The organism is Sphingobacterium sp. BIGb0116 (assembly GCF_024808035.1).
Taxonomy (GTDB): Bacteria; Bacteroidota; Bacteroidia; order Sphingobacteriales; family Sphingobacteriaceae; genus Sphingobacterium; species Sphingobacterium paramultivorum.
In genome coordinates, this window is sequence record NZ_JANUDT010000003.1 from 403,700 (window position 1) to 498,448 (window position 94,749).

At 38.0% G+C, this 94,749-nt stretch carries 84 protein-coding genes and 1 tRNA gene; 49 read left to right on the forward strand and 36 right to left on the reverse strand.

Going from position 1 to position 94,749, the window contains the following annotated elements; all coding sequences use genetic code 11:
* Positions 1-5 precede the first annotated feature (5 nt).
* The 3 genes from bshB1 to M2419_RS10655 form a co-directional block, all read right to left on the reverse strand.
* Positions 6-737, reverse strand: a complete 732-nt coding sequence (bshB1, locus tag M2419_RS10645) for a bacillithiol biosynthesis deacetylase BshB1 (protein ID WP_153848814.1) — start codon at positions 735-737, stop codon at positions 6-8.
* Between the two features lie 173 nt (positions 738-910).
* On the reverse strand, positions 911-1,402 hold the full coding sequence (locus M2419_RS10650; protein WP_153848813.1) for a glutathione peroxidase: 492 nt from the start codon (positions 1,400-1,402) through the stop codon (positions 911-913).
* 19 nt (positions 1,403-1,421) lie between these two features.
* Positions 1,422-2,054 (reverse strand): DUF4294 domain-containing protein, encoded by a 633-nt coding sequence (locus tag M2419_RS10655; RefSeq protein WP_153848812.1) that lies wholly within the window; start codon positions 2,052-2,054, stop codon positions 1,422-1,424.
* Between the two features lie 151 nt (positions 2,055-2,205).
* On the opposite strand from M2419_RS10655, the gene M2419_RS10660 reads away from it, so the two are divergent.
* The 6 genes from M2419_RS10660 (at position 2,206) to M2419_RS10685 (ending at position 9,253) form a co-directional block, all read left to right on the forward strand.
* Positions 2,206-4,425, forward strand: coding sequence for a bifunctional (p)ppGpp synthetase/guanosine-3',5'-bis(diphosphate) 3'-pyrophosphohydrolase (locus tag M2419_RS10660; protein ID WP_070564136.1), 2,220 nt, complete (start codon positions 2,206-2,208; stop codon positions 4,423-4,425).
* A gap of 110 nt (positions 4,426-4,535) precedes the next feature.
* Positions 4,536-5,027, forward strand: a complete 492-nt coding sequence (locus M2419_RS10665; protein WP_046673375.1) for a Fur family transcriptional regulator — start codon at positions 4,536-4,538, stop codon at positions 5,025-5,027.
* 128 nt (positions 5,028-5,155) lie between these two features.
* Entirely contained in the window at positions 5,156-6,433 is a 1,278-nt protein-coding gene (locus M2419_RS10670) for an adenylosuccinate synthase (RefSeq protein WP_070564133.1), read from the forward strand.
* Positions 6,434-6,436: 3 nt separating this feature from the next.
* Positions 6,437-7,723 (forward strand): anthranilate synthase component I family protein, encoded by a 1,287-nt coding sequence (locus M2419_RS10675; protein WP_153848830.1) that lies wholly within the window; start codon positions 6,437-6,439, stop codon positions 7,721-7,723.
* A 61-nt stretch (positions 7,724-7,784) separates the two neighbouring features.
* Entirely contained in the window at positions 7,785-8,450 is a 666-nt protein-coding gene (locus tag M2419_RS10680) for a TatD family hydrolase (RefSeq protein WP_159726718.1), read from the forward strand.
* 77 nt (positions 8,451-8,527) lie between these two features.
* Positions 8,528-9,253, forward strand: a complete 726-nt coding sequence (locus tag M2419_RS10685; RefSeq protein ID WP_153848832.1) for a ThiF family adenylyltransferase — start codon at positions 8,528-8,530, stop codon at positions 9,251-9,253.
* 74 nt (positions 9,254-9,327) lie between these two features.
* On the opposite strand, the gene M2419_RS10690 is transcribed toward M2419_RS10685, so the two are convergent.
* Entirely contained in the window at positions 9,328-9,879 is a 552-nt protein-coding gene (locus M2419_RS10690; protein WP_159726716.1) for a BON domain-containing protein, read from the reverse strand.
* A gap of 35 nt (positions 9,880-9,914) precedes the next feature.
* Positions 9,915-10,385: a GreA/GreB family elongation factor gene (locus M2419_RS10695; protein ID WP_153848834.1), complete on the reverse strand. Its 471-nt coding sequence runs from the start codon at positions 10,383-10,385 to the stop codon at positions 9,915-9,917.
* Between the two features lie 144 nt (positions 10,386-10,529).
* On the opposite strand from M2419_RS10695, the gene M2419_RS10700 reads away from it, so the two are divergent.
* A tRNA-Ser gene (locus M2419_RS10700) sits at positions 10,530-10,620 on the forward strand.
* A gap of 404 nt (positions 10,621-11,024) precedes the next feature.
* Complete coding sequence (locus tag M2419_RS10705) at positions 11,025-12,236, forward strand: site-specific integrase (protein WP_259254952.1); 1,212 nt, start codon at positions 11,025-11,027, stop codon at positions 12,234-12,236.
* Between the two features lie 198 nt (positions 12,237-12,434).
* Here the strand turns inward: M2419_RS10705 and M2419_RS10710 are convergent, their stop codons facing one another.
* From M2419_RS10710 to M2419_RS10735, 6 genes are all read right to left on the reverse strand, one after another.
* Entirely contained in the window at positions 12,435-13,298 is an 864-nt protein-coding gene (locus tag M2419_RS10710) for an SIR2 family protein (RefSeq protein ID WP_259254953.1), read from the reverse strand.
* On the reverse strand, positions 13,295-14,305 hold the full coding sequence (locus M2419_RS10715; RefSeq protein WP_259254954.1) for a ParA family protein: 1,011 nt from the start codon (positions 14,303-14,305) through the stop codon (positions 13,295-13,297). The genes M2419_RS10710 and M2419_RS10715 overlap by 4 nt, the downstream gene beginning before the upstream one ends.
* 167 nt (positions 14,306-14,472) lie before the next feature.
* Positions 14,473-16,416 carry a conjugal transfer protein MobC gene (gene mobC / locus M2419_RS10720; RefSeq protein ID WP_259254955.1) on the reverse strand — a complete coding sequence of 648 codons (1,944 nt, stop codon included), beginning with the start codon at positions 16,414-16,416 and terminating at the stop codon, positions 14,473-14,475.
* Between the two features lie 21 nt (positions 16,417-16,437).
* Complete coding sequence (locus M2419_RS10725) at positions 16,438-17,694, reverse strand: relaxase/mobilization nuclease domain-containing protein (RefSeq protein WP_259254956.1); 1,257 nt, start codon at positions 17,692-17,694, stop codon at positions 16,438-16,440.
* Positions 17,679-18,071 carry a plasmid mobilization protein gene (locus M2419_RS10730; RefSeq protein ID WP_259254958.1) on the reverse strand — a complete coding sequence of 131 codons (393 nt, stop codon included), beginning with the start codon at positions 18,069-18,071 and terminating at the stop codon, positions 17,679-17,681. Before M2419_RS10730 ends, M2419_RS10725 begins: the two co-directional genes overlap by 16 nt.
* Positions 18,072-18,231: 160 nt before the next feature.
* The gene (locus M2419_RS10735; protein WP_259254959.1) at positions 18,232-19,119 is read right to left on the reverse strand and encodes a toprim domain-containing protein; all 888 of its coding nucleotides are present in this window, start codon (positions 19,117-19,119) and stop codon (positions 18,232-18,234) included.
* A gap of 139 nt (positions 19,120-19,258) precedes the next feature.
* Here M2419_RS10735 and M2419_RS10740 point away from each other — a divergent pair, with 139 nt between their 5' ends.
* Complete coding sequence (locus tag M2419_RS10740; protein WP_259254960.1) at positions 19,259-19,525, forward strand: hypothetical protein; 267 nt, start codon at positions 19,259-19,261, stop codon at positions 19,523-19,525.
* Between the two features lie 37 nt (positions 19,526-19,562).
* Here the strand turns inward: M2419_RS10740 and M2419_RS10745 are convergent, their stop codons facing one another.
* The 8 genes from M2419_RS10745 to M2419_RS10780 all read right to left on the reverse strand — a co-directional run bounded on the left by M2419_RS10745 (position 19,563) and on the right by M2419_RS10780 (position 25,163).
* The gene (locus M2419_RS10745) at positions 19,563-20,366 is read right to left on the reverse strand and encodes a PRTRC system ThiF family protein (protein WP_259254962.1); all 804 of its coding nucleotides are present in this window, start codon (positions 20,364-20,366) and stop codon (positions 19,563-19,565) included.
* A 2-nt stretch (positions 20,367-20,368) separates the two neighbouring features.
* Positions 20,369-21,091 (reverse strand): PRTRC system protein B, encoded by a 723-nt coding sequence (locus M2419_RS10750; protein ID WP_259254963.1) that lies wholly within the window; start codon positions 21,089-21,091, stop codon positions 20,369-20,371.
* 12 nt (positions 21,092-21,103) lie between these two features.
* The gene (locus M2419_RS10755) at positions 21,104-22,264 is read right to left on the reverse strand and encodes a hypothetical protein (RefSeq protein WP_259254964.1); all 1,161 of its coding nucleotides are present in this window, start codon (positions 22,262-22,264) and stop codon (positions 21,104-21,106) included.
* 12 nt (positions 22,265-22,276) lie between these two features.
* Entirely contained in the window at positions 22,277-22,495 is a 219-nt protein-coding gene (locus M2419_RS10760; protein ID WP_259254965.1) for a PRTRC system protein C, read from the reverse strand.
* Between the two features lie 18 nt (positions 22,496-22,513).
* On the reverse strand, positions 22,514-23,161 hold the full coding sequence (locus tag M2419_RS10765; RefSeq protein ID WP_259254966.1) for a prtrc system protein e: 648 nt from the start codon (positions 23,159-23,161) through the stop codon (positions 22,514-22,516).
* A gap of 556 nt (positions 23,162-23,717) precedes the next feature.
* Positions 23,718-24,188 carry a hypothetical protein gene (locus M2419_RS10770; protein ID WP_259254967.1) on the reverse strand — a complete coding sequence of 157 codons (471 nt, stop codon included), beginning with the start codon at positions 24,186-24,188 and terminating at the stop codon, positions 23,718-23,720.
* A 27-nt stretch (positions 24,189-24,215) separates the two neighbouring features.
* Positions 24,216-24,587 carry a hypothetical protein gene (locus M2419_RS10775; RefSeq protein WP_259254969.1) on the reverse strand — a complete coding sequence of 124 codons (372 nt, stop codon included), beginning with the start codon at positions 24,585-24,587 and terminating at the stop codon, positions 24,216-24,218.
* A 27-nt stretch (positions 24,588-24,614) separates the two neighbouring features.
* Complete coding sequence (locus tag M2419_RS10780) at positions 24,615-25,163, reverse strand: antirestriction protein ArdA (protein WP_259254970.1); 549 nt, start codon at positions 25,161-25,163, stop codon at positions 24,615-24,617.
* Positions 25,164-25,551: 388 nt separating this feature from the next.
* Between M2419_RS10780 and M2419_RS10785 the strand changes: the two genes are divergently transcribed.
* The 3 genes from M2419_RS10785 (at position 25,552) to M2419_RS10795 (ending at position 26,964) form a co-directional block, all read left to right on the forward strand.
* Positions 25,552-25,794 carry a hypothetical protein gene (locus tag M2419_RS10785; RefSeq protein ID WP_259254971.1) on the forward strand — a complete coding sequence of 81 codons (243 nt, stop codon included), beginning with the start codon at positions 25,552-25,554 and terminating at the stop codon, positions 25,792-25,794.
* A gap of 96 nt (positions 25,795-25,890) precedes the next feature.
* The gene (locus tag M2419_RS10790; RefSeq protein WP_259254972.1) at positions 25,891-26,133 is read left to right on the forward strand and encodes a hypothetical protein; all 243 of its coding nucleotides are present in this window, start codon (positions 25,891-25,893) and stop codon (positions 26,131-26,133) included.
* 3 nt (positions 26,134-26,136) lie between these two features.
* Positions 26,137-26,964 carry an SOS response-associated peptidase gene (locus M2419_RS10795; protein ID WP_259254973.1) on the forward strand — a complete coding sequence of 276 codons (828 nt, stop codon included), beginning with the start codon at positions 26,137-26,139 and terminating at the stop codon, positions 26,962-26,964.
* 15 nt (positions 26,965-26,979) lie between these two features.
* Here M2419_RS10795 and M2419_RS10800 read toward each other — a convergent pair whose 3' ends face one another.
* From M2419_RS10800 to dinB, 4 genes are all read right to left on the reverse strand, one after another.
* Complete coding sequence (locus tag M2419_RS10800) at positions 26,980-30,861, reverse strand: hypothetical protein (protein ID WP_259254974.1); 3,882 nt, start codon at positions 30,859-30,861, stop codon at positions 26,980-26,982.
* Positions 30,862-30,866: 5 nt separating this feature from the next.
* Positions 30,867-31,925 (reverse strand): PIN domain-containing protein, encoded by a 1,059-nt coding sequence (locus tag M2419_RS10805; RefSeq protein ID WP_259254975.1) that lies wholly within the window; start codon positions 31,923-31,925, stop codon positions 30,867-30,869.
* 70 nt (positions 31,926-31,995) lie between these two features.
* Complete coding sequence (gene dnaE, locus M2419_RS10810; RefSeq protein WP_259254976.1) at positions 31,996-34,935, reverse strand: DNA polymerase III subunit alpha; 2,940 nt, start codon at positions 34,933-34,935, stop codon at positions 31,996-31,998.
* Positions 34,913-36,091, reverse strand: a complete 1,179-nt coding sequence (gene dinB / locus M2419_RS10815) for a DNA polymerase IV (protein ID WP_259254977.1) — start codon at positions 36,089-36,091, stop codon at positions 34,913-34,915. The genes dnaE and dinB overlap by 23 nt, the downstream gene beginning before the upstream one ends.
* A gap of 75 nt (positions 36,092-36,166) precedes the next feature.
* Between dinB and M2419_RS10820 the strand changes: the two genes are divergently transcribed.
* From M2419_RS10820 to M2419_RS10830, 3 genes are all read left to right on the forward strand, one after another.
* Positions 36,167-36,973 (forward strand): helix-turn-helix transcriptional regulator, encoded by an 807-nt coding sequence (locus M2419_RS10820; protein ID WP_259254978.1) that lies wholly within the window; start codon positions 36,167-36,169, stop codon positions 36,971-36,973.
* 505 nt (positions 36,974-37,478) lie between these two features.
* Positions 37,479-38,672, forward strand: coding sequence for an FAD-dependent monooxygenase (locus tag M2419_RS10825; protein ID WP_259254979.1), 1,194 nt, complete (start codon positions 37,479-37,481; stop codon positions 38,670-38,672).
* Between the two features lie 401 nt (positions 38,673-39,073).
* Entirely contained in the window at positions 39,074-39,283 is a 210-nt protein-coding gene (locus M2419_RS10830; RefSeq protein ID WP_259254980.1) for a DUF6965 family protein, read from the forward strand.
* On the opposite strand, the gene M2419_RS10835 is transcribed toward M2419_RS10830, so the two are convergent.
* A complete protein-coding gene (locus M2419_RS10835) occupies positions 39,284-40,129 on the reverse strand; it encodes a LytTR family DNA-binding domain-containing protein (protein WP_259254981.1) in 846 nt (281 codons plus the stop codon).
* Positions 40,130-40,201: 72 nt separating this feature from the next.
* On the opposite strand from M2419_RS10835, the gene M2419_RS10840 reads away from it, so the two are divergent.
* Positions 40,202-40,579 carry a hypothetical protein gene (locus tag M2419_RS10840; RefSeq protein WP_259254982.1) on the forward strand — a complete coding sequence of 126 codons (378 nt, stop codon included), beginning with the start codon at positions 40,202-40,204 and terminating at the stop codon, positions 40,577-40,579.
* A gap of 120 nt (positions 40,580-40,699) precedes the next feature.
* Here M2419_RS10840 and M2419_RS10845 read toward each other — a convergent pair whose 3' ends face one another.
* Positions 40,700-41,116: a hypothetical protein gene (locus M2419_RS10845; protein WP_259254983.1), complete on the reverse strand. Its 417-nt coding sequence runs from the start codon at positions 41,114-41,116 to the stop codon at positions 40,700-40,702.
* Positions 41,117-41,465: 349 nt separating this feature from the next.
* Between M2419_RS10845 and M2419_RS10850 the strand changes: the two genes are divergently transcribed.
* From M2419_RS10850 to M2419_RS10870, 5 genes are all read left to right on the forward strand, one after another.
* Positions 41,466-42,041, forward strand: coding sequence for an RNA polymerase sigma factor (locus tag M2419_RS10850; RefSeq protein ID WP_259254984.1), 576 nt, complete (start codon positions 41,466-41,468; stop codon positions 42,039-42,041).
* A 100-nt stretch (positions 42,042-42,141) separates the two neighbouring features.
* Entirely contained in the window at positions 42,142-43,299 is a 1,158-nt protein-coding gene (locus tag M2419_RS10855) for a FecR family protein (protein WP_259254985.1), read from the forward strand.
* Between the two features lie 180 nt (positions 43,300-43,479).
* Entirely contained in the window at positions 43,480-47,031 is a 3,552-nt protein-coding gene (locus M2419_RS10860) for a SusC/RagA family TonB-linked outer membrane protein (RefSeq protein WP_259254986.1), read from the forward strand.
* A 4-nt stretch (positions 47,032-47,035) separates the two neighbouring features.
* Positions 47,036-48,421, forward strand: coding sequence for a RagB/SusD family nutrient uptake outer membrane protein (locus M2419_RS10865; protein ID WP_259254987.1), 1,386 nt, complete (start codon positions 47,036-47,038; stop codon positions 48,419-48,421).
* 1 nt (position 48,422) lies between these two features.
* Entirely contained in the window at positions 48,423-49,880 is a 1,458-nt protein-coding gene (locus M2419_RS10870) for a thioredoxin-like domain-containing protein (protein ID WP_259254988.1), read from the forward strand.
* Between the two features lie 42 nt (positions 49,881-49,922).
* On the opposite strand, the gene M2419_RS10875 is transcribed toward M2419_RS10870, so the two are convergent.
* Both M2419_RS10875 and M2419_RS10880 read right to left on the reverse strand, forming a co-directional pair.
* Entirely contained in the window at positions 49,923-50,234 is a 312-nt protein-coding gene (locus tag M2419_RS10875) for a DUF6520 family protein (RefSeq protein WP_259254989.1), read from the reverse strand.
* A 736-nt stretch (positions 50,235-50,970) separates the two neighbouring features.
* The gene (locus M2419_RS10880; protein WP_259254990.1) at positions 50,971-51,126 is read right to left on the reverse strand and encodes a hypothetical protein; all 156 of its coding nucleotides are present in this window, start codon (positions 51,124-51,126) and stop codon (positions 50,971-50,973) included.
* Between the two features lie 108 nt (positions 51,127-51,234).
* Here M2419_RS10880 and M2419_RS10885 point away from each other — a divergent pair, with 108 nt between their 5' ends.
* Both M2419_RS10885 and M2419_RS10890 read left to right on the forward strand, forming a co-directional pair.
* Entirely contained in the window at positions 51,235-52,275 is a 1,041-nt protein-coding gene (locus M2419_RS10885; protein WP_259254992.1) for a sensor histidine kinase, read from the forward strand.
* Positions 52,269-52,994 (forward strand): LytTR family DNA-binding domain-containing protein, encoded by a 726-nt coding sequence (locus M2419_RS10890; protein WP_259254993.1) that lies wholly within the window; start codon positions 52,269-52,271, stop codon positions 52,992-52,994. The genes M2419_RS10885 and M2419_RS10890 overlap by 7 nt, the downstream gene beginning before the upstream one ends.
* On the opposite strand, the gene M2419_RS10895 is transcribed toward M2419_RS10890, so the two are convergent.
* From M2419_RS10895 to M2419_RS10920, 6 genes are all read right to left on the reverse strand, one after another.
* Positions 52,957-55,725, reverse strand: coding sequence for a lantibiotic dehydratase (locus tag M2419_RS10895; RefSeq protein ID WP_259254995.1), 2,769 nt, complete (start codon positions 55,723-55,725; stop codon positions 52,957-52,959). The two genes, M2419_RS10890 and M2419_RS10895, sit on opposite strands and share 38 nt — an antisense overlap.
* Before the next feature lie 188 nt (positions 55,726-55,913).
* A complete protein-coding gene (locus M2419_RS10900; protein WP_259254996.1) occupies positions 55,914-56,456 on the reverse strand; it encodes a hypothetical protein in 543 nt (180 codons plus the stop codon).
* A gap of 48 nt (positions 56,457-56,504) precedes the next feature.
* Positions 56,505-57,113 (reverse strand): SMI1/KNR4 family protein, encoded by a 609-nt coding sequence (locus tag M2419_RS10905; protein WP_259254997.1) that lies wholly within the window; start codon positions 57,111-57,113, stop codon positions 56,505-56,507.
* 12 nt (positions 57,114-57,125) lie between these two features.
* A complete protein-coding gene (locus M2419_RS10910; protein ID WP_259254998.1) occupies positions 57,126-61,604 on the reverse strand; it encodes an RHS repeat-associated core domain-containing protein in 4,479 nt (1,492 codons plus the stop codon).
* A 34-nt stretch (positions 61,605-61,638) separates the two neighbouring features.
* Positions 61,639-65,067 carry a hypothetical protein gene (locus tag M2419_RS10915; protein ID WP_259254999.1) on the reverse strand — a complete coding sequence of 1,143 codons (3,429 nt, stop codon included), beginning with the start codon at positions 65,065-65,067 and terminating at the stop codon, positions 61,639-61,641.
* A gap of 38 nt (positions 65,068-65,105) precedes the next feature.
* Positions 65,106-66,620 (reverse strand): hypothetical protein, encoded by a 1,515-nt coding sequence (locus M2419_RS10920; protein WP_259255000.1) that lies wholly within the window; start codon positions 66,618-66,620, stop codon positions 65,106-65,108.
* Positions 66,621-67,207: 587 nt separating this feature from the next.
* On the opposite strand from M2419_RS10920, the gene M2419_RS10925 reads away from it, so the two are divergent.
* Entirely contained in the window at positions 67,208-67,561 is a 354-nt protein-coding gene (locus M2419_RS10925) for a helix-turn-helix transcriptional regulator (RefSeq protein ID WP_259255001.1), read from the forward strand.
* Between the two features lie 30 nt (positions 67,562-67,591).
* Here the strand turns inward: M2419_RS10925 and M2419_RS10930 are convergent, their stop codons facing one another.
* A complete protein-coding gene (locus M2419_RS10930; RefSeq protein ID WP_259255002.1) occupies positions 67,592-68,398 on the reverse strand; it encodes a hypothetical protein in 807 nt (268 codons plus the stop codon).
* Positions 68,399-68,588: 190 nt separating this feature from the next.
* Here M2419_RS10930 and M2419_RS10935 point away from each other — a divergent pair, with 190 nt between their 5' ends.
* From M2419_RS10935 to M2419_RS11040, 22 genes are all read left to right on the forward strand, one after another.
* Positions 68,589-71,501, forward strand: coding sequence for a hypothetical protein (locus tag M2419_RS10935; protein WP_259255004.1), 2,913 nt, complete (start codon positions 68,589-68,591; stop codon positions 71,499-71,501).
* A gap of 165 nt (positions 71,502-71,666) precedes the next feature.
* Positions 71,667-72,509 (forward strand): RteC domain-containing protein, encoded by an 843-nt coding sequence (locus tag M2419_RS10940; RefSeq protein ID WP_259255005.1) that lies wholly within the window; start codon positions 71,667-71,669, stop codon positions 72,507-72,509.
* A gap of 313 nt (positions 72,510-72,822) precedes the next feature.
* A complete protein-coding gene (locus tag M2419_RS10945; protein ID WP_259255007.1) occupies positions 72,823-73,266 on the forward strand; it encodes a hypothetical protein in 444 nt (147 codons plus the stop codon).
* A 17-nt stretch (positions 73,267-73,283) separates the two neighbouring features.
* A complete protein-coding gene (locus tag M2419_RS10950) occupies positions 73,284-74,348 on the forward strand; it encodes a hypothetical protein (RefSeq protein WP_259255009.1) in 1,065 nt (354 codons plus the stop codon).
* A 281-nt stretch (positions 74,349-74,629) separates the two neighbouring features.
* Complete coding sequence (locus M2419_RS10955; protein ID WP_259255011.1) at positions 74,630-74,926, forward strand: DUF4134 domain-containing protein; 297 nt, start codon at positions 74,630-74,632, stop codon at positions 74,924-74,926.
* Positions 74,927-74,946: 20 nt separating this feature from the next.
* Positions 74,947-75,393, forward strand: a complete 447-nt coding sequence (locus M2419_RS10960) for a DUF1896 domain-containing protein (protein WP_259255012.1) — start codon at positions 74,947-74,949, stop codon at positions 75,391-75,393.
* A gap of 9 nt (positions 75,394-75,402) precedes the next feature.
* Positions 75,403-75,783, forward strand: coding sequence for a DUF4133 domain-containing protein (locus M2419_RS10965; RefSeq protein WP_259255013.1), 381 nt, complete (start codon positions 75,403-75,405; stop codon positions 75,781-75,783).
* Positions 75,731-76,546: a hypothetical protein gene (locus tag M2419_RS10970; protein ID WP_259255015.1), complete on the forward strand. Its 816-nt coding sequence runs from the start codon at positions 75,731-75,733 to the stop codon at positions 76,544-76,546. Before M2419_RS10965 ends, M2419_RS10970 begins: the two co-directional genes overlap by 53 nt.
* Positions 76,547-76,568: 22 nt before the next feature.
* Positions 76,569-79,037 carry a TraG family conjugative transposon ATPase gene (locus M2419_RS10975; protein ID WP_259255016.1) on the forward strand — a complete coding sequence of 823 codons (2,469 nt, stop codon included), beginning with the start codon at positions 76,569-76,571 and terminating at the stop codon, positions 79,035-79,037.
* Between the two features lie 8 nt (positions 79,038-79,045).
* The gene (locus tag M2419_RS10980; protein ID WP_259255017.1) at positions 79,046-79,732 is read left to right on the forward strand and encodes a conjugal transfer protein TraI; all 687 of its coding nucleotides are present in this window, start codon (positions 79,046-79,048) and stop codon (positions 79,730-79,732) included.
* 11 nt (positions 79,733-79,743) lie between these two features.
* A complete protein-coding gene (locus M2419_RS10985) occupies positions 79,744-80,394 on the forward strand; it encodes a hypothetical protein (RefSeq protein WP_259255018.1) in 651 nt (216 codons plus the stop codon).
* A 2-nt stretch (positions 80,395-80,396) separates the two neighbouring features.
* On the forward strand, positions 80,397-81,035 hold the full coding sequence (locus M2419_RS10990) for a TerB family tellurite resistance protein (protein ID WP_259255019.1): 639 nt from the start codon (positions 80,397-80,399) through the stop codon (positions 81,033-81,035).
* 10 nt (positions 81,036-81,045) lie between these two features.
* The gene (gene traJ, locus M2419_RS10995; protein ID WP_259255020.1) at positions 81,046-82,248 is read left to right on the forward strand and encodes a conjugative transposon protein TraJ; all 1,203 of its coding nucleotides are present in this window, start codon (positions 81,046-81,048) and stop codon (positions 82,246-82,248) included.
* Positions 82,249-82,259: 11 nt separating this feature from the next.
* Positions 82,260-82,880, forward strand: coding sequence for a conjugative transposon protein TraK (gene traK, locus M2419_RS11000; protein ID WP_259255021.1), 621 nt, complete (start codon positions 82,260-82,262; stop codon positions 82,878-82,880).
* A 1-nt stretch (position 82,881) separates the two neighbouring features.
* Positions 82,882-83,133, forward strand: a complete 252-nt coding sequence (locus M2419_RS11005; RefSeq protein WP_259255022.1) for a hypothetical protein — start codon at positions 82,882-82,884, stop codon at positions 83,131-83,133.
* Positions 83,134-83,144: 11 nt separating this feature from the next.
* A complete protein-coding gene (gene traM / locus M2419_RS11010; RefSeq protein WP_259255023.1) occupies positions 83,145-84,440 on the forward strand; it encodes a conjugative transposon protein TraM in 1,296 nt (431 codons plus the stop codon).
* Between the two features lie 33 nt (positions 84,441-84,473).
* The gene (traN, locus tag M2419_RS11015) at positions 84,474-85,319 is read left to right on the forward strand and encodes a conjugative transposon protein TraN (RefSeq protein WP_259255024.1); all 846 of its coding nucleotides are present in this window, start codon (positions 84,474-84,476) and stop codon (positions 85,317-85,319) included.
* 47 nt (positions 85,320-85,366) lie between these two features.
* On the forward strand, positions 85,367-86,257 hold the full coding sequence (locus M2419_RS11020; RefSeq protein ID WP_259255025.1) for a hypothetical protein: 891 nt from the start codon (positions 85,367-85,369) through the stop codon (positions 86,255-86,257).
* A gap of 44 nt (positions 86,258-86,301) precedes the next feature.
* On the forward strand, positions 86,302-87,279 hold the full coding sequence (locus M2419_RS11025; protein ID WP_259255027.1) for a hypothetical protein: 978 nt from the start codon (positions 86,302-86,304) through the stop codon (positions 87,277-87,279).
* Position 87,280: 1 nt separating this feature from the next.
* A complete protein-coding gene (locus M2419_RS11030; protein WP_259255028.1) occupies positions 87,281-87,565 on the forward strand; it encodes a hypothetical protein in 285 nt (94 codons plus the stop codon).
* 50 nt (positions 87,566-87,615) lie between these two features.
* Positions 87,616-87,876, forward strand: coding sequence for a helix-turn-helix domain-containing protein (locus M2419_RS11035; protein ID WP_259255029.1), 261 nt, complete (start codon positions 87,616-87,618; stop codon positions 87,874-87,876).
* Between the two features lie 14 nt (positions 87,877-87,890).
* Positions 87,891-88,169: a hypothetical protein gene (locus M2419_RS11040; RefSeq protein WP_259255030.1), complete on the forward strand. Its 279-nt coding sequence runs from the start codon at positions 87,891-87,893 to the stop codon at positions 88,167-88,169.
* Positions 88,170-88,207: 38 nt separating this feature from the next.
* Here the strand turns inward: M2419_RS11040 and M2419_RS11045 are convergent, their stop codons facing one another.
* Positions 88,208-88,744 carry a hypothetical protein gene (locus M2419_RS11045; protein ID WP_259255032.1) on the reverse strand — a complete coding sequence of 179 codons (537 nt, stop codon included), beginning with the start codon at positions 88,742-88,744 and terminating at the stop codon, positions 88,208-88,210.
* A 65-nt stretch (positions 88,745-88,809) separates the two neighbouring features.
* Here M2419_RS11045 and M2419_RS11050 point away from each other — a divergent pair, with 65 nt between their 5' ends.
* Positions 88,810-90,705, forward strand: coding sequence for a DUF4365 domain-containing protein (locus M2419_RS11050; protein ID WP_259255033.1), 1,896 nt, complete (start codon positions 88,810-88,812; stop codon positions 90,703-90,705).
* A 48-nt stretch (positions 90,706-90,753) separates the two neighbouring features.
* On the opposite strand, the gene M2419_RS11055 is transcribed toward M2419_RS11050, so the two are convergent.
* Entirely contained in the window at positions 90,754-91,947 is a 1,194-nt protein-coding gene (locus M2419_RS11055; protein ID WP_259255034.1) for a restriction endonuclease, read from the reverse strand.
* A gap of 225 nt (positions 91,948-92,172) precedes the next feature.
* On the opposite strand from M2419_RS11055, the gene M2419_RS11060 reads away from it, so the two are divergent.
* Positions 92,173-93,855: an AAA family ATPase gene (locus tag M2419_RS11060; RefSeq protein WP_259255036.1), complete on the forward strand. Its 1,683-nt coding sequence runs from the start codon at positions 92,173-92,175 to the stop codon at positions 93,853-93,855.
* Between the two features lie 11 nt (positions 93,856-93,866).
* On the forward strand, positions 93,867-94,749 hold an 883-nt coding region (locus tag M2419_RS11065; RefSeq protein ID WP_409049506.1), incomplete at its 3' end, for an HNH endonuclease.

A 94,749-nucleotide genomic window follows, 5' to 3' on the forward strand; every position in this document is an offset into this window, starting at 1 on the left:
ACTTCCTACTTCAGATGAAATAAATCATCAACGCCAAGTATCTTCTTGGAAGTAAATCCTTCGGCATATTTCGCTTGAATGTACCGTCCAAATTCTCGCGCTCTAGCAGCAGTCGATTCCATGAAATCCGGATTAGAAATATACGTCTGTGGTTCATCCGGATTTACATTTTCTCCGGTATAGAATTGAGTTTTGTAAGCTAGTACAGATTTTTCTTTAATGTGATAATAATCTGTTATATCAATGACAACATCAGGTTTGATATAATAGTCTTGTACAAATTGCAGTACCAATCGAGGGCGGTAGGCCTCCTGAGGAATATTGTCCTGATCAAAAGTTTCCACTTTTCTCAAGCCAGCAAGAAAGCAGGCTTCGTTGACCATCTGTCCCGCTCTTCCATGGTCTGGGTGGCGATCAGTAATGGCATTTGTAATGATAATATCCGGTTGGTATTTGCGGACGGCCCTTATTACAGCCATTTTTTCTTTTTCAGCATTTTCAAAGAAACCATCTCTTAGGCCAAGATTTTCTCTAACGGCCAGCCCTAATATTTCGGCAGCATCTTTTGCTTCTTGTGCTCTAGTCTCCGCTGTGCCACGCGTGCCGAGCTCACCTTGGGTTAAATCAACAATTCCTACCTTTTTTCCTTCTGCAACATATTTTGCCATCACACCTCCTGCGCCTAGCTCAGCGTCATCTGGATGTACAGCAATGATAAGTAGATCTAATTTTAACATATAATATTTCTCTCTTTTAATTGGCTTCCCTTTTTATGACAAATCATTCCAATTGACCGATGGATAGTTTTGGCGAAAAACCTTTACTAATCCTGTGTGGTTATTGATCCCAAGTCCATATACGACTCGGCCTGTGCTGTGGGGAACTGCGGCAAATGTAAGCAGTTTATGGGTTACTCTTGTAAAAGACGCTCAATATTGCGACAAATTTTACTTGATAATGGCGAAGTAGTCGGATAATAGAAATCAATGACCTCTCCTTTTTTGTTTACCAGATATTTGTGGAAATTCCAGGAAGGTTTACTGTTAATATGTCCATTTTGATCTTTGCTCGAAAGAAAACTGTATAAAGGTGTTGTGTATTCGCCGATAACATGGCTACGCTTAAAAATAGGAAAACTCACCTGTTGATTGATCCGGCAGAATGTCTCTAGCGTACTACCGGTTAACGGTTCCTGGTTACGAAAATTATTTGCTGGAAATGCCAGAATTTCGAAACCTTGGTCTTTATATTTTTGGTAAAGTTTTTCGAGCGATTTAAATTGTCTGGTAAAGAGACATTGGCTGGCAGTATTGACAATGAGTAAAACTTTACCTTCAAAATCAGCGAGGGATTTTTTTTTACCGTTAAACTGAAGTGCGTCAAAGTCGTATACTGTTTTCATCTGGTTTTGGTTTGATTGGTCACATAACAGGTTGAGGTCTCGACTTCTCGAATTCCCTAATGATATTTTCAATGGCAAAGTCTTCTTTTGGGTCATAAGTTGACTTTAGGTTGTGACCGAATATTTTCGCGACTCCCTGATAGAAAAAAGCGGAAATCCCACCCTTCATTTCCTTTACCATTTCATAACCGGTATGTCCCGTATAACGATCGATCAATTTAATGAGTATTTTGCCTTGTGAAATAGTCATATTTTTGATTTCTCGGTCAAACATCTGTTTTACGTCACTTTCACATTTTTCAACCAATGCTTTATGTTCCTTTTTGTCCGAAGTTAGCGCGAGATCTCTGTCTAGCTGATCATATCTTTTTTGCGCATATATAGCATAAGGAAGAACCTTTAGGACATTTCTTCTAAAGCGGAGATATTCTCTTCGTGCTTCTTCACTTGACCAGGTTCTTTTGGCTACAACAGTGACCTCTGGAATCGGAAACCAAGGTAGCACCTCTCCGCTTGTCAAGGTTGTTGTCATATAGCTGTTTACGATCTCCTGCGCCCCCTCTCCATACAAAGGAAGAGTGAGTGATTGAGACTGTGCCCATACGGACAAAGTCCTTGTGAGGAAAAGCAAACAAAATAATATTGTCTTCATTTGGGCAATTATATAACGCTTTTTAATTTGTCAATGCTATAATATTTTGGTAGATTTATTACAAAATAAGTTAGCTTGAAAATAGTATTCAAGAATACATTAACTAAATTACACAAATTTACTCAAAAAACATCATTTACCTGCAACGTTTATGAAAGATTATGTGATTGATATTGAAGCAGAAAACAAAGAGATAAGGAAACGTTACCGTGCATTGTTGCGCGCTTGTAAGCCAACTTTACAGCGTGGAGACAAGCAGGAGATCCGAAAGGCATTTGATTTAGCATTGGATAGTCATAAAGAGATGCGACGCAAATCAGGAGAGCCTTATATTTATCACCCAATAGCTGTTGCCCAGATTGCTGCTGAAGAGATTGGCTTAGGAACAACATCTATAGTATGCGCCTTGCTCCATGATGTAGTTGAAGATACCAATGTTACATTGGATGAAATTGAAGAAATGTTTGGTAAGAAAGTTCGCCGAATTATCGATGGGCTTACCAAAATTTCAGGGATTTTTGATCCAAACAGTTCCATGCAAGCGGAGAATTTCAGAAAAATGTTGCTCACACTGGCTGACGATGTTCGTGTAATTCTCATTAAATTGGCAGATAGGCTGCACAATATGCGTACTATGGAATTTATGGCCAGGGATAAGCAGCTGAAGATTGCTTCGGAGACAAGTTACCTTTATGCACCATTAGCACATCGTCTTGGGCTGTATGCGATAAAATCCGAATTGGAAGATCTCTCGATGAAATTTACCGATCCGGACACCTATAAATTTATAGCTCGAAAACTGAATGAGAAGAAAGCCGAGCGCGAAAAATTTATAGGCGATTTTATTGGTCCCATCAAAGAGATATTGGAGGAACAGGGTATTAAGGCGTCCGTATTTGGGCGACCTAAATCAATCCATTCTATTTGGAATAAGATGCGAAAAAAATCGATTCCTTTTGAGGAGGTTTATGATTTGTTTGCCATACGTATTGTAATAGATGCTGTGGATGAAAAAGAAAAAACCGAATGTTGGAAAGTCTATTCTATTGTCACAGATTTGTATCGCCCTAACCCCGACCGTCTTCGGGATTGGATTTCCTCTCCGAAAGGAAATGGTTATGAGTCTTTACATACTACGGTAATGGGACCTAAAGGGCAGTGGGTAGAAGTTCAGATTCGAACCAAACGGATGAATGAAATTGCCGAAAAAGGGTTTGCAGCGCATTGGAAGTATAAAGAATCAAATTCAGATTCTGGCTTGGATCAATGGATCAAAAAGGTACGCGATGTCTTAAGTAGTCCGGATCAAAATGCGATGGATTTTGTGGATGATTTTAAGATGAATCTTTTCTCCGATGAGATTTTTATATTCACCCCCAAAGGAACACTGATTCAACTACCCAACAATGCCACTGCTTTAGATTTTGCCTTTGAGATCCACTCTGATATTGGGGCAAGTTGTATTGGCGCCAAAGTAAATCACAAACTTGTTCCTTTGAGTCATATTTTGCAAAATGGGGATCAGGTAGAGATTATTACATCGAGCAAGCAGTCGCCTAAGGAGGATTGGTTGAATTTTGTTGTGACTGCAAAAGCCAAATCCAAAATCAGATCTTCTTTAAAAGAGGAAAAGAGAAGAGTTGCGGAGGATGGGAAAGAGATTTTGGAACGTAAGTTGAAATCGCTAAAAGTTACCTATAATACGGATAATATTAATAAAATTGCCAACTTTTTAAAATATCCTAGTTCGCAGGATCTTTTCTACAATGTTGCTAAGGGCATTGTTGATATTCGGCAACTGAGAGAATATGTTGCGCATGAAAAAGCAGTTGAAATTAATGTAAGTTCTTCATCAGGAAATCAATTTAATACCCATATAGGTGGACTAGTTGAAAAGATAAATAAGAAGGAATTCGACACGATCTTAATTGGTGACGACATGCAGAAAGTCGATTACACGTTAGCACCCTGTTGTAACCCTATCCCTGGTGACGATGTCTTTGGCTTTTTGACAGTTAATGATGGTATAAAAATTCACCGTACGAGCTGTCCAAATGCCTCCAAGCTGATGGCAAATTATGGCTATAGAATTTTAAAAGCACGCTGGGCTTCTACAAAAGATTCTGCATTTTTGACAGGTTTACATATAGTTGGCATAGATGATGTTGGATTAGTAAATAAGCTTACAACTGTTATTTCGCAAGAATTTGCTGTTAATATTCGGTCCTTGTCAATTTCAAGTAACGAAGGTATTTTTGATGGTAATATTATGGTCTATGTGAATGATACTGCTCAGCTTGAAAGTTTGATGAGAAATTTAAAGCAAGTCAGAGGGATAACAGGTGTCAATCGATATGAATCGGAAAATTAATAGCCAAGAGTTGGATTGAAAATTACGCTAAGGCGACTACTATTAAGCACTATTTTTAATAGAGGAAATATCAATCTTAATTGGTAAATTTGTACAAGAATATTTTTACTATGAATCAAGCTGAAAATTTTGCAACTGTAAAAAAAATCTTTGAAGCCTACTTAGAAAATAAAAATCTAAGAAAAACACCAGAGCGCTATGCGATTTTGGAAGAGATTTATTCACGTACTGATCACTTTGATGTAGAGTCTTTGTATATCCATATGAAGAACAAGAAATATCGTGTCAGTCGTGCTACAGTTTATAATACCCTAGAACTTTTGGTCTCTTGTGACTTGGTTACAAAACACCAGTTTGGAAGGAACATGGCGCAATTTGAGAAGTCTTATGGGTTCAAACAACACGATCACGTGATCTGTATTGAATGTAATAAGGTCGTTGAATTCTGTGATCCACGTATCAATCAAATTCAGAGTCTCATGGGGGATCTTTTAAAATTTGACATTAAGCACCACTCTCTCAATTTGTATGGTGTATGTCAAGACTGTCAACTTAAGAACAAAAAAGAAGAGACCGTCGCTCACGAAGCTATTTCAAATTAATCTTATATTTTCTTAAATATAATAGTACATTTGTTCAGGAATGTTCAGGGGGAAAATTCCTGAACATTTTATTTTTGAATAGAGTCTATTTTTATTAATAACATTTTAATTACTATACTTTAAAAGCTATGCAAGTTGATGTGCTTTTGGGCTTACAATGGGGTGACGAGGGTAAAGGTAAAATCGTAGACGTATTTTGTCCAAAATACGATTTAATCGCTCGTTTCCAAGGCGGCCCTAACGCCGGACACACGTTGGAATTCGATAACAAGAAATTCGTACTCAACACAATTCCATCTGGTATCTTCAATGAAGGTACACTAAATCTTATTGGTAATGGCGTCGTTATCGATCCGATTATCTTAAAAAGAGAGTTAGACAACCTGAAGACAGCTGGTTTTGATCCGGTGGGTAAAGGCAATTTGGTTTTAGCGCGTAAAGCACACCTTATTCTGCCGACGCACCAATTATTGGATGCTGCCTCAGAATCAAAAATGGGTGCAGGAAAAATCGGATCCACGCTGAAAGGTATCGGTCCAACTTACATGGATAAAACCGGTAGAAATGGTTTACGTGTCGGTGATACAACACTTCCAGATTTTCAAGAGCGTTACCAAAAGTTGAAAGAAAAACACCTAAGTATTCTTTCGCATTACGGTGAAATACCTGATTTCAGTGAAAAAGAGAAAGCATTTTTAGATGCAATCGAATTCATTAAATCTATCCCACATGTGGATTCAGAGCATTTGGTGAATCAATATCTGAAAGAAGGCAAACGTGTGTTAGCTGAGGGTGCTCAAGGTACGCTTTTGGATGTTGATTTTGGTTCTTATCCATTTGTTACTTCATCTAATACCACAACGGCCGGAGCTTGTACAGGCTTAGGTATCGCACCAAATAAAATCGGCAAGGTATATGGTATCTTTAAAGCATATGCGACTCGCGTAGGTGGCGGTCCCTTCCCTACTGAACTTCACGATGAAACTGGCGAAAAATTACGTCAATTAGGTCATGAATTTGGAGCGACTACAGGCCGTGCTCGTCGTACGGGATGGATCGATATTCCAGCTTTGAAATATGCCATTATGTTGAATGGCGTGACAGACTTGATTATGATGAAGGCTGACGTTTTGGATACCTTCGACAAAATCTACGCATGTACACATTATAAGTATAATGGTGAAGTGATTGATTATATGCCTTATGAAATCATCACGCATCAAGCAGAACCTATCTTAGAAGAAATTGATGGGTGGAAACAAGATTTGACCGGTATAACGTCTGAACAAGAAATACCTGAAGCATTAAAAAATTATATTTCTTATTTAGAGAAAGCTCTTGAAGTACCTATCACGATCCTATCGGTAGGTCCTGATCGTAAACAAACATTAGCTTTATCAAAATAAACTATGCGGATCGAAAGTTTTGATCTTCTCGATTCTAAAGATAAATTTCATCAAAAAGCCCTGCACTGGTCGGGGCAATTTGATGAAATTTCTTTCTTTAATAGTAATGGGATGTCCGATCAATGGGGCAAATTTGAACAGATCTTGGCTGTCAAGGCATTATTCTCTTTCCGTGCAAATGAAAATGTATTTGACCAGCTCGACGCTTTTTTGAGATTACATCAATCTCAGTTTATCCCCGGATTTCTATCCTACGACCTTAAGAATGAGATAGAAGAATTACAGACAACAGGAAAGGATCAGCTCGAATTTCCAGAAGCTTATTTCTTTGTGCCGGCAATTACACTTCGATGGATGGCGGGTCAAGTGCATATAGAAGCCGAGGATCCTGTTAAAATCTATCAGGCTATTTCCGATACTCAGATTCCTGCGATAACCCCAATTTCTGTGCAGGTGCAGTCGCGTTGGACAAAGGGTGAATATGTCAAAGCTTTTGAAAATGTACAGGCACATATTCAGCGTGGAGACATCTATGAAGTGAACCTTTGCCAGGAATTTTTTGCTGATGATGCTGATATCTCTCCTATGGAAGTTTATCATCGGTTGAATACCATATCACCTACGCCCTTTAGTTCATTTTTCAAGGTAGGTTATCATTTTATCATGAGTGCTTCTCCGGAGCGATTTTTAGCGAAAAGACAAGGAAAGTTGATTTCTCAGCCGATTAAAGGAACGGCCAAAAGGGGGGCAAATCCAACAGAGGACCAACAGATTATAGCTGATATGTTGAGGTCAAAAAAAGAGATCGCCGAAAATGTGATGATCGTTGATTTGGTTCGTAATGATTTGACACGAAGTGCTCTTCCCGGAACGGTTGAGGCCACCCGCCTTTTTGAGATTCAATCCTTCGAACAAGTGCATCAAATGATTTCGACTATTACCTGCATGCAAGATCCAGAAGTCGCCAATGTGGATGTATTTAGAAATACCTTTCCGGCAGGTTCGATGACAGGTGCTCCCAAAATTGCAGCTATGCAAATTTGCGATCAGCTTGAAGCTCGAAAGCGAGGTATCTATGCTGGATCTATCGGTTACTTTGACACTGTGCATGATGAATTTGATTTTAACGTCGTTATCCGTTCATTGCTTTACAATAAACAAAAAAGGTACCTTTCCTTTCATACTGGTGGAGCAGTTACCAATCAGGCAGCTGCCGATCAGGAGTATCAAGAATGTCTTTTGAAGGCTTCTGGTATTCTTGAAGCTTTAGATGCTAGCTTGGGAGAATAAAACTATACTAATTTTGTAGAGAATATTTTTTGCTTCAAGTATTTTTTCGACCTTTGTCTCGTTGGCTACACAGATTCCCTATATCGATCTACATACGCATCGGAATTATCCGGTCAAAGAACGTGTTACTCTTTCTATTAAGAATATCACGTTGAACCATTCGGAGACAATTTCTGAAGCGGATTGTTCAGTAGGTTTACACCCATGGTATATCAATGAGAATACTGAACACGATTTGGAACTCCTGGTAGACGCATTAGCTCGGAGTCAAGTTTTAGCCATAGGTGAATGTGGTATAGACAAAAATATCGCCACTTCCCTCTCCGACCAACAGCCTGTGTTTGATCAACAGGTTCGCTTGGCTAAAACGTATAGGAAGCCCTTGATAATTCATTGTGTTCGAGCTTTTCAGGAGATTGTTGATTGTCTAAAAAAAGTGAATTTTAACGAAGCTGTTGTTTTTCATGGATATCGTAAGAACTGGACCTTGGCTCAACAGTTAATCGATCAAGGGTATTATCTTTCCATAGGAAAACATTGTTTAAACGGAAGTCAAGACGAACTTTTACAAAATATTTCACTCTGCCATTTGTTTTTAGAAACAGATACAGATACGACTGTAGAAATTGCTACACTTTATCGCTACGTAGCTCGGCTCAGATCGATCGAACTGGAAGAGTTAAAACGGGCTTTATTCCAAAATTATAAGAAAGTATTTAATAAATGAACCCATCATAATTTGATTATTCACGTTGAATGATAGATTTTGGGAATTCATCATAATATAAAAACAAATTTAAATAGATGAAAGATTTAAGCTGGCTGTCACGTACCGAAGCATTGATCGGTAGAACGGCGGTTGAAAAATTAGCTAATTCGCATGTGATGGTTTTGGGATTAGGTGGTGTTGGTTCATTTGCTGCAGAATTTATATGCCGGGCAGGTGTTGGGAAAATGACCATTATCGATGGAGACACAGTGGACCCGTCCAACCGTAATAGACAATTGCCTGCCTTGGCAACCAATCATGGTGAAGCAAAAGCTGAAATTATGCGGGAAAGATTGTTAGCTATTAATCCTGAGTTGGATTTAACCGTAATACAAGACTTTATCATTCCAGAAAAAATACCAGCTTTATTAGATTTAGCTCCGGATTATTGTGTTGAAGCCATTGATAGTATTACACCGAAACTATTTTTCATTCGGAGGGCATTGGAAGCCAATATACCATTTGTGAGTTCAATGGGTGCTGGTGGGAAAGTGGACCCCACGAAAATAAAAATTGACGATATCGGTAAATCTTATAATTGTAAATTAGCGCATCATATCCGTAAAAAATTGCGCAAACATGGTATTCGAGATGGGGTAAAAGTGGCATTTTCAACTGAACTTCCAAACAAGGATTCATTATTATATACTGATGGGAGTAACTTTAAAAAGTCTGCCTACGGTACCATGTCATATCTACCAGCAGCCTTTGGTGGGGCAATAGCTTCTGTTGCTATACGAGATTTAATAGAAAATGCTTAACTTAGGCATTAAATAAACATATGAACAAATGAAAGAAGCTACCCGTCAATCGATGGATAGCGTCTTTTCTTTGTTTAACGACTGGTGACACCTTTCATATCAATGCCTTTGGGCTTGATATGCTCTAATCTTTTCTTTAGTGTATCGATTTTTGATTTTTCAAGATTACCTGTCGCAATTATAATTCCTTCCTTCACCTGGGCCGTAATGGTTGGAAAATCTTCCAGGACAAGATTGACATCTCTCGTTAAGGTAGAATCTATCGCGCCGCCCATAATTTCATGATATTTTTCACGGGCATCTTCTGGTTCAGGAAGATTTACAATGATATTGTTGTGAATGGATTTGATATCCTCTCCCCCTGCTAATTTTGTTTTGTTTTCTATATCCTGCTTGAGCGAATCCGAACCTATCTGTCCATCCAACGTTACATTCCCTTCCTCGACATCTACTTCGATGCCTGCAGTAGTTTCCAATGCTGCCTCGATTTTTGATCTTAGTTTTTCGTCGGATTCGGGCGATCTACAAGAGTGAATAAACAGTAAAGCACCAAGTAAGAAGATTAAAAGTAAATTATTCAATTTCATGTCATTCTTCGTTTCTGTACTAAATAAGAACAGATGCATCGGCATATTGTTTAATTTTTCGGTATTTTCATCACTTAGTAGATTGCAATAACTTTTTGATTAACGTTGTTAAAAACAAAACTATCACCTATTTTTTTTCCGATAAGTAGTTGTCCAATTGGAGATGCAGGCGAAATGACGAAGATATTATTAGCCCCTATTTTTACGGCTCCAATACTTGTGGCGATCAAATATAGTCCAACATTGGTTTGAACAAGCGTTCCTAGTCTGGCGACATCCATTACATCATTTTGTAATGATTCTATACTGATCAGTTGCTGTAGATCTTTATTGGCTTCCAGGAGTTGCTTTTGGTAGCGATTGATGTCCTGTTGAATCATTTCACGTGAAGTTTCATATTTGTCCCCAGCACTACTTTTGGTATCGTCATTACTTGAATCTCTGGCTGTTTCTAAAGCAGATTCTATCATTGTGATACGTTCCTGAGTACGTTTTAGTGCTATGTCGAGGATCTCCCCTTTTATGTCGAAATAATTATTTGTCATTCCGAAAAATAAGAAATAAGTTTTATTCATTAAAAAATAAAAACAATACACTTAGTCTCAATAGAATATAACAAATCTGATGGCAAATAACACGAATAAGGTTGCAATAAATTAAAAAATTGCTACATTTGTGCACTGAAACACGGAAAGGTGTCAGAGTGGTCGAATGAGCAGTCCTGGAAAGACTGTATACGGGATGACTGTATCGAGGGTTCGAATCCCTCCCTTTCCGCCAAATGATACAAATGCCACGAATAATCGCTATTCGTGGCATTTTTGTTTTTAGCACTATAAAATACGCACTGGAAGCGGATTTGACCCATAAGGTTCGAATCCCGCCGATTCCACGAAAGGTGATATTTTATAGAAAATATCGCCTTTTTTTATGCCCGGACGATATTACTTAAATACAAAATGCCTGTAAATACACTATTTGCAGGCATTTTTATTTATCGCGACCCAACAAAAAATTCAGAAATCCACAGAAATAGAAAGCGTTAATCGTGGCAACCTATTTTATTTTAAAAAGTTGCCACGATCAAACGCTGAAACCTTTGCCAGGCAACTAGTTAAGCAGGTTTACATCTTGTAAAAAAGTAGCATCAATCCGAACTTTGTTAAACCATAAAATTATTATTTATGTTAGAAAAAAGCTTTGGATTACTTTTCTTTTTGAAGAAAACAAAATTCAGTAAAGGAACAGAAAGACTTTTATATGGTAGAATTACCATAAATGGTATTTCAAAAGAATTTTCAACCAAAAGAAACTGGTATAAAGATCGCTGGAACCAGGGGGCAAATAGGGCTACAGGAAATAAAGAGGATGCTAAATCTATCAATCATTACCTTGATGCATTAGTTTCAAAAATTTACGAGGTTAAAAGAGAACTCATAGCAAACGGAGAAGACGTTACAACAGAAAATCTCTTTGATCTACTTTTTGGTAACACAGATGATAGAAAGTTTATCCTACAAATATTTCAGGCTGAAAATGCTAAAATGAAAGCACTTGAGGGAAAGGGGTATGCAATAGGAACCATAAAAAGATTTGAAACAAGCCTTTCTCATACTCGCGAATTTATACAATGGAAATACAATTGTAATGACATTGAAATAAGAAAATTGGATTACGAGTTTGTTAAAGAATATGATTTTTGGTTAAAAACAGTTAGAAATTGCAGTCAAAATACAGCGTCTAAATATATTGGAAATTTTAAAAAGATCGTCTTACATTGTATTAAATCTGGATGGCTCAGAAAAGATCCTTTTCATCAATTTAAACTTCTTCGAAAAGAAGTAATCAAGGAATTTTTAACGGAACACGAATTGGAGTCCCTTATGAAAAAAATCTTTTCCATAAAGCGCCTTGAAATTGTAAGAGATATTTTTGCATTTTCATGCTTTACTGGATTAGCATATACTGACGTAAACAAATTAATACATAGCCAGTTTTTTATAGGAGTGGATGGAAAAAAATGGATTTCGTACAAAAGAACAAAAACGCTTAGTCTTACTAAGGTTCCATTACTTAATCCAGCAATCCAATTGATTGAAAAATATACAATTGAAGCTTTTACTTTAGATGACAAAGTCTTCCCTTGTTTTTCAAATCAAAAAATGAACGCTTATCTTAAAGAGATAGCAGATTTATGTGGAATAAACAAAATACTAACATTCCATATGGCTCGTCACACTTTTGCAACGACAGTAACCCTAACTAATAGAGTACCATTGGAAACTGTATCAAAAATGATGGGCCATAAATCTTTAAAGCAGACACAGCATTATGCCAAAATTGTCGATGTTAAAATTAGTGACGATATGAAACGTTTAAGACAAAAGTTTATTTAGTATAATTGGTGGATATAAAAAAAATACCATTTGCCTATTTCATTGATAAATTTTACAAAAGCGTACTATTATGACGCTTTTGTAAAATTCTATATTTTTTAAATGTAACAATTGGGTACTAAGGTTTAGTCATTATGAGGTGAAATAGACCTAGACTATTGTTACTTTCGCATTTACTTTTTTTTTGACTACTTTTATTTACCATTTCAAAGTTTCAGCAAGTTCTAGGCGTTTAGCCTCAACAAGTTGAACTAATTCTCCTAGAGATTCTGTGAGTTCTGCATGATAATTTTTGGGATCATAAAGGATAGTCTTAAGATTCATGGTTTCCTCAATAATACTAAGCACTTCTTGTTTGGAAGAATTTTTTGGTGATATAATAAAATGCTTTTTATTTAAAAGAAACCTATAGTTATAATCTTCAAGCAACATACGAATATCTGGATCATGTGGTCCACACCCAATAAAAATAAAAGTATGAGTAATTGCCAAAGCATCTAAAACTAGGTAAAAATTCCTAAAATCAGTTCTAGCTTTAGAATAATCTCTTCGCGAAAAAATTAATTTATCTGCAGCTGAAATCGTTCCATGAATTTTTAAAATTATGGGCTCCGGCCGACGAATTAGATCTGCAACATCGTCGTCGTAATATGTCTTTGTACTTATGGTACCCTTAGAAGCATTTTCAGCGTAAACATCATAAATTTTATCGAAGTTCGGAGTTGCAACTATCCTTGAATCCAAATTAAAAATGTGTGTATGAATATCAGCAGGTGAAAATTCCGGCGTAAGAAATTCAGCTCTAACTAACGTATTAAAGTCATCTCGTCCTAAATCCCTTCTTATCAATTCACACGCAGTTAAATAATCAGCGTTTTTTATTAAACGATCAACTAAACGCTTTTTTGAAGTTTGAGCTGATGCGTGTTCAAGGAATTCTCGCCAATCTTTAGGACGAAGACCAGTATTGTTTGCAGAATTTTTCGAGACGCCAGCACCTATGAATATAACAGCTTTTCTCCTAGCAATGTCTTCAATTATATCTTTATGCCATTTAATCATGAAAGGGAAGCTTCTAAATTATTATGAAGGTTATTTGCTATATTTTCAATTACAAAGAAATATTCCCGAACCTTATTGAAATGAGCTCCCACTACACCATCTTTTGCTTGCAAGGCAAATATCGGAGTATTTGAATTTTGAGACAAAGGGACAAGACTATGTAAATTGGGAATTTCACCTAACTTAAAGGATGATGGATCAAGTAAATTATTAAAAGGTCCTAATTCTCTTTTTATTGTTCCTGGTATTTTTTTAATTATTTTTTCGAAAGCATTTACTGGAATTTTTGATCCATTAACCGTTTTTGCTGTATATTGCTGCGTTACATAGCCGATAAACTTAAGATTCCAAGAAAATGGACGATCCCCAACTTCATAATTTTCCATTTCTTTTCGCTTATATTCTGACAACCCGAGTTCAATACCTTCCTTCCACTCCTTCAATGCTAAAGAAATATTCTCTATAGCTCTTAAACTGAAAATATCGGACGACATTGGAACGAGGAAATAATCGCAAGCAATTAGTATTGCCCTATTCAACGCTCCTAAGGATGGTCCAACATCAAAAATCACATAATCATATATTGAAGTTCTACATAGAAGATCTTTAAAAACTAAAGTGGTTTGCAACCCACGGTGATCACCCGCTCGACCGTCTATCCAATCCTTACCTAAAAAATCTTCCATAAGAGACAATCTGGGATCGCCAGGAATTACGTCCACTTTAAAATTTGGGCTAGTAATAATTGGTAATGCAGTCTTCAAATAACCTCTTCCTCTTTGTACTGGTCGTAGAACATCATATAATGTTCCTTTTGATTCATGATTATCATAAATCTTATCAATATCTGGGAAAGGGAATAGATAAGCAGTAGCATTACATTGCGGATCAGCATCAACAATCAATACCTTTTTGCCTTTGACAATTTTTAAAAATGCCGAAAGATTCGACAGAAGTGTAGTCTTTCCTACTCCACCTTTATTGTTAAATATTACGATTGAATCCATTATTGGAGTAATTACTAAAATTATACTAAGATAATTCTTATTTCTAATAATTAAATTCTAAGTTTGAATAATTAGAGCAATTTATATTGGATTAACACACAATTGTATGGTACTTTAACCGCATATAAAAAATTATTCTAGCTATTTATTTGGGCCACTCGGGCAAATTATATAATCTTCTGCAGCTCCGCATTCACTATTTCCCTTACTTCATCCCTAATTGCCTGGTAGTTTCGTTGAACAATTACAGGATCTATTTTTCGTATTAAAGGGATTGGTAAATAGGCTTCCGTTTCAGTCTTTATTGCCGCATGGTCATTCTGAATTGAACAATGAAAGGACTTTAATGCAATCCTTTCTTCCGGATTATCTGCTACTGTTCCAACAAACTCACCACTGCTTAATGCAGATATTCTGGAAGCCGGAACAGCAGCTTCCAATTGCTTACTTTTACTTATAGAGGTATCATTACGGTTGATGGAAAGGCTCTGGCGATCTTGCATAATACGGCCAATTCTATCAGATAATAGCTTAGCGGTGTCCCCTGTTACCTGACCTGAAATGATATTTCCGACTATACCCATAATAACATCGGCCTGCTCCTTTCCATAGTCTTTCCTAAGCTGGGTTATGTCTTGAATTGCGAGAAAGGTGGCAACTTGGTTACTCCTGGCAGTTGCAATAAGACTATCAATATCACTAAGGTAAATGGTTGGAAACTCGTCAAATAATAGGCTTGATTTCAGCTTATCCTTTTGGTTTACGATCTTAATCAGCCTGTTTACATACAATGATAGTACTGCACCATAGGTCTTAATTTTTTGAGGATTATTACCCATACAAACTACTTTAGGTGCTGAAGGATCATTAATATTTAGCGTAAAATCATTACCGGAAAGCACGTAGTATAACTGTGGTGACGATAGCCTTGCTAAAGCAATTTTTGCGGACGCGATCTGCCCTTCTAATTGTTCCATTGCCCCGTTTTTATAAGCCGTTTGGAATGGATTAATCAAAATCTGAATCTCTGGTTGGGTGGCCAAAAGAGGGAATAATTCATCATATTCGACCTGCATTAACTCCAATACATGAGGAAGAGTACAGTATGCACCATCCTGGTATTTACGCATAAACCATATCAGTGCGGTTAAGAAATTAATTGGTGATTCAATGAAAAAATCGCCCTGTTTACTAATCCACGATTTGTTTAAACCTAGCAAAATAGTTCGGGCCGACTCTGCTGCATCGGTGATATCAACAATACCAATCGGGTCTAATGGATTACATCTGTGTGACCTTGAGAGGTCATCAAAATTGATAAAGTAGCATTCACTTTTACCAGGATATTTATCCTTGTTCTTTAACCATGTGTTGTATGCAATGACCGAAAGGTCTGGCATTTTAAAGTCATAGACGAACATGGTGAACCCCTTTTTTATGTGTTGGGTAATGACATGGCGCATAAAGAAATAACTCTTTCCTGCTCCGGGAGTACCCAGATTTAGTACTCCTCGATAGGGATTTATAATATTAATATAAGAGTTCCGCACCTTCCCTTTCAATTTATATTTCGCAGGAAGATTAATGGAATGTTCGTTTTGTATTAGCCGTTCCTCCTGAGGAAAAGTCTCGTTAGCATCATTAAATATATCATCTGCTAGTGCATCCATTATTATCCTCGAAGCATAAGTGCCGCCTGTGATAAACAACATCACTCCTATCGTTGTAATTCCGATATATGATATTGCACCTATATCTCTAGGGCATGGAATAAGAAACAAAACATACCCGATAAAATAAGTAACTAGGCCTGGGATCAGGTATTTTAAAGCTGTCTTTACCGTGATGTTTTCACTTTTTTTACCCTTCACGCCAATCAATGAAAGGCTTAAAAATGTCAGTGCAATTAACTTTGATTTATGGAAGGAAGTAAATAATCCAACCTTATAAATGTTGATCAAAACTTTATCAACAAATGGCCAGCTAAGGCCAATTTCCTTAAACCAGCCATATAAATAATAATAAAAGTGAAGGACCAAAATAAAGATGGCGATCCACCTGGTCATGTCCATAATCTTCCTCAATCCTTGTTCGTTCTCTCCTGTAGACATAATATTTACATTTAAAGTGTTCTATTTTTTTCTCCTTTTTTTCTTCTTCTTCCATTCACTTGGAACATTTGATGCAGCATATTCATATTGCATCAATAACTCTAAAGCTGACTTTTCATCAAGTCTGTAATATGGTGAAGCGCTATTGTTTTCATTCATAAATTCATCTGCATTCCCTTTTCCTAAAGCAGTAGCCCTTTCAAATCCAGTATCTGGATTTACGATCTTTGCCAGGTGAATACGCTCCATAATTGCCTTCGCACTAAACTCCTTTCCTAGCGTACTCCCATTAAATACTGTCTTTGATTTAAGGTCAATATAGGTTAGCCCATAGATAGCCCCATGCTCATTTACTCTGGTAACTAACCTGATATCCTGACTTTTTAAATGGTCCTGAAACACCTTTAGGCTGGAACAATTTTTGAATTTTAGGGTAACATCAATCTTGATTTTTAGGGAATCTTTGTACTTTGAACGGGCAACATCATTGGCTAAAAAACGCCTTTCAAGGTTCGGTAAAGTAGGTTTGTCTGCAAATAAACTAGCCTTTATTGGAACGCCTTTACACTGTCCATCATGATCTAGTACCCTATACACTAAACCTTTATTTTGTTCTATTCTTGATCCGTTATTTCCTTGTTCTGCCCTGACATTATATAGTCCAAGCACAGCATTTAGTTCAGCCAGAGAACTATATTTATAAACAGGAATTACAGCATTAAGCACCTTTGAAATGGCCTGTTTGGTTGCCACTTTTCCATATATGACCTTGGATGCATCCAGTGGATTTATAGTTAAAGTTTTGGTATTCTGCTGTTCAGCTTTAATTAAACCATATCTATTTTCCAGCTCTTTGCGCACCGGTTCAGACTTCAGCTTGCCAATCTGATGCAATGAAATCCGGGACTTATCCAGGCCGATATTAGTGGTTACAATATGGCAATGGGGATGCCCGCTATCAAAATGGCGATACAACAGATAAGGTTGGTTACCGAAACCAATTCCCTCCATATAATCCCTTGCAATTTGTGCCATTTGTTCATTGGATAGCTCCTCGTCTGGGGAGAAATTAAGCGAGATATGCACAGAATTCACCTTAACATCCGGCCTAAGCGCTACCTGCTTTTCGAGTAATAAGACGGCATTATCAGGATGGGTATCCACCTCAAGCAACATATTTTCTGCGGCCAACAGGCAGGCATACCCCTGCTTAACCTTATTGTCATTATAGTGGAAAGGCTTACGGATGCTAGTGCTACATTTTATTCTTGCAACCATTTTTGGGCAGTTTTATCCAGGTATTCTTTTAAAGTTTTGGTTGCATCCAGTATATGCTGGCGCTCATTTAAATAGGTCTGCATCCAGGCTTTTATTTCAGGAATTCTATCAGTGGCATGGAGTCTTTTTACCATCTGATTGAAGTTGTTTCCAATTCCATTCAGGTCTTTTTGAAGCAGAGAAAGCGTAATAATTACCTCACGTAAGGACTCGTTTTGCACAGATTTAATCATCGGTTTCCCAGCTAAAATCTTCCTGATATAGCCACTCAGATTTCGTTCGGTGGTCTTTTTTTGGCGTCTGATCAAAGTGTCATACTCAGCTTCTTCAAGCCTTACAAAGATCATTTTGTTCTTATTTTTTTTATTTTCTTTCATCACAATATCCGTTTCACAAATTCATTAAACAATGCCCCACGACTTCGGAGTTAAGGGGCTAATTTCTCCGTTGTCTGACAACGGTACATCTTGCCGGTTCCGGGATAAAACAGGGAACCACGATAAATACATTAGTACCAGATAAAATAAGGAATTAGATTTAAGGCGGAGTCCAGGCCGTAATTCCCTGAGCGCATAAATATTCATTCAGATCAGTAAAACCAGCAAATCGGATTCTATTATCTTTCGCTTTGGGGAGTTCCAATTTTATTAAACAGGTTGCCCTTTCTCCCGCCGGATCATTATCCAAATAGAGGTCTACAGAGTGATAGGTATGTAATACTGAAATGGCCTGGGCAACCATTGTGGTGCTGTTCAAAATAAGGAAGTCGGAGGATCGGGATTTTCCAGCTGCTGCATTGAGCTGTAGAAAAGAAAGGAAGTCCATAAATCCTTCAAACACCTGGATGGCATTTGAGCCATAACTTAGGTGGGTTAAAAATTTTGGAGCTGCGCTTCCCTTAAAGTGTTTTGATCTGATCTCCCAGCCACTATGATTATTTTGAAATCCGAAACCATAGAATTGCCTGCCTGAATTAATGTAGCTAACTTCCTTTAAATATACGCTAGCAATATCAAAGGAGATCATTCGGGAAGCGAGATACTTTATCAGTGAAATAGTATTGAGGTTACGGACACTATTGACCAGTAAAATAGGTTCATTAGGAATCGGCAGAATAACCTTATCCAAAACTTGTACAGGAACCGTTCTACCCTCCAAATAGGAACTTAAAAACTCCGAAACACTGCAATGGTAATATCGAATTCCAAAATCAATTATTGAGCCTCCTATTCCTTCTCCAAAGTCATACCATCGGTTCATTATCCGGTTGACTTTAAAAGATGCTGTTCTTTCTTTTCTGAAAGGAGATAAATACCAATACTGACTTGCCTTAATCTTTGTAGGTTCATAACCCAATGTAGAGAGGTATGATACTAAATCTATTTCTTTAGCCTGTGCGCAGGTTATATTTACATTTCCATTCATATTCATCAAATTCAGCAATCGCAAAATGTATTACAAAATTACAGCTGCATCTATGGTTTTAGATCGCTTGAGTAAATTCTAATGAACCGCTCGGTTCGTATATTTCAGACCTTTGTACAAATCTTAAATCAATAATCAGATGGAAGCAAAAGAAACGAAGTGGCTTTATGAGACGATTCTCTCAGGGCCAGGAATGGATGAGCAGGTAAAGTTTTCATTTACTGCCTCAAGAAAGGTCATATTACTATTGGCAGAAGCTATTGAAAATGGTCTTAAACTGGACGGCAGTGGATTAAAAGAAAGCATTGGTCCAATAGGTACCACCGAACTAGAACAGCTAAAGGAATTGTTACTTGAAAAATCAAATCTTTCCCTTCTAGCAAATCAACTAATGAAAATTAAGTAATCAGAGGAGGCTTCTGCCTCCTCCTTTCTATCAATGCCTAAGCAAATGGTAGCGGCCTGCAATGTCTCGTTTTAAGGTTTAGCAATATCCCTCTTTCCATCAGACATCCTTCAAATAATAAGGTTGTCAGCAAATCACATCCCAGGTTAGCTAGTGTTGAATTGATAAACAGGCTCTGTTTCTTTAAAGAATCCACCAGGGAGCAACTGGGGGTCTTATCATCCTTTTCACCACTACGTAGGAGCGATTCAAATTCATCTGTAATAAAGGGCATTTGCGCTACTGGTGAAAACTTCCTGGAGTCTGGTTGTGCGATATGGCCAATCGTCGAACAGATTATCTGTCCCGTATCTCTGCTATTACCCAGATCAAGCCAATACCTTGGTCTATTAATCTGGTTATTAAATTGTTTTGTATTATTCAAGATGGTGGAGAGATCAAATCTTGACTGAATATTATCTACACAACTGATATAAATGGAGGCTAGAAGCTGCCTGTTCTGCATCCCATCGGGCATATTTGAAAAGTACCTTGCTTCAGCGGACCAGGAAGTTCCAAAAAAGCGATTGATCCTGTTGATCAGGGTAGTGGATTTATGTAAACCAATCTCTGAAGTCGCAAACAGTTGTCTTCCGATATTATTTGCACTTACCCTGTCTCCATCCCAAAGGGTAACATCTAGTCCGGCATGACCATGAGCAGTTAATGCTTCATTTAAACGAGCAAGCCCGGATAAAAAAAAGGATCCGGTCCCTCCTGCTCCTATTAAATTGATTTTGATCGGATTTGTTGGTTGGTGCAGTTCTTTCGCAAGAAAATGCACTTTTGGAAGTATGCTCATAGTTATCTGTTTATTATATCATGAAGCGATAATTGCGCAGGCTGCAGCACCTCTTTAGGAAAAGGTTTGCCTGTTCCAACCAGGCTCTTCCATAACTGGATACAGTTGCCTTTTACAGGTGAGCTAAGAAGGTGACTAAAGCGGCTATTAAAGAAAAAATCCTGCCAGCAGGACATAAAATCTTCCAGTGAGCTGATATGCTTTGTGCCAGTATTGACAGTACCCAGGCAAACAGTTCCATCATGGGCAACATTAAAGAAAGGAGCTTTATATAATTTTGATTGAGCATTTGGTCGTTTGTCTGCCGTCAATGCATAAACCTTCAGCTTCTTTCCTTCCACTTTCCAAAGTAAAGCCGGAACACTTCCAATTCCACTTTGGATTCCAAGGCTATCGGTAAAGAATAAGGGAATGTTCATTTTACGGGTATACCAGACTATAGATCCCTTTTGGCCATTATCCATATACAAAACATTAGAAGGAATTACGCTACAGGGTAGATTTCCCTTTTTTCCTCCAGAGTCAGCGATATGTAGCGCCTTTATAAATTGACTGGATTCCTGAACAGTCAAGGGATGTGCATTTACAGGACGGCCATCCAGGTCAATATCATAATGCTCAACAAAGCAATTCGCGTTATGGTGGCTATTATTCTGTCGGTATATAAGCAAGGCCGAAACAGGCTGAAAAGGCATATCAAATTGTTCTTTTAGTTCTTCAACCATAACATTTCTTATTTAGTAATTATTTAAAATGACACATACATCTTCAAGCAGTTTAAAAGCTGCATTTTCATAAGTAAAATCGCGATTACTCAAAGGCCTTCCATCGAAAATTTTCACTATTTCAGGCTGCTGTAGTGTCCGGTTTTCCGCAAATTCGTTATTGACCATATCCAATAACATATCATAAATACCACCATCCGCAGTACCAATAAAGGATATATACTGGCCCATTAAGGTGACATCATCCGCGCCATAGGGATTTTCAGGAAAGTCTTGTGCAAACCGGAATATATGCTCGTTTGGATAGTGCTCATAAAGCCATAAGGTTTGTTGCCCTACACTCAAACAGTATCTATCAAATTCATCTACAGGTTTTATTTTCGCAATTCGGTCCTTTAAGAAATGTAGATTCTTTTCGTTATAAAATTTTTGGTGCATCCATTCACCAATGGACAAAATTGTTTTCAATTCCCGGAGATCGGATCGGTAAGATTCTGATTCATCAATTTCTTCACACCAATTGGCCAAAATATCATATTCATAACTCATATAGCTTCCCTGGTCCGTATACATCGGAACACCAGCAAAACGGAATAAATATGAGCAGGCAGAAAGCAATACCAAAACCGCAGGTCTGCTGGATAAAAAGCGCTTATCCTTTAAAAACCTAAATAATGGTACGACAGGAATATAATAGAGACAAGTCCCTGTGTCATATTGAACTTTAGATTCAAGGGCAACCTTCCCCAATTCAGTTTTTATAATATTTAGTATGATATCATCCGATTGTCCTAATGAGTCTTTTATTTTTTCAAAATCCACAAGCCAGTCAAAGGCAATGTTTCCGGTTTTTGAATGCGTAAATTGCACATTATAATGTTCCATAAATAGCGACAGGGATTTTTTAAACTCCCTGTCCATTTCCATGGTTATTTTAAATTTTCCATTTTTCCCCAAGCCATTTAATCCGATCTTAGGTAGAAAGGTTTGCTTTATAAAATTAAAGGCAGGATTTCCGCAGGAATTGACTGTCTTTGCTGTGCGGCTGCCTCGCGAGCATCTTTGGGCCTTTTGATATCCAGAATAAACTGTCCTATTTGCTGATGAAGGCGATTTTGCTTTTCGCTTAAGGGGGCCGTTTCCTGGACTGCTGATTTCTTTTTCATGTTCCATAATTTTTTAATTTTATCCCTTGGTTCCGAGAACTGATTCCATCTTGAAGAATATTTTATCTTCCCGGATTTCTGGTGCGCCTATTTTTGCAGTTGTAAGCATAGGGTATGTATTAGCATAAAAGTTCATAACTGTCTCCGGATTCCAGTCAGGGTTCGGATCAGTAAGCAGTAATTGAATATCCTTTTCCTTGTATTCAAATACACGTTCTAAAATGGTTGCTTTAATCATTGTAACTTATTTTAAATGTTAATTTTCAAATTCAGGGAAATCTTCGGTTTCAAGTCCAGAATACTCGTTATATTCCAGATGTTCAGATTCTTCTTCCTCTTCAGGCTCCTCTTCAACTGGATCAGTATCCCTCACAGGATATGTTTTCTGTTCCTGCTCTAATGGAGCAAACAGGTCCGGGGCAAATTTTCCAGAAAGTTCCTGACGCTTGTTCCTGATATCTTCCGCCTGGTCAGGGTATTCTATAGGATCAGGTAATTTGGTCCAGGCTTCTTTAAATTTTCCTTCCGCTTCAAGTTTGCGGGATTGAGCCATTAAATCATTATACTTTTTCTCCTTTGGATTTTGAACAACTTTATCTTTTGGAGGTTGGTTGCCTTTTGTTTTTGTGGCTTCCAAGCTTTTCATATACTGCTCCCTGCTTCGCAGTAAAGTTGTCGTTTGATTCATTGGCTCAGAAATTGTTTCAAAAAATCCTTCATCAAGTTCCAGTGCTGTTGCCTTGAGATTTAGCGGAGGTACGCTTTTTCTATCCTTTGGAGAACACTTTTCGTTATCCATTAAAACTGAGACTACAAGCTCACCAGAATCAGTTTTGGCAATAACAAGTTTTACGGTGCCTGCGATATCAAGTTGGCTTATCAGGCTAAAGAAGTTTGTTTGCATATGCTTTGTATTTTAGCGTTTCGAACTTTGGTTCTCATCAGTACCGGGAATGCTACCGGCAGACGCTAATTTTAGGCTGATAGCGAACAACTGAATACAATAATTCAATCCGCTTTCTCAGCTCCGAGGCACTTACTAAGCTATTTGCTGTTCAGGTAGTCCATTTACCTCGTGTCACCGCTGGAACAACTCGACTACTAAGCCATCCGTCATTGCGGAGATCAGCAATACGGGGCTGCCCGTCTGTGCTGACCTTTGCAAAAAAGAAAACTTCACCGGGGGACGGCAGAGAAAGTTTCGGATAAAAAAATACGACCCGAAGGGTGGAGATTTTTTTATCCGAACCCTCAGGCCGGACTTTCGGCGCCGGCTGCGGTGAAGTAGCTTTGCATTCAGGTCAGCAATAGCAGGCAGCGCCTGACTAACTCCTTATTTCCTTTAAAAAAATCATGTAGAACTTGGGATGTATTTCCAGTAGTATCAGGGATGTATACATTAGGAAGGATAAGAAAAAGGACAACTTTTTGTTGTCCTTTTCAAAATATGATAGTAGTGCTTAAAACATCCGTGACGTTCCGAAGCCTCCATTTTGGAGCATTTCGTATTGAGCCATAATATCGGTAATGTCTAACCTATCCGTGGTAATTTGGATTTTGCTATTGCCTGTGCTTGCCGAACAGCAAACAACTCCATCCTTATAAAAATCAAAAGTGGTAATTGTTACCTCGTTCAATCGTTCCAGTTGGTTAATTTCACTATCCAATAATTCGATCAGTGCCCACTGCCCGGGACCTGTTATTACTTCTATTCCCAGAAACACACCAGGATTTTTATACAACCGTAGTGCAGGCTCATAATAACCAATCTTCTTTCCAGGAGGGGTAGCCAACGAATTAAAATGACCAAGACGCATAACCTGCCTTTTTATCCATTCGTCGTTAATTTTCATTACTACTATAGCCTCGGCCGGCTTAGGGGTACTCCTGTAGGCTTCCAGCCATAGATACCATGATAATGTATTTTCCATAATTGTTAGTTTTCTTCAGTCCAATAATTATCCAAACAAAAGCTGAATGGCCGCCGCCAATTTAGAAGTGGCTATGTTGACTGTAGCATAATCCAGCAAAATCTGAACAGACACTAAAGAACGGTAACCATAAAATCCATGTTCAGCAAAGACATGCACTGATTTCTTCATATCTGATTTGTATTTCATTAAATGGTCCTTGAGTTCCCTTACCTGGTCAAACCAAAATTCTGCGGTAATAATACCATGACCCCACATCGGCCCGGTCGCCGATTCGTTGTTCAAATAGGCATTGCATCCAGCCTCAAGACATTGAACTAATTCTGGTAATGATGGCTTAAACAGATCAGCCAGCAATTTTGCCTTTTCAATGTTTGTCATTTCTTCTATTGTTTTCATAACCGAGCTATTTTATTTTTCCAATAATTAGTTTTTATAAAATACGTGACCATCCTCAAACCAGTAATTTGAACAGAATAGATCTTTCGCATAGGCTTCATAATCAAAGAACTCTCTTGCGAAATCACTTAAATCTTGACGCTCTTCGATCAGCTCACGGGCAAATGTTTCTTCATCATTGTACGTGCCGATGTAATCATCTTTAAACCGGTTTATCAGATCATCAATATCTTCTTTGCCCAAATCAATATGGTCGTTATTGCACCAGATCATGAATGGTTCCCGCTCTGAATTGTCCATTTCTGACAGCGATTGCAAAACGGTAAATATGTGTTCGCTTATACTACATTCACTAATGAGTCCATTAGGAATATTTTCATAATCCTGAAACATAAACTCAGGATCAGCTTCATCCTTGTGTAGTTCATGACAGGCTGCATAAAATTCCTGCACACTTGAGTAATCCGAAAGCTTCAACCATTTTCCAAAAAGAGAACCATCATTATACTTGCCGTAGGTTCCCACATACACCGCTGCTTCTTCAATGTCAATCTGATAATTTCTACTACTGTTCATATCATAAAAATTTAAAAGTTATCAAAAACCGGAACCTGATCATCCACCTGGATTCATACCAGAGACCGGAAAAGTAAGCGCGCGACAATGCCTCTGAGCAAGCGTGCGTATAAGTCCCGAAGGGTGGAATGCGACAGCAGTCCATTATGCCGCAAAGCGCCGGCATAGAGGCATTAGCTTAGCTGTGCTTTTCGGACAGGTATGAAAACAGGAAAAAAATATCAGCGTGCACGTAAGCAGCCTTAGGAGAACCCATCGTTGCCTAACCAGGCCAGGGATAGTAGTGGCATCCTTTGCAAAAGATAAAACGGATAGCCCGGCATCGAAGAGGGCCTCCAAAAAAACTATTTAGCCCTGAACTTGTTATGGTAAGACTGGCGCATTTCGTATGGATTACTTACAACTTCAAGCACTTCAAAAAAAGGGTTATAAGGTATTGTACCGTGACCGCAAAAAGGATTATTTCGTTCCATTAAAGCAATCCTATTCATCCTTGCTCGATAAAATGCACCAAACGCCACTTTGGGAAGATGAACTTATAGATATACATGCAGCCCTGGAAAATTATAATGACTACCAGGAGTATTTATTTTTACTCAGGGTCGTCTATTTAAATCCCAGTGAAGTATGATTGTTTTGACGTAAGAAATACTGCGGCAAAGCCTGCTAATTGATAATCAGAGATGAACAAAGTAATATTTTTCGTAATTTTAATAGAGGAATTTTAATGAGCAATTTATTTCGTTTAGAGGATTTTGAATGGCAAGGTGAAGGCATAAGGTTACACATTAAGGAGGCAGAAGTTGGTTCAGACAGGGTGTTTTATATATCGTTTAGTGATAAAAGGAAACCCCTTGTGCTTACCCGAATGAATAGCTATGTCGGGATGATCTGGACGAGTATACCGGCTGGGCGAAAAGAAACAGATGATATTGGAGCGATTATAGAAGCTCATTTTAAAGGAGAATAGCGTATGTGTTATTATAACGGACAAAAAGTTAGCCGTGCGGAATTTATCCGCCTTATGGATCTGGAAAAAGCGGTCGTAAACTATGACTTCCTGGATAAGGATATCCATGATGGTTTCAGTTATGGCAATATTGCGGTTATTAAACCAACTGATGATAAGTGTAACTTCGATATCGTCCAGATGGAATGGGGCTTTATTCCACCATATACAAAAAACAGGGATGCTGTTAATAAAATGCGATTTGGCTACAAAGATGCAACAGGGAAATGGCACCAACCTTATACAACCCTAAATGCAAAAGGTGAAGAACTACTTTATGTAGACCCTGGGACAGGAAAGGAGAAAATGTTCCGGAAAGCTGCTTTGGAAAGACGCTGCCTTATCCTATCTTCTGAGTTCTATGAATGGCAACATATTTATCCGACTAATAAACGGACCGGAGAACCGCTTAAAACATCTAAAAAATATCCATACCATATTGGATTAAAGGATAAAGAGTATTTCTTTATTGCTGCGATCTGGCAGAACTGGACGGACAAGGATACCGGAGAAACGGTTGACACTGTGGCAATGGTAACCACAGAAGCCAACTCATTAATGAGACAGATCCATAATTCCAAAAACAGGATGCCGACCATGCTTCCAGATGAACTGGCGTGGGAATGGATGATGGGCGATCTTTCCGAAGAGCGTATTACAGAACTGGCTACCTACCAGATCAGCTCCAGGGATATGGAAGCTTATACGATAGAAAAGGACTTTAAAACAACCGGAACTCCTGGTAAAGCATTTGTTTACGCAGAAGTTCCGGAGTTGCAATATGAGGTTTAACTAATTTTTGCTCTGTCAATTTAAATCTTCGGATAAATACGCTTTACAATGATCTGGAATCCACTGTGAAAATAATCCGTAAATTTCTAAATCAATAGATTTTTTTTGATTTGAGCTATTATCTCTAATATTCTCTATAATCAATTCTAGCTTTTCTGAAATTTTTGGATAAATTGACCTTTGATTTAGATAACTTACAAAATCGGACACTATATGGTCCAGTTTAAGTTCATTATTTTGAATTATTTCATTCAAACATAACTCAACCTCGTCATTCACTAACCTGCTTTTCATCAAAGAGAATAACAAAATTTCAGTACTAAATTTTCGATTCACTCTTTCACGAAAATCGTTAGGAAATAATTCAAAATTATCATACTTATTAATAAATTCAGAAATTTTAAAAGTTTCATCTAATAACATTAAACTGAAATCCTCGTCTAAATCTTTAATAAAGTATTTCAAAGTTTCTTTACCAATTGTTGGATCATAATTTAGAAAATATACAAGTAGCCTAAAAACAAATAGCCTTTGTTCAACAGGCAACCTATTATAAGCAATCAATAATATTTTTGGTGCCGGCCAGTCAGAATCATTACGGTAAATAAAAAGACTTCTAAAATACACATATGCCCCATAGAGTTGCAGGTTAAGGGATGAATCAATGATACAATGAATTGCAAACCTTTGCCAAATGGCGTTATTAGAATCATCAAGGTCTAATTTCGGTCGGTAAAAATAGTTTATTGCAATACATCGTTCAAGCAAATTAAAAGTTGGAAATTCCTTTACAAAAATTTGATCTAACTCAAATTCATTTAGATCAAATTTTAACCATTCTAAAAATAACTCGGCAGGGCAATTTTCTGTTGTTAATATAAGAGCCTTTTGATGTGGTGAAAAGTCCCTAAAATAATGGAGTAAATACTGATGTACCGAATCTCCATACATATCCCAGCGATATATTACCGATATGATCAGCCTTTCAATAAAAAGAATATTATCCAATTGAAAGAGGGAAGTCAGCAATTCAATACATTTTTCTTCTTTTAGCTTTGGTAGATTTAATTCAAGGAATGATAATATAGAATAAGAATTATGGGTATCGAACACTTTGTCATTCTTAGTTTCAAAATGAACCTTTAACCAATTTAGAAATGCAAAAGCTAAACCTTCAATAGCCTTTAAATCGGTAACATGATTTTCCATTAAGGTCGAACTAAATCGAGCATTATGAATATGAATTATCGGAGGTAAATTATTAAAAACTTTTACGGCTAATCTTGCCCATAAGTTCCACATTTCTTTTTTTGCTATTTCTTCGATTTCATCTCTCCAATCAAATGTGAAGTTTGTATGTCCAGCACCGAATTGTGTAAAGAAATCTAAGGCAAGAATAGCAACGTACTTATCATTAAGGTATTCTGAAAGTCGATGAAAAATTAATTCCTTAATTTTCACATCTTGAAAATATGGCCATGCTCTCATTAAACCCTTTAGCAACCAAAATTTAATGTGTGGCCGATCTTCCGCTAATGCATAATTATATTGATAAAAATTCTCATCAGTTAAACTTGCTGACCATAAATAAGCGGCTTTTTCGACAATGAAAAACTCTTTGTACCTCGCAAATGGTAACAGCATTTCGATATCTAGATTAATCCTAGCTTTTACTCCACGACTATTTTTGTATAGGTAGTCAACTACCAAAGCAACTTCTTCAGGCACCATTAAACGATCACTACTCAATATTGCCATCCATAATTCTTCCCCTTTCTCCTGTCTCCTTAAACGATTGTACATGCCTACACCATTAAGTTTCTTTGAAAAATCTGGACAATATGGAGAATTTCTTCGCCAAACTATTTCCTCTTTATCTACAAAACCATCACGAATTAAGTCTATTATGAATTGTTGTTTTTCTTTATTAGGTACCGTACTGTTAAGAATTAAAAATTGGAAAGCTTCAAACCTTACATTTACAAACGTAGATTTAATTGCCCATTCAGCGATTTCTAACAATTTAATGGTTTCGAAATTGTCATTAGAATTCGATACTAGTAAGGAAACAGTCATTATGCTATTTTGAGAAACAATAGCACTTAAACTTCCAATTCCTTTTTTGATTTTATTGTAAATAGAAGGCCGCCTTAATGATGAATTATAGTATTTCAATAAAACTTGCTTCCCACCAAGTTCAAATAAGGGGTGTGAAAATTTGAATTCGCCATTTTGCTCCACTAAAAAGTCTTTGAGCAATAAATCCTGTAATGCGGAATGATATTCTAGTGGAAGCTCTCCTTTAGATTTGTATTCAGGAAATTCAGGTATATCATCCTCTAATTCTAAAATGCTTTTACTACTTTTTTTCAACTTTTGGACTATTCCAGGGAAGTAAGAGTCATCCTCCCAAAAGTAATAAATCAAATCTTCCATTGTTGGACCTGACCTTACTGACGAAATAATACTAAATAATGCCATGAAATAACTCGTTTCAGATCCCATGGAATAAATTTTATCGGAGATAGTACCTGCATTTTTAAATGCCAAAGATTTAATTGTATCCTCATTAATAACTTTTAAAGTTGAACCGAATCGAGCGATATTTTTCAAATTGCCAGGTTGTAGTTCCTTTGGATCTTCAAATTTTTCGATGAGGTTAATAACTTTGTTGTATAATAATTCACTGGAATTTTCTGTATTTAGATTTCCCCAAACTTTCTTCAAAAACTTTCGATCTGAAACAGTCAAATTTATCCAATCAGAAGCGATAATATGGTTATTTGACACCTTAGCCAAAGAACTAATATTGGCGGTAACAATCAAATATTTACCTGATTTGCTTCTAACATGGGCCAAGAATTCTTCAAACTTCTCATAAGTTATATTGGAATTTTTATCGCCCTGACCAAAGGGGTCTTCAAGAATACATAGCCTCTTTTCTTGACTAGATGACAAAAGAAACTGTTGAGCTTCAAGTATTGATGAGGTAATGTGATTTCTTGTACCATGTTGATCTTTACAAAATAGCTTTCCTATCTTTAAGCCAACTTGTGTTTTACCACAAAACGATTCACCGGTAATTAAAATGATTTTATTGGACTTAATATCTTCAAATAATCTATCCTCTTCGTTTCTATGAATATAATCGTTTGAAGTATTTAATGATGATATTTTAAAATCATCTATAATATCGTTAAAAAGTTCAACAATATTTCTATTATTAGTCCGATTTTCACGTACAGCCAATTCAAGTTTACTTATAATTTGATCATGATTATCGCTAGGTATCTTTAAAAGTCTTAAAAGCTCAGATGATTTGTTGTTAAAGTAGTTTTTATTGACGGACTCTATTATTTTTACTTTACTTATAATAGATCCTAAGGTCTTTTTAATTCTAATATCCTGAATTTGGATCTTAACAAAAGAGTCCCTTTTTATCCCTAAAGATTTACTTTCTGAAGAGTAGGTATTTTCCAAACTGTCAAGGAAAACATTTAAATCCTTCTCTTTAACATTAGATGATGTTTGCTTGAAATCAATATCAGTTAAAACACCTAATTTATTTACACTATCTTCTACGCGCGCGCTTGTTACAATATATAGCTCAGTTACTTCTCCACTACAAAGTTTCGAGAAAACATTTATATCGCTTGATCTAGGATTAAAGTTTAAACAACATCGTGCTAAATGATCTAATTGAAACCCATTTTGCTTTAATTTAAATTGGAATTCGATTCGATCATTACTTAATAGCCTAATTGACAAGTCTTCAGAGTTTAACTTTTCGACAAATGCACCATCAACCTTCTTAGATTGCATTAACAGTAAAACAAAAAAAACAGTACCAATGTATTGGTATTCATATCCTCCTGGTCCTGATTCAGTTACACTCATCGATATTAATTCTTTATTAATTTGGAATAATCTTCTCCACACTCGCAAAATATTTCATCGTCATAACTTGCATTTACCTCACCACAATGACAAAATACATGTATTGCATTGCACCAGCCACAATGGCCTATTTCAACATTTTTGAAATTGCCCTTCTCTAATGCTTCAAGTTCCTCAGGTCCTAAATCATTTTCGTCGCCAAATAACAAACGAGTTTGACTCGGATTATAACTTTCATATTGGTCATTTCGTGGAATATTTAAATTCTTGTCAATAAAAACCTCACCCGTACCCATTTCAACACCTTTACATCCCATTTCACAGATATAGTATGATCTTGTTTTATACTCGATATAATCATTATATTCTCGGATAATTTCCTCGCCAAGATTCATTACAGATGCCAAATTTGTTCTATATTGAATTGGCTTCTTATTAATTAGGGTTTGCAGATCTGGATGTAATCTTGCTTTATTTTTATCATCTGAAAAGTCAGAGGTATTATTTGACACGAATATGGTATCATCAACAAATGCCTCTGGGTCATAGTCGAAATATTCTACAATGTTTAAAAAGATAAGAGCGTCCCCTACGCTGTTTGGCTTTCTATGAAATGGAGCAATTTTTTTCAGAGCCCAATCAATTACGGTAATTTTTTGTTTTTCTGTTATTGGAATAACCTTAGAAGCCTTGATTATCGATTCAACCTTTAAGATATGAGTTGTATTTTTTGCGATTCTGGCTCTCAATTGCTTTATCTTAATTAGTGCATCAGCCATTAAATCCTTGATATTTTCTTGATTTCTTTTATTATATAACTCCCTATCTAAATCAGAAATCTGTTTACTCAAATTCTTAACTTGTACATGTAGGTATTCTATATTTCTTTCTAATTCTAGCTGAATGACTTCATTTATGAATAACGTTAAGCTTCTATTTTCCAAATGTTTGTTTATCCACTCTAACATCACAAAATGGCTTTCTTTATCATATTTACCTGTATCTGGGTTATATCCGTTAGCTAAATAAATCCATGCATTTGTATCAAGTATTAAATTAATCATCTTATTAAATTAAAGTTGAATTCAATTCACGTTCTATGGCTCTCTAAGTTATACAATTTAAACTAATTTACTAAACACTCCTCGGATCAGCCTTTAGCGGCATCTTGGCACACCTGGAAACTTCAATGGCCGGGCATCCAAATTCTTCGACAACTTTTCCTTCAATAAGATAAAGCCCCCAATCCCGGAGCGGGTAGGCAGCTAAGGATGGTGGAAAATGTACGGTATCGAAGAAGTCACCGTCGAAATCCAGGAATGTGCCGAATTTCATATAGGTGCCATGCTTGGTTTTTACAGTTTTATCGGTAACAAAATCACCTACAATCCGTATTGTTCTGCCCAGGTATTGTAGTAAATCCTTTGCTTTGCATTCTCCCCGATACTCAGACCTGGCCAGATCAAATGAACTGCCGGAAACGACAAAGCCGATCAGTTCGATCTCATCATAGTAGTCTTCGAGTACAGAATGGACTAATTTAGGTAGTACCGGCTTGCGGCTCATTGATTCGAATAGTACCATCCCCCTGGACTGTTCCTTTTTATCATTGCTGAGCAATAAATGGGCTTCCCACAGCAGCTCCTTTTTGCCGACACCCAGGAAACGGAAGGCACCAACGCGTATCAGGATGATGAGCTGCTCCAGGCTCGCCCCGGTTCGTATCACAAAATTTTCCAGCCCTGTATAATCTCCATTACGCTCCCGTTCCGGCGCGATCCGGTTAGCCAGTCCATTTTCCATATTCAACAACCGGTCAAATCCCAAGTAGATATCCTTTCCATGAATGGTTGTCTGGAAACCAGAGGTATTGACACAAGGAAGGCAAATAGTAGCCCCGGAAACCTTTGCCTCGTTGATATAAACTTTTGCATTATAAAAGCCCCCGTAATTATTGAGCACGGAAACCATAAACTCCAGTGGGTAGTAAGTTTTTAAGAACAGGCTTTGATAGCTTTCCACTGCAAAGCTGGCTGAGTGAGCTTTATTGAAACTGTAGCCCGCAAAGCTTTCCATCTGCCGCCATATTTCCCGGCTCACTTCCTCTGGGTATCCTTTTGCCTTACAATTGGCAAAATACTTATCATGGATCAGCACCAGGTGGTCCTTGCTCCTGTATTTTCCAGACATCATTCTGCGCAGTACATCGGCATCAGCCATATCCAGTCCCCCGTAGGCATTGGCAATTTTCATGACATCTTCCTGGTATACCATTACTCCATAAGTTTCTTCCAACTGTTCTTTAAATACCGGGTGTGGATACTGCACGAGGCTGGGGTCATGATGCCGCTTGATAAATTCTGCCATCATTCCAGAAGAAGCTACGCCGGGACGAATAATGGATGAAGCCGCCACCAGGGTCAGGTAATCATCGCACTTTAACTTAGTAATTAGCTGGCGCATGGCAGGGCTCTCGATATAAAAACAGCCTATAGTTTTTGCGCTGCGCAGCTGCTCCGCTATTTTCGGATCTTTAAAAAACCGCTTGGGACTTTCTGTGCTGATCATCTGTCCTGTGTTTTGCCGCACTATTTCCCTACAGTCTTTGATATGGCCCAGGCCCCGCTGGCTTAAGATATCGAACTTCTCGAACCCGATCTCTTCGGCTACATACATATCATACTGCACTGTGGGCAGTCCTTTTGGTGGATAGTCCAGGGCAGAGTAGCAGGTTAAGGGCTGCTCAGAGATCAATACTCCCGAAGCATGGATCGTGCGCTGATTGGGAAAATCCTCCAACCTGCCAAATACGCTTAGGATCATGTTGGTCACCTCATTTTTATTCAGCATATTGGCCGGTTCGTGCACCAGTCGATCTATTTCTCCTTTGGGCAGGCCATAGATCTTTCCCAGTTCCCGAAGGATGCTCCTTCCCTTAAATGTGCTCATCGCCCCCATCAGCGCGGTATGCGGCCCTTTGTATTTCGTAAAAATATATTTATAGATATCGTCCCGTTCATTCCAGGAGAAGTCAATATCAAAATCCGGAGGAGACTGTCTTTTCGGATTTAAAAATCGCTCAAAAGGAAGGTTTAGCTCTATCGGATCTACATCGGTTATGCCCAGACAATAGGCGACCGCGGAGTTTGCACCACTTCCCCGACCTACATAATGAAAGTTCCTACCTTTTGCATACCGACAGATATCATTGGTGATTAAAAAGTAGCTGGAGAAGTTCAGGTTTTCAATGATCTCCAGTTCTTTGGCAATCCGCTCTTGTGCTATTTTGTCGTGCTTTTGATATCGATTGGTAAATCCATCCCTGGTGTATAACAACAATAACTCTTTATCACTGTACCGTGCACCGGTGAACGTTTCCTTATTCTTGATCTTTTTAAAATCCATGTCAAAGGAACACTGGCCCATCAACCGGTTTGTATTGGCAATGAGCTGTGGGAACTGCTGATACAATTCCAGCAGCTTTACCCGAGTGATAAATACTTCGTCCTTGGGAGCGACCTGGCTCTTCTCCAGCTGGGAGTACAGGATATTGTGGTCAATAGCGCGAAGCTGGCAATGTAGTTTATAATCAGCGGGCTGGTAACTGACTGGTGCGAGTATGACATAGCGCTCATAATTGCTCTTGGGTGCCAGTACAATAAGATTACGTTCGGATGGCCGTATACCAATATACTCATAATCCCGAAGCTGGCTTACCGCTATACTACCGAATGGGTAGATGACAAATACATTTCGGAACTCCGGTGCTCGGTTTGGAATCAGCAGTTCATGCTGGTTGGCCTGAGTACGGTATTCGTTGATCTCGCGGAATCCCTCGGTATTTTTAGCAATGGCTATAAACCGTAGTTCATCACCCTGGCGCAGTTCCATACCAGCCAGCATATTCAGCCCAGCCTTCCGTCCTTTCTGGATGAAGTCAATGGATGCAGAACTATTATTGATATCGGTCAGTACGGCACTATCATGACCATTGGCCATCATCCCGGCGATCAGGTCGTCCAGGCTCATTGTACCATATCTAAGGCTATAATTACTGTGCAAATTGAGTAGCATGCTTCCCTCCTTTTCCTTCCAAACAAATGCCTTTCATAATATATTCTACCCCGAAGCGATTGCGAATGTGGTCCATTGCCTGCATCAGGTGTATTTCTTCCATAGTATCGTTAAAGATATCCACTTGGTAGTTACCGGTGATCAGGTTAGAGAACTTTACCCCGATCAGGCGGATGAGCATCCTGCGGCTGTAGAGTTTTTTAAAAAGCTCCATCACCTTTTCGGTAATCTGTTTATCCGAATTGGTATAGGATACCTTTACCTGTTGGGTGTGGGTATCAAAATTAGAATAGCGGATCTTTAATGTGATACACCCGGTGAGCTTGCCATCCTTTCGTAATTCATAAGCCAGCTGATCTACCATGGAAACCAGGGTTTTCCTGAGGCGTTCCATATCGGTGGTATCGGCCTCGAAAGTGGTTTCCTTGCTCATGGACTTCTGTTCCCGGAACGTTACCACAGGACTTTTATCAAGACCATTAGCTTTGTTCCAGATCGATACGCCATTTTCGCCCAGGACTTTCCGCATGGTAAAGACTTCCATTTCCTGCAGGGTATAAATTTGGGATATACCCATATTTCGTAGGATTGTATAGGACTTTTCCCCTACCATCGGTATTTTACGGATAGACAATGGTGCCAGAAAAGACTTTTCTACCCCGGTGTCCACTTTCTTTTCCCCGCAGGGTTTTGCCTCTCCAGTAGCGATCTTGGAAACGGTTTTGTTTACGGACAGACCGAAGCTGATCGGCAGGCCGGTTTCTTTTATGATCTTACCCCGCAGTTCCTGGGTCCACTTCCAGCAACCGAAGAACTTGTCCATCCCGGAAATATCCAAGTAATGTTCATCAATACTCGCCTTTTCTACAACCGGTGCAACTTCCTCAATAATTTCGGTGACCATATTCGAGTACTTACTGTACTGGTCATAATCTCCCCGCACCAGGATAGCTTCGGGACATAGCTGACGGGCTAGCCGCATGGGCATGGCGGAATGCACGCCATAGCGCCGGGCCTCGTATGAACAGGAAGCCACCACTCCCCGATCACCACTTCCCCCAATTAAAACCGGTTTGCCCATCAACTCAGAATTGAGCAACCGTTCTACAGATACAAAAAATGTATCCAAATCACAGTGAACAATATGCCTATCCATAATTTTACAATATTTTTTTACTAGCTTTGTTCATAATCTGAACAATTTTCATGTTCATAATATAAACATGTAGAAATGAATACGCAAAAAATATATTTTTTCTCTAATTTGAGATTCTTGCGCGAACGTAGAAAACTTACTCAGGAACAGGTTTCTGTAGCCTTAGGGATTCATAGAATAAAATATACTAACCTTGAAAATGGGAAGACGAAATCTCCCAGTATGGATGAATATTTGAAGTTATCCAGGTTTCATCGGCTGAGCATCGACACATTACTACAAATTGATCTGGCGAAAATTGGAGAGCTGAAACTTAGGGAACTGGAAAATGGGGATGATATCTACATCAAGGGAGGCAATATCCGTGTGCTGGCGATAACTGTTGACCAGCATAATAACGAGAATATAGAGTATGTACCAATCAAGGGGAAGGCAGGCTATGCTGCAGGTGGATATGCAGATACAGATTTCATTGCTGAATTACCAAAATACTACCATCCAAATCTTCCGAAATTCGGCACTTACAGAACGTTTCCCATTGAAGGGGATTCTATGTATCCATTTCCCGAAGCGATGGATGTAACAGGACGTTTCATAGCGGACTGGAATACGATTAAACCAAATACATTGGCTATTGTTGTATCAAAAGGGCAGGATATCGTATTTAAAGATATAACGATTACTGATTCGGGAACGGTGCAATGCAAATCCTGGAATGCACAATTCGCACCCTTTGAAATTGGATTCGAGGATATTTTTGAAATATGGGAATACCACTCTTATTCGACTGCTTCTGTACCTGAAATGCCTGCAGATCTCCAAATTATTTTATCAAAGCTGGAAAAGCTTGAAGCAAAGATTACTGCGAAAGATGACCATTAAAATAAAAGCCACAATAAATATGTGGCTTTTATACTATTTTGGGTTAGTAGAATTCATTTCTTTCACCAAATCCCTGACCAGGTATCCAACTTTATAGACAAAAGTCTGTTCCCGCTATGCCTACCCGCAGAGAGCTGCTATATAAACCGTTCATCTTGAGCCTTGTGTCATTTATTTTTCTATCAACCGATCTATTTGAATGCCGGTATAGTATAACATCGATAATGATGCCTATGTTATATTGATCAGCCATGGCCGAGTTTTGGATGGAAAGCACATTATTGATCAAATTTAAAGATAGACAATAGAAAGGCAAAAAACCTTTTGAAATTGAATTGTATATAAAAGTATTTACCAGTTTTTTATTTTATTATTACTGATATTACTTCCAACATTGATTAAAACTGGTATTTTTAAACGAATTTAACCCTATCTCGTTTATATTGGCACATCAAAGGTTAATCAATTCAAATCAAATTTGAATACTTTCATTTAATATCAAACAATGACTAATAGAACCGTCCTAATATCTGGCGCCAGCATCGCAGGCCCAACCCTTGCATTTTGGCTACATCGCTTTGGTTTTAAAGTTACAATTATTGAACGCGCAGATGAATTAAGGCTCGGTGGTCAAAATATAGATGTCAGGGATGGCGCCCAGAAAATCGTAAGGTTGATGGGATTGGAAGATAAAATAATGGAGGCTAATACCGGTGAATTAGGTGTTCGATTTGTTGATGCACATGACCGTATAAAAGGAGTCTTTCCAAAAGGGGATTCCGGTTTTGGTACGGCAGAATTGGAAATACTGCGTGGTGATCTTGCCAAAATCCTGTACGACGCAACCAAAGATAATGTTGAATATATTTTTGGTGACCAGATCACATCATTAAATGAACATGAAGACCAGGTTACGGTAATTTTCAAAAATAATCCTCAACGCTCCTTTGACCTTGTAATTGCAGCAGATGGTATTCGCTCTACAACTCGTACGTTGATGTTCGGCGAAGAACCAGTGATCAAATATATAGGCGTCTATTGTTCCTACCTGACTATTCCCCGTATCGAATCAGATACTAAATGGGCTTATTGGTACAATGCTCCTGGGTCTAGGGTCATTAACACCAGACCTGATAATGAAGGAACTACCAGGGCCTCGTTTTCCTTTCTCTCACCCGACAACGGATATGAAAAACTTCCTTTGGCACAGCAGAAAGAAATATTGAAACAAAAATTCACAGATGCCGGTTGGCAAGCACCCCGAATCCTGGCCGCACTGGAAGAAAGCAAAGACGTTTATCTTGATGGGATCAGCCAGGTAAAAGCTCCAAGATGGACTAAAGGACGATGTGCTATTGTTGGGGATGCAGCCTATTGCCCCACTCCAATGACAGGAATGGGAGCAAGTCTTTCCATCATTGGAGCCTATATTTTAGCAGGTGAATTATCAAGGCACAAAGATCACATAGATGCTTTTGCTGCTTATGAAAAATTATTGCGCCCCTATGTAGAAGATATTCAAAATCTGCCTCCTGGAGTTCCTTGGGTTGCGCATCCTAAAACAAAGCTGGGTATCACAATTTTCAATACTGCTATTGCTTTCGTATCCAGCAAGATGATAAGAAATATTTCGAAACTACTGAGTGGTAAAGAAAAGAAACCGAAAAAGGAAAAAATTAAATTGCCCAATTATACATAAACTGCGAAAGGTACACTTGCTTTTTTGACGATATGATATATCTTATTTTATATAATTAAACTTAAAACAGCATAACAACAATTATGCGAATTTTAAACTTAAATATCTGGTTATCTTTAAGATAAGCTTACTTTTGATGAAACATGCTCTTAACTCAAGAAACCACCTATAAAATGGTTAACTAAAATATTTGCACCACTGCATCCTCTGAGTAAAACTAAAGAAGGACATGCCTGCATGTCCTTTTAAACTCTTTTATAGCTCAATTTTAAACCTGGGCAAATATAGAAGTAATAGGCAATGGATATATTTAACGCATTGTGAATAACAATTGATCAGTACATTTGCACCACAACCTTCATCATTCTATTTAGCTGTTGACTTCACCTAATCTCGGTCATATGGCTCCAAACGAATTAAAGAAATACTTTGAAAGTATCCACCTTCCTGAAACGCTCCAGTTAACTCCAGGTGTTAAAATACTCAACGTTAAAAACTTTATTTCCACTCAGTTTGCAACAATTGAAAATACTTCAAACAGCCTGGACCAGTGCCCTGCCTGGTCGAGATTATTGAAACTTTATGATCTGCTCCATTCCCCTATACAGTAATTAAGCATTACTGCCTATCCATTCCTTAAACACCTTTGCTTTTAGTTGGCTGACAATTGCAGGCACTGGGGGCACCGGTATTATTTCAACCTCCAATTTACCGTAGCTACACGCTTTATAACTAATGCAAGAATCTTTAGAGGCTATAAGTTTTCGGTTAATTCTGAAAAATTGTTGAGCTGGTAGCATGCTTTCCAATTCATCCAGAGTATAATCTGTAAGTAACTCCCCCTTATCAAGCATTTTAACCAGGACCTTCCCTTCCACGATATAGGCAAGCTGTATTTCATTTCCATCTATATGAAGCACACTTGCGCCATCAAGCACCTTTATTACATTTCCTCCCGTATTTAAAGCGGATGATAAGCTTGTCAAATCCATTCTTAGCTTACTTTCTTTTTGCAGCCGATAAGCATGTACAAAATATGGAACTAGAATATACAAAAGATTCAATAGGATCAATAAGATAATTACCAAGGGGAAAACAAATACCAGATAATCTGTTTTAAAAATATTTATTCCATTAACACCGAAATAAAAGGCAGCCATTAGGAAAACTGCAATTGCTGGTATCACCAATCCAAAAACGATCTGAAGTAGGATTCTCATTGCAGTATGATCATGGAGAGGATACTTTCGGCTCAATAAATCATTGATCCGATAAATCAGTTCAGAAACTGTTAGGCCTATAATTAGCGTAACACCGAACTCATAATAAAAGGCTTTGGTTAGGAGACGTTCAAAGATGCTATGTATACTGCCGAGTTCTGAAACATATAAAGAGGCTACCAATACTGCAATTAAACGAAATAAAAAGCGGTCTAAAATTGTTGCTTCGTTAGTCATAGGTTATACCCTAAGCAAACAAATTGCCAAAGGCATAATAATTGTATTATTAACTTATTTAATATATCAATTATGCCAAAACTTACACCAGCCGGGGTTGCAGAAGTTACTGCGGGCCTCTACGCACTTACCAACGCGGAACTCATTTTGCAAACGGATCAAGTCTCTTCGGACTTTGTGTCCTGGATGCAGGACAAGTTCGACCTTACTCCTAGTGAAATAGAGTATATCACAACAGCTCCAATTGAAGTTGTTAAATTTTGGGGCTATGCTTTTGCCTCTGCATTGGTCACACGGGGACCAATAACCTTTCCAACAATCCCTAATAATCCGGAACCTCGTCGGGCCAAAGAGTTGAGAGAGAACATGATTGGGGAGTTAAGGTACGATAATGCAACAAAAAAGATGACCGGATCTATCCAGACAACAATTGCATTCAAACTCTTATGATTTAAGGCCGGTTAACCGGCCTTAAATGTATTGGAAGTAGAAATATATTCCATTGAACTAGAACAGAATTGAATATTTTTCCCATGCCCAATTAATTTGGCCTAAGTATTTTTCCGTTTTCTATTTCTTCAGCTTCCCCGCTACAAAATCGTAAAATGGTTCTTTATGGATGGTATGTTCATCATTCAATACTATTGAAAGTTGCCCAAGCTCCAGTTGAAAACTCACTTCAATGTCTTCAATGTTATTGAGCATTGGGAACAGCTGCCTGTCAATTATGGATCTTTTAATTTTTGGATAATATAAGCGGGCCAATTTATTCTGCCAGCCGTCTTCAATTAATTCGTTTAAAAAAATTAGATGTTCCTTACTTTCCAACAGTGATTCAATAGATCGTTTGTCGTCTGGTAGTGAATATAAAATACAACTTCCTTGCGGCATCTGAATCAGATGCATTTCAGCCAGCAGATACTCTTTATAGGGATGCAACATAGCTACTTGTATTGTTCCCAATCCTGGCCAATTAAAATATTGCATTACCAGGTATGTAATTGTTGATCGGGCAAGTTCTTCTAAATGCTCTTTTTTCAGAAGTTTAAATGGGATATACACCGGATTATGCTAATTGCTAATAATAAAGATGATTTAATTATATTCAAAAGCAATATTACTTTTTTTCGATCATAAACTATGGTGCTTGTTCTTTAAGCTTTTGCACATATTATACATGTTTTTACAATTACATCACTACAGTTAATATTTAAATTTTTATATTTGATTCATACTTATTGAATGCACCACCTGCCCTGCAGGAACCTTAATTGCGAATTTCCCTGATCATACAAGCCGAGCACATCATTGATTTAGTAATTTACTCAAATTGCCGGTGAAGCCTGTTATCGTACTTCAAGAAAGAGAACTCATTAATCGCGTAAAGTCAGGTGATCAGGCTGCTTTTGAGCAATTATATTTCCAGTATGCGGGGAAATTAACCCATCGACTACTACATCTACTTAAGTCCGAAGAACTTGCCCAGGACATCCTACAGGATGTCTTCCTTAAAGTATGGGAAAATCGGGATCGGCTCGATCCCGAACTATCATTTGGCGCTTTCCTGTATACCATAGCCGGAAACTTTTGTAAAAACAGCTTTAGAAAAGCATTGTCCCAACAGTTATATGAGCAGCATCAGGGATTCGAAGAAGCCTACTCTCCAATTGAGCAACAACTTGACAGGAAGGATGCAGAGCTGGCTTTACAATCGGCAATGGAAAAACTTACTCCCAGACAAAAGGAAGTATTTACCCTACATAAAATTGAAGGCAGATCTTATAAAGAAATCAGCGAATTATTAGGTATCAGTACCAATACTATCAATCAGCTGATGCAGCAAGCAAACAAGCAATTAAAAGCACAATTCATTACCCAGTCCCTACTATTGGCCGCAATTTTATTAAGCTAGTTTTCAGTTATTTATAAATTATTTTCAACTTTTTCTATTTTCTTATAGCTAATTGTTCTGAGCAACGTGTATTTCCTATATACACCTAATCGAAAAGATCATGGAGCAAAATATCAAACAGCTATTTGACAAATACGTTGCCGGTTCCGCCAGTAAGGCGGAGATTCAGCAGCTCTATGATTATTTCGAGACTACGGGTAATAGCCATGAGTTAGACAAGTTAATCGAAAATTACCTCCAATCAGAAAATGAACATACCTCTAAAATTACGGATGATAAAGTAATCCAGCTCGTAAACAATACCTGGGCGAACGTTCAGGCGGCAATGCCTCCACCACAAGAACAAAAAAGAAAAACTATACCACTTAAATGGATAGCAGCTGTTGCGGCCATGCTGGTCATTAGCATGACCATAACTTTTGTTTTGTTGAACAATAAAACGGATGAACCGCAGCTTACCAGTATATACGGAGGTGATGCTATGCCCGGAAGCAATAAAGCAACCCTAACCCTATCCAATGGGAAGCGTTATGAACTAAAGAGCAGTAAATCCGGGGTAAATATTGAGGGTAACAGTATAGCCTACGAAGACGGAGAGACCATAACCGCAACCGATGAAGTGTTACAGGCCACCATTCAGGTTCCCAATGGTGGTGTTTATAGCATAAAACTTGCAGACGGTACAAGGGTACAATTAAATTCAGGTTCTACCTTTTCGTATCCAACCCAGTTCAAGGGAGCAGAACGACTGGTACAGTTAACGGGCGAAGGCTATTTTGAAGTCAGTCATAACCCCAACATGCCATTTATGGTAAAATCCGGTCCGCAGATGGTAACTGTGTTAGGTACCCACTTTAATGTACAGGCTTATGATAATGAACCTATAGAGACAACTCTATTGGAAGGAAAGGTACTCGTGCAAGCTCCTACTTCAAAGGGTTCTGCAATACTATCACCCAATCAACTAGCCAGATTTACAAACGGTAAATTCAATTTAAAGAACGTAAATGCTAAGGATTATATCGGCTGGACGAAGAACCTATTTGTCTTCAACGATCTAACATTAGGTCAGATATTTAAACACCTGGAACGCTGGTATGATGTGGACATAGACTATCCTGCCAGTATATCTGGTGAGCTGTTTATGATGGAGATACCGAAGAACAGGAAACTATCAGAAATTCTGGAACCTATTTCTGATCTGGCAGAATTATCATTTAAAATACAAGGAAGGAGGATTACGGTAACAAAGCGATAAAGACGTTTCATATGTTTGCCAGGGTACCATAAAAATGCCGGGGTTGCGCTAACAACTCCGGCGGGTATCGGGTAAAAAAATAAAAATTCTGACAACTCTACATTTTTAACCCTGATACAAACTTACTCATTGTTGGCATTATTGTCAACAGGTCTAAGCTGTATCCAAAACCAAAAAATTATGAATGGTTTATTTCATTCAATGGGCGGCAGGTTTTTCAACTTGCAGGAAAGCAAACAAAAGCTTCCCTCCTATGCGCACAGCCTAAGAGTCCTAACCCTGTGTGTATCTCTTTTTGCAGCCAGTAATGTTGCCAGGGCGCAAGACATTAGTCTTTCAGCCAAAAACGAATCCCTGGAACTGGTGATTAAAAAACTTCGTGCTCAGACAGACTATGTAATAATGGCTCCTTCTGCAACCCTAACGAAGACCAGACCGGTAACGGTCAATCTCAAAGGGGTAAGCATTGATCAGGCCATGCGGGAAATATTTAAAGGGCAACCCGATAACCTGGATTATGAGATCAAAGGAAAGAATATCATTATCCGTCAAAAGCCGACTCCTGATAATACCCCAGGTAAAAAAGAAGAACAGCCCACAAAGAAATCAGGCAGAGTACTTGATCAAGCTGGCAATCCTCTTGCAGGTGTTACAATAACCTCTTCCACTGGTGGCCAGGGTACCAGCACCAGCGGATCAGGTGCTTTTGAAATTGCCGTACAAGATGGCGATCACCTGAGCATTAAAATGCTGGGTTATGAGCCGCAATATATTGAAGTCAATGGGAACATTGGAGAGATTCGCCTGACCGCTACAAACATCGTAATGGAAACAGCTGATGTGATCAATACCGGATATCAATCTATACCTAAAGAAAGAGCGGTAGGCAGTTTTGTTCAGGTAGATAACAAACTGCTCAACCGCTCTGTATCGACAAATATTTTAGATAGATTAAACGGTATTGTTCCAGGATTAGCGAAAGATGATATCGGTGATTTTAATGGTGAAATTCAAACAAATCCCAATAATAGATCATCAGGACTCACCATAAGAGGGAAAAGTACTTTACTCTCCTCAACAGATCCTTTAATCGTTGTCGATAATTTCCCCTTCGAAGGAGAACTATCTTCCATCAACCCAAATGACATTGAAAACATTACCATCTTAAAGGATGCCTCTGCTGCATCGATTTGGGGGGCACGTTCAGGTAATGGAGTAATTGTTATTACCACTAAACGTGGTAAGCAAAATGAAGCGACCAAAATAGATTTCTCTTCCAATGTTACTATTGCTCAAAGGCCGGATGTGTACTACAATCAAAACTATATTGATTCCAGAAATTTTATTGACATTGAACAATACCTCTTTAATCAAGGATACTTTGATTCTGACCTTATGGATAATTCTAATTATCCGGTTGTAAGTCCTTCAGTGGAAATAATGAACCTCGTGAAGACAGGAACCATCACTGATGCAGAGGGCCAGAAAAGACTGGATGTCTTAAGGAATTCAGATGTTCGAAAGGATTGGGAAAAGTACATCTATCAAAAAGCGCTAAAACAACAATACTCGCTGGCTATGCATGGCGGTACATCTAATATCACTTATCGCCTCAGTGCTGGATATGATAAAAATAAAGATGAAATGGTTCGTAATGGATCTGATCGTTTAACAATAAATACCCTAAATACTTACCGCCCCATTAAAAACCTGGAGATTATCGCTGGCTTAAATTATGCACAATCCCATACCGATTTGAATAACGCTTTTAATCAATATAGTATTAGTGGGGCGAAATATTCTGGCTCTTATTTCCCCTATTCAATGTTGGCAGATAAAGAAGGAAATCCACTTGATATCCTTTACGGATTCCGGGAAAATTACCTACTACAAGTTGCGCAACAAGGATTTAAAGATTGGAGATATCGACCTTTGCAAGAACTGGCAATAGCCGATAATAGAACAAAAGTAAATAGTATTCTTGCCAAGCTTAGTGCATCCTATAAAATTCTGCCTGAATTAAGTGCGACAGTGAATTATCAAATAGAACAGCAAAAAATATCCAGCCGTAATCATCAACCCCAGGAAAGTTATTATGTGCGAAATTTACATAACACCTTCTCCGTATATGACCCGGCAACAAAAATGCTATCCAGTAAGTTTCCTAAAGGAGATATCCTGAATTTAAATGATTATACCTGGACTTCCTGGAATTTTAGAAGCCAGCTAAATTATGATAAATCATTTGGCAAACACTCCATAACGGCTTTAGCAGGATTTGAATCAAGGGAACTAAAAACAGATGGCTCCGGTCAGTCTCTCCTTGGCTATGATGATCAGTTCGGTACCTCCAATATGGCATTAGATTATGTGACATTCTATCCCACTAGTCCGACCGGATCTTCCAGATTGCCGTCTCCTTCAGGTCGAATATATGGTGTCATCAACCGATTTCTTTCCTATTATGCAAATGGCTCATACAATTATAACGACCGCTATACCCTCACGGCTAGCGTGAGAACCGATGGCGCAAACCTTTTTGGTGCAAAAGTGAATAACCGTTTTACCCCATTATGGTCTATAGGCACTGGATGGAAAATCAGTAATGAATCATTTTATCACCAAGAATTTCTTCGTTACCTAAATTTAAGAGCATCGTATGGGTTTAACGGCAATACCTATCGCTACGGGACTGCGCTCTTAACCGGACGATACGGTACTGCTTTACTAACAGGCGCTCCTACAATTACCAGTCTTACGGCCCCAAACCCTGAATTAAGCTGGGAAAGAGTAAAGAACCTTAATCTTGGACTGGACTTTGCGACTAAAGACAACTTTGTCACCGGAAGCATTGAATACTACAATAAAACCGGTATTGACCTGGTCCAGTCCACCGCATTGGCTCCGCAAACCGGATTTACTACATATACCGCTAACACAGCAAAGACCAGCACTAATGGACTCGATGCAAATATTACAGCTAATTGGTTGAGAAAGGAATTGCAATGGAAGACAGTTTTCCAGTATAGCCTTGTTAAAGATAAAATTCTGCGGTATGATGCTCCTTATTCCGACATTACCAGTTTCGGCGGTATTGTAGGTAAACCCCTTAACGCATTATTTGCATTCAGGTGGGAAGGATTGAATCCGGAAAACGGAAATCCGGTCGGATGGCTAAACGGTGAAAAGAGTGAAGATTATGCAGCCATTATTGCTAACCTAAAAGAAGAGGATATCGTATATAAAGGCAATCGAACCCCTACATCCTTTGGTTCTTTGAGGAATGATTTTACCTATAAGGGTTTTGACCTTTCTTTTAACATCACCTACTTTTTAGGGTACAGTTTTAGGAGAAGCTCAATTGATCCAAACTTTTCTTCCATACTCACCAATCAACGGCATACTGATTATATAAACAGGTGGCAAAAACCAGGAGATGAAAAAAACACGAATATCCCCTCGCTGGTTTACCCAGAGGATTATTCAAGAACGGCCTTTTATCGGCTTTCCGAAACGCTTATCTCTCCAGGGGATCATATACGCTTGCAAGATTTTCGCCTCGGCTATGATATAAACAGCCTGCTGCCAACTTCCAAAATCAAATGGAATGCATTTTTATATATAAACAACATCGGCATTATCTGGAGAAAAAATAAAAACGGCCTGGACCCTTCAGTGATTAATTACCCGGTGCCTCATACTTACACCATAGGTATTAACGCAAATTTTTAGCATTATGAAAAAGAGAATTTTATTATACTTAATATGCCTGCCAGTGATATTTGCCTTTGCTTCCTGCAAAAAAGACTGGCTGGATGTAAAATCAGACAAGGGACTATCTGTACCTCAAAATCCTGCTGATTTTCAGGCTATCCTTGATAATCCCAATACCCTGAACAGATTATATTCCTACGTCGGAAATTCGGGGACTGATAATATCTTCATAAATGATGCTGACGCCGGAACGCTACTGGAATATGAACTGAGTCTTTACCTATGGGAAAAGAACATACCCTGGATTAACGAAATCTCTATCCAATGGGCTTATCCCTTTACTGTCATTGAATGCGCCAATATTGTATTAGATGGTTTACAAAAAAACGGACAATCAAATGAGGAAACCAGTAACATCAAAGGCCAGGCTCATTTTTACAGGGCTTATGCTTATTACAGCGCAGCACAGGTATTTTGCCCTCAATATGAAAGCCAAAGTGCCAATACGGCATTAGGCTTACCCTTAAGGACCCTGCCGGATGTAAATATCCTTTCCCAGCGATCAAACCTGCAGGAGGTATATAACCTAATTATTTCAGATCTGAATCAGGCTTCCTACCTTTTACCGGGTACTGCATCCTATCATACCAGACCTTTAAAAGTAAGTGCCCTCGCTATGCTGGCAAGAGTATACCTCAATATGCAGGACTATCAGAACGCCAAACTGTATGCCGACTCTGCAATCTCCCTGAAATCAGCATTAATTGATTTTAATGATCCCAGCCAGGTATCCAACTCTATGTCTTTTAAGTTTAAAGCTAATGGGGTCGGAAACCCGGAAATAATCTTCTATGCATTTAAATCCCTGTCTATTTTTGAAACTGGTTTCCTCGGCCAGGGAATTCAGGTAAGCCCGGAGTTATATAATCTCTATGAAGACAATGATCTTAGAAAAACATATTTCTTCGGAAAATCCGGCAGCCGTTTGAATTTTGTAGGCTCATACACGGGAGCAAGACCAGATTTTTCCGGTATTGGCACTAATGAGGTTTATTTGATCAGAGCAGAGGCCAGCGCCCGCCTGAATTTATTGAGTCAGGCAAGAACGGATTTAAATAAGTTACTGTCACTTCGATATAAAACAGGAACAGCTCCGTCCATTACCGAAGATAATCAACTGGCACTGCTACGCACAATTTTAAAAGAGCGTAGGAAAGAGCTTCCCCGTACCGGGAATACCAGGTGGGAAGATCTCAGACGGTTAAACCTTGATCCGAATTTTGCCAAAACACTGACCAGGACCTACAAAGGGGAACAATATAGCATTGAACCGAATAGCCCAAGATATGTCCTGCCTATTCCCAACAATGAAATAAGGATGAGTGGAATAATACAAAACCAACGATAACATGAAAAAGACATTATTATATCTTATAGCAACTTTATTTTTATCCCTATTTATCATTTTGGGATTTGCTCAAAATATAAGTGCTAAAAAATACAGGATTAAATTAAAAATCGATTATGAACTAAATCAGCCCGGAGACTCTGTAACATTGTTATTCAACCCTCAAGAAGCTTTGACCATGCAGCAAATAGCAATTGTCGATAGCAGTGGAATTTGTTCATTTGATCTTGAGCAGGAATTTCCTTTTGGTAAGTTTTCAATCGAAAAGTTCAAGAAACACAAAAGAAATGATCATCGTATGATCGTATATAAATTATACTGGGAAGCTGGGGACGATATTACTTTTAAAATTAAAGATAATCTCATTGTAAATGACTATTCAACAAACCTCATTATTTCAGGACCAGGTGCAGAAAAATATAAACTTCAATATAGCCTCAGGAAAGAATTGGAGACTATTTACCAGGAGGCCCAAACAAAAAACAGCGTTTCTGCCGACTCGTTAAAATATCTCGAACAATTGGAATATCAGCTTTATTCGGTCTTGAATAAATCGAAGGATAAGATCAACCCATTTTTATACGATGTACTCAAAACAGATATTCTCATGGTTCGATATGATCCTATAATTGATAATTATATATCCTTCCGTTTGGGTTATGCTAAAGAAAGCCCGGAAAAAAGAAATCAACACATTGATACCATTCATAAAGTATTGACTAATATCAAAAAATTCCCCGTGTCCGACAGCGCAATAGCTGCGTCAGGGCGATTCCAAAGGGCATTTGGGGAATTATTTTATTCAACTGCATTACTAAAGAACAATCCTCCCGATTTAAAAACATCCCTTCGTGAAATAGTGCACTATTTTCCGGGAGTCCAAAAAGAATCCGGTCTGTTATCATTACTAAAACAATATGGCCTTACCAAAAATCAAACAGAACTAGTTGAAATTAAAAAATCAGTGAAGACATTTCCTTACAACGCCATTTTAAACAAATTATTGGTACAAAAAAGGCGTAATGTTTACGGATATACCTTTATGGACACTTCTCGAAACTTAATTGACCTGAATCAATATAAAGGAAAATATTTATTAATTGATTTCTGGTATACCGGTTGCGGCGCTTGTGCGGTGTATTATCAAAACACACTCTCCAAAATAGAGGAAGAATTTAAGGATCATTCTAAATTTGCGGCAGTCTCCATCTCGGCAGACAGGGATTTTAATAAATGGCTAAAATCAATCCCTATTAACCGGTATACAAACACCGATGCCATTAACTTAAACACCGGATTATTGGGCAATAAACACCAATTTGCTGAAGATATAGGGCAATGGAAATATCCTTTTATTATTTTAGTTGATCCTGATGGAAACATTGTTGAATATGATACCAATTCTATAAGTACTACAAAAGAGCTATTAAGAGAAACTTTAAAAAAATATCTACAATAAAAATAGGTGGAGCAAATGCTCCACCTATTTTAAGCAATGCAATTAATTATTGCTTCTTGTGTGTGTAACATCAGCATTACTGTTGATATATGCTTCTGTCTGAGGAGAGGTCATTGGGCTTGGGGATTCCCAACGACAAGGAACAGAACCTGCATTATTACAGTTAACTGGCGGTTCGCCTGCCGCAAACTGAATTTTGCCTGAAGCGTCTTTCCCTGTATAATGATACACCAGGGTGGTTTCAGTTTTCACTTCAGGTTTTGCTTTTGTTTCAGCTTTTGTTTCAGGAGTACCTGCAAAAGAGAATGCTGTAGCCAGGATCAGTGCACTGGCGCTTAAGAATACTTTTTTCATAACTTAAATTTTTGAGGGGGTAAGGATAAAAATTTACATTCATTGGCCAGTCACGAGGCAACTGGTTTTTGGGTAAGGAAATATTGCCTACTTTTTCTACAGGATTTCGGCTTCACCTGTTTTCATAACTATTTACACTGTTTTTATTGCTTATTTAACTTAATACTTATGCTATCACAAGGACTAATGAACATGGGATTGCTCGTCCAATTCGGAATTCGGGGGTCGATAGTTTCCATTTTTTTAAACTCTTCACAGCTCATAGGTTTGTCCGGTTTCAGCAATACAGCTGCTATAATTAAAAGGCCCAAAATGCAAATCATCGTAACTAAAAGTTGGATATTTAAAGTCCTATCTTCTTGTTCAGCGTTTGTATAATGCTTTTTGATATCCATGGCTATAACACAAATTACTTAGGTTAAATATACAATGTATGTTATTTCTCATTATTGTTATTTATTAGTTAATGCACGGTACACTTTTTAGCATTTCATTAACTTTGATTTACTCGTTGGTAGATAGGGATTCAGATCAATTTAAAAATCCATTTACTAATTATAAACCTTCAAATTTTGTTTATGATGATCTACAGCTCAATTGCCCGAGGGCGGCAAAATCATATTATATCAAAACACAGGTAGCTGCGTATATTTCCTGGCGGCTTCCAACTCCTGTTTATTCTTTTTTAAGATTGGAAGCAGCATTTTTTCTTACTGCTTCCAATGTCAGATCAATGCTACTTAGGACAGTTAAAGATATAGGTACTGTTCGTAGTAGAACCGGTAGTTGGATGCGACGTTTCTGTACTCTTTGCCCCGTCTGTTGCTTTAACTCCATCGAACGAAAATACCGTTCTGCTGACCAATACAATTTGATTCTTTGTTGTTTTCATAATGTGTTTTTTAAGGTTTCTGACATAAAATTAGTACACCAAAACACCGAATTCCTGATAAATTGATGAATCCCCTTTTTAGCATGCATGAATTGCCACTTTAGCCCTATGTTAACAAAAAATACAAGTCGTTTAAAGAGTATTTTGATACGGTTTTCTCCGCATATCATTCCAATAATATTGCTTTTATTAATAGAAATGTCTCCCAAGCTAACAAAGCTCAGTACGGACGGCCTGGAACTTTATATCGTTTACTATGTTTATGATATTGCCTATTTCTATTTAATTTCTATGGGGATTTTACCTCCTATAATCAGCTGGTTGAAAGAAAAGCTTTTATTACAGCAGCTTGTTGTTGTACTCGCTATTCCCATTTATGGAATCTTACTAATCCTTTATTCTGCTGGCTTTACTTTCCTGCTGAACGGCAAAGCAACATTTTTCCTGGGCTTTGATACCGTACAAAAAAGTTCCATGAGGGGAGTTTTGGTTTGCGCTCTTGCTTATGCGGTAGCCTATGCAAGAGCGAAGATCAGAGCAGACAAACAGGTAAGTGATCAAAAAATATATGCTCTCCAGCTAGAAAACAACATATTAAACCTCCAAACTAATCCCCATTTAATAAACAATGTACTGGGATACTTTGCTGAGCGTATTGAAATATATTCTCCAGATGATGCAAAAGCCATGATACTTCTGTCTGAGCTGACCTCTGATTCACTTGCTGCGACAGATGAGCAGGGAAAGATCTCTGTACAGTCAGAGGTAGATTATATAAGAAAGTATCTCAAATTAGAAGCCTTATATCGGGAAAAGGAACCTTTTAGTAACATAATGGTAAATATAAAAGGGTATGAGCATTTGCCTATTGCTCCCAAATTACTGCTTGACCCGGTAGTCAATCTATTGAAGTATGGCGACAACCAAAATGAGCAAAATCCTTCCAGTATCACTATTAGAGTACATGAGACTGTGCTGCATATGGAAACATATAATTTGAAGAAATTATCAAACAAAACCAGCGGACATCACATCGGAATCAAAAATTTAAAGCAGCGACTGGAACTAAACTATCCAGACAAGCACTTTTTAAGTATTGAAGAGAACGAAATGGAATACCGGTTAACCTTAGCTATTGAATTATGTTAAGATGCTACATTATCGATGATACGCCATCTGTGGTCAGGCAGTTACATAAGTATATTGACCAAACTGCAGGACTTGAATACAAAGACTATACAGAAAGCGGCCAGGAGGCACTACAGATATTACAGAACCCGGCCTCTGGTATAGATTTGGTATTTCTAGATATCGAGCTTCAGGACATTTCTGGCCTGACAATATTAGATTTATTGGCGAAGCATTATATTGTAATTTTGGTCAGTGGACACCACCACTTTGCTCAGGAGGCATTTGTAAAAGGCGCATCGGGTTATTTATATAAGCCTTTAAGCTATGACCGTTTCTTTGCTGCAATTGAAAAGGCAAAAGAAATACATAAACTGAAAAAAATCGGCTCGACAATAACAGCAAAATATATTTACTTACCTGGAGGCGGACGAGAGGTCAGAACAAAAATTATAACCGAAGACATAACGTATATCCAATCCTCTGGAAGTTTCTGTTCTATATTTTTCGAGGAGCAGCTTCCTTTTCTTTGTTCATTAAGCCTGAAACAGCTTAGTTTGGTACTATGCCCACCTGATTTTATCCAGGTAAACAGATCAGTAATCGTAAATAAAAGCAAAATCGTCCGGTATGATGCAAGCGACGTATACCTGGATGAAAAGAAACTCATTTTCTCGATTACCGACAAATTCCGCGATACTTTTATTGAAGCATTGACTTCTGATGGCTATAGTTTTTAGTGTTATACTTCAGATTTTTCTCGACCAAGTCCAGTAAGCTGAAAACAACCAGCTCGTGGCTTCGTTGAAAATCTGAAAATAACCGGTTAATATGCATGTGCATCAGGTCTGTCAACATAGGGGCCTGTCTCCTATCCGGACACCGATTTAAAATATCACTTAGCGATAAACTAAAATCAATCTCATTCTGATCAATAAGGTCAAGGGATTCTAGTATTAGTTCTTTATGCTCCTGAAAATACTGTCGGATCTTACGGAATTGATCTGTCTTTAAACCATGTTCCTTTTCAAACATATGTCGAACGTGGCTCATCCACTGGGACCATCGCTCCTGACCTATCGGACTACAACATTTAATATGGTTAAATAATCGGATGCAATGGCAGTATTTTAAAAGGTCATCCCGCCCTGCCTGGATCATTTGGATTACCAAATTGCTATCCAAATGGAAATGTTGTTCGACTACCTCAATTCCTGCAATACCATATCTTTCCATCTCCCGGTTATAGGCATTTATAGAAATATTGCTGATTACACCACTGTTAATCTTTGGTTCAAGTGAGTTATACAAGAGGTCTAAAAATGATAATCGATATTCATCAGGAACCTGCACTCTGAAGCGAATATGGTTTCCATTTTCATTATACCTGATAAAGAACCATTTTTTTATTGAGCTTATTTCTTTATTTAATACTTGCTGTATACCAAGTATGATGTTATCGCTCTGGGCCGGTGAACAATAAATCTCCAGGTAAAGCCAATCTTTAAACGGAAGAAAAAGTCTCTTTCCTCCATATGCTAAGTCAATAGGACTACTTTCTTTATATAACTCATTTGTATGAACTAACGGTATGGAAAACTGATTATTAAATGCATTATTATCCTTATCCCTGATTAGCGGATTTTGGGTAATTTTTACGTTTTCCAAAAAAACACTTCCTGCTTTAACGATCTCTTGCACTAGCATTGCTCCCTGAATGGAACAATTTAAATCGAATACTATGCTTTCTTCATTCCTGGGGATTTTTACTATTGGTCCTATTCCATATTGCGTTACATGATCTTTTAAAATCTCAGTCGGGTTACGGCTATCCTTAATTATTATTTCTGATTTCGATATCTTCAATTTTGGAAGGCTCAGGATAATGTTCCGAAATTCGACCTGGGGGTAATACTTCCTTCCGGTAACCAAAGCCGGAAAATTAAAGGAAAGGTCACCGATGAGACCATGAAAGGATAAATCATAAAGGAATCTGAATACAGGTAATTTTGCTCGTCGATAATTATAAGCTGATGCCATCCTTGGAATTAGTCTTTTACCTAATCTTTTAGAGCGTAGAATCACTTCTGAGCCTGATATAGTGATAAACAGATCATCTATGGTAATTGGTTTGTCTCTTCCCGGAAAATTAAGAATATTAAGTTCCTGGTTGTAAAGTTTAGCACGCCGGTTTACATTATCAACATTAAGCTCCGCGTTGTAGCTAATATCAAAAAAGAGGACATCAGGATTGGATTCCTCTTCGATTTGCGTGACTCGCTGACAAAGATCGCGAATTCCATCGCAGGTCAGGGTAAATCTTCCTGCCAACTGAGTAAATGAGTGGCCACCAATACGATCAAAATACAATTTCCCTTCATTTAAGGTACAAAAAAGTGCTACGCTGTTTGCCAGGGTCGGTCCTTGCGGGTCTACCGGAAGCCCCTTTAGATCATCTAATCTGATCGTTTCATCAATTCCTACCTTCTCTAAAGCGGATCTCAAATATTGTTCCACAGGATTTTCAAGTTTTGCTTCTTCTTCCAATTGAAGTTCTTGAATAATATTACTGACAGAATTATTATAAAAATTCCCATAACCCACTCCAATATCTGGATCAATTGCGACCATTAAAGGAATGGTTTGTCTGTCGAATCGCCTGTTATATCTTTCAATAAAAGAAACCATATTGGGATTAATGGAGCTACCGATCAGGGAGGATTTTAAAATATTAATAAGGTCTGGAATATTCCGGAAATAGCTTGCCGGAACCTGCAGATCAGGATCTACTACTTCACTGATCTGGTATTTAATTTTTTGAGCGGGTTTATAACCGATTCTAGAGAAATAGTCGGTCCCGATCATATTGGGTTCTTTTTCGGTAATGATCAAACCACAATCAATTAACGGTCGTATGTATGATTCCGCTTCCGGGATTATTTTGATCAATTCCTTATAAAACCTTGGATATTGAAGCGCCTGCAAAATTTTATTTATTATGGGATCATAACCTATTTCAGACAGTTCAAAGGCTTCTCCTACCCTTTTTACGTAGCGAATAAATCTGTCAGCAGTATAATATGTGCTATTGGCAAATAGTTGAAGTCTTTCTATTTCAGCTTCATTAGAGAGTGAGGCAATTTCAGGCCAGTTTATTAATTCATGCAAAACCCTTTCCTTCTCCAGCATATTATCTGATCCACCAGAATGAACAATATCAACTATTCCTACAGCAGCAAAAGAACCGTAGGGCGTACACCTATATTTTGCCCGGTTGAAGTATTTTAACATTGTTCTTTTAATGTGTTCCGGCTGTTGCGGAAATTCAGAATAAGATAGGCCCTGTATCAAATGGTAAAATTCAGGTGAAGAATGTTTTATGGATTGAAATAGTGCGTCCCAAGAATCTTCAAGAGTGGCTTCCATTGGAAATTGTGGTACCCGGAGAATTGCTTTAGAAAAAGGCTTCATAGTGGTTTTTAGCCTAAACTATAAATTACAAGCATTTCTTGATCGCTATTCCTATGAACTCCGGATTTAACCAGGTAAAAGTACCTTTTAGACCAGTCAAAAAATACAAAAGCGGAAGCAAGAATGCTTCCGCCTTGTTTCATTTACCCATTAAACCAAAGTTAGATGGAGTTAAAATGTGTCAATCGTCATTTGTTATTGATAACAATAGATTTGAAAAACTTATCCTTAATTTTATCATGTCTTTCATTATCCATATACCATACCTCGAAAACGTAAAGTGAGTTTCCTAATAAAAATAATTTCGAAAATCGCTTATTGTTTTCTTGCATTGAAGGTTGCATAGTTGCATATACAATATCCATTCCAAAATCATTATAACCTAGGCGATTGGCATGCTTCGAAATTAGAAAGTGAAATGGTTGATTTACTTTTGAATCAACTACCCAATTTAATGTTGCCATAGCCCATGATTCACGTGTACTATCTGCAGCCAATAGATAACCATAATAATCTTCAACTATATCTTTTTTGACACTTAAACTAAATAAACAACCTTCTTTTTCGCAAGAAAAACGTTTCACCCCATATTCATCTACTGGAAAATGAATAGGTTTATTCGGAAATGAAACTTCTAATACACGATCGATATTTTCCTTTTGCCATTTTTGAGCATTAGCATTTATCGAAACTAAAAAAATGAATACAATTGCGAGTAGTTTAGATAACATAGTAAACTGGAATTTAGTATAAAAGAGTGTCTTAAAAAAATAGACGTTTTATATATTACCTTCTATTTCTTTTTTAATTTTCCAATAATCAGTATTTGGATTATTCATCCATCCAATTTCTAAATAATGGCTATACTTGCTTAGATCTAATTCAATTTCCTGAAATTCATTTAAAACCAGGCATTTATTATCAAACCATGAATTTTGTGTTTTAATCATTGCAATTAAATCATTAAAAATTGAAACAATTGGCTCGATTTCATAATCAAAAGTTGAACAGAAATAAACCTTATAATCCACAAAACTCACTGCATAATATTCACCATTAAATGACTGCGCAAATGGGAATAATTTATTCTTTATAAACTGATAAAAAGTATCATTTTGTGAGTTAATTATTTGTCGAACGTCCTCAAGATTTGTTAACGCGAACTGATCTGCCAAATAAGTCAATCTGTGATTTTCTGGTAACTCTGCCCTGGATAAGCCATTGTGCCAAGAGTATAAATCATTTAAGCTTTCTAAATAATAATCACCATAGTTTTCAAGTATAAATTTATTCAATTTTTCTCCTTGTATTGGAGGATTAAGATAGTTTAAGGCTTGAGAATTGATTTCAAGTAAGTGTTTTTCTAAAATTTCTATTTCGTTTTTCATAATTATTTTTTATTAATTCATTGGATCAATTCCATTTGATGGAACAAAATTATCATCATATAATCCAGGTATCATTAGAATTGGAATTACCGGTGATGGTCTTAATTGTGTGGGTAATGTTGGCAAAGATGGCATATATACAGGAAATACAGGTATAACAGGAAAATCTGGGAACATATGAGGCTTTTCTTTTGGGACATATCTTGGTGTTGGCTGTTTTCTCCAATTCTGAGGAACTGTTGTGACAAAAAACTTATCTCCTTTTTTTAAACCTAGCCCCTTAGTTACCAAGGTAGATAAACCAATTCCTTGAACCCTTTGTTCCCATACAGGAACTGCGGCTACTCTTGCATTTTTACCACCTTCTTCTGACATTGCATATGGAAACTCATCCCATGACAATCCCAATCCTGCTGGTCCTGGGGTTTTTCTAAGTGCATCTCTTCTATTTTGAATTTTTGTTTGTCCACCACCATTATAAGTTAGAATGGACCACTCAGGATGTTCTTTCAAACTTTCCACTGTATGTTTATAAATTTCAGGAGTAAATTCTTCAAATACAAAGTGAATCTTCTTAATATCTGCATCAAATTTTTCAAAATCTGCATATCCATTCTTAAAGGAAATACCAACACCACCTAATGATTCAAATATTTCTTCCCATGCTTTTTCATTTTGAGAAAGCTGATTGGCTTCCTCCATTGTTTCATTTATACTGGCCATCATGTTTGAAATTCCACCTTCTAATAAGCTAGCACCAAACATAATTACCTGTCCTTCAACAACAGCTATCCCACCAGGACTTGGAATAGGATTAAACATACTCTCACTCGCCATATATACCGGCACAAGGCCCAATGGATCTACCATTGTCGATGGGTTACATGCCATAGCATGATATGGGCTAAATAATTGCTGGCCTGATTCAGCAGCCATAGGATCAATACTTAAAAATCGACCTAACTGGGGATCATATTGACGATTATGGAAATCCATCCAGTTTAAGCTTAAATCTTCCCTGTATTCATTTCCCTGGTATCGGTTTTTGTTTAGCAACATTCCTGTTGCAGAACTACCCATTCCTACAATCGGTAAACCATAAGGATAATAGTGTTTCTCCTCAAGTAAAACCCCAGGCTCCAAAGTTACAGTAAGGTTATCAAAATAGGTTGGATCTGAACTCTCCGTACTAATATAAGTTGCAATAAAACCATTTTGTGGAACTTCAATATTTTCACTTTCATCAGTACCAATTCGGCTCCAAATTTCAGAACCATCTGCCTGCCAGATATGACAAAATTCAGGTACAAGCTCCATTCTTTCATCGAAATACAGGAAGTTTAAAAATGCTTTAGGTTTGCCTGGATCAGTATAGCTTGATTGCATTGCCTCATAAGCCTGTTGAAGATTTGAACTGTTCAACAATTGAGCTGCCCAATCAGATGCTACCGAATTTTCATATCCATTTAGTTGTCCGGCAGCTTGAGCCAAGCTGTTCACTATTTGTTCAAATGTAGTACCTGAAACACTATTGGTATTTGGAGCAGAACCACTTTCATAATAGTTATCGGCATTCAAACTTAACTTATCCCCGGTCATAACCTTAAGCATTAAGGTTGTTCCTACCCTAGTAGAACTTCCATCTGCGATCAATTTCGCTGCCTTGAGATCATTGCTATTTATCGTTTCAGGTTTGTCTTCACTTAATACGGAGACTTGGTCAAACGTTTGCTCCTCTTCTACAAGGTTGGCAGTCTCATAAGTAGCATTATATGTTTGTGTCTGTGCAGCAAAACCACCAATCCCGCCTGTTCCTGCTGCATCTGCCACCACACTACGTACATTTCCAAGGTGATCCTTTACAAAATACTGCTCTTGTGTACCACCCTTACTCATATCAGTTCTACCTACAGGGGTACTGATGGATTGTAATGTATCATTTTTGTAAATAGCTGTACCTATATAATTATATATAGTGGAGTAGTTGCCATTTTTAACCAATTCTTGTATTTTATTTCCACTTGCATCATAAGAATACCAAATCCTCTTTGTGGTATCACCATATACAATTTCACTTGGTTTGTCGAACCATGTATAGTTAATGCGTGATATCCCTTTGGATACGTCGGCAAAAAGACTACCAGATGGATTGTAAGAATAGCCAACAGATGAAGTGTATAAATAATCTCCCCTATTATAGTTCGTGGTAGTTGCATCTACTACTTTTTGTATTTTATTGCTATTCGAAAAGTAAGTAAATGTAAGGTTGTCTACATTTGTCGGAAACACCATTTGATTTGCCGCCACAACAGCACGACGTTGAAGGGTAAGGATATTGCCTGTCTGGTCATAAGTCACTGTTTCGGAATAGTCATTAGTACTGTTACTCCAACCGGTAGCTAGGGTATAGGTTGGAGTTGTATTACTACGCAAATAGGCCCCACGCAACATCCGCCCAGCAACATCATAGATATAGCCATAGCTGTGTGCCCTAGTATTACCTGCTCCCGATCCTCTCCAAATCATCCCAGCTGCCAGACCATCATACCTTAGACTATCAAACCCATAATCATATCGTAGTACTTCGCCGAAGGTCATCGATTGGCTATTGTTATTCCCGGTCAAAGTATAGTTCTCATTAATACCCTGCAGTTCTCCCCGAATATTATAAGTGAAATTCTGTGTTTCGGCATTGGTACCATAGGTAATACTGGCCGCTCGGCCTAGTGCATCGTAGGTCGTACTGCTCATTACTCTCCAGGGCTGTGCATTGACCTTATGCTCACTTAAAGTCAAATCATTTGTCTGAATATCATAGGTATTTCGATACCATTCACGAAAACTTGGACCAGTTCCATTTCCATACTGATGTCCATGTGCTGTAACCAAAATTTGTCCGAGAAAGTTATATTGGGAAGCCATTGTGTCCTTTCCTCCTTTGGAATTCTGCGTAACAGTATATACAGGACGGTGTTCATAATCATAAAATGTCTTGCTGTAGCTCCAGTCTTGTAGGTTAGTAGATACTCCTGCAGCAGTAACTGTTCTGGTTGCAGAGGAGGTCTGTAAACCAAACGTACTCCCTCCAACAACATACGCTTCTGCATCGGTTGCAGTATTTAAGAATGGAGATATTAGAGTACCACTAAAGTTTTCATTTGGTAGAGGATGATTACTTTCATAACTATCATAGTAACTAAAACTTTGAATCTGTGTACCCATTAAACTAGCAGAAGGATAAGTATATTGACCAGAGCCCCATAAGTAGTAATTGAGCGTGTTTGCAGCTGGAATTGCTTCTGTCAAGGCTAAATTCTGCCAGTATTCTCTATCATTATCATCTGCAACTAAACCTGTAGCAATGGTTCTTCCTGAACGATCATAAAAAATAGCTTCCCATTGATCATTAAGAAGTTCACTAGTACTTCTTCGCATGATTACTTGGCCTTGCTTGTTATAAATGAGTTCAGTTCTTCCTTCCCCTGGTTTATGCATTGCAAATTGTCGACCTTTTGCATCATAATTATAAGAAAAGCATAGTTCATCAATAATTGCCTGGCTCACAATACCTGAGGCTGCCTCCATTGCCTCTACGGCTTTTGGCGGCAATATATATCGTAATTGCCCTAATTCATCATATATGTAATAGGTCTTAGCATAGATCTTAGGATTACGGACTATTAAGCTTGCTTCAAAAACGGGATTTCCTTCACTATTCTCCAAGGCTAATTTTTCACCTCCTTGGGCAGTTATCATTAAATTACCTTTTAGGCTATTGGCGTTGTAATAACCTATGGGTTGTGGCAAGTCATTGCTTCCAATTTCCCAAATTCTAATTGATGATTGCGGTAATCCTGAGCCTGTATTGCCGTCATTTGAGATTAATACTGTTTTTGTACCCCTCCCCTGACCAATCCGACTTCGGCCAGCTAAATAAGATGTACTACTCCGTTCCGTACTGCTGGAAGTATTGCGAACCATGGATGCAGATAATCCAGCATCGCTAACTTCAGCACCTCCTTCCGAAGGATAACGGCTAGTGTTATGATATTGAACAGATTCATATATAGGAAAACGGTCAAATTTTAAGGGAGATGAATAGGATTGAAAGTTTATTACGTCTTGCAAACTACGAATATCTGAAGGCTGAATTACAAACCTATTATTGCTTCTCCGAACACTCATTTGGTTAGGCGTTCCTTGACCACTAATTATTGTTGTTTTCATTCCAGCCTTATCGGAGGAAACAGTTTCGGTAAATATGGAAGAAGAAGTATCTCTATATTTAGGAGTCAATTGGGTAATCACTTGAATAGGATCACCAAATGAATTGTAAGCACCTTTTGGGATAGGAACTATATTAGTAACATTTCCGCTAACGGATTGCTGCGCTGTATTTGGTACATTATTTTGCCCATACACAAATCCAGGACTAAGTAAAACCAACATTGGCAACACATAGCGGTAAATAAGGCTAATTCTATTTTTCATAAATAATATTTTAAAAGGTCAAAAACCAGATTGATTAAGGATTAAGTGAAGTAGTTGAATAAATATTCTTACTTAATATTTCGCCTTGCTGATTGCGCGTCAAGGTTGGTCGACCTAGCTTATCAAATTCAAAATAGGTGATTCGACCTAAAGCATCTGTAGATGAGCTTATACCAAAAAGGGGTTCATAATTCCAGCTTTGCATAGCTGCCTCAATGGGATGAATTCGTATATCGTCTATTCCGACATTATTGCTGGTATGAAATCCAATTTTTTGTCCTGTAGATGAAGGCATAAAATAGGTTTCGTATTGTTTAAATCGACCAACAACTGCAATTTGTTTCAAGATAAACTGGGTTCCATTTTCAATACCAAAAGAAGGGATCACATTATCTGTTGCCCAAAACGTTGCTCGATATTTCTTTCCCATTGTCAGGGAAGTAGTAAATAAGTCTTTTTGAGATGTAGCAGTTAAGACATAAACACCTTTTCCAGAAATTGGCTTTACCCCTGCAACAGGAAGATAGGGGGCATTTGGATTAGATATGCTGCTACCAGGGTATACAATATTACTACTTGTGAATACTATATTTCCTTGAACGTTTTGATCAAAATCTGCATAAGCTATTTCAGTTTTTCTACAATTAATAATTTCTACAACCTTTTTATCATTCGTTAAATCAAACAAATTGGTTTTATACTTGTCACTTTCAGGCATATAAGTTTCTGAAACATTTCCCCTATTATCAAACTCCATTACTTGTGTTATAGGAACTATATTTGCAGGAAGTCCTGCCGTATTTGTATAAGATAACCCAACATTGTTATAAGGATTTATTGAAGGAAATGATGATTGACCAGTATAATCTGTAAAACTTATAGGTAAGGTAGTTTCAAGCTTAAATATTCCTTTCGTAACCGGGACATCTCCATTTAGCCCCATAGAAAAGATCGATGCGGAAATTAATTTTGCACTTAACCATTGTTGTTCTGGAGTACCAGTCCCCATCTTCCATTGCTCTTTTCCAACTAGAACCTCCATTCCTTTATTCTTCATTGTGATAAGATCTGTACTATTATCAATAACAGAACTTGGAAGGTCGTAGTTATAAACATTTACTTGTTGAATTGTCTGACCACGACTATTATTTACCAAAGTAGATTTAATATTAAACCTACTGTCAAAAGTATATTGAACCGAATCAGCTATAAAATTATTGTCAGACAAATATTTTCGGTTAATAATTTTTTTTGAACGACTTTGACCACGGTATAGTTTATAGGGATCAACTATTACAATAAAATCAGCAATCCAGTTTCTAGTTTGTTCATTGATCTTTGCAAATAGCCAGCCAGTTGATTTGGGTTCAACCATACGTTTCGATTCATTAAATCCGCTATCGACTGATGAGGTAGTATCTATTATAGATTCATATTCAGTTATAGTTTCAGACACTATTAAACCTTTATTGTCATAATTACTAATCTTTAATGGCAATCCAATTTCCCAATCTTTAATTCTTTGTTTTTGAGTAAATGGTTTTTCAATTTTGACAGCTCCGCCTCCGGCAATCAGGATTTTTGGATCACCATTTCCATCTTTAAAATTTGAGAATACATAAGACTTTCGTGAAAGTAATTGTCCATATTGATTTTTTTGATCTATTTGAACGTTACTGTATCCATGATTAGACCCTTTATAGATTGTCATAGGGCTTGAAAAAGTTTCATACCAATTTCTTGTTGTATATAGGCTACTAGGAGCATTGGGATCTCCATTTGCCCAATCGCCATCTCGGTAAACTCCTTCATCTCTGGTGAAACCTTTTGGCATAAAGCGTTGACCACCTGAATAAATAAAGTTATTTATAAGATGTACTGTACTATCATTTAAATCAGTAATCTCAATTTTTTCTATTCTAACTCCATCATTTGCACCTGAACCTACCAGATCAATATCACTACTCATTAGTGCAGAGTTTATATCGCTCAATTGATGTGCTCCATATGTAAAGGTTGTTACACCACCCGTACCACTTAGTATTTTTTTTAGCAGACCATATTGAGCATAAGTCGCATTATCTGACTTATTTGCTAGCGGGTAAATGGAATGAGATGGAACTCCCATATTTTGCCCATTAAAATAGCCGTAGAAATCCAGCCCACCGCCAAATCTACGCTGGATTAAATCGTTATATTGAAATGAATATAAAAGTTGTGAAAGACTACTGTCTCCTGAAAATTGCTTTATATAATTAAGTTTTAAACTATAGCGATCCCGTTCATCCCCTAAGCTTGTGGTAGCAATATTCTGAGGATAGTTAGGACTAGGATTATGAAAGTACGTATAACCGAACCCGTATCGCAAAATATTTTGACCTTCTTTAACAACAATGTCATTCAACTTGGGAAATGTATTGTCGGGATTTGTTGTATTGGGATTGGGAGTAAACTCAGCACGTGAATTTTCATAGTTCAATTCTACAACAATACCATTTGGATAAGTAATTTTACTTACTAAGTCCATATCAGTTTTATTAAAAACTGGGGCTATATTTATTACAGGATTTGGTTGACTCGTAGTAACGGTTTGTACCCATGAAGAATCTTGAGCAATATTTCCTGGAATTTGAAAGCGCTTATAAGTATATTTAACTGTCTTATTTACATCGTAACGAACGGAATCTAAATTCCAGCTGTTTACCAAAGGGCCTTTTGCCCCGCTATAAAAATCTGATTGATATGGTTTGGCTAAAAAAGAGGCTTCACTTCTGAAATATGCAGGTATTACAGCATCCTTTTTTACTCCAGGGCCAAAAAAATATGTAACATTCGTTTTCTTATCTCTAATGGAAATGGGATTCCCATTTATATAATCATATGATTGAGAATTTCCCGGTTCAGATGCTAATTTATAGGAACCATCCCGAAAAAAACGAATTTCATAGTCTGCAAAACTATTTGTAAAAATCTTTCCTGATTCACTTACATAGAAGTTGAATCTTAAATTCCCGGCCGAAACAACGTATTCATCACTTTCTGTATCTCGAAAAATTTTCGTTATTAAGCGTTCCGCTCCTGATTCCATTGCCACCTGCAGCCTACCCTTATACAAATAAAAAGCAGCTAAAGCAGGAACTCCTGCTGGATCAAAATCATATTGCTCAAGTGTATCCACATTCACACGAATATCATCAGGCAATCCTTTAATAATCCTTAAGATTCCCCCTCCTACATTTAAATTCCAGTGCAGACCAGCTGGACCAGCAAGCTCTCGAACTGGTATACCCTTCGTATTATAAGACAAGGAGATTCCAAGTCCATTCTGTTCATAAATTGGGATGTTAACATTGACTGTTCCGTCAAAAAGATTGGGACTATAGAGCTTAGTAACATCCTGTGCCATAATGGTACTAGAAGACATCAAAAGCGATCCCAATAATAAAAGTTGATCTTTCTTCATAAAAATTTAGAATTACTTTATTGGTTAGTTTTAGGTTATTATATTTTATAGCCCAGCCGGATGATCCAGGGGCTGTTGATGCCTGTTTTATCGTTAAGAAAATTATAGCCGATCAGGAATGTACCCTGCTGGTTGCGGTTGATGCGATAGGTCTTCATCAATCCTATATAAACTGCATCCTGTAATAATCCCATTGCCGTGCGTACATTGGAGGCATTGCCATAACGCTCCTGCAGCTGTACATAAGGCCTGTTCAGGGGTTTGAGGCTTTTCTCATAACCACCCTGCAGGCTGATACCCCAGATCAGTTGTCCGTCCAGGAATACTCTTCCGGTCAGGCCTTCGTAACTTAACTTCAGATGCTGCCAGTCACGGCCCAGGCCCAGGCTGGCATCCAGCCCTATGCCAATGCTGATGCGGGGACTATGGCGATAAGCTGCATTCAAACCGGCCTGTAACATAACGGGCTTTTGTCCGTTAGGCGATGCTCTTTGTGTTTGCAGATTGTATTGGTATTCCCATCGTTGCCAAAAGGGTATACCCCGCATAGGGTTCTTCAGATCAGCCATAGGATTGCGGAGGCCCTGCCTGGATTGTTTGATTTTATCTTTAGTATCTCTTATGGTGTTCTTTGCCTCATTAACAGCTTGTGCAGCCTGCATTACTTTCGCGGCCTGTTTTTCCAGTCCCAGCTGTTTGCTATAGTCCTGCACCTGCTGTGCGGCCTGTTGCTGTACCTGTTGTAACTGGTTGCCAAACTGCTGTTCCAATGCCGCATTGACTGAGGATTTGGTCTGGTAGCACATTTGTTTCAGGTCCTGTTCACTCAGGTTTCCTGAAGACATGCCCGGTAGTGATGAGCGGGACAGCATCTCATTGAATCCTTCTATCCCCTGCAGCAGATCAAGGGCTTTCTCTTCTGTTGCATCAGGGTCCTGTACGATCTTCTTCCAGTACTGTGCCTGCTGGGTGCCGTAACCATACGCTTTATTGAGTCTACCTAATTTGGATGCGAAGGCAGATTGGGCCAGTAAGCGGTTTAGGGCATCGCTGCGTTTTTTGAGCTGCCCCTTCAGGTACTCCTGCGCATTCAGCTGGCTGTTGAGTTTATCCATACCGGGTAAGGACAAGCCTGTACCACCAGGTATTTTTTGCTGTATAAAGGATTGTATTTTCTTCAGGCTGTCCAATGCTTTGACCGGTTGCATTCCGGCCATTTTGTTCAGTAATGCCGTATCCATTGCGGTTTTACGGATACTGTCAAAGTTGGCTGCATTTAATTTCTGATACTGTACATATAAAATACTATCGCTGCGTTGCAGTTTAGCTGCCAGACGAAACTCCTGTCGCTGCAGTTTACGCAGCATGCGTTGCTGTGCGCGGGATGCTTCCTGCTGGTATTGCAGGTGCTGGCGGTATTGTTTCTGGATATATACCTCTGCTGCATGCACGACCTCTGTAGAATCCGCAATGAATAACAGATTTTCCTGCGCATAAGCACTACTTATGCAACAAACCGATAGGCAAAAAAGCAATAGGCGACAAATGTTCAACTAATGAAGTTTAGGAAAAAAAATGCAATTAAATTGTGGTAAGAGGCAAAGTTTCAGGGGGCTATTTTTGAATAAAATTATGATGTTTTTAAGAAAACAATAAGATTCTATCCATTGCGTTTTAAAGATTTTTTATTATAATTCTTTGAAGTATCATATTCAATTTTTTGTGTATGAACATCTGAATAGTATGGATGCGCAAAATTAGAAATATCCCAAATTGGCATTTTGGGAAGAACACCCTTATTTTCATGTATATTTTTCCCCTTATGGCATAATTTCAAATGAACACAATACGATACTATAGTAATTGACAATAGCAGAAGTGCAAAGGCGCTTTTTAATAGACGGTTAACTGGCATTTAAATTATTTCAATACTTAGAAATTTAAAAAGTCACACTGGATATACATTGTTTGAGGGCTTCTAGGAAATGGTCGATGGCAGAATGAGCGAAAAAAAGTCGAAAACATAAGGATTTCTCCCTAACCTGAGAGCAATATTAAAACCAATTTTAATTAAAGTCTATAAATTATGTAGAAAATATTTCGGTTTAGCCATATCTTTGTTCGGAAAAACAGAAATCACATGGATATAAATAAGTTGACAGCATCCCATATTAAAGATATCCGCAATAAATTAGGTTACACTATTGAATATGTAGCTGAAAAATTGGATATAGCTAATTCTACATATAGTAGTTTTGAAAATGGCCATACTGAAATAACGCTGAAAAGAATAGTAGCGCTGGCACAGGTTTTTGATATGCCATGGACAGACCTACTTCCAGTAACTAACAATACACAGACCTTCAACGGACATAATGGTCTTAACGGAAACTATAATACAAACCCGACATTAAATAATTTTTTTTCAGATCCTGAAAATATTTCAAAAACGATGGAATTAATCAAGGATGTCTTAACAGGAAATAAAAAATAAATTTTCTCGCTATGAAAGCTACCAAAATAGCTACCAGCGTTTACCTAAGCTGATCCCAACAAAGCATGAAGCCTGCCAGAAAGTGTTTTTCTGTTGCAACAACACGGGTATCGTTTTGGTGTAACAGGCTAGTTGTGCACCGATCTGGAATTGCTGCACAAAGCCGGATGGCCTGTCGGGACTGAATATTACAGACGGACTGATAAATATACCGGGTATACAGCGTAATTCATTCAAACCTTTACTCCACTTATCCGCGCCCAGTATTCGGTTACGGCTCAGGAACAGCTCCTGATTCTCTGCTGTATATGCTTCTGAACTGGCATAAGCCTGTTGCTGGGCATCGTATCGCAGCAGATTAAGGTATACGGGCTTCAGCATGGTTAAAGATAATCCTGCTTCCAGGCTGGCATTCAGGCTTATATTGCCTTGTAAGATGGACGGGACGATTGTCCACTGGCGACCATAACCCAGTTGTGTAGTATAGACTTTATATTGCTTGCCAAATATATACGGGCGGTAGGCTGTCAGTCCGCGGTAAGCGGTATCCTGTCTTTGCTGCCGTACTTCCTTTTCATGGCGGATCTCTGCGACCTGTAGGCGGATGAAGCTTTCATCCTTAGGCTTTTTGTTGAAATGATAATGTACCTGTCCGCTCCATCCTGTGGTATGTAAGCGTCCCCCAACATATATAGCGTGCCTGTAATTGCTGTCTGAACCCCATGCTTTCAACTGCTTTAAACGGGTTGCCGCTTTTTGCTGCTGAGCTTTTGCCTTTGCATGTACCGTAGACTTCTGGGTATTGACCGATTGCCAAACTTTATCCTGTGCGCTCATTTGCTGTGTTTGAAGTAACAAAGATGCGATAGCTCCCAGACAAAACATGACGCAGCCTCGGTTCAAGACTGAATATAAATTTTTAAATCTGGATTGGAAAAGAGTCATTGAAAAAGCAGAGTGGTTTTTAGGCTTGAGAATTCAAAACGCAAGTTATTTCATTTTACAATTACTTTGCAAATACCTAATTATGAAATTCCCTCGTTCCATAATTGTCCTAATCTTCTTGTTTGCAAATAATAATTTGTTTGCACAGCAATCTGTTCCGGCCCTGAACCAGCTGGTACCGGCATACCGTATGCCCTATCATAAATGGCCCTGGCAGGTATACACAACACCTAATGCTCATATGTATTATCCTGCAGGTATGGATAGTGTATGCGCATTCACCCTGGCACATTACCTACAGGAGAAGGCGATTGTGGAAAAGAAAACCGGCATGTCGGTAAAAGGCACTCCGAGCTTGATCATTTATCCTGCTGTAAGCAAGGCTTATGAATCCCGCATTGGGAGCTGGGATGCGGGCACACAGGCTTTCCCCACAATAGCCCGGCAAGGCAATCGCATCATACTGGGTTTTAATGGCAGTTATATAGATTTGACAGCACAGCTGCGCATAGCCTTTGTACGCAATATGTGGCAGCAATCCTTTGGTTATATTAATGGTACGGACATACGCAGTACGGCCAATGAGCTGGACTGGCAATGGTTTAAGGAGGGATGTATACAATACCTGGCCACCGGATTTTCACTGGCTGATAATGATGTATTATATCAATGCTATCGCCGTCAGGCCTTTCCAACCTGGTCTACCATGATACAAACCGCACCCGAGCAACAGCTCATTGCCGTAAAAGGATTCTGTTATTTTCTCGAACAGACGTATCGTAAAGATGCGGTAAAACAAATCCTGTTTCAGCTCAGGAAGAAAAAGACATTTGCCGTAGCCGTACGCCTGGTCTGCAAGCGCTCCTTCGCACAATTGCAGGACCTGTACATGGCATTTTTATACAGCCGTTACGGACAAGCGCAGCAGATTAATGATACTGCTGCCCCGGTATTATCATACGCAGATTCTTTGCTGGAGCATCATCAGGCTAAATTAATATGGACTAATGCAGATACTTCTTCTGCACTATGGATCAGGCAAGGTACTGAAAGCCGCAGTGTATGGATGCAGCAGGCAGGACAGAAACCGAAGAAATTATATACTTATTTATTGCCCTCATGGATCAGTAATTATAACTGGGATACCTATCCGCTGGTACAGGTAAGTGCAAGACGCATCTATATCATTGCCCCGGAAAAGGGATGTATGCAGGTATCGGAATACAGCAGTTCCGGTGCGAAACTTAAGCGCAGCGCATTACCCCGCGGTATAGATGGCATCAGTAGTTTTGAAGCGGTGAGTGAACGGGAGTGGCTGATGACAGCCTATACTAAAGGCCGAAGTGATGTGATCCGTTTCCTGCCGGGTAGCCTGAAAGTAATCCCGGTGACCAATGATCTTGCTGATAATACACTGCTTAATACAGATAAATCAACAGGTACAATCCGCTACTACAGCGGTTATCCTGATCTGGTCAAGCTGAAAAAGAATAGCCGTATAAAAGATAGTATTGTTGCCGATACGATAAAAGGAAGGGCTTATGGCTGGTATAGTAATGCTCTGGAAGGGAAAGCAGAACAACTGCTGATCAGCGACAGTACTGTATTTGAACAAGAATTGCAGGCTGCATTATCTGCAACAGATACTTCATTGTCGCAACACCGGAAAACCTGGTTACTGGCGTATCATAAGCAGAAAAAGACAGACGACAGTATTGCCGCACTGGAAGCAAAGTATACATCACAGGGCGGAAATTCTTTCCTGCAGCAGGTTTTGGGCAGTAATAAGGATACCGGCATAAAAAAAGATTATACCATTTTTGATCCTAAAAAAGTACAGTCCTATCGACTACAATTGCATAGCCTCTGGTTCCAGGCAGCGATCAATAATGATTATTTTATTAATCGTCTGCAACCATATCAGGGCTACCTGGGCACGTATAAGTATCCGGAGATCGGTGGCATGTTCAGCAGTGGTTACAGCGATATCTTTGAGCAGCATCAGTTCAGTATAGGCTATAAATTACCCGCTGGTACAGAAGGTAGCGATTTCTTTGTGCGCTATCATAATAAACAAAAACGACTGGACTGGTATGCACTATATTTCCGCAAAGTAGAAAGCCTGAAACCTGATCCCCGACAGGCATGGGTGGATGCACAGGGTATTCCCTACCCGGCTGCAGCTAAAGTAAAGACGTATTATTATGAACTGGGTTTTAATTATCCGTTTACTTATCATAGTGCAGTAAGTGCTACCATCGCTTATCGTAAAGGCCGTACGGTATTCCTGGCAACGGATCCGTACAGCCTGCCTTATCCGGCATTGCGGGAGCAATGGAACATGAATACAGTGGCACTGAATCACAACCACCTGAAACCAACAGTACACAATAATGCTTTCTACAGCGGCTTTCGCAATAAATTGTTATTGGATGTAATGATGCAGATCGGCAGTAAAAATCCTGCATTTACTTATGGCATCAGTAATCAGTTTGAATGGCATCAACCATTACATAAAGCCATTAACTGGGTTACGATGCTGAAAGCCGGTTATAGTGGTGGCGGGGAACATATCCTGTACACATTCGGCGGTGTAGATCATAATGTAAATGGTAAAGTAGACTCTTCTGTATTATTCAACCAGCAGGCCCCTTATGTATTTCAGAGCCTGGTGACGCAATTGCGTGGCTTTAAACAGAACAGTCTGTATGGTAATGTTTATGGTTTGCTGAATACTGATGTATATGTACAGGTTTTTGATGGCTTGTTTGATTATAAAACACCCTATTCTTTCGTAAACCGACTACAATTAGGTGCCTTTGCAGATGTAGCCTGGGCCAGGGAAACATGGAAGCCGGATGCGCTTTGGCAACAGCGGCATAGTTTCGGCCTCAGTGCCAAAACCATACTGGCCGGTTATCCTATAAGGCTGGACCTGGCTTTTCCGTACAACTTCAGTCAGTCACCGATGTTGCATTTTTCATTAAGGTTGTAAAAAATCTAAAATATAAATCGCGAAATATTCTATTTCACATTTTTGTGTATTATTTTAACCTCAAAATTACCTGATTCACCAGGAATGAAATACTAAGGCCTTGATTTTCAAAAGGCGACTATGCAGATTTGAGCTGTTAAACAATTAGCAACCAAATCAAAGGTTATGATAAATATTGCACAAAAGCTTCATCAGGAACTTAAGCAGACCATTCATGAACTCGATTATAATGGGACTTCAGGACTAGAGTTTTATAAGAAATGCTCACAACTTGCACAAGGAATCTTCAAAAGATTACGCAACGCATTATCCGAATACAAGTTCAAAAATCAAGAGGAAGAAATTGAATTCTTTAAAATAACAAAACCCAGATTACATGCTGATGTGCTATTCTATATTGAATGCTATAGAATAGAATTAAATAGCCCACCCATAAAAGAGAAAAAGGCTCAAATAATCTATTTGAGGCAACTATCAATATATTATTCCCAATTAATCAATAAAAATGGACCTATAAAACTGTATTATATCACAGAAAGAACCGAAGAAGATGTTCTGCTATTTACCAGATGCAAGAATTTAAATAGCTTTATTCCATTCGATCCTTTACAGGAAGTAGATGAATTGTTCCCTCCTGCCAGTACAGAATTTGCAAGAATAATGGCTTATGATCGCATTTTATATGAGATAAATGAAAGGTTGTCTGCGGTAAAAAAAGGGAAGAAATCCTCCCCTTCATCTATGCCACCTCTTACCTGGACCGGTACCAAAATTGAATTGGTAGAACTTGGATATGCCCTACACTCAGCAAAAAGCATTAATAACGGAAATGTGGATCTGAAAAAGATTATGATGGGATTAGAGCAACTATTTAATGTCGAAATTGGACAATATTCCCGGTATTTTCAGAGTTTATTGATCCGGCAAGGAAGCCGAACTCCATATACTGAAAAATTGAATGGAAATCTGAGCAGGCGAATGGATGAATCAGATCAAGGTAAATACTAAATACGTAAAATTTAAAAGAGGTGGACTTAACAATCCACCTCTTTTTTTGTGAAAATCGCATCTCTTTTAAAACTTTTTCGTCAAAAAGTGCCCCAATGTAATTACATGGGATTACATAACCGACAATACCTCATAATCAAACATTTACACCAATAAAGGCTCTTATTTCAGGCCACAGGAATAAATAACAACTTCAATTACATTAAAATTCACACTTAATGTAATTACATCTGACTGTCAAATCCCCCTTCTTTTCTGTAGCAACTTTGCATTGTAAACAAACAACAATATTCAACACAAAAATTGTAAAGCGATGCTACAACACATTACCTGGACACAGTATATAACAGTTTTGGTTATCCTGCTAATTATTTATTACCTGATCTATTTTATCCGTTTCCATCGAAAAGGATATACACGTTTGCTGGACAAGCTCGAGCAAGGCGAAGTAACCGATCTGGAAGAAGAAGAGATTGAAAAAGAAAAAAATAAAGCGGAAGAATTGTTGAACCAACTTGAGCTGTTGGTTAACCGTATCCGCAGTGGCGTATTGGAAAAGGCAGGCACAGAGGCGACCAAAGATCAAATTCTTGAAGGAATTTCAAAAGAGGTCGCAAGCTTTGGCGGGTTAAGCCAGCCTGCCTACCAACACGCGCTAAATAATTTCATCATCGAACATTCAATGAAAATCTGCGGGGTAGAAATCAGTGAGGATGATTTGCAGCGTACGTGGAATGAGCTACCCCGCTTCCGTTAATTTAATCCCTACATCAAATGAAAAACACAAACAAAGTTGTTGTCCTTGTTGCTTTTGCAGCAGCCCTGGCCTTAAGTTGTCAGCGGGAGATCCTGAAACCAGAAATCACGGGAGAGTTCGAAAAGAGCACAGGTATTCTTCCGGGAACTGGATTGGAAGTCAATGGTCCAAAAGTTATCAATGGATACCTTGCCTTTCCAGACCTGAAAGCCTTTGGCAAAACAATGGAATCCCTGCAGAAAGAGGGTATGAATCTTTCAAGTTGGGAAAAGCAGTTTAAAGGATATCAATCATTGAGAGCTGTACAGGAAATAGCAAAAGAATCGGAAGAAACGACATCGGTACCTTCCTGGAATACTGCCGATATTCCCGATCCTTACTTTCGAGCTGTCCTCAATAATTCCGGCAGGATTCAGATTGCGGATACGCTATATCAGTTTGAACCGGGCAAGGAAAAAGGAATAGCTTATGCCATTCCGCAGGCTTCGATCGGCCAGGTTGTAACCGGTAGTATTAAGCCGTCTACAGTTAAAGGAGTAGTCATTCACCATACGACTATGACCCTGTTACCTTTCCCTAGATGGGCCGATGATCCAATCCGAATCGATGATCCTTCATCCTGGAACCTCTGCCAGTTCCCCGGTTCTTTTATGATGCCCTGGTGGGGACAAAAAGGCGGTAGCATATTTCACGATGACAATGGAGTAGAATTACCCCGAGATAATGGCAGGAGAATCCGAATCGACTACCACCGGTGGCGAGTTGGTTATATTTTCTACTCCTCGATCGGGATCAGGGTAAAGATCTATAAAGATACCCGATTGGGCGGCTGGCTGTCAAATATTAAAATGGATAAGGTATTTATGGAAGGTTGCACTAAAGGCCAGATTATAACACCGGGACTTGGTCCGCTCAGCTTCCATGAAAATGCAATGATTTCAGCGACAAACACCAACGAACTTGAAAAAACACTGAAATGGTCAGCAGCACCAATGCATACTGAGATCATTCCGGAACATTTCAATTTTCATTTCAAGGCTTATTTCAGAACTAAGCCTGTGGAAAGATATATAAAAGAATAAGCTTAACTACCAAGGTGAAGAGCAGATCAGTGTAGCGGAAAGGTAGTCAAATAGCCTGCATAAGGCTGGGGAGGAGTCATTAGGTTGGTGTGTAGTTTAGGTGGTTTGTGCTCCTCCCCTTATTAAACAAAAATGATTTCTAACAAAGGTTGGGGATTGGGATAGGTGAAGGTTGGAATGTGTGAGTGGTATGATCCCTCCCCTCCTTTTTACGCCCATACTCGCCGTTTTAAACAGCGAATATGAACAAGCAATATCAAAAAATACAAAGAAGTGGAATTATGAATAAATGTGTTGTCGTACTAACAATAATGATTTGTTGTATTACGACAGTATATAGTCAGGATGGTGCAGCCGGTATTCAGGCTGCGAATACTCAGGTACGTTCATATTTCGATAGTGGAACCCAATTAATGTATGGAGTCGGTGCACTGTTGGGATTAATTGGCGGAGTGAAGGTATTTCAGAAATGGAATGCGGGTGATCCCGATACCAGTAAAGTTGCCGCATCCTGGTTTGGTTCCTGCATATTCCTGGTGGTAGTTGCCACTATCATTCGCTCCTTCTTTGGTATATAACAGTTTAAATCAATTCAATCATGCATCAGCAACTTAAAGAATCATTATGGGCCTATATCGTCCATAATAACCCGGAACTCATGTTCAACTTACAGGAGGATTATTCCGTAACCAGATACCTGGATGATAAGGTCAGTAGTGTTATGCCTAAAGTCCTTCAACTTTTGGAACAGGATAAGCCGGGACATGTCATCCTCGAACTCTGTATGGAACAACTCACTGAGGACCTTAAGCCTTCAAAATACCATTACATCAAAAAGGTATTGAAAAGGGAGTTTGAACTCTTTTATGAGCGCTTTAAAGAAGAGGGCATCCTGACATACGAAGCCATAAACCTAATCGAGCATTGCGAACCTGTGTTTAAAGAACTCCACTTTAGTATTGATTCCCAGGAGAGTTCCCTGATCTGGGCAGGGGTTACAGGAGCTACAGCCGAATACCTTAGACAGTTTCATAACAGACACTAAACTTATATCATGGCCAACAGTGTTTATAAGATCAATAAAGGAATTAATAAATCCATAGAGTTTAAGGGACTAAAAGCGCAATACATCTGGTATGTCGCTGCAACGATTCTCATTTTACTGGTCCTTTTCTCTATTCTTTATTTTTTGGGCATTAGCCAATACTTATGCCTGGTTATTGTTGGCCTAACTGGCTTTTGGGTATTAAAAGTCATTTTCGGCTTAAGCAAAAAATATGGTGAACATGGTCTGATGAAGGCGATGGCAAAAAAAATGGTTCCTTCTGTATTACGATCCAATGACCGAAACATCTTCCAAAAACCTTTAAAGCAGAAACAATATGGAAAGGCAGTTACCAACCCTGGAAATCGAAGGAACAAGCTTCGTGGTTGACGTCGACTCAATGGTCATCATTCAAAAAGGTGTACCAGAAAACAAAATCCAATTTGCGGAAATGGACAATGAGGACACTCATTATAGTATGGAATTTGATCCAATTTCAAGAAGTCTAGCTGAAGGAGGATCGACAAGTGAAGCGAGCAAATGGGTTAACATACCCAGAATGACACAACTGGACCCTCAAGGCATGGCCAGTAAATACCATGTCCCAGTTGAAGGGATTTCCGATAAAATGGATTTTGAAGTCATGCTGGAAAGTCCAGATTTAGTCATGCGAATGCAGGGAAAGCTTAATAGGATTGAAATTGAGAGCCATCCCTTTTATGTTGATTTCAATATGTGGTCGTTAAGGCCACATAATGATTTCTCTACACTTGGAATCAGCATGGCGCCACTATATGAAAATGAAGAATATGAATTCTTTCCTGAAGATACTATCTACCTATATAAGCCTGACAAACATGAATTATTTGAACCCGATTGGGGCATCATTACAGAATTGCCGAAAGATACGGTGATCCTCAAGTTCCCATTTTTAAAAGAAATGGACCCGGTGGGATATGCTCACAAATTTAATCGCCCATTAAAAGAGTTACTACTCGAAACTAATTTTAAACCTGTAACCAAGGCAATTAAAAGGGAGCTAACAGAAACGAATCTTCCTGAACTATTTAAACAGAATAAGGAACGCTTGGCAAGGGAAAAGGCTCAGGAAAAGAAAAATGCCCCTATAAAGAGGAAATCAAGAGGTATATAAAGCATTTAAAGGAATTGTGAACATGGAAAAGTGGTTGAAGGATTTATTTCCCATATTAGATATAGAAAATGGTTGCATCATCTCAAAGCAAGGAGATATTACCGTTGGATTCAAGGTTGAACTCCCGGAGATCTTTTGCCTTTCCGATAGTGAATACGAAAACTTTCATCAGGCATGGATCAAAGCGGTAAAGGTTTTACCAAACCATTCTATTATTCATAAACAGGATTGGTTTATTGAAAAGAGCTATGAGGCTGACTATGAAAACAAGGAACTATCCTTTCTTTCCCATAGCAGTGAACGGTTTTTTAATGAAAGGCCTTTCCTGGAACATAACTGCTACCTGTACCTTACCCGGAAACCTAATGGAAGGAAAACAGTAAATAGTATGTTTTCAAACCTGATCAGACCAACTGTAATCCCAAAACAGATAAAAGATCCTGATTTCATACAAGAGTTTATCGATGCCTGCGGACAGTTCCGCCAAATAATGGAGGACAGCACTTTCGTTAAAATGGAACCCATTTCGGAGGCAGAACTATGGAGTACTGCTAACCATGCTGGACTACTGGAGCAATATTGTTTTCTTCAGGTAGCTGAAACGAACCTTGTACGCGATATTGAACTCAAAGATGGACTGACCATTGGCGGTCAGCACTGCCAGCTGTACACTTTGGCTGCAGTAGAAGAATTACCATCTTATTGTGGAAGCCGGATAAACTACGACAAATACAGTACCGACAAAACTAAGTTTAGCGTTGGATTTGCATCCTCCATTGGTCAGCTGCTCCCCTGCAATCATATCTATAACCAATATATATTTATTGAAGATGCCCAGCAGACCATTAAGAAACTGGAAAGCAAAAGACTCCGGTTACAATCACTTTCGGCCTATAGCCGGGAGAACCTGATTGCCAGGGATGCTACAAATGATTTTTTAAATGAGGCAATCGGTGAACAAAGACTTCCGGTCAAGGCACATTTCAATCTTTTAGTATGGAATGCAGATAAGTCGAAACTAAAAGATATTAAGAACCAGGTTTCTTCTGGGCTTTCCAGAATGGATGCTATTGCCAAAGAAGAAACGGTAGGTGCTGCGCAGATTTTTTGGGCGGGTATCCCCGGCAATGCTGCAGATTTCCCGATCAATGACTGCTTTGACACTTTCGCTTCTCAGGCTGTATGTTTCTTTAATCAGGAAACAGCCTACCAGAGTTCAATAAGTCCGTTCGGTATCCGATTAGGAGATCGCTTAACCGGGAAGCCATTGCATGTAGACATTAGTGATGAACCTATTAAGAAAGGTATTTGTACGAACAGAAATAAATTCCTTATCGGACCAAGTGGCTCCGGAAAGTCATTTCTGACCAATCACTTGCTGCGTAGTTATTATGAGCAGTTAACTCATATTGTGCTCATAGACGTGGGTCATAGTTATAAAGGCTTATGCGATATGGTTGGTGGCTATTACTTCACCTACGCGGAGGATAATCCCATCCGGTTCAATCCTTTCTTCATTTCTGAAGGTGATAGCCTGGATACAGAGAAAAAGGAAAGTATAAAGACCCTTCTGCTCGCCCTTTGGAAAAAAGAAGATGAGCCATTTAAAAGAAGTGAATATGTCGCCATGTCCAATGCCATTACCGGCTATTTTGAATTCCTACATGGTCAACCTGAAGTATTCCCATGTTTCAATACCTTCTATGAATACCTGGAGCAGCAATATGTGCTGGTTTTAGAAAAGGAAAATGTAAAAGAGAAGGAATTTGATATCAATAACTTCCTTTTTGTACTCCGTCCTTATTTCAGAGGCGGCGAATTTGACTACCTGCTTAATGCTACTGAAAACTTAAACCTACTGCAAGAACGCTTTATTGTTTTTGAGCTGGACAATATAAAGGACCACCCCATTTTATTCCCCACAGTGACGATCATCATCATGGAGGTTTTCGTCAATAAGATGCGCAAATTAAAGGGTATCAGGAAGATCATTCTCATAGAGGAAGCCTGGAAAGCACTGATGAAGGAAGGGTTTGCAGAATATATTCAATACCTGTTTAAAACGGTAAGGAAACACTTTGGCGAAGCTTATGTCGTGACGCAAGAGATTGAAGATATCATCTCCTCTCCCATTGTCAAGAAGGCCATTATCAATAATTCTGATTGCAAGATCCTTCTCGATCAGAGCAAGTACCAGAACAAGTTTGACCAGATTCAGGAGCTTCTTGGCCTGACAGATAAGGAGCGTGCACTGGTTCTTTCGGTGAATAAGGCAAATGACCCTACTAAAAAATACAAAGAGGTTTTTATCTCTCTGGGTGGACAGCTCAGTAAGGTATACCGCACTGAGGTTTCCCTTGAAGAGTACCTGGCCTACACCACCGAACAATCAGAAAAAGTAAAAGTCTTTGAGTATGCTGAAAGATTTGGTGGAAATATTAAAAAAGGTATCCAGGCACTTGCCAGGGACCTATTTGTTGGAAATAAATAATACAAGCTATGAAAAAGTATTTAATCGTATTTGTCTTCTCCTTTACCCTTGCGATGGTAACCCTACCGGTTGCACCTGTTCATGCAACGCCGATCGCTATTTTGGAAATCATTAAAGCCGGGGTAAAGAAAGTGATTAAAGCTGTAGATCTGAAGATACAGCGTATGCAAAACAAAACCATCTGGTTACAGGATGCACAAAAAACACTGGAAAACACCCTATCCAAACTAAAGCTTGATGAGATCGCCGATTGGTCAGAAAAACAAAAGGAACAGTACCGTAAGTATTATGAAGAACTCTCCAGGGTTAAATCCATTATTACATACTATCAGCGAATCCGGGATATAATGGATAAGCAGATTCAGCTGGTTGATGCATATAAGCTGGCCTGGCAAAAGCTTCAGGGTAATCATCATTTCACCGCCAAGGAGCTGGATTATATGGCTTCTGTTTATAGTGGAATCCTGGAAGAAAGCCTGAAAAATATCGAACAGATCAGTATGCTGATCAGCTCGTTTAATACCCAGATGTCTGATGCCAAAAGAATTGAACTTATAAATAAAACTGTAGATGGACTGGATGAAAATTACACCGATCTAATACTGTTTAACAAACGCAATTTCAGTATTTCCATACAACGCTCTAAGACGCAACAGGAAGTGGATTATGTTAAACGCCTTTATGGTATTGATTAAACCAATGTATTATGAAACAACTTGTTTTTCTTTTCTTCCTTGTCCTGGCCATATCAACCGTTAAGGGACAAGCGCAAAATACTGCTGAATGGCTCAGGCAAAAGAATACTCAAAAAAAATACCTGCTGCAACAAATTGCTGCGCTACAGATACATCTTGAAAGCATAAAGAAAGGATATCGTATAGCCCGAACAGGACTTCATGCGGTATCAGATCTGAAAAATGGAGAATTCAACTTGCATAGCCTTTACTTCCAGTCGTTGAAGAAAGTCAATCCTACTATCCGGAAATATGGGCGTATAGCGGAAATCAGTGCTACACAAGTAAAGATTTTAAAGGATTATAAAGCGCTTAAAGATCGAATACAGGCAGATGGAATGTATAGCAGAGCAGAACTTGATTATATCGATAGAGCTTCAGGCAGTATTCTCGACAACTGTGAGCAAGTGATTTCTGATCTAATTGATGTCGTATCTGATGGCAAGCTTGAACTAAAGGATGATGAGCGATTGGAACGCATTGATCAGCTCTATAATGCCATGCAGGAAAATGCCGACTTATCTCGCTCCTTTTCTTATGAAGTAATGGGCATAAGTCAGAACAGGGCAAGTATTCATTCAAATATTCAATCCAGCCGTAGACGTGCTGGCTTAATTCAATAGTTATGAAAAAGTATGCATTGATTTTCTGTATCTGCCTAATTGGCTTATTGCAGAGTACACAAACCTATGGTCAGGCAAATGAAATCGCACAATTGCTGCTTAACGTTGAAAAACTTACACAGTTTAAGGCCATCCTAAAGCAAATGAAGGATGGTTACAAAATTCTTAATGGGGGTTATAATACCGTAAAAGATCTATCTGAAGGTAACTTCTCCTTACATAAAACATTTCTGGATGGCCTGATGGAAGTAAGTCCAACCGTAAAAAAATACCGCAAAGTAAACTTAATCATTGAAGCACAATTTGCACTGGTAAAAGAATATAAATCGGCTTTTTCCAGATTTAAGGCCGATGGCTCATTCAATACCAAAGAGCTTGAGCATATCGAAAAGGTTTATGGTAATCTACTGAAGCTAAGCCTTCGTAATCTCGATGAACTTGCAGGTGTCATTACAGCGGGCCAAATGCGAATGTCTGATGATGAGCGGTTAAAAGCCATTGACAGAATTTATGAGGATATGGAAGAGAAGATACAGTTCCTCCGTCACTTCAATTCGGAAACTTCTATTCTAGGTCTTCAACGTGCCAAAGCAAAAAAAGACCTGCAATTCGGTAAAAAACTAATTGGTATCACTGAATAATTCTTGGATAATGAAAAACTTGAAATACGTATTATTATGCTTTCTGGTCACCTTGCTTATACCATTTGGTGTGCATGCGCAAGGTGTTGCCACAGAACTAAATGGAATGCATGCCGTTCTTGATCAGTTGTATGATGAAATGATGCCCCTCTGTAGCCAGCTAATTGGTGTTGGCAGAGGATTGGCAGGCTTTGCCGCCCTATTTTATATTGCGCACCGGGTTTGGAAACACCTGGCAAGTGCCGAACCTATCGATTTCTATCCTTTATTCCGCCCTTTCGTCATCGGATTTTGCATCACTATATTTCCTTCCATCCTGGGTATGATCAATGGTGTAATGAAACCTACCGTAACTGCTACAGCATCAATGGTGACAGGTTCTAACAAATCCATTGAAATCCTGCTCAAACAAAAGGAAGAAGCCATTAAGAAAACCTCGAAATGGCAAATGTTTGTGGGAGAAGATGGTCAGGGAGACCGGGATAAATGGCTCAAATACAAATACAATAAAGATATTGATGAAGGCTTTATGGACCGCTTCGCCAATAATATCGATTTTGGATTGGAAAAGGCTGGCTACAATATGCGTAACAGCGTTAAGGAATGGATGAGCCAGGCATTGGAGATCCTTTTCGAAGCGGCATCACTATGTATAAATACCCTGAGAACCTTTCAATTAGTCGTTTTATCCATTCTTGGGCCTCTTGTCTTTGGTTTGGCTGTCTTTGATGGTTTCCACCATACCCTAACGGTTTGGTTAGCCAGGTATATTAACATTTTTCTTTGGCTTCCGGTGGCCAATATTTTTGGCGCCATCATCGCCAAAATCCAGGAGCAAATGATCAAACTGGACATTAGTCAGATCGGAGAACAAGGAGATACTTTTTTTAGCAGCACAGATATTGGATACCTCATCTTTTTGATCATTGGTATTGTGGGTTATTTCACCGTTCCCTCTGTAGCTAACTACATTGTCCACGCAGCTGGCGGGGGCGCCTTACAGCAAAAAACGACCGGTATGTTTTCATCTACTATGGGGGCTGCCCAATCATTGGGTACATCAGCGGCTTCCATGGCAACAGGTGGCGCCCTTGCGGGTATGGGAATGGCTGCTGACGCGATGGGAAATGCTGCCTCATCCATGAAAGACGGAATGGCATCGCAAGGTAATAGTGCTCCGTACTTTAAAGATAAACTTAGTGGAAACTCTTAACAGCAAAAACTATGTTTAAAAAAATTCAAAATATAGACACTTCTTTTCGCCAATTCAGGCTTTTCAGTTTTTGCATCATGGCTGCTACTAGTCTGATTTGTATCTATACGGTGTATACCAGTTTTAAAATGGTCACCAGTATGCAATCTCGAATCTATGTGTTGGCAAACGGCAAAGCTCTGGAAGCATATTCTTCTGACAGAAAAGATAATATACCTATTGAGGCTAAGGATCACATCAGAACCTTTCACCAGTTTTTCTTCACGCTTGATCCCGATGAACAGGCCATAAAAAGTACCATTACGAAAGCTTTATACCTGGCAGATGAAAGCGCTAAAAAAGTCTATAACAACCTCCAGGAGAACAAGTTTTATTCCGGCCTAATTTCCGGCAATGTGAACCAAACTATTAAGGTGGACAGTGTTCAGATCGACGTTAACCAGTATCCTTATAAATTCCGCTGCTATGCTACCCAGGATATTATTAGGCCAACTACCATTTCCAAAAGGAGCCTGATTACGGAAGGTGAACTAAGAAGTGTTTCACGAACGGAGAATAACAGCCACGGATTTTTAATAGAGCGCTGGAATACGATTGAAAATAGAGACATAAAAACGGTAAACCGTAATTAGTATGAAAAAATTAAAAAATCCCGAGCCTGGACAAAAGGTAAAACCAATACCATCCATTGGATTATATATCTCCAATAGGCTTAATAACACAGGAAATAAATGGGCAGGACAGTTGAAAAAGAAAACTGCTCACTTTAATCGCAGAACCTGGCTTTTCCTGCTTGCAGCCTTTATAATTCTCGGAAGCGCGATATGCCTTTATATTATAATAACGGCAATTACAGGTACACCAAATCATTTTTTTCACTTTTAATGAACATCAATATGGAACAACAACCTTTAAATGAACAACAGCAAAAGCAAAGAAAGTTTTTCCTATTCCTACCCCTTATCTGCATCCCGTTTCTTACGCTCATGTTCTGGCTAATGGGCGGAGGTAAATCGGAAACAGCTATGGCAAAGGCAGATGGTGGCCTCAACCTAAATCTGCCTGAGGCAAATAACAAGGAAACCGAGTTTAATAAACTTGATTTCTATAATCAGGCAGAAAAGGATTCCCTCAAACTGAAGGAATTGATGAAAGCTGATCCCAACTATACCCGGGGGGTGGATAGTGACTTTATGGCCTCACAGGACCTTTACGGCCTTACGCCTACCGGCCTAAATACATCCGTGTATTCCAGCAATAGCGGAGGAACTGCCAATCAGGAGTCAAGGATTTACAACCGCTTGAACCAGCTACAAACTGAACTTAACCGTAACTATGTTACACCCCAGGAAACCTATTATAGTACTCCATATCGGAATTATGCGGCACCATCTGTCAATACTGAAGAAGTAGAACGTCTGGAAAAAATGATGGAATCCATGTCAGGGACAGCGGAGGAAGATAAGGAAGTAACAGAGCTCAGTTCCATGATGGATAAAATACTGGATATCCAACACCCCGATCGCGTACAAAAACGCCTTAAAGAGCAATCTGAACAGCATCATGGTCAGGTGTATTCCTTCAAATCTGCCCCTAAATCGGCCTCCATAACTGTGTTGGATAACAGACCGGTTAAACAATATGCGGAAGATTACAATACAAACGGAGATAAACCATTGAACTCCTTTTATGGATTGGACAATAATGCTACATCTAACCAGGATCTTAATGCAATAGCTGCCCTGGTCCACGAAACTCAGACTTTGGTCAGCGGGTCTACAATTAAACTTAGGCTGTCCAATGATGCATTTATCAACGGAGTGCTCATTCCAAAAGGAAGCTTTATTTACGGCCAGGTTTCACTTCGGGGTGAACGCCTCGAAGTTGACATTGATGGCGTACAATATAAAGAATCCCTATTCCCCGTAAAGCTATCTGTTTTCGACCTTGACGGCATTGCTGGAATAAGAATACCAGGAGCCATTACCCGTGATGTAATTAAACAAAATTCAGATCAGACCATACAAAGTATGTCACTAGGAACTTTTGACCAGAGCCTCGGTGCTCAGGCCGCATCAGCTGGAATAGAACTGGGCAAAAACCTGTTATCCAAAAAGGTAAAGCAAATTAAAGTTGAAGTAAAGGCAGGGTACCGTATCCTGCTTAAAGACAATAAGCGTAAGGATCAATAAAACCAGTAAATCAATATCTATAATATATCCATTATGAAAACAATCATCAACATCTTATTAGCATTCATTTGCTTTAGTATTCAAACCACCTTAAGTTTTGGTCAGGATTCCCGAACAAGAATTACCGGAATGATAGAGCCATATAACGTGGGCATATCATACGACAAAACCATAAATCTGATCTTCCCCTATTCCATAAAAAGTGTGGACCGGGGATCAGCTGACATCCTAGTTCAAAAAGCTGCAGGAATAGAAAACGTATTGCAGGTAAAGGCAGCCGTTCAGGAGTTCCAGCAAACTAATCTTACGGTTATCACAGCAGAAGGTGCTTTGTATTCCTTTTCCATGCGCTATCAGGAGAATCCGGCATTTTTGAATTTAAAAGTGGCTGACCTGGCCATTCCCTCCGCTCCCATTGTACAATTTAGTCCGGAAATGGAATATGAAAGCCAGCTCAAGGAAATAGCACAGAGGATCAGTACTAAACAACCATTCCTAGGCAAGGAAGCCGACAAAAAAAACGATATGAAAATAACTCTAGATGGTATTTACATCAAAGAGGACCAGCTTTATTTCCAGTTTACCCTTGAGAATAACAGCTTGATCAATTATGATATCGATCAGTTCCGGCTTTATATCCGGGATGCAAAAAAGTCAAAACGTACGGCAAGCCAGGAAGTTGAAATCCTGCCAACCTATAGCTATGGAAATCTTAAAAGGATCGAGGGCAATTCAAAGCAGACTATTGTACTGGCCATAAAAAAGTTCACTATTCCTGACAAAAAGTATTTGAAAATTGAGTTGCAGGAACAAAATGGTGGTCGTGGGCTGGAACTTGAAGTTAGAAACAAAACAATCCTGAAAGCCAGGAAAATATAACAAAGTGCATCATTAAATAATTTTAAAAATGTGAAGGAGGATCTGAAATGAACGAACAAAATGAAATTAAACAAGAAACAGTAAACGCAATGGCAGATGCCATCTTTTATGCTGGATTCGGGGCTATTGGAAGAGATCAAATAACGGAAGCTCTTTCAAAAGGCACAGAAGAATTCCAGATTACCCATGATACTAAAATGAATGGGGACAGTGTGCGCGGTATACTCCATTTTAAACGCTCAGACCAGGATATTGATAAAGTGTTTTTTAATTCATTTGATCTTCTTGTAAAAAAGGAAGGCAAAGAAGAAACGCTACAGCAAAAATTCCCGGTATACTTTGGCAACAAGTATACCCTTAAAGAAGGATACAATTTGCTGGATGGAAGGTCTGTCAACAAAACCTTTATAAAAATAAACCCCGACGATAAGAATGACCGTCAAACTTCCGAAGCCTGGGTCTACCTGGATTTTAAAAATTCGGATGAGTATGGAAACTTTCAGATGGACAGAAGGTATCAATATGATTTAGGAAAGCAGCTGGAACAGTATCCCATTAAAGGCCTGGAATACAGTCAGAATAAAAAGCAATTAATGGATTCGCTTAAAAAGGGGGATCGGGTGCAGGTTATTATGGAAACAAGTCGTGGTGAAGAAAAGGTAAAAATAGAAGCAGCCCCACGGTTTGGTGCGCTCAACCTATTTGATGAGCATAATAAACCCATTCGTTTCTCGATGAAGACTCCAGAGCAAAAACAAGATCAAAGCCAGGAGCAGTCCCAAGGTCAGGCAATGCCATCAGAAAATAAAAATGGCGAAGGCAACTCTCTTAATACTTCCAAGGAGGATAAGAAGCTTGCAGAAGACCCTGCCAAACAACAGAAAAATAATGCCGAAGAAAAGGCAAACAAAAATAAAGGTGCACGTGTGAAGCCATAAATTAGGATTGGGGGCCTCCCCCAATCCTTTAAATAGAGACAGGTATGATAAATCGAATTGAACAGTGGTGGAAGGATGTCCTTAAATGGAAAGAACGTTTCGAGTCAATTGGTACAAATTCTTCCCAAAACCGATATCTTTTAAAGGAGCAATTGCGAAAGTATGAACAGATTACATCTGGAAAAATTAAGCACCCTACAATTGATGAAAAAATAAGCAAGAACAAACTGCTCCAGGAGAAAAAAGTCTTGGAGAAAATGCTTTATCCTAATACAATTTTAAGATCCTTTCGTAATCTGCAATTGGTTTTTGGAAAGATAGCCAGAACAGTAGGGTTTTCAAATGCCGATCCAAATAAGATCAACCTGCAGCAGCCGAAATTCAGAACGCCATTAGAAAAGCTAGGTATTTCCCCAAGTAGTATTCCGGCCGCAATAAATGTCTTGTCTCAAAAACCGACTTCAGAACTATTACCTGACAACCAGGTACTAGATACAAGGATCGTAATCAGTGAAGATAGAAAGCGGCTTGATGGTTTACAATTTTCCTTAAACATAGGAGGCAACCAGGAACGGAGTATATTTTTAGACAGTAATGGCCCCTTAGATAAATCTTCTGCGATAAACCTACTTCAAGGAAGACCCGTGTTAGTTAACGATAAATGGCTAATTCCCGACTTAAATGATCGTGATCATGCTGGCTATATAAAACTCAAAGAAATTAGTGTATCAAACTTTGACATCGCTCAGGAAATAAAGAAAATATCTGGTTTAAAAATCAGTAGTGATCAAGTAACAGAAATGGTATCGGCTTTGCTCTCTGGCAAACGAGTAGACTTAAATACTAAGAAGTACCCTGGGTTATCTATAGAGGCTAATCCGCTGGGAAGAAGCTTACATTTTATCAAAGACAACAAGAAGGTCAAATTAGACGGAACAATTACCACACCCGCCAAAATGAAAATGGAGATTGCCCATAGAAATCCAATTGAAGGAAAACGAAACAGGACAAAATTGAATTGATATGGAAAAGCAAGACCAGGTAGTAAAATTCATTGAAAGGGCCCAAAAGGATTCAGCGATTGATACCAAACATATTGCCCTGTATATGTCGATTATGTATTTGTGCACAATTGCAAAAAGGGAAACTATTCCTGCAGATAGACAAGAACTAATGAAGCTAGCAAAAATTTCCAGTACCGCTACTTATTACAGGAAAATGGCCATGCTGAATGAATCAGGATATGTCAGGTACACTCCTTCTCAGGCCAGTGATGTACCAACAACAATAAAGCTAGAACCGTTGTAGAGAATGATTCTCATTGTGAAGGATTGAAAACGTGAAAATGGATATGAGTTATGCAGGTAAATATTGTGACCAAGGAAGACCTGGAAGAGTTTCGGACCAGGCTCCTAACAGAAATAAAGGAAGTATTAAAAATACAAGAAGTAAAGAGCTACCCCAAATCAATTAAGACCAAACAGGTTTTAGAAATTTTAGAAATATCAGCTGGTAAGCTGCAACAAATGCGGATTTCCGGCTTACTATCGCATAAAAAGGTTGGTGGAACTTATTACTATAATTACAATGAAGTAAAACGGCTTTTGCCAAAAGATTAAAAGGAGGAAAAGAAATGTGGAATGATGAAGTAATAAAAAAAGCAACTGCGGACCAACGATTAACAGTATCCCACATGGCTTTATTTTTTGCTATTGTTATGCTCTGTCGTAGAGAAAATGGATACAGAACAATTCAAACATCAAGAAAGGTATTAATGGGCAAATCTCATATCGGAAGTTTGCCGACCTACCATAAATGCTTAAAAGATTTAGAAAAATATAATTATGTAAACTACTTCCCTTCTTATCATCCCAAAAAAGGGAGTTCAATATCAGTTCTTAATTTTTTATAATAGGGATGGCAATAGAAATATTTCCATCCCTATTATATTTATGCTCCTGGAAAATTCCCAAATTCTATATGCTTAGCTTTGTTTTGAAAGATATTCCCATTCTTAATCCTTGAAGGTTCTCCGTCGAACTCAACTGTTTGTTCGTTCCTGTAATCTATGAAAAGGTAATTTTTCCAGTCCGACTCTTCCAAAGGAAAGAAGGCTTCTCCTGGCTCTGAATGCAGAAACCAATCTCCTTGTGCTGCATTACAAAAAACACAGTGATTTGCCCAATATTCTTGATCAGCAGTTTTGGAGAAAAATGGTCTGAAATAGGAAAATTTAGTCTTTAATAAATTCCTTAATTTTTCATCTATCGGAATTATGTTACTAAAAAAGAATAAGTCATTCAATTCTTCTACATCGGCATCTTGAGCCTTGTATGATACAGCAGCTAATGAAATCACCGGAGTATTGGCGTTACATTTATAACAAATTGTGGTATTTTGAATAAAGAAAAATGGTGAGCCTATTATAATATTCATAGGGTAGAAATTGGTTAATTTAAAACCTAATTTAATATATTTATCACTCATTAAAAATAGGTATAGCAATTATTCGGTTTTATTAGAAAGATTGCACTTATCTCAATCTGTATATAATGGCGAAAAGGACTAATAACCACATTCTAGAAGATAAATCAAGACATGTATTTAATGAGGTTATGCCCGACAATTGGGTGGTTAGGGATAAGGGAAAGGATTATGGTATCGACTGTGAAGTTGAAATCTTTGATAAAGATGGAAATTCAACTGGCTGTTTATTTTACGTCCAATTGAAGGCAACTGAAAGCGATAAAAAATATACTATAAAAAACGTAAGCTTTAAGTATGAAAAGATTGCTCAATTTCAATCATATAATACCCCTGTCCTTATTGTAAGGTATTCTCATTATGAGAAAAAGCAATACTTTTCATGGGCAAATGATATTATATCACAAAATAATACCGGCAATAATATCATCGTAAAATTTCTAGATGAAAAGGTCTTGGATATTGAAACTTCGGAAAAAATACATGATTATGTTCTCAGATTCAATAATGCTCTAAAAGGCAATTTTAGGCTTCCCATTCCGACTTTTATAGAACATGATATATATAGTGATAAAACAAATATTGAAGCTCAGCAATATTTTAAAAAATTACTAACAAAGAATAACCAATATTTTAAATACGTCAGAAATGAAACTGAATCAATATTACAATTAAAGATAGGAAAATCAAAAGTCTATCTTTCTCTATCCGATATCCAATTTTCATCTATTGCTTTTGAAACGGAAAATCTATCAGAAAAGGCTGATGAATATTATTCTGATATACTTTTAGCTTGTCTGTGCATCATACTTTTTAATTTAAATAAGACTGAAATTGCAAATGCCATTTTTTTCAAAAACAATTTAATTAGAATACTGAATTTAAGAGAGGATTTTTTAAAGCACTTCCTTCCACATTTATTAAGTGGAGACTATTGTGAAAAAGTATTAGATGAGATTGAAGGAATATTTGATATAGAAAAAGATAACTACCTGCAAAACATATCCTTGGCAATACTTATGGCAAGTAAGTCTTTGAATAATGAAAAGCAAAAAATTTGTCTAAATTTCATGGAGAAACAGGTAGAATATTCAACCAGACGGGATTACAAATTGGGAATAGCAATTTCAAATTATAACCTTGGTAACTTTCATAAAAATCTTGGAAATTGGAGAGAAGCTCTGAAGTGCTATTTTATTGCAAAAAAACACAATCGGAACTATTTAGACCAATGTTATTACTATTCAGATTTAGGCGGAATATTCTTTGAGCTGAAAAAATATAGGATTTCATCAAAATTATATGAGAAGTCAATTCAACTTAATACAGATAACTTAATGGCAAAAGCCTTGTTAGGAGATTCTCTATTACATATCGGGGATTACAAATCTGCAGTAGAATACTTTGATGAATTTTTAACTGAACAACGGGAGAATAATAGAATTCCCAAGGAAGAATGGTATTTAAAATATTTTAGTATTAAAACATTAATTCTAAGTGGTTACCCTGAAATACAATTTCGAAATTCTGCTGAATCACTTAAATCTTTAGAATTAAACAATATAGAGCAAGCAATTGATTTCGATATGCTTAATGGTGATGCTTGGTTTCAGAATGCGCTAGCCGCCCAGGATAATGATGATAAACTGCAGGCCTTCGTTTCGTTTGTTATGTCAGCACTATTTAAAAAAGAGAATATGTTTTACTGGGTATCAGCAACAATATCTGGAATTATAACTACCGAAGAAAGCTTTCTTCACGTCGTGGATATTATAAAATTGGCTTACTTCTATCACGGAGAAAAATACATTGATATATTATACGAGTATACAACTAAACATTTCCCCGAGGTAAAGGAGTCAATGATGAAATTGATTGGAAACATACTAACTGAGATAAACAAACCATCTTTTACTTTTAGAGTCTTTGATAATGAATTTAATTATGAAACTCACCAAATTTAATTATTTGGCTTACAGGATAAAGCTAATTAAAGTAAAAGATAACTGTCACTAATCAATAAGGTCAAAATATTTTGGAGATCCATCCCAGATGGTATAATAACCATCATCAAATAAAAAAACAACTTCATTACCTGCATATTGTTTCCTTGCCCTGTAAATATTGCCTTTCTTTTTCGAGGAAAGAATTGAGCGATCTAATATGGGAACTTCATATCCTCTAAAATTATGAGGTGGATCTAAATAGGTTCTATTGGTATTCTCTATTTTCATAACCAGTGCTAAATGAGGTTCATCTTTTAAAATTATGCAGAAGTTATTTAAAACCATTCCTGCCCCCCAATTACAAGTAATTATTTTACCAACTAAATTAATATTGCTTTGGTGATTTAAAATATCCAGAATGTTAGCATCTGAAAATAACTTACTCCTATCCCTCTCCATAATTTTATTAATACTATCGCACCAATCCTGGATATGAGAAGAGTCTTTTAAAATTATTTTAGAATTCTTACTATCAGCAAACTTTTGAGCACTTGGAAGGTATCTACTAGAAGTTATAAAAATACCACTATCAGCATTTTCTGTATGTACAATACCTGATAATGCTGCCACAGCTTCTAATTTTACTGGTAAATTTTCTTTGTACTTTTTAACCTGAACGTAGGTTACAGTTTGATCAACACCATCCTTGTAAAATAACTTAACATCAACCCCTCCATCCCCCTGCCCCTTTCCTAACTCGGTTTTATAACCTTGATTGGAGAATATTTCACTAATCAAAACTTCAAATTGTCGGTGATGTAAATCATAAAACCTATCAGGATTTTTACCAAAAAATTCAAATATCTCATTATACAAACTTGTGTAGTTTGGCTGAATTATTTTTGTAAGCCATTGCCAATGAAAATATTTTTGGTAAGCCTCATTCAAATCATCATCAATTGGATAAAAATGAACGACACCCGCAGAATGTAATTCTCTATAAAATCCAAATTTTTCTACAAATAAGTCAAATTCATCAATTAGATTTCCTCCAACAAATCCATTAAATACATTTAAAAGCACTCCGTCGGTTAAAAGTATTAAAACACACGCAGTGAAACCGTTTGGTTCATCCTGGTAATAATCCAAAAATGTAGTAAAGCTACTATCAGACCATAACTCTCTAGAAATTAACCATTTTTTAATCTCATCTTCTAGTTGTTCAATTTTTTCTGATAACCGCAAATCTGAAAACTCCATACCGAATAAATTAAAAACTAAACATTATTACTAGATAAAGATAAATATTAATTTCTCTCACTTAGGAAATAAAAATTGATTAAAAGTGAAAATATTAAAATTATTTACTTATTTAGATATTTAATAAAAAAATAAAAGTTCATGTTTGTATATGCTTTACAATTTGACCTATTTTGATTTGATTTTTTAAAGCCGAAAAGGATTTTACTTTCTTAAATTTTTCAAATGACTCCTATATCTGATATACATCAAGTGGTATTTAACATGCTTCTTAAATATTATAATAAGGATAATGATTTCCTTTTTGTAATGCGACATTTAAACCGAGGCGGAAGGCTTGATAAAGGATATTGGTTTCTAGGTAATGATTATTACGTTTCCGTCTCCTTTTGGGCGGGATTGGACAAGAAAACAAGGTCGCCTAGAGTAAGTTTCGTTATCCTTGGGGATGGAACTACATATTTAGAACTCAATAATAATTCCTCCATTAATTTCTTTTCTGTGTATTTTTTAAAGGAATTGAAATTCACTAGTGAAAATTATGGGGTTTATAGGAAGGATTTCTCGGAATACGGAAAAGATTATTTGTCTTCTCTAGAAGCGTTTATAGATAATGAAAAATTACAAATAGATAAGTATGTAAGGAATAAAAGTCATCAATATGATAATATCCTTGAAGTTGGTGGCATTGATTTCGTATGGCCAAATACATTTAATTACCAGCTTGAAAAAATAAAAGGGTATCAAAAAATTAGAAAAGAGAAAGCTAAAAAAACCGGATATCTAAGATATCTAAACATTAAAAAATTTGGGAAGATTGAAAATTTAATTATTAAAGATATTCCTGTAGGTTGCCGGTGGATTTTTTTAACAGGCGAAAATGGAGCTGGCAAAACTACAATATTAAGAGCCTTGGCTTCTGCAATGTTAAATAATAATGATCATGAAAATGCTGTTTCCAAAGATGATAATGAGTTTAATGTCCAAATCGGTTTAGAAACTATAAATGGCGTTAGCAAAACAACAGTTAAAGGAAGTAATGATTTTCGCAATAAAGAAAAGTTAGTAAAAGGTTTTGCAACTTATGGTCCTGTTAGATTAATCAGCCAAGGAACATTAGTAGATGACCTAATTAATTTAGATAAAAATGGTATTAGTTCACTATATACTTATGGTCTTTTTAACCCAATTGGAATTTTAAGAGATATAAGCGGTAGTTACATTTTAAATGTCAGGCCAAAATACTATGAAATAGAGTTGCATAGATTTTTGGAAAATATAGAACAAAATCTAGAAATAATTTTGCCAAATGTTCAAAAGGTTAATGTTGTAATGTCTGACAAAGGCAGAGAAATATTATATCATCAAGGAAAGCCAGTTCCTGGTGGAATAACTGAAGGTGTAAAATTCAATGAGTTACCCTCTGGCACAAGGAATTTTGCGGCATTAATTTTAGATTTATTATTAAGATTTGCGGAACAACAAGGTGATGTTGCAGATATATCAAATTATGTTGGAATTGTATTGATAGATGAAATTGATCTACACTTACATCCGAAAATGCAAAAGGAGATCATAATCCAATTGGCTGAAACATTTCCTAATATACAATTCATAGTCACAACACATAGCCCAATACCATTATTGGGTGCACCATCCAACTCCATTTTTATCAATGTAACCAAAAATGAAAAAAACGAAATCTGTGCAAAAATATTAGATATTGATATCTCTAACCTATTGCCAAATACTATATTGACATCACCTATTTTTAATTTTGAAGAATTAATTAATGAAAATCATGACCATACTCAGCCGCTAATTACCGAAGACGATTTTACTGATGCAATGTTTTACAAAATTTTAGAGAAAAAAATAAAAGAAAATTCAATAAAGCCATTGAAATGATAAACTTACCAATGAAGCAAATTGATAATGCTCCGGACAGATTATCAATCCCTGGTGCATTAAGACAAATCGTTAAAGCAATTCAAAATATGGATGGTAAATGCTACAATAGCACTTACTATCCACATAATGATATTACAAACTTATTAAAAGCATATTCCATCCATAAGACCCATTTAGATCCTGGAGATAGCGCAAAATGCAATTATTGTGAATCTAAAATCGAACATGCAGCTACATTACAAGTTGAACATTATCGTCCAAAAGCAAAAGTAGAAGCTGGCGTAAATGATCATGTTGAGTTGCCGGGATATTATTGGTTAGGATTAGAATGGACCAATCTACTGTTAGCATGTCCAAAGTGCAACGGTAAAGATGCTAAGGGTAATAAATTCCCAATCCGGGGGGTAAGGGCAAATCCACAAAGTCCTGTGGAAATAATAAATCAAAATTATACCTTAAATAGAAATCAGTGTTTTGCAAATTCGAACCCTTTACTTTTAGAAATTCCAATTCTACTAAATCCAGAAATTGATAGCCCTGAAGAATATTTAACTTTTAATGAATTAGGATATATTATGGGGCATGGGCATGATCCTGATCGAGGTGAAATAAGTAAGGACATCTATAGATTAAATCGAGACGAATTATTGGCTTGTAGACAAGATGTATGGAATGATTTTAAAAATGCTATATATGTCGATATTGGAGGGCATAAAGCAGGCTTTTTGAATTTAGAGGGGTTAAAATTTAGATTTAGATCTATAAGTACTGAAATTATAAAACGAAAGCTTCCTTCTGGATATAATGTTGATGTTGACCCCTCCGCTGGACATACTGACCCCTCTATCAAGGCTCTCTTCAGTCCAACTGATGACCTGACAATATTACTTC

Coding starts and splice junctions, on each gene's coding strand:
- bshB1 (WP_153848814.1), bottom strand. CDS start 737: ATGTTAAAATTAGATCTACTTATCATTGCTGTACATCCAGATGACGCT.
- M2419_RS10650 (WP_153848813.1), bottom strand. CDS start 1,402: ATGAAAACAGTATACGACTTTGACGCACTTCAGTTTAACGGTAAAAAA.
- M2419_RS10655 (WP_153848812.1), bottom strand. CDS start 2,054: ATGAAGACAATATTATTTTGTTTGCTTTTCCTCACAAGGACTTTGTCC.
- M2419_RS10660 (WP_070564136.1), top strand. CDS start 2,206: ATGAAAGATTATGTGATTGATATTGAAGCAGAAAACAAAGAGATAAGG.
- M2419_RS10665 (WP_046673375.1), top strand. CDS start 4,536: ATGAATCAAGCTGAAAATTTTGCAACTGTAAAAAAAATCTTTGAAGCC.
- M2419_RS10670 (WP_070564133.1), top strand. CDS start 5,156: ATGCAAGTTGATGTGCTTTTGGGCTTACAATGGGGTGACGAGGGTAAA.
- M2419_RS10675 (WP_153848830.1), top strand. CDS start 6,437: ATGCGGATCGAAAGTTTTGATCTTCTCGATTCTAAAGATAAATTTCAT.
- M2419_RS10685 (WP_153848832.1), top strand. CDS start 8,528: ATGAAAGATTTAAGCTGGCTGTCACGTACCGAAGCATTGATCGGTAGA.
- M2419_RS10690 (WP_159726716.1), bottom strand. CDS start 9,879: ATGCATCTGTTCTTATTTAGTACAGAAACGAAGAATGACATGAAATTG.
- M2419_RS10695 (WP_153848834.1), bottom strand. CDS start 10,385: ATGACAAATAATTATTTCGACATAAAAGGGGAGATCCTCGACATAGCA.
- M2419_RS10705 (WP_259254952.1), top strand. CDS start 11,025: ATGTTAGAAAAAAGCTTTGGATTACTTTTCTTTTTGAAGAAAACAAAA.
- M2419_RS10710 (WP_259254953.1), bottom strand. CDS start 13,298: ATGATTAAATGGCATAAAGATATAATTGAAGACATTGCTAGGAGAAAA.
- M2419_RS10715 (WP_259254954.1), bottom strand. CDS start 14,305: ATGGATTCAATCGTAATATTTAACAATAAAGGTGGAGTAGGAAAGACT.
- mobC (WP_259254955.1), bottom strand. CDS start 16,416: ATGTCTACAGGAGAGAACGAACAAGGATTGAGGAAGATTATGGACATG.
- M2419_RS10725 (WP_259254956.1), bottom strand. CDS start 17,694: ATGGTTGCAAGAATAAAATGTAGCACTAGCATCCGTAAGCCTTTCCAC.
- M2419_RS10730 (WP_259254958.1), bottom strand. CDS start 18,071: ATGAAAGAAAATAAAAAAAATAAGAACAAAATGATCTTTGTAAGGCTT.
- M2419_RS10735 (WP_259254959.1), bottom strand. CDS start 19,119: ATGAATGGAAATGTAAATATAACCTGCGCACAGGCTAAAGAAATAGAT.
- M2419_RS10740 (WP_259254960.1), top strand. CDS start 19,259: ATGGAAGCAAAAGAAACGAAGTGGCTTTATGAGACGATTCTCTCAGGG.
- M2419_RS10745 (WP_259254962.1), bottom strand. CDS start 20,366: ATGAGCATACTTCCAAAAGTGCATTTTCTTGCGAAAGAACTGCACCAA.
- M2419_RS10750 (WP_259254963.1), bottom strand. CDS start 21,091: ATGGTTGAAGAACTAAAAGAACAATTTGATATGCCTTTTCAGCCTGTT.
- M2419_RS10755 (WP_259254964.1), bottom strand. CDS start 22,264: ATGGAACATGAAAAAGAAATCAGCAGTCCAGGAAACGGCCCCCTTAAG.
- M2419_RS10760 (WP_259254965.1), bottom strand. CDS start 22,495: ATGATTAAAGCAACCATTTTAGAACGTGTATTTGAATACAAGGAAAAG.
- M2419_RS10765 (WP_259254966.1), bottom strand. CDS start 23,161: ATGCAAACAAACTTCTTTAGCCTGATAAGCCAACTTGATATCGCAGGC.
- M2419_RS10770 (WP_259254967.1), bottom strand. CDS start 24,188: ATGGAAAATACATTATCATGGTATCTATGGCTGGAAGCCTACAGGAGT.
- M2419_RS10775 (WP_259254969.1), bottom strand. CDS start 24,587: ATGAAAACAATAGAAGAAATGACAAACATTGAAAAGGCAAAATTGCTG.
- M2419_RS10780 (WP_259254970.1), bottom strand. CDS start 25,163: ATGAACAGTAGTAGAAATTATCAGATTGACATTGAAGAAGCAGCGGTG.
- M2419_RS10785 (WP_259254971.1), top strand. CDS start 25,552: ATGGATTACTTACAACTTCAAGCACTTCAAAAAAAGGGTTATAAGGTA.
- M2419_RS10790 (WP_259254972.1), top strand. CDS start 25,891: ATGAGCAATTTATTTCGTTTAGAGGATTTTGAATGGCAAGGTGAAGGC.
- M2419_RS10795 (WP_259254973.1), top strand. CDS start 26,137: ATGTGTTATTATAACGGACAAAAAGTTAGCCGTGCGGAATTTATCCGC.
- M2419_RS10800 (WP_259254974.1), bottom strand. CDS start 30,861: ATGAGTGTAACTGAATCAGGACCAGGAGGATATGAATACCAATACATT.
- M2419_RS10805 (WP_259254975.1), bottom strand. CDS start 31,925: ATGATTAATTTAATACTTGATACAAATGCATGGATTTATTTAGCTAAC.
- dnaE (WP_259254976.1), bottom strand. CDS start 34,935: ATGCTACTCAATTTGCACAGTAATTATAGCCTTAGATATGGTACAATG.
- dinB (WP_259254977.1), bottom strand. CDS start 36,091: ATGGATAGGCATATTGTTCACTGTGATTTGGATACATTTTTTGTATCT.
- M2419_RS10820 (WP_259254978.1), top strand. CDS start 36,167: ATGAATACGCAAAAAATATATTTTTTCTCTAATTTGAGATTCTTGCGC.
- M2419_RS10825 (WP_259254979.1), top strand. CDS start 37,479: ATGACTAATAGAACCGTCCTAATATCTGGCGCCAGCATCGCAGGCCCA.
- M2419_RS10830 (WP_259254980.1), top strand. CDS start 39,074: ATGGCTCCAAACGAATTAAAGAAATACTTTGAAAGTATCCACCTTCCT.
- M2419_RS10835 (WP_259254981.1), bottom strand. CDS start 40,129: ATGACTAACGAAGCAACAATTTTAGACCGCTTTTTATTTCGTTTAATT.
- M2419_RS10840 (WP_259254982.1), top strand. CDS start 40,202: ATGCCAAAACTTACACCAGCCGGGGTTGCAGAAGTTACTGCGGGCCTC.
- M2419_RS10845 (WP_259254983.1), bottom strand. CDS start 41,116: ATGCAATATTTTAATTGGCCAGGATTGGGAACAATACAAGTAGCTATG.
- M2419_RS10855 (WP_259254985.1), top strand. CDS start 42,142: ATGGAGCAAAATATCAAACAGCTATTTGACAAATACGTTGCCGGTTCC.
- M2419_RS10860 (WP_259254986.1), top strand. CDS start 43,480: ATGAATGGTTTATTTCATTCAATGGGCGGCAGGTTTTTCAACTTGCAG.
- M2419_RS10865 (WP_259254987.1), top strand. CDS start 47,036: ATGAAAAAGAGAATTTTATTATACTTAATATGCCTGCCAGTGATATTT.
- M2419_RS10870 (WP_259254988.1), top strand. CDS start 48,423: ATGAAAAAGACATTATTATATCTTATAGCAACTTTATTTTTATCCCTA.
- M2419_RS10875 (WP_259254989.1), bottom strand. CDS start 50,234: ATGAAAAAAGTATTCTTAAGCGCCAGTGCACTGATCCTGGCTACAGCA.
- M2419_RS10880 (WP_259254990.1), bottom strand. CDS start 51,126: ATGAAAACAACAAAGAATCAAATTGTATTGGTCAGCAGAACGGTATTT.
- M2419_RS10885 (WP_259254992.1), top strand. CDS start 51,235: ATGTTAACAAAAAATACAAGTCGTTTAAAGAGTATTTTGATACGGTTT.
- M2419_RS10890 (WP_259254993.1), top strand. CDS start 52,269: ATGTTAAGATGCTACATTATCGATGATACGCCATCTGTGGTCAGGCAG.
- M2419_RS10895 (WP_259254995.1), bottom strand. CDS start 55,725: ATGAAGCCTTTTTCTAAAGCAATTCTCCGGGTACCACAATTTCCAATG.
- M2419_RS10900 (WP_259254996.1), bottom strand. CDS start 56,456: ATGTTATCTAAACTACTCGCAATTGTATTCATTTTTTTAGTTTCGATA.
- M2419_RS10905 (WP_259254997.1), bottom strand. CDS start 57,113: ATGAAAAACGAAATAGAAATTTTAGAAAAACACTTACTTGAAATCAAT.
- M2419_RS10910 (WP_259254998.1), bottom strand. CDS start 61,604: ATGAAAAATAGAATTAGCCTTATTTACCGCTATGTGTTGCCAATGTTG.
- M2419_RS10915 (WP_259254999.1), bottom strand. CDS start 65,067: ATGAAGAAAGATCAACTTTTATTATTGGGATCGCTTTTGATGTCTTCT.
- M2419_RS10925 (WP_259255001.1), top strand. CDS start 67,208: ATGGATATAAATAAGTTGACAGCATCCCATATTAAAGATATCCGCAAT.
- M2419_RS10930 (WP_259255002.1), bottom strand. CDS start 68,398: ATGAGCGCACAGGATAAAGTTTGGCAATCGGTCAATACCCAGAAGTCT.
- M2419_RS10935 (WP_259255004.1), top strand. CDS start 68,589: ATGAAATTCCCTCGTTCCATAATTGTCCTAATCTTCTTGTTTGCAAAT.
- M2419_RS10940 (WP_259255005.1), top strand. CDS start 71,667: ATGATAAATATTGCACAAAAGCTTCATCAGGAACTTAAGCAGACCATT.
- M2419_RS10945 (WP_259255007.1), top strand. CDS start 72,823: ATGCTACAACACATTACCTGGACACAGTATATAACAGTTTTGGTTATC.
- M2419_RS10950 (WP_259255009.1), top strand. CDS start 73,284: ATGAAAAACACAAACAAAGTTGTTGTCCTTGTTGCTTTTGCAGCAGCC.
- M2419_RS10955 (WP_259255011.1), top strand. CDS start 74,630: ATGAATAAATGTGTTGTCGTACTAACAATAATGATTTGTTGTATTACG.
- M2419_RS10960 (WP_259255012.1), top strand. CDS start 74,947: ATGCATCAGCAACTTAAAGAATCATTATGGGCCTATATCGTCCATAAT.
- M2419_RS10965 (WP_259255013.1), top strand. CDS start 75,403: ATGGCCAACAGTGTTTATAAGATCAATAAAGGAATTAATAAATCCATA.
- M2419_RS10970 (WP_259255015.1), top strand. CDS start 75,731: ATGGAAAGGCAGTTACCAACCCTGGAAATCGAAGGAACAAGCTTCGTG.
- M2419_RS10975 (WP_259255016.1), top strand. CDS start 76,569: ATGGAAAAGTGGTTGAAGGATTTATTTCCCATATTAGATATAGAAAAT.
- M2419_RS10980 (WP_259255017.1), top strand. CDS start 79,046: ATGAAAAAGTATTTAATCGTATTTGTCTTCTCCTTTACCCTTGCGATG.
- M2419_RS10985 (WP_259255018.1), top strand. CDS start 79,744: ATGAAACAACTTGTTTTTCTTTTCTTCCTTGTCCTGGCCATATCAACC.
- M2419_RS10990 (WP_259255019.1), top strand. CDS start 80,397: ATGAAAAAGTATGCATTGATTTTCTGTATCTGCCTAATTGGCTTATTG.
- traJ (WP_259255020.1), top strand. CDS start 81,046: ATGAAAAACTTGAAATACGTATTATTATGCTTTCTGGTCACCTTGCTT.
- traK (WP_259255021.1), top strand. CDS start 82,260: ATGTTTAAAAAAATTCAAAATATAGACACTTCTTTTCGCCAATTCAGG.
- M2419_RS11005 (WP_259255022.1), top strand. CDS start 82,882: ATGAAAAAATTAAAAAATCCCGAGCCTGGACAAAAGGTAAAACCAATA.
- traM (WP_259255023.1), top strand. CDS start 83,145: ATGGAACAACAACCTTTAAATGAACAACAGCAAAAGCAAAGAAAGTTT.
- traN (WP_259255024.1), top strand. CDS start 84,474: ATGAAAACAATCATCAACATCTTATTAGCATTCATTTGCTTTAGTATT.
- M2419_RS11020 (WP_259255025.1), top strand. CDS start 85,367: ATGAACGAACAAAATGAAATTAAACAAGAAACAGTAAACGCAATGGCA.
- M2419_RS11025 (WP_259255027.1), top strand. CDS start 86,302: ATGATAAATCGAATTGAACAGTGGTGGAAGGATGTCCTTAAATGGAAA.
- M2419_RS11030 (WP_259255028.1), top strand. CDS start 87,281: ATGGAAAAGCAAGACCAGGTAGTAAAATTCATTGAAAGGGCCCAAAAG.
- M2419_RS11035 (WP_259255029.1), top strand. CDS start 87,616: ATGCAGGTAAATATTGTGACCAAGGAAGACCTGGAAGAGTTTCGGACC.
- M2419_RS11040 (WP_259255030.1), top strand. CDS start 87,891: ATGTGGAATGATGAAGTAATAAAAAAAGCAACTGCGGACCAACGATTA.
- M2419_RS11045 (WP_259255032.1), bottom strand. CDS start 88,744: ATGAGTGATAAATATATTAAATTAGGTTTTAAATTAACCAATTTCTAC.
- M2419_RS11050 (WP_259255033.1), top strand. CDS start 88,810: ATGGCGAAAAGGACTAATAACCACATTCTAGAAGATAAATCAAGACAT.
- M2419_RS11055 (WP_259255034.1), bottom strand. CDS start 91,947: ATGGAGTTTTCAGATTTGCGGTTATCAGAAAAAATTGAACAACTAGAA.
- M2419_RS11060 (WP_259255036.1), top strand. CDS start 92,173: ATGACTCCTATATCTGATATACATCAAGTGGTATTTAACATGCTTCTT.